The sequence below is a fragment of the Vitreoscilla massiliensis genome (assembly GCF_001457815.1).
Classification (GTDB): domain Bacteria; phylum Pseudomonadota; class Gammaproteobacteria; order Burkholderiales; family Neisseriaceae; genus Vitreoscilla; species Vitreoscilla massiliensis.
The window spans coordinates 375,166-490,508 of the sequence record NZ_LN898219.1 but is presented as its reverse complement, the minus strand read 5'-3'; the positions used below and the strand labels follow the sequence as shown (position 1 = coordinate 490,508).

Sequence of the window (115,343 nt, the reverse complement as noted above, 5' to 3'; positions counted from 1 at the left end):
TGCAAAACTCCAAGGCCAATTGTGATTCGTGTATCGCTTCTGGCAAGCGGTACACCGTGCCGATGGCGGCGCTGTAACCGATGGCATGGCCTAACAGCGCTTGTACCTCCGCCAAATCGGCCACATCGCTGCACAAACCCAAGACCCGATTGGGCTGTTTTTTAAACAAGACGCGGATGCCTTTGCGGCACAGCCATTCGTTCCACAGATTCAATAAGGCGCGGTCGCTCTTGAAGCTAAACACATGTGCGTGTTTCAAATCGTAACGAAATGGCTGCAAACGCTCCAAGGTGTGCGCTTCAGGCATGCGTTGCTGTATCAATTCTTCAAACAACTCTGCCCCCAAGCGCAACACGTTTTCGTATTCAAACCGCGTGCGCTCCAATTCTATGCCCACCACCGCCGCCACATGGTTCAGCAAAATATAGTCTGTCCAGTGTGAATTTTTCACCACGATGCTGGCGGCGTTTTGAGTCGGCAAAGGCAAACGCAGCCACTCTTCGGCATCTGCCATAAAGCGTTGCAAAGTCGATAACGGGTGTTTTTCCATGCTGCTGGAAGCCACACAGGCCTGATGTACCGCTTCTGGCAATGCAGGCAAGCCAACAGACCATGGCTGCCATGTGTGTGGGTCGACCAAATACAGTGGTGATTGTATGTCTTGTTGCAATTTGTCGATTAAGCGCTCCAAATCCATGCCTTGTATGCTCAAGCGCGCGGTTTCATACACTTGGGTAATGGCGGTGCGCCTCACATGTTCTTGGTGCTCTTTGTCTTCAATAATGACTTTGGTGATGGCCGAAAACGGCACCTCATACGCCATCAACAACACATTGAACTGCAAGCGCTCGGCCTCGGCCAACAAGGCGGAAATGTCGGCTGGTGCTTGCATGTCATTGCCGATGAGCATGCCTGCCAATTGTGCCTGCGCCAATCTTTGCACATAGGTGATTTGTTCCTCGGCTTGCACAGGGATGCCTATGCCAGTGGTCATCAGCAAATCGCCCGCTCCTAGCCATTCTGTCGGGTCGTTCAATTCGCACACATGTGCCCAATGCACGGCCAAGTCGGCCTGTAAGTGTTGGGTCACGGCCTGAGTCTTCAGTACCGGATTGCCAATGATGTCTTTGATGCACAAACCCATTTACGCAGTTCTCCCGACAATTAACCATACGATGGTATGAAATACTATATGAAATTCTTAATTGCGGCTAATTGTTTGGCGGATGGGTGCTTGCGAAAATGGCACCTTCACACTCATTGAGATGCCACTGCCATGAAACTCGCCCCATCCAGCCCATTGAAACGCAGCCATTGGATGCAACAAACCACTTACCAAACCGATGCGGTGCAAACATTAACGCAAGCGACCACTGCCGACATCGCCATCTTGGGTGGCGGTTTTGTCGGCTTGTGGACAGCCATCACCATCAAAGAGCAACAACCCGATGCCGATGTGGTCATCATCGAACAAGACATTTGTGGTGGTGGGGCTTCAGGCCGCAATGGCGGTTTTGTGATGTCATGGTGGCCCAAAATCAGCTCATTGCAATCGTTTTGCAGCCAAGAACAAGCCTTGTTTTTGGCGCACAGCGCCGAAAGAGCGATTGGCGAATTGGGCGAATTCTGTGCCCAACACCGCATTGATGCCCATTTCCTGCAAAAAGGCTGGTTGTGGACAGCCACCAGCGCGGCCCATGTCAATTCTTGGGCCTCAACCATAGCGGCCTGTAAACAATTGGGCGTGAGTCCGTTTGAAGAATTATCGGCGCAAGAAGTGGCCAGACGCACAGGCTCAAATGTGCACTTGGCCGGCGTGTTTGAAGCCAGCAATGCCACGGTACAACCGGCTTTGTTGGTGCGCGGCATGCGCCAAGTGGCCTTGTCTTTGGGTGTGCGCATCTACGAACACACCGCCGCTACCGCCATACACCCAGGCAAACCTGTCACCATCACCACCGAACAAGGACAGCTCAGCTGCCAACAATTGGTCTTGGCCAGCAATGCGTGGGCGGTGTGCATTCCCCAATTGCGCTCTTTAATCGTACCGGTCAACAGCTCCATCGCCGTGACCGAAGCCATGCCGCAACAATTGGCACAACAAGGCTGGAGCGGTGGTGAATCCATTACCGATTCGCAATTGTTGGTGAACTATTACCGCACCACCCATGATGGCCGCATCGCTTTTGGCAAAGGCACGGGCGCCATCATGTACGGCGAACGCATCGGCGAGGTGTTCAGCGAGCACGCCGCCAGCATCAAACTCACCGAAGAACAGTGCCGACTCACCTACCCGCAACTGGGTCAAATCCAATTCAGCGACGCTTGGTCTGGCCCCATAGACCGCACTTACGACAGCTTGCCGGTGTTTGGCCAATTGCACGGCCAAGACAACATCCATTTCGGCATAGGCTGGAGTGGCAATGGCGTCGGTCCCAGCCGCATCGGTGGCCGCATCTTGGCGAGCTTGGCCTTGGGACAAAAAAACCAATGGAGCGAATGCGCACTGGTCAATCGCCAAGTGCGCCATTTCCCAGCCGAACCCATCCGCTATTGGGGCGGCACCTTGGTGCGCAATGCGGTAATGCGCAAAGAAGCGCAGGAAATGGCCGGCAAAACCCCAAGCTGGAAAGACGTGATGTTGGCCAAATTCGCCCCCGCCGGTTTAGAAGACAAATCGGTATAAACAGCCACAGCCACAACCATATCTAGCACCAGAGCAATATAAAGAAACGAGAAACACATGAACCTGTCCTTACACGACCCCAGTCTGCTCAAAACCCAGTGTTACATCAATGGTGCTTGGGTAGGCGACAAACGCATTGACGCCATTACCGTCAACAATCCCGCCACTTTGGCTCCCCTCGCTACCGTGCCGCAATTGGGGCAGGCCGAAGCGAATGCCGCCGTGGCAGCAGCGCAAGCGGCCCTGAGCTCATGGCAAGCCATCAGCGCCAAAGAGCGCAGCCGCATCTTGCGCCTATGGTATGACTTAATCATGGCCAATATCGACGATTTGGCGACGATATTGACCGCCGAACAAGGCAAACCGTGGGCAGAGGCCAAAGGCGAGATTGCTTACGGCGCCGCTTACATTGAGTGGTATGCCGAAGAATGCAAACGCATCAATGGCGACCTCATCCCTGCGCTCAGCGGCGACCAACGCATCTTGGTGACCAAGCAAGCCATAGGCGTGTGCGCCGCCATCACGCCGTGGAATTTCCCCAACGCCATGATCACGCGCAAGGCCGCACCAGCTTTGGCCGCGGGCTGTACTTTTGTGGTCAAGCCGGCAGCGCAAACACCGTTATCGGCCTTGGCCTTGGCCGAGCTGGCACAGCGCGCCGGCATTCCTGCCGGTGTGTTCAATGTTATTACCGGCAATGATGAAGAAATCGGTCGCGTCTTGACCGAACACGACAGCGTTAAAAAATTCAGTTTCACCGGCTCTACCCGTGTCGGCAAATTGCTGATGGCGCAATGCGCCAGCACAGTCAAAAAAGTGTCGTTAGAGCTCGGTGGCAATGCGCCATTCATCGTCTTTAACAGCGCCGACTTGGATGCGGCAGTGGCAGGCGCGATGGTATCGAAATTTCGCAATGCCGGCCAAACCTGTGTCTGCGCCAACCGCATCTATGTGCAGCGCGAGGTTTACGGCGCTTTCATCGACAAACTGGCCACCGCCATGGACGGTTTGCGCTGCGGCAATGGCATGGATGCAGACGTGAATTTTGGTCCCGTCATTGATGCACGTGCGGTCGCCAAAATTCAGCAACACATAGACAATGCCCTCGCCCACGGCGCGACTTTGGTCAAAGGCGGCCACTTGGTCAAACCCGATACGCTGTTTTTCCAACCGACGCTGCTACAAGACGTGAACGCCACGATGTTGGTGGCCAAAGAAGAAACCTTTGGACCGTTGGCACCGATTTTTGTGTTCGACAGTGAAGAAGAAGTGCTGGCCTTGGCCAACGATACCGAATTTGGCTTGGCCGCCTACGTGTACAGCCAAGACTTGGGCACTGTGTTTCGGGTCAGTCAGGCCTTGGAATACGGCATGGTCGCCGTCAATTCTGGCGTGCTGTCCAATGAAGCTGCGCCTTTTGGCGGCGTCAAACAATCGGGTTTGGGACGCGAAGGTTCCAAATACGGCATCGAAGACTATTTGGAAATCAAATACGTGTTATTGGCCGGCCTGTAAACACCACCATCACAACAATAATGAATAATAACAGCAGTAATTTTGAAGCAAAGAGAGAGTCTTTATGTCTGGCAGTTCTAATTTACAAAATGGTTTGAAGCCGCGTCACTTGTCGATGATTTCCATCGCCGGTGTCATCGGTGCCGCCTTATTCATCGGTTCGGGCAATGCCATCGCATCGGCTGGCCCCGCAGTCATCTTGGCCTATGCCTTAGGCGGCTTATTGGTCATCTTGGTGATGCGCATGTTGGGTGAAATGGCCGTGGCCCACCCCGATACCGGTTCTTTTTCCACTTATGCCGACCGTGCCATCGGCCGCTGGGCTGGCTTTACCATCGGTTGGTTGTATTGGTATTTTTGGGCCATGCTCATGGGCTGGGAAGCCTATGTGGCGGGCATGATTTTGCACAACTGGTTCCCGTTTATGCCCATTTGGGGCTATATGTTGGTGGTGACGGGTGCCTTGGTTGGCGTGAACCTGATGAATGTAAAAAACTATGGCGAATTTGAATTTTGGTTTGCCATGGTCAAAGTCATCGCCATCATCATTTTCTTGGTCATAGGCAGCTTGGCCATTCTGCATTTATGGCCATGGGGCGACCCTGAAGCACGCGGCATCAAGCATTTGACCAGTCAAGGCTTTATGCCCAATGGTTTTTCATCGGTACTCATAGCCTTGCTTGGTGTGATGTTCTCGATCATAGGTGCGGAAGTGGTCACCGTGGCCGCCGCAGAATCAGAAAACCCAAGCAAGCAAATCATCAAATCCACCCGTTCGGTCACTTGGCGCATTATCTTGTTTTACGTCGGTTCGCTGTTCATCGCCGTGTGTTTGATTCCTTATAACGACCCCTTGCTCAAAGACCCCACCCACGGCACTTACAGCGTGACCTTGAGCGCCTTGGGCATCCCTGAAGCACGCACCATTGTGAACTTTGTGGTCTTAACCTCAGTGTGCAGCTGTTTCAATTCGGCCTTGTACACCTGCTCACGCATGTTGTTTTCGCTGTCCAAACGCGGCGATGCCCACCGCGTGATGGGCTTAACCGGTAAAAAGACCGGCAGTCCATGGGTAGGTGTGTTGGTGTCCAGCGTGTTTGCCTTATTGGCCACCTACCTTACCGCCACCGCCAAAATGAATGTCTACGATGTGTTGATGCAAGCCACCGGCACGGTCGCTTTGTTTGTCTACCTCACCATAGCCTTCTCACAATTGAACATGCGCAAGAAATTGGACAAAAGCGGCCAAGCCATCGCCTTCAAAATGTGGTTATTCCCATGGCTTACCTACTTGGTCATCGTCTTCATCATCGGCGCCTTAATCACCATGGTGTTTGAAGGCACGTACAAAACCGAAGTGGTGTACACCAGCTTATTGGCGCTGAGCATCGTCGTCATGGTTTTGCTGGCACAGAAATTCAATATCGGCCAAAAGCCCAGCAGCAAACTCGACAGCAAAAGCCCATATTCACCACATTGATACCACCAACAAGGAGATCACATGACCACACCGATAGTGACCATCAAACAAGCCAGTCACAGCGCCATCGTCGACTTAAAACCGGCCGCGCTGTTGGTCAACGACAGCCTACCCTTACAAGGCGTGGCACAAGACCAAACCACTTACGCCGGCGGCCCCGAAATCGGCGTGTGGGAAAGCACACCCGGCCATTTTGCCCGCAATGTCGCCGCGCAAGAGTTTTGCCACATCATTGCTGGCGAATGCACCTTCACCCCCACCGATGGCGAAGCCATACACTTAAGCGCCGGCGACGCGGTATTTTTCCCCGCCGCCACCCAAGGCATCTGGCATGTCACCAAAACCTTGCGCAAGACGTATGTGATTTTTAAAGCCTAAGCCTTGCTAGTAACACACACTGTAGCGGCTTACCCCACCGATACTAGTGTGTTTGCAGCAAGAACATGTTAAAGCGGCCTGTAAATGTTTACAGGCCGCTTATTCGTATTCATGTTCTTATACCGACATCAACTGTTATAGATGCATATCTCATATAATTCAGTGTCCTCATTTTACGGTAATGGCTATGGCACAAACTGATGACTTAAATTGGCAGCGTGATGACTTATCAAACATCACGGAGCCTTTTGAACATGACTTGCTCAATCGCAAACCCTTGGCTGAACATTTAACGCGCTATATCGACCGCTTAAAAGTCGGTGCCGTCTTGGCCTTAGATGCGCGCTGGGGCGAAGGCAAAACGTGGTTTGTGATGCATTGGCAGAAGCATTTGGAGCAAACCACTGCCCCGCATAAAGTCATTTACATCAATGCTTTTGCCCAAGACCACATTGATGATCCATTTTTGTTAATCGCGGCTGAACTACGTGCAGTCATTGCCCATGATGTACCTGCACAGAAAAAATTTACCCAAAAAATCATGGCTGTCGGTAAAGTTCTCGCCCCTACCGCTTATAAAGCAGCCGTGAGTACGAGTGTAAAATGGATTACGGGCATTAATGATGGCAGTGACAAACTGGAAAAGCTACAAGAGCAGTTGATTGATGCCACATCAGAACAAGTGGGTTTGTGGGTAGAAAATCAAATCAAAGAGCATGAAAATAACAAAAATGCCATTACCGAGTTTAAAGCCACTCTGAAAGAAGTGGCTCAAGTTCAAAATAAGCCTATTGTAATCATAGTAGATGAGTTAGACCGCTGTAATCCCCTATTCTCAGTGCGCCTCATTGAACGGATTAAGCACTTTTTTGATATTCCAAATATTGTATTTGTCTTGGTGACCGATAAAAAACAACTGCAATCAACTATTTGCCACCAATTTGGATATAACACAGAAACAGGAAAAAGATATCTGGAGAAATTCATTGATGTCACCATCGAATTATCTCCCGATTTGATTTCAAAAGATGTTTATCTGCATTTTGTCACTGAGACGTTAAAAGCCATGAATTTCTCACAAGATGCTATTACTGCTTTAAAAATAGACATTGTTGTTTATGCATTGGCTATGAAACTGTCTATACGTGAAATCAAAAGCAAATTGCATCGTTTTATTTTATATTATTTTGATAAAAACACAGAAAAATGGAGCCTGTCCTGAATTTTGTGTAAGTACCTGTTCAATATATCCTGTAAAGGAACACTGAAAAGGTATTTATTATGGACGAAGCTAAAATCAAAGCCATGGCGATGGAGTTGGCCAAGGATTTCAAAACACCTGAAGACCTAAATCAACTCTCAGCCATGTTTAAAAAGCTAATGATTGAGACAGCGCTCAATACCGAATTAACAGAGCATTTGGGCTATGAAAAGCATCAGCCCAAAAAATCCAATAACCACCGCAACAGTACCAGTCCCAAAGTAGTGCTCACTCCTGACGGCTTGTTAAACCTGGAAATTCCTCGTGATCGAGAAGGTTTGTTTGAACCTCAAATCATTAAAAAGCACCAAACCCGCATCACCCAAATGGACGAGCAAGTGTTGTCGCTGTACGCCAAAGGTATGACCAATCGTGAAATCGTCGCCTTCTTCAAAGAAATGTACGATGCGGATGTTTCGGCTACCTTAATCAGCAAAGTCACAGATGCGGTGATTGAGCAGGTGGTTGAGTGGCAGAATCGGCCCTTAGACAGCTTGTACCCAGTTGTGTATCTCGACTGTATTGTGGTTAAAGTACGGCAACACAATACCATCATTAACAAATCGGTCTACTTGGCTTTGGGCATCAATTTAGACGGCCACAAAGAGCTATTAGGGATGTGGATTGCCCAAACCGAAGGGGCTAAATTCTGGCTATCGGTGATGACAGAGTTGAAAAACCGTGGCGTGCAAGATATCTTGATTGCCTGTGTGGATGGTCTGAAAGGCTTTCCAGAGGCGATTGCCAGTGTTTACCCGCATACCGATATTCAATTGTGCATCGTGCATATGGTTCGCAACAGCTTGCGCTTTGTGAGCTGGAAAGATTATAAAGCGATTACAACAGGTTTGAAGGCGATTTACCAAGCGCCAACAGAGGAGTTGGCATTGATGGCATTGGATGCCTTCTGTGAGGCTTGGGATGGGCAATACCCACGCATAGGTGAGTCTTGGCGCACCCATTGGCCCAATATTTGCACCATATTTGGCTATCCCTCAGACATACGACATGCCATTTATACCACCAATGCGATTGAGTCATTGAACAGCGTGATACGTCATGCAACGAAAAAACGAAAGATCTTCTCTTCGGACGATTCGGCTCGTAAGGTGATTTATTTGGCGGTGATGAATGCGTCGAAGAAATGGACGATGCCAATTCAAAATTGGAGGTTGGCAATGAATTGGTTTACGATACACTTTGATGACCGCTTACGCGGCCATCTGTAACGAAGGTAACTTACACAAAATAGCGTACAGGCTCGAAAAATGCCGTATTTTACTGTTTAAAATATTTTGCTCTGAATACCCTACTTTCAAAATTCCCCATGATATTGTGAAAATGCACCAAATTGCGCTATGCCGGTTGCTAGACCCAGTCATTCGCAGTGTGAATTCTGTTGGTTTGGAACTCCCTTCTGACAATCTCATCAATCCCGATAGCGCAAGCCTAAAAGCAGAAACTCTGGATGATTACTTACATCAGCCTCTTGAAGCAACAAACTTAATGACCACACATCAAAAAGAACTCGAGCATCTCAAATTTCATTTCAAGCACCAATTTCAACTGAATGATGAATCTTTCCAATGGACAACGCTTTGCCGAATGCTAAATATCATTGAGAAAGAAACTGAAAGCTCAAACCTCAGCTCTATTACAGATGTAATTCAAGCACTCGTCCCTTATTATCAAGATATCAATGATAACCATCACCTTTATGAAAAAATGAATTTAAGCTGGGAAAAGTATTTGGCGACTGGTCTTTATCAATAAAAAAGCGGCCTGTAAACATTTACAGGCCGCTTTATCTATCACTTAAGCTTTAAATCATTAAGCTTTGGCGTCTTCTTGTTTCACTTTCAAGCGCAAACCCAATTCTTTCAGTTGTTTTTCATCAACATGGTTAGGCGCGTCTACCAACAAGTCTTGGGCACGTTGGGTTTTCGGGAAGGCAATCACGTCACGGATAGAGTCCGCACCGGTCATCATCGCTACCAAACGGTCCAAACCGAAGGCCAAACCACCGTGAGGAGGCGCACCGAATTTCAAGTTATCCAACAAGAAACCGAATTTGTTTTGTTGTTCTTCTGGGCTGATTTTCAAGGCTGCAAACACTTTTGCTTGCACGTCAGCGCGGTGAATACGGATGGAACCGCCACCGATTTCCCAGCCGTTCAACACCATATCGTAAGCACGTGCCAAGCAGTTTTCAGGATCGGAATCCATCAAGTCTTCGTGGCCAGGTTTTGGTGAGGTGAATGGGTGATGTACGGCAGTCCAGCGGTCGTCGTCTTCGTCGTATTCAAACATCGGGAAGTCAACCACCCACAATGGACGCCATTCGTCGACGAAATAGCCGTTTTCCAAACCGTGTTCTTTACCCACTTTGATGCGCAGTGCACCAATGGCTTCGTTCACGATTTTGGCTTTGTCGGCGCCGAAGAAAATCAAGTCGCCGTTTTGGGCTTCGGTGCGTTTGATGATTTCGGCCAAGGCTTCGTTAGACATGAATTTCACAATCGGTGATTGCAAACCGCTGTCTTCACCATTGCTCAAATTGGTCACATCGTTGACTTTGATGTAAGCCAAGCCTTTGGCGCCGTAAATGCCCACGAATTTGGTGTATTCGTCGATTTCTTTGCGGCTGAATTTGGCACCATTAGGCACGCGCAAACCGACCACACGGCCGTTTTTCATGTCGGCAGCACCGCGGAATACTTTGAATTCCTCGGTTTTCATCAAGTCGGTCAACTCGGTGAATTTCAAGCTGATACGCATGTCGGGTTTGTCTGAACCGTAGTTAAACATTGCGTCAGAGAACAACATGCGTGGGAAAGTGCCCAAGTCCACGTTCAACACGTCTTTGAACACTTTTTTCGCCATGCCTTCGGTGATGTCCATGATTTCATTTTCATCTAAGAACGAAGTTTCCAAGTCGATTTGGGTAAATTCAGGTTGACGGTCGGCACGCAAGTCTTCGTCACGGAAGCATTTGGTGATTTGGTAGTAACGGTCAAAACCGGCCACCATCAACAATTGTTTGAACAATTGTGGCGACTGTGGCAAGGCGTAAAATTCGCCTGGGCTGACACGGCTAGGTACCAAATAGTCACGCGCGCCTTCAGGAGTAGAACGCGTCAACACTGGGGTTTCGATGTCGATGAAACCTTGGTCATCCAAATAACGGCGCACGCCCATGGCCACTTGGTAGCGCATGCGCATGTTTTTTTGCATCACTGGGCGACGCAAGTCGATGACACGGTTGGTCAAACGCACGTTTTCTGAAATGTTGTCTTCATCGATTTGGAATGGAGGCGTTGCCGCTTCATTCATGATTTCGATTTCTTTACCCAAAATTTCAATGCCACCAGACACCATTTTGTCGTTTTTGGTGCCTTCAGGACGGCTGCGAACGCGGCCTGTAATGCTCAATACGTATTCATTACGTGATTGATCGGCCAAGGCAAAAGCTTCTGGGGTATCAGGGTCGAATACCACTTGCACAATACCTTCACGGTCGCGCAAGTCGATGAAAATCACACCACCGTGGTCACGACGGCGATGTACCCAGCCTTTAACGGTAACGGTTTGGTCTAAATAAGCTTCGTTAATCAAACCACAATAATTGGTACGCATGTTCTTCCTTAATTAATGACTGCCATGCTGTTGCAAAGGCAGCGTTTCTTGCTGTTCTTGTTGCTCGTGCCCATCAGGGCCAACCATACCGAGCGAAATGATGTATTTTAACGCATCATCGACACTCATATCGAGTGCTCTGGTATCAGATTTTTTCACCGTGATGTAATAACCACCGGTTGGATTGGGTGTGGTCGGTACGTAAACGTTCAAATATTCATCATCTTCGGCCAACAAAGGCAAACTGTCGAGCAAGACTTCAGGCACGCTGCCTGACACAAATGCCACAGACCACACTTGTGGATGCGGGAAATTGACCAATAATGGTGTTTTGAACGATTGACGTGAATCGGATAGCAGCGATTCCGATACTTTTTTGGTACTGGAATAAATCGATTTGACGATGGGGATGCGCCCCATCATGCCATCCCAAGCTTGGATGATTTTACGCCCGATGACGTTGCCACCAAACACGCCGGTGAAAAACAACACCAACACGGCAATGATCAAACCGAAACCAGGAATGTCGCGGCCGACAAATACTTTCGGCTGCCATTCAAATGGCAATAAGGCCACCAAATCGTCCGATAAATGGATGATGTAAGAAATCACCCACAAGGTAACCACAACCGGCAGCCACACCAACAAACCGGTGAGCAAATACCGTTTAAATGAAAACTTCCGCTTTGTTTCTGGCGCCTCTTTGGCCATTGTGAACTTTCTGTCGTGTTGCAATGCTACAGACTGTACCAGTCTGTTAATTTGATACCAAAACCAATACTGCGATTGTAGTGATTGTAATCCAATAAGTTCATGCCATAACCATCAAAATAACGCACATAGCCTTTAAGCTTGTCTTTGATGGGGAAAGTATAGTCCAGTTGTACCGCACCTTTGCCTGTGGCTGGATTCAAACGGAACAAACCGGCGACCGATTGCTTATTACTAAAGCGATAACTGGCGTACACATCGCCATAGCCCATGTAGTCGTCTATGTCGGGATTGTCGTCTTTGGAATCACCGTCCAAACGCAACCAAGCACGCGGCACCACCGTGAGTTTACCCCACTCCATGCCGGCCATCACATAGGCGCGGTTCCATGAACGCGACAAAGGCTCGGTGCGGCCATTGGATTGGTGTACCAAACCTGTACCCACCATGCGCAATTGACCGCCCCAAGGCAGGTTCATTTTCACAGGCTGGGTCAAAATCAGCTCAGGTTCGTAATCGGTATTGCGAAACGGTGCGGAATTGCTTTGGTTATACACTTGCCAATGCGACACTTGGGTATAGCCAAACCACAAATCGGCGCGGCTGCTGAACAAATCTTCGGCCAATTTGGATTTGAACGAAATCTGCATGCGCGCTTCAACGTTTTTATCGCCATCGGTAGACGCTTGCGCGGCCTCACGGGTCGGTGATTGTGGTGTGTTGTTGCGCTTGGCATTGTACCAAACCGGCATCAAAGACAAAGCATGGTGTTCACGCGCGGAAAAAATGCCTGATTCATGATTGCGGTCCAAATCCCATGCCTCTGACAACGGGGTATAAGATTCGGTAATGCTGCTGTCAAAACCAATGTTTTCCAAACTGGCTTGATCTGCTGGGGATTCTGCAAACACCACCGGTGCATTGCGATTTTCCAACTTGGCTGCGACGGTTTTTTCCACATCGACCGCTTTGGCCGCTGTCGCTGTTTGAGCAGGTTCGGTCAAAGTGGGCAATTGCGCCCCAACCACCTTGTCAAAACAGGCCAAGCGCACGGTATTGTCAATGATATTGGCACACTGTAACAAGGCGGAAGCCTCATCTGCCCACACCGTTTGACTGCTCAATGCTACCAAAGCCGCACACATAACGCGCATTTTATGCATGTTACACCTCATTCAAAATCGCAAATAGAACCGATTGTAAAAAAAAGCCCCGCGTAGCGGAGCCTTTCAAGCATACTCGCTAAAATTAAGCCATTGCTTTAACTTTAGCAGCCAAACGGCTTTTATGACGAGCTGCTTTGTTTTTGTGGTAAACGCCTTTGTCCGCGATGCGGTCAATCACACGTGTTGAAGTGCGGAATACTTCTTGAGCTGCTGCTTTATCACCAGCTTCAACAGCTTTGATTACTTTTTTAACAGCAGTACGGAAAGCAGTACGCAAGCCAGCGTTGTGAGCGCGTTGTTTAATTGATTGACGAGCACGCTTACGAGCTTGTGCGCTATTTGCCATGGATGTCTCCTAAACCTAAAATGAAAATATAATTTCTGTAAACGCGCAATTTTAAACGCTAAACCAAATTCCGACAAGGGGTAATTCCACGTTTCCCTACCTCATTGCCGCTTTCCCCACACTGAGCACGGAAAATCAGGCCATACACACCTTATTCTAAGCAAATAAATCCCTTGCCACACTCTGTTCCAAATAAAAAAACAGCCTGTGTTTACAGGCTGCTTCTATAAGAATTTGCACAATGGATTCAAACTTATTTAGGAATGCGCAATTTTTGACCCACATAGATTTTATCTGGGTGAGACAACATCGGTTTGTTGGCTTCAAAGATTTTCATGTAATCATTGGCATTGCCATAGTATTTTTTGGCAATGGCAGACAAGGTATCGCCAGACACCACATCGTGGAATTGTGATTCTTCGGCAGCAGGCGCCACCAAATTATTGTCCACATGCGCAACACCGGTCACATTGCCTGCGGTCAAGCCGGCTTTTTCAGCGGCTTCTTGGCTAGGGGCATTGCCGGTCAAAGTCACTTGGCCACTGGCACCATCATAAGTCACGCCCAAGCCTTCTAAGCCCAAGTTTTGTGCGTCGATGTGTGCTTTGATGGCGTCTGCAGCTTTGCGATTGAGGTCGGGCAAATTGGCTGCGGCTTCTTTTTGCACTTCCTCTTCGTTCTTACCGAACAATTTTTCACCAGCATTCTTAATGAAACTGAATAATCCCATATTCCTACTCCTTGGTTAATCAACACAGCTAGCCCTGCGATGTGTGTACCAGACACGAGGTTCATCTTGGCTGCCAAAGTGCACATTAGCATGTTTTAAGCCAATTCGCATGAATTCATCATAAGGCGTATTGGCAAGTGTGAAATTTTTGTTATCATCTCTCTTTTGGTTGCTTTTTGGGCTGTGTCTTATGTCTGTTTATACCTCGGTTAGCGAAGCGCAGATGCGCGCGTTTTTACAACAATACGATTTGGGGGAGTTCATTAGCCTCAAAGGCATTGCGCAAGGGGTGACCAACACCAATTACTTTGTCACCACCACCCAAGGCAAATTTGTCTTAACCCTGTTTGAAGTGTTGCGCCAAGACGAGCTGCCGTTTTACCTGCAATTGATGTTGCATTTGAATGAACAAGGTGTGGCCTGCCCCAAACCAGTGGCACAGCTTACAGGCCGCTTAGATGCCGATATTGATGGCAAACCAGCATGTTTGGTGACATGTTTGCACGGCGCCGATGTCGCCCATCCGACTTGGCAACAGTGTTATGCGGTCGGCGAAATGTTGGCGAAAATGCATGTGGCGGGACAAAATTTTGACGTACACATGGACAATCCGCGCGGCAAAAAATGGTGGACGACCGAAATCGAGCGCTTATTGCCATTGATGAGTTATGTTGACGCAACCTTGCTCAAAGACACGGTGGCCGCTTTGAATGCCCACGATGACACGACCCTGCCAAGCGGCATCATTCACGCCGATTTGTTCAAAGACAATGTGTTGATACACGGCGACCACGTTGCCGGCTTCATCGACTTTTATTACGCTTGCCACGGCAATTTCATGTATGACTTGGCCATCGCCATCAACGATTGGGCGCGCACCGATGCCAATCAAATCGACGCCGAATTCCAAGATGCCTTGCTACAAGGCTATGGCAGCGTGCGCAGCTTGAGCGCGGCCGAGCAAGACTACCTGCCTTTGGCACAACAAGCGGCCTGTATCCGTTTTTGGGTATCACGCTTATTGGATTTCCACTTCCCACCCGAAGGCGAGCTGACGTTTACCAAAAATCCCGATGTGTTCCGTGATTTGCTGTTAAAACTCCAACAAGACCAACAACAATAAACCGATAAAGGTGAGCAAATGAGCGTATGCCGCTGTGCTTATGTCGTGCCTGACAGTTATGCAAAAAACATAAAAATTGATGAAAAACAAGACATTTTGATTCCTGAAGATGCCAGTTTGTGGGAGCAATTCCGCGACTTGCGTCCGCGCTTCGTGCATTACGTCGGCAGCAATCCGGCCATTTTTGAATTCGTCAAACAAGTACAGGCCGTGTGTTTGCGTTGGCAACCGCTCACCGGCATGCGCGTCGAAGTGAGCGGCCTGAAAAACATCGTGTTGCAATTGGTGTTAACCGAGCCACTGCGCATGCGTTGCAATGATTTGTCGTTTCGCGAAATCCATTTGAGCTTGGGCGATGATTTTTTCATCCCACATTTCAGCCATGGCTTGCCGCACATGGTGATTAAAGCCGATGCCCGTACCGGCCGCATTCCGCCCTTGCCGGCTTTGTACAATGCCACCCATTTAACGGTGAACCACCCGTGGAATGCGCAATCACAAAGCGGCGATGTCGCGTTTGACTGCCGCCAATTACTGCCGTTTAGCCATCTGCAGCACTTAAAACTCAATGGCAATATGAGCATGTGGTCGGCCTTAAGCCAGTTTCCTTTGCAAAAACTGGAAATCGCCAATGCGCCCGATTTAAGCGATTTTCCTGCCCTAACCAACATTCCCAGCTTGCAGGAATTGAGCGTGGCCGGTTGTGAGACCGAAGGCAGCAAACACATCAATCTGTTGTCCAAACACAAGCAAGACTTGGTGGTCTTCTTCCAAAACACCGTCGACAAACAAGTGTGGCAACAAGCAGGCTATGTGTACCAACAAGGCGAAGGTCAAACCACCAGCGCCGATTACAATGGCTTGGCACAAAGCGTGGCGCCAATCGATTTGTCTTCTGTCGCTTGGGATGAAATCGATGCCGACGATGCAAACACTGGCCCGTCTTTGTTTGAACGCATGCGCACCGAATCGGTGAGCGAGTTTTTTGGTTTAAAATCCAAAAGCGAAGAAGACACCGACACCGTCACCGATGCCGACACACAAGAGCCGTCTTTATTTGAACGCATGCGTACCGAATCGGTGGGCGACTTCTTCCGCAATAACAAACGCAAATAAGTCACCCTATAGGAGCCAGCTATGGACAGCGCCTTACAGCAACAATTGCACACTTGGTACCAACAATGGCAGCAAGAAGACGCCGCCCACAGCGACCGCTTACAACGCTGGCGCAATATAGAGCCTGAATCGGCAGCACTATTGGCCTTGTGGGTGCGCAGCAAGCAGGCGCAACAGGTATTGGAAATCGGCACCTCCAATGGCTATTCCACCGTGTGGCTCGCCGATGCCGTGCGCGCCACTGGCGGCCATGTCGACAGCTTGGACATAGAAGCCAGCCGCAGCGCCTTGGCCTTGCAACACTTGCAACAAGTGGGTTTGGACACCCAAGTGACCTTGCACACCGCCGATGCCGCCGACTTTTTGGCACACGCACAAGCCACTTACGAGGTGATTTTGCTCGATGCCGAGCGCGGTTTTTATGTCAACTATTGGCCAGACTTGCGCCGCTTGTTATTGGGCAAACGCGGCGCCTTATTGGTGGTCGACAACGTGCTCTCGCACGCCGAACAAGTGGCCGATTTCATCACCTTAATCCAAGCCGATACCCAAATGTGCAGCCATACCGTCAATAGTGGTGCTGGTTTGCTGTGTGTGACCGTCAATTGAGTGATATGGCTTGATAGTGCAATACCGATACAAATAAAGCGGCCTGTAAATCGTTTACAGGCCGCTTTTGTTGATTTAAACCAGCATTTCCATCTTATTTCACCGTCGCCGTTTGTAAACCCTTATTGTGATCGTGCCCACGCATGCGGCGGCTGATTAAGAAAAATGCCACCGCTGCCAACAGCGCAGGTATTGCCAACAAGCCCATGATTTGGGCGGCGCTCATGTGCATTTGCATCAACCAACCACCGACCAAAGAACCCACGACCGAGCCAGAACGGCCGGCGGCATTGGCCCAGCTCACACCGGTGGCACGACAATGGGTGGGATAAAACGCCGAACTGAAGGCATTGGCACCGACTTGCGAGCCAGATATGCCGACGCCAACACCAAACATGCCAATCAATAATAAAGCCATGTTCAAGCTGGTGATGCCTTGACCGACCATCACCACAAACACCGCCCCCAATACATAAGCAGCGCACAAGACTTTGCTCGCACCCATGCGGTCCATCAAAAAGCCCAAGACGATGGCGCCAACGGTGCCGCCAATTTGAAATACTGAAGTAATCCATGAGGCATTTTTCAAATCAAAGCCCACGCCTTTGAGCAAGGTCGGCATCCAGCTCGAAATCAGGTAAATAATCAGCAAACTCATGAAAAATGCCGACCAAATCAAGGCCGTGCCCACCGCATAGTCTTTGCTGAACAATTCTTTGACGCTGACCTTGGCTTTTTCATTGTTCGAGGCCACCAATACCGGCACTTGCGTCTGCCCTGCGGGCAATAAGCGCTGCGCCGTGGCGCTGATTTTGCTTGCAGGTTTGTTTTGCAACACCATAAAGCGCAAGGATTCGGGCAATAGCCAGATTAAAAATGGCAAGGTCAACAAGGGCAATACGCCGCCTATGGCCAAGATGCCGTGCCAATCGACCACGCTCAGTAATTGTGCCGACGCGATGCCACCCAAGGCCGAGCCGACGGTAAAGCCGCAGAACATCAGCGTCACCAATGTAGAACGGCGGGCGCTGGGACAGTATTCCGAGGTCAAGGTGATGGCATTGGGCATGGCGCCGCCCAAACCGATGCCGGTGATGAAGCGCAACACCACCAAAGTGGTCATGTCGGGTGAAAATGCCGACAGCAAGCTGGCCAAGCCAAACACGAATACCGAACCGACCAATATTGGTTTGCGGCCGATTTTGTCGGCCAATGGCCCAAAAATCAACGCGCCTGTCATCAAACCAAACAAGCCCGCACCAAACAGCGGCGCCAAATGCGTGGCATCGAGTTGCCATGCTTCTTTCAATGCTGGTGCGATAAAGCCAACGGCGGCGGTGTCGAAGCCATCGATGGCCACCACCAAAAAACACAGTGCAATGATGAGTTTTTGCGTGCGCGACAGTGGCTGTGCGTCGATGAATTGCTGCACCTCCATGCTGTGCGACGTGTGAACGTCAGTAGTCTTCATTTCTTCTTCCTTAAATTATGGTTTATTGTTTTTACGACATTTTTATCGTGGTTTGATGCCACGCCCCACAAATTCAGGGCGCAAAAAAAGAGCCACCAGCCGTTTAGCATGGGCTCTGGAGGGGAGACATGCGGCCTGTAAGCCGCATGCGTCACATGACTACAGACTTATTTCACATGCACGGTAATGGCGCTCAAACCAGCCACCTCAGCGTGCATCGCATCGCCGCGCACCACCGCACCGACGCCTTCAGGCGTGCCGGTGAAAATCAAATCGCCGGCTTTGAGTTCAAACAAGCTGGACAAATTGGCGATGGTTTCGGCCACATTCCAAATCAAGTGGTTGATGTCGCTGCGTTGGGCGGTGTTGCCGTTGACGGTCAAATGGATGTCGGCAGCGTTGATTTCGCCCGTTTCCTCAATGCGGTGCAATTCGCCTATCGGTGCGGAATAATCGAAGGCCTTACCAATTTCCCAAGGGCGGCCCATTTCGCGCATTTTCATTTGCAAATCGCGACGGGTCATGTCCAAACCCACGGCATAGCCGAAGATGTGGCCAGCCGCGTCCTCCACCGCGATGTCTTTGCCGCCCTTGCCTATCGCCACCACCAATTCGATTTCGTAATGGTAGTTTTGGGTCAAGCTGGGGTAAGGCAAATCGACTGTCGTACCCGCTTTTACGGGCACAATGGATTCGGCATCGTTGGGTTTGCAAAAGAAAAACGGTGGTTCACGCTCGGGGTCGAAACCCATTTCGCGGGCATGGGCGGCGTAATTGCGGCCAACACAATACACGCGGCGCACTGGGTACACATCGTCGCTGCCGTGTACCGGCAAGCCAACAACATTCATGGGTTCAAACACGTAAGACATACTCATTCCTTATCGATAAAACGACTACAGCGGTTATTCCGGTGCGTCTGGTTGCTGCAACGGTGCAGCATCGGCAAACGCCTTGATTTGGGCACAATGCGCATCAATGGCGACGATGTTGGGGTACGGGCTTAAGTCCACATTGAAGCGGCGTGCCGATTCCACTTGCGGAATCAAATACACATCGGCCATGCTCGGCGTGTTGCCATAGCAAAAATCACCACGCTGGCTGTCGGCTGCCAACATCTCTTCCATGGCGGCAAAACCAGCACTGATCCAGCGCGCACACCACTTCAATACTTCTTCTTCTGGTTGTTGCAACTCATTGCGCAAGTATTGCAAGATGCGGCGGTTGTTAATCGGGTGGATGTCGCAACCGACGATGGCGGCCAAAGCACGCACATGCGCCCGCGCCAAGGCATCTTTCGGCAACAAAGGGTTTTGCGGAAATGCCTCGTCTAACCATTCCAAAATCGCCGGACTTTGAATCAAAGTGGTGTTGTCGTCCAAGACCAATGCCGGCACCAAGCCTTGTGGGTTTACCGCTTGAAATGCGGCCTGTAAATGTTCTTCTTTGCCCAAAGCCACGGCCACATAGTCGTAATCCAAGCCTTTTAAATTCATGGCGATGCGGGTACGGTGTGAGGTGCCGCTGCGAAAGAAGTTATACAGTTTCATGTTCATGTTGTTGTGCCTTACCTGTGTAATGTTGGGCTGCATCGAGGCAGTTGTTGACATTCCAGCCATACAACCACTCAATGGCATCGTAAAAACGCTCAGCCGAGCGACCTCGCCACAAATCATTGCGTATCATGCGTTCAACACCTTTGGCATGGTAAATCTTACCCATTTGACGAGAAGACAAAACGATGCGCGCGGTGCGAGCGACACGGGCGCGTTGATACATGTCGAAAGCTTTTGCAATGTCATTATCATGTACACGCAATGCTTCGCCCAAGGTTACTGCGTCTTCCATCGCCATACAAGCACCTTGCGCCATGTATTGTGTGGTTGGGTGCGCCGCATCGCCCAATAAGGTCACACGACCGAAGGTCCAAGTGCCTATCGGTTCGCGGTCGGCGGTAGCCCAGCGCTTCCACGATTTCGGCAGTTCTATCAATTGGTGCGCTTGTGGGCATACCTCGGTGAAATAGCTGAATACCTCTTCTGGGCTGCCGTCTTTCACGCCCCATTCTTCTTGCTCGCGGCTGTGGAAAGTCACCACAATGTTGTACTCCTCGCCGCCACGCAGTGGGTAATGCACCAAATGGCAATGAGGGCCAACCCAAATCGACGCTGCATTCCACTGCAAATCAGCCGGGAATTCGTCTTTGGACACCACCGCGCGGTACACCACATGGCCGGTAACCAAAGCAGGATCGCCCACATATTGTTGTCTGACCACCGATTTCACCCCATCGGCGGCAATCAAAGCCTGACCACGGTATTCCTTGCCATACTGGTCGAAGATGCTTACGCCGTCTGCGTCTTGTTCGACGCGCTCAATGTGGCAATCGGTGATGATGTCGACCTCGCCCGAAGCCTGAGCGCCTTGCACCAAACTCATGTGCATGTCGGCGCGGTGTATCACCGCATACGGATTGCCAAAGCGCTGGCGAAACGCCTCACCTGTGGGGATTTTGCCCACTTGATAGGCATCTACCGCGTCGTGCATCACCATATAATCGGTGTACACCGCCATGGCACGCGCTGTGTCACCTATGCCCAAAGCGTCAAACGCGTGAAACGCATTCGGCCCCAACTGTATGCCTGCACCGATTTCACCGATGGCCGGCGCTTGTTCAAACACCTGCACGTGAAAGCCACGCTTGACCAAGGCCAAGGCCGCGGCAAAGCCGCCTATGCCACCGCCGGCAATGAGTATCGGTTGTTGCGCATTCATGATGGGGTTTCCTTTTCTGCTATTGACTGCTTGTTATCTATGGCTTGGGGTCTTTACAGGCCGCTTATTGGCTAGGTAAAAGCGGCCTGTAAGCCTTGTTTTCTCTTCAAAGTACACAGCGATGCGAGTTTGAGCTGTTATCACTCGCTGTATTGCCTGTACGGTTGGTATTCATGAGCAACACCTTGCTCTGTTATTTGCTTTTGCAATCTTGAGGACATGTAAGCATTACAGGCCGCTTAGTATTGGGATGGCTTCAACCTTCGCGTTCAGAATACAAACCGAGTTTCTTCTGAAACGGTGCTTCATCGGCGACAAACACAAAACTGGCTTCGTCACGCTGGTTGGTCAAGGTCACCTCGGCAAAACACGGTGCGCAACTGGTGTCGGCACGTTGTAATTGGAACACCTGTTCGTCCACGCCCACTTCGACTTGCCCGTCTATGATGTGAAACACCATCGCACTGGAGCGGCACGGCAAGCGCACGCTTTCATGTGGGCGCAACATGATGGCGCTGTAGCCGATGATTTTTTGGCAATCGTCGCCGGTTTCAGGGTTCACATAGGCAATTTGCACAATGTCGCTGTCGGGCTCGACCGCGGCGATGCTTTCTAAGGCAGCTTTGGCATCCGACCATTTATAGCGCATGATGGGAGTGGCGCTGTGGCTGCGGGCGAAATGCTTACTGGGGACGATGCCGCCGCCGTATACCGATTCGGTGGCAATTTTGTGGGTGGTTTGACCGGTGCTGCCTTGCACATACGTCGCTTCAGCGTAATACACCAACGGCAAATCCAACACATCTAACCAAATCACCTCTTTATCGCCATCGTGGCCGTGTTCGTGCCACATGCCAGATGGCGTTAAAATCAAATCACCGTGTTCCATTGGGCATTTTTCGCCTTCCACCGTGGTGTAAGCGCCCTCGCCTTCCACGATTAAGCGCACGGCATTGGGGGTGTGACGGTGTGACGGTGCCCATTCACCGGGCAACAGCAACTGCATGCCCAAATAAATGATGGAACTGGCACGCATATTGTCCAAACCATGTCCCGGATTGGCCAAGACCAACACACGGCGTTCTGCTTTTTCTATCGGCGTTAATTCACCGGCCTGTAACAACAAAGGACGTATGTCTTGGAATTTCCAGCAGGTGGCTTGGGTGCGTGGACGCGGCGTTTCGGGCGGCATCACATCGCGCAAACTCGGCCACAACGGCACCAAATTTTTTTGCTCCAATGCCTCAACGTATTCTGTTGGTAAATCCGCCAAAGTGGCCAACTGTTCCATGCTCTCTCCCTGTGCGCCCATTAAGTCGCTGTTTATGCACTGCAATCTCGAATTTGATTTACATCAAACGGTGTATGCTGCGCACTTTAACAACTCAAAACCCTTGTTTCCATAGCCCAAATGCAATACGCTCTATTAATCAAATTAATAACCTAAGCCGCCATGTTTGATGTAGATGTTCGATTATTGCAACTTTTCCATGCCATTTTCCGAAATGGCAGCATCTCCAAAGCCGCCATCAGCCTCAATATCGGCCAACCAGCGGCGAGCATCGGCCTCAATAAGCTCAGAAGTCATTTCTCAGACCAATTGTTCGTGCGCGTGGGCAATCACATGGAAGCCACCGACATCGCCAAGGAATTGGCGCCGATGGTAATGGAGGCGTTAGAGCATGTGCGCGCGGTCAACGAATACCGCAAAGCCTTTAATCCGCTGGAATCGAATCAAGAATTCACGCTGAGCATGACCGACATCAGCCATTTGAATTTGCTGCCGACCTTGCTGCAATACCTGCGCGTGCACGCGCCATCGGTGCGTTTGAATGTGGTGCCCATCGGCGGCCAAACCGCGGCGATGATGAGCAGCGGCGACATTGATTTGGCCATAGGCTTTATTCCGCAATTGGAAGCCGGCTTTTACCAACAGACTTTGTTCAAACAAAAATACGTTGCCCTCATTCGCGAAGACCATCCGCGCATCACGGGAGAGACTTTGACGCTGGACGCGTATTTGCATGAATTGCATGTGGATGTGATTGCCAATGGCACCGGCCATTACATCATCGAAACCGAGATGCACAAGCAAGGAATCAACCGTGAGGTGGTGATTAAATTGCCCAGTTATTTGGGCGTGGGCTTGGTGATACAGGAAACCGAATTGCTGGCCACCGTGCCCGAGCGCTTGAGCAAGCTACTGCTGTCGCGCGGCAATTTGAAAATGTTGGACTTGCCGTTTAAGCTGCCCACTTACAGCGTCAAACAGCATTGGCACGAACGCATGCACGGCAATCCGGCCAACCAATGGCTCAGACAGACTTGTTTTCAGCTGTTTCATTGTTAGCATCGATGGTGTGTAAACACTGCGCCGCTACGCCAATACAGGTTGAAACATGTTATTCAGACACCTTTTATAAGCGACCTGTAAAGGTTTACAGGCCGCTTATAAACTCTGTTGACTTTACTCGGTGGCATAGGCCAGCATTAACCATCCCACACATGCTCACTCAGACGAAAAACGCCCATGTACCGACGCCAATTTCTTCGCTGTCTCATCGCCACCAGTGTCTTGTTGCAAACGGGCTGCGTCACCGCCGCCTTAATGAGCCGCGCCTTAAGCGATGGCCACCGCATGGGCAAAAGCGGCGGCCCTGCCACTTCAGGGCGGCGCGTGCATGCGATGGGGCGCTACCGCCTGTTTAGCGATGCCGCACAAACGCTGTTGGTCATCGTTGGCGAGCAACAACACTGGTTGTTGCACAGCACCGTCCCTGCGACCACGCTCACGCAATTATTACCCCGCAGCATTTCTGCGCCCGCGTATTGGCTGTTCAGCGATGCGTCTGTGGCTGTGCCCACTCAAACCGAACAAGACAATGCGCCTCACGCCTCTTTGCGCTTTTTCAGTGTTTACAGGCCGCATGTTTTGTCCGCCGCACAACAACAGACATTGCAAAACTTGGGTTATGAGCAAGACCATAACGCCGCCCAAGATTTGCGCTTTATGAACCAATTGCTCAAACACGTCGTGTTGTCAGCAGGTGAGCCAACATTAAACCGTGTGGCCTATTACCAAGGACAGGCCTACCAAGCCAGCAGTACGCCTGCAGGTTTTTTCGAGCATGGCGCAGCTTTGCCCGCTTTCCCTGAAATCATCGAAACCATAGCCTTAAACCCCGCGACGCAAACACCCACACAGGCTTTTTCTCTGCCACCGTCACCACTGCGCATTGCCGCTACTGGCCAAGTCAGCCTGAACGGCAAAGCCTTACAGCCATTGGATGCTCGGGCACAGTTGTACCCATATCGCGATTGATACCATGTTTGAGATCTTAATTTACGGCTGAAATAGCCTATGTGCGTTGATATCTTCACTAACAATGCTTACAGGCCGCTTAAGCATGTGTTCAAGCGGCCTGTAAACCATCACCACAGCTGATTAATGGCTGTTCACACGGCCGTGGGTCGGTGCGAGCAACGTCAGTTTGCACATTAAATACTGCAACAATACCCCGTACAAAGGCAGGAACAAACACGCGCCGATGAGGATTTTGCAGGCAAAGTCGGCCACGGCGATAGACGGCCAATTCGCGGCCATAAACTCATCGCTGCTGGCGTAAAACGCCACCGCAAAAAACACCAAGGTATCGATGGCGCTACCTATGCTGCTAGCAGCGGCAGGAGCGGCCCACCAGCGTTTGGACTGGCGCAAACGGTTGAACACGCCTATGTCCAACAATTGCGCCACCACATAAGCGGTGAAACTGGCCAAGGCAATGCGCGCGCCGATGGAATGAAACTCGCCTATGGCGGCAAAACCATGCCATTGCCCGTTCACAAACAAGGCCGAAATCACATATGACAAGGCCAAAGCCGGCAACATCACCATGAAAATGATTTTGCGCGCCATGGCGCTGCCAAAAATGCGCACGGTCAAATCGGTGGTCAAGAAAATAAATGGGTAGGTAAACGCCCCCCAAGTATTGTCTATGGGGCCAAATTTGATTGGGAATTGCACCAAATAATTGCTGGCTGCAATCACCAACACATGCCAAAAACACAGCCAACGCAAGGCTTTTTGTCGCTGAGCGACTGAGAATTGATACATATATAGAATCCTGATTTAAGAAACAACCAGGGCGAACAGACACAAGCGGCCTGTAAACACAGACCGCAAGTTTAAGACGCCTAGTTTTTTATAGTGGGAGGGTTGCGAACCACTGTGTCAAAATAACAGCACGCATTATACGCACTTCAAGCGGCTTTGGGCTTAATTTTCCGCAGCCGTTGGCCACAAAATGGCCCAAGCCTTACGGTCTTCGCTCAGCAAGATGTTAAAAGTACGGCAAGCTGCAGGCGTGGCCATCATCTCCAATCCGATGCGTTCTTTCGCCACCATGACTTGCAGTTTTGGAGGTAAAAATTGCTGCTTAGAACCTGTTCCTACCACAATCAACTCAGGTTGAGGTCTTTGTTGCAATATTTGATTGAGAACCTCTTCGGTCAAACTTTGGCAATTTTCTGCTTGTAGCGGCACAACTTCGCCCGTCTTCACCAAAATGGCTTGCTGATAACGCTGACCCGCCACTTCAATTTCGCCCGCTTCATAGCCACTGATGCTGAAATCGCCGGCCTTGTTGTGTTCGGTAAAATCCATAATGTGTTTCTTTCTTGCTTGATTTTAAAGATGCAACTTTGGGCATTTTACGCTAGCATAGTGGGTTTGTTGAATCATTTGTTTGTCAGTCCATGGGGTCTAAGACCCAAGCTTAGGAGTTTGCATGAAGCCCATTAATGTCGGGATTATCGGTTTAGGAGTGGTCGGTGGCGGCACTGCACAGGTGTTGCGTGAGAATGCTGATGAAATCAGTCGCCGTTTAGGTCGTGATGTGCGTGTGACCATGGTGTCACGCCGTGATATTGCCAAAGCACAAGAAATCATCGGCACGGATGACACGATTACCATTACCACCGATGCAGCAGAAATTGTTAACCACCCTGACATTGATATTGTGGTTGAATTGATTGGTGGCACCACCATCGCCAAAGACATGGTGTTGCAAGCCATAGCCAATGGCAAACACGTGGTCACTGCGAATAAGAAATTGTTGGCCGAACACGGCAATGAGATTTTTGCTGCTGCGGCTGCCAAAAATGTGATGGTGATGTTTGAAGCGGCTGTGGCCGGTGGCATTCCCATCATCAAATCCTTGCGCGAAGGTTTGGCCGCCAACAAAATCGAATGGATTGCCGGCATCATCAATGGCACCAGCAATTTTATTTTGAGCGAAATGCGCTCTAAAGGCAGCGATTTTGCCGATGTGTTGAAAGAAGCACAGGCCAAAGGCTATGCCGAAGCCGACCCAACTTTTGACATTGAAGGTCATGACGCCGGTCATAAAATCACCATCATGTCGTCTGTGGCTTTTGGTGTGCCACTGGATTTCTCTAAGTGTTACTTAGAAGGCATCAGCACTTTAGAAGGCAAAGACATTCAGTACGCCGAAGAATTGGGCTACCGCGTCAAATTATTGGGCATTACCCGCCGCCGCGAAGATGGCGTGGAATTGCGCGTACACCCAACGTTGATTCCACAAGAGCGTTTGATTGCCAATGTGGATGGCGTGATGAATGCGGTATTGGTGAAAGCCGATATGGTCGGTGTGACCATGCATTACGGTCCCGGCGCTGGCTCCTTGCCTACCGCCAGCTCGGTAGTGGCCGATATTTTGGACATCTGTCGTTTGATTGATTCCGAAGCAGAACAACGCGTGCCGTATTTGGCCTTCCAGCCTCACCATGTGCAAACCTTGCCTGCCATCAGCATAGACGACATCCGCAGCAGCTATTATTTGCGTTTGACCACCACCGATGAGCCAGGCGTGTTGGCAGCGGTGACTTCAATGTTGGCACAACACAGCATTTCAGTTGAAGCCTTGATTCAAAAAGCCACAGCACACGAAGAAGCCGAAATCGTGATTTTGACGCACTCAGCTCTAGAGCGCGACATGAAAGAAGCGATAGCCCGCATTGAAGACTTGAACCGTGTGACCAAGCCAGTGGTGATGTTGCGCATGGAACCGTTCAATGGCTAAAGTGGCCATGCCCAAGAAAGCCAAAACCATCCGGATTTGGCTGTGGGTGATTATTGTATTGTTTGTCGGCATGTTTTTCACCATGAAGTACACGATCATGGGCAAAGCCAATATCATCAATTCCATGGTGGAAAACTGCACCCAAAACGTCCCTGCCCACCCTCAATGGCAGCAAGACTTACAAAAATTTGGCTTTACGGGCAATACCGATTGGGTACCGCAAGCGTATTGCGAATGCACGTTGGTACCGATTTTTGAACCCATGTCTGAAACCGAGATACGCCAATTCAGCAAATTAACGCCAGAAGAGCGCATGAGCAAAATGGGTGGCACCGAAGGTTTTCAGCAAAGACATGAGCAGTGCTTGAAACAGGTCAAACAGTCTTAAATACCTAAAATCCAACTTACATGCCCAGCAATGGGCATTTTTTCTGCCTGCTGCTTTCTCATGCTTTGTTGATGTTTATCAAATACCTGATTGTTAGTATGTGACACCTAAAGTCAATTTTTGGCACATTTCACAGCATGCCAAGTTTTTTACTCTAAACCTAAATATTGTTAAAAAAATGCCAAGTTTTACTAAACCGCAAGTATTTCATTCATCAGACATATACCAAAGTCTTAAATTTTGCTCTAATTGAATGATTTAAATCATATTTTCAAAACTAAAACTTTTTAACATTCAAATATTACCAGCACAAAAAAATCCAGCTTACAGTTTAATCATTATCACTCAGGTAATAACCATTAAACTGTAAGCCGGATTCACTTGCATATTGGGCCACACTACCCGTTATGCTTTACTACACACACAGTTTTATTTAAGCAATACGCATGCCAAAAAAGTGTGCACTAGTGTGAATTATTTCTCATTTTGCAACTGTATCACCTCATGCGGATTGATGCGGCGCTCATCCTCTTGTCCCAAACCGACCAATTTGCGCAAACGCGTCATGTAAGCATTCACATCCAAACCTTGATTGTGACGCTGCGCTTGCCAAATGGTTTCCACCAAAGCATCCATCATCTCATCTTCGGCCTTCACCCAATTGTCATTGTGCATGCCCACCAATTGTTGATGGATGGCGCGAATGCCAAACGGCTGGTCTATGCCCACTTGCTCTTGTATCGAAAGATGCAAAGACAGATGTAAAAATGGATTGGTTTCCCCTTGCTCTGGCGTCCAGTTCTTATCCAAATACTCCTCAATGTGCTCAAGGTATTTTTGGTATTCAGGATGCGCCTCGATGATGCGCAAGGCTTTTTGTTGCAATGCATCCAATTGCAAAGGATTCAAGCGATTTTGCCACACATGGCCAAAATAGCGGCGCACATCATGGGTATTCACGTCATACATAATAAACTTTCGTGTTCATCCGCCCCCTTTGTTGACTTAAACCAACCAAAGATGCGGCCTGTAAACAGATTTAAACTGGCTAATTGTACCGCATTCGCGTACAATGCGTATCTTCCATATCTGGGGGCGATCTTGGTTTCGACGGGGGTTGCAAAGCAGATGCGGGCATACCGAGTTCTCAGAATCTCGTAAAACCCTGAAATTTATATAATCGCAAACGACGATTCTTACGCTTTAGCCGCTTAAGGCTTAGCCGTTGCAATGGTTGGTCAATGGGCCATGAGGGGCAACCCTCCGCAACGTCATTCACATTGACTGGTTGATGCTTGGGTTACTTAAGTATCAATAAGACCTAAGGTAGCTGGTTCAACCTCAGCCTGTCCGTCGGCGGAGTTTGAATAAGATTTTAAGTAGACAAGACTAAGTATGTAGAACGCTTTGTAGAGGGCTTTCGGACGGGGGTTCAATTCCCCCCGCCTCCACCAGTTATTTAGATGTATTTCAAGCAGTTACGATTATTTGTCGAAGTTGTGGCACATAGTGGTACAGTTTGAAATGATTGATTTAAAAAGCCCAGCTTAAGTGCTGGGCTTTTTTGTGAGCATTCTTTATTGTCATGGCTTTTGACTTACTCGCTGTTTTAAGCAACGCATCGCTTTAACTTCAATGATTTATTGAAGTTATACCTCATTCAAATCCTGTTCTCACTACCATATCTGCAAGTTTTCAAGCATTTTTTAAAAATACCAAACCATAATATTTTCAGACCAGAGCCCATTGAGACACATTAAAAATGCCCATTACCGTCAGTAATGGGCCAGTACGCATTCGAGTAAGGGCATTCACATGCGACTCACTTACATCATTGCAGTCTTATTTCTGCTTTTTTAGCTTTTTTTTCAACTTAGACAATTTCTTTTCTTGCTTTTTCACCTTATCGCTGCGCTCTTGAATTTGTCGTTTCAATTTTTTTGTTTGCTTTTCCATACGTTTGCTCCTTTCAGAAAAAGAAGCTTCCACCATATAAGCAATTTACTCTAACCACCTTGTTGCAAATCAAAGTTACGGACAATGGCCTGTCTTTATTACAGATTCTTACTGATAGCAACCAAACCAAACAATAACAGACGATTTATCTGCGCCAGTGGTTTTTAGCCCTTGTGAGACTTCAACCTGTGGGTGTGCTTTTTAATCACATCCTAATGTTGTCACAGGTATTGCTGGCTATGAAATGCGGCCTGTAACGATGTCCTGCCCTGTCTTTAACACTTGTATACCAACATTTAAAGCGCAAATGGCTTGATTGTTAATCCTGCTTAAATACCGATACAACAGCTTATTTCAATGCAAACAACATTCATCAATCATGAATTTTCTTTTTTAACAAATACTTACTCATTAATCTGTTATAATCGCTCTACCTTGTTACCCCAAATACAGCATTCGACTGTATTTTTATTTTTCTGCTTGATCCACAGAACCTTAAAACAACAATATTAAAAAGGACAAGCCAATATGCAACACAGACGCAGATTGAACGTTTTTCGTGCCATGAAAAAAGCACAGGAAAACCAACAGCCTTCCGACAATTAAACAAAACCATACCGCCCTACTTGAGGGCGGTTTTTTATGTTCATTCAAACAAGCAGTGGTGAGTGCAGCGCATGGATGGATGTGCTTATGCCGCTTGAGCACGCTGCTTGTGCATGCCATCAATCGCGCGCACATAGGCATTCAAATATGACAGGCGCTGCTCTGCTTCCATTTGCATGATGCAGTGCAAGCAATCGTATTTATTGGCATCATTCAATTTTTTTAACATGACACAAACTTGCTCTACCGTGCTGATGGCTGTGTCATTGTGGGTGATTATTTTCATGTATTGTATTGACTGTTTCTTGATAATGAAGAGCTTAAACTTAAAAACTTTAATAATATTCTAAATATTATTACTATCAAAATAAACCCTATTTGCATGTCTTAACCTCCACCCTCACCATCAAGATGGTATGTCAAGCACACAACCCCTCCCGCAACATGACACATGCACGGGTTGTGACACAGATGCGGCCTGTAAGCTGTTATGGGCTTACAGACCGCCTTATTGAGTGCTTATGAGTACACCCAATACTGGTTCATACCGATATCTGCCTTGCTATCCACACCCATGACAGCAAAGCAAGCGCATGATTGCTCACGCATGCAAAAACGCCGCCTTATCAGCGGCAGCGTTTTGTGTGTTTCAGATCAACAACAAGGCTTATTTGTGTGCAGGTACGGCCACAGCAGCTTTGGCTTGACCCATCACTGGGGCTTGGTGTGCAATGGCTTTGACTTCGGCTTTGGCTGCTACTGGCGCTTGATGCGCAGCGGCTTTCACTTCGGCTTTAGTAGCCACTGGTGCTTGATGCGCAACGGCTTTGACTTCAGTTTTGACAGCAACAGGTGCTTGGTGAGCAGCGGCTTTGACTTCGGCTTTGGCAGCTACTGGTGCTTGATGCGCAACCGTTTTGACTTCAGCTTTAGGCGCAACAACAGGGGCTTTGATGGCAGCAGCTTGCGGGGCAACAGCTTTCACAGCAGGTTTAGCAGCTTCAACGGATTTAACGGTTTTCACTGCGGCAACAGGAGTCGCTTTGTGAGCCAATTTGGCGTGTTTTACAGTGGCGGCCATGCTCATGCTAGAGCAAGCACCGAATACGGCCAACAAGGCCAGGGCAGTCATGGTTTTCATTTGATGTTCCAAAGAGTTGTTTGTTTCTATATGTTCATTCTACGACTTAAATATAATCATTTCCCTTATTTAATAATGAATTTATGTAAAATTAATATTTTAATTTGTTACGATTTATTAAAAAATTATCAGGTGTTTGATTTTATTTGCATTCGTTTGCTGAGCACAAAAAAATCCGCTGACGCATGTCATCAATCAGCTTAAAACCGCTGTGATTTCAATCGTGTAAATCCAGCACAGAGGACTTGCAGTTGGCTGCATCTGTGTTACCATTTGATTAACGTAACACATTTCTAAACACACACCATGAACACCTTATCCGCTTCATCCAAGCGCACACTGACTTGGTATCGGCCTGTAAATACCCCCAGCGTGTGGGTGCCGCTGTTATTGCACAGCGTGCCCGCAGGCTTTCCTGCCATGGTCAATACCGATGTCGATGGCGCCATCAGCTTGGATCAAAACCTGATACACAATCCATTGGCCACCATCTTCGTGCGCGCAGGCGGCGACTCCATGTGCGATGCCGGCATAGACCAAGGCGATTTGCTGATTGTAGACAAATCCTTGCCCGCCAAACATGGCGACATCGTGGTGGCCGACATTGGCCATGAATTCACCATCAAACGCCTGCATTTACACGGTGGCATCAGCTTGCACCCAGAAAACCAGCATGCTGATTATCCAGTGTTGCGGCCAACGGCAGAACAAGAATGGCGCATGGTCGGCGTGGTCACCTTTGTCATCAAATCGGTGCATGGCTGATGTTTGCGCTGATTGATGGCAACCATTTTTATTGCTCGTGCGAGCGCGTGTTTCGCCCCGATTTGAAAACACGGCCAGTGGTGGTGCTCAGCAATAACGATGGCTGTGTGGTGTCGCGCACGCCTGAAGCCAAGGCGCTGGGCATTAAGATGGGCGTGCCGTATTACCAAATTGCCCATTTGGAACAACACGCAGGGCTGGTGGTGTTTTCCAGCAATTACGCACTCTACTCGCACCTATCCCACCACATGATGCACAGCATCGCCAGCTTGGTGCCGCGCACCGAGGTGTATTCCATTGATGAGTGTTTTGCCGATGTCAGCGGCCTCAATCAGCTACCGGAATTGGCGCTGCAATTGCGCGAACGCGTATGGCAATGGGTAGGCATCCCTTGTTGCGTGGGCATTGCGCCCACCAAGACTTTGGCCAAGTTTTGCAACCATTTGGCCAAGAAACATGCCAGTTTGCGCGGCAGCGTGGTGTGGCCACAATGGCGTACCGACATCCAACAGCGCGCCTTGCGCAGCGAAGACGTGAGCGAGATATGGGGCGTGGGGCGCAAACTCAGCACGCGCTTACATGCCATCAACATTCACAGCGCATGGGATTTGCACTGTGCCGATACCACCACCTTACGGCGCTTGTTTGGCGTCACCTTAGAACGCACCCAACGCGAATTGCAAGGCATCGCCTGTTTGGACTGGGAAAACCAACCAGCAGCGAAACAAAGCATCGTTTGCAGCCGCAGCTTTCAAAGCCAAGTGACCAGCCTCGATGATTTGCGCGCCGCCTTAAGCCACCATGTTCAAAGCGCGGTACACAAACTCAGGCAAGAGCGCGGCTGTTGCCAATACCTGCGCGTGTTTGCCGCCAGCAACCGTTTTCGCGACGATTTGCCACAATACTATGGCCACCAAGGCAGTTTTTTGGCTCAGCCTTGTGACGACACCTTACAGTTACACCAACTGGCGCAACAGCAATTGCAACAGGTGTTTCAGGCCGGCATCGCCTATAAAAGATGCGGGGTGGAATTGGGTCACATCCATCCCAAACACATCCAGCAGCTGGATTGGATTGCCAATGCCAGCATCAAGCAACGGCCTGAATTGATGCAAGCATGGGACAGCATCAAGCGCAAATACGGCGACAAACACCTGTATCTGGCCAGCGAAGGCTTGGGCACAGACGCATGGAAAATGCGCCAACAACACCGCAGCCCACAATACACCACCGCGTTTCAAGACATTTTGGTAATCCCGAATTGATGGGTGTGTCGGTGCATGGCCATGCTGGCAATGGCACAGCAACTATTAGCCAGCAATAGATGTTCTATTACTAAGCGGCCTGTAACTGCTTGGGCTGGCATTTACAGGCCGCTTATCGATGCTCAATATTGAGTCACTCACATAGCCACACTGTTACCATTACTTAACAACGATTGTGTCAGTATGGTATGGCAAAACAGTTTGGCTGCGATTCTTGCAGACAGATTTATTCCTTCATACCACAGTTCAATTCATATCACAGTTCAAGCACAGGCGCTGATACCCATCCCTTCAATTACCATGCACAGTTAAAATCTGTTTTTTACCCAAACACAAACGCAAATGCAGCTCACATCCAACACCTCACGCTGGAAACACATCACACTGTATTTGCGTCATTTATAAACACCACAGCCAAGCAAGCAGCAACACACTTTTTCCACATCAATGCGGCCTGTAAACGCAAAAATGCCCGACTGCAAAGTCGGGCCAAAGTGAGGTACTGCGGATAAACGCGGTACAGGCTTATGCTTGCGGTTGAGCAAAGCCTTGAATAAAGGCATCCAAATTGTCTTCCAATTTTTCCACCAAATAGCCACCCTCCACCAACACCATGGTCGGCACATTCAAGCTGCGTATCTTGGCAGCAAGTTCGGTAAAGCCTTGCGTGGACACCGCGCATTTGGCTTGTGGATCGTCCACATACACATCAAAACCCAACACATGCACCACCACATCGGGCTCGAACGTGCGCACCACTTCCAAAGCTTTATCCACATTGTCCATAAACACTTGTTCAGACGATCCATGTGGCATGGGAAAATTGTGGTTGTACATAAAGCCGCGACCGCGGCCGCGCTCGTTTTCATGTCCTGCCACCACAGGGTAGAAATTCACTGGCGAGCCATGTACCGAGGCGTATAACACATCGTCGCGCTCATAGAAGATTTCCTGTATGCCTTGGCCGTGGTGCATGTCGGTGTCGATGATGGCGACTTTGGCGTATTTTGAGCGCAGGTGTTCGGCGGCGATGGCAGCATTATTCAGGTAACAGAAACCACCGGCGCGGTCTTTGCGCGCATGGTGCCCCGCAGGTCGGGTCAAACAAATCGACTGCTGTTCACCATCGAGCAAGCCTTGCGCGGCGGTCAGCGACGTTTGCGCCGACCAATACACCGACGTCCACGTGTGTTCGCCTATCGGCGAGCTGCCATCGGCCAAATAGCGCGCCGCTTTCGCCATCACGCCAATCAAAGGATTGCTGTCATCGGGCACATACACCGAGGTTTGCACCTCCTCGCCCATGTCTTCGGGCAAGTCTTGCCATTCTTGGTACGCGGTTTTCAAGAAATGCACATAGCCCAAATCGTGTACGTTGGTAATCGGCGTGATGCCAAAATCGCTGACCTCGCTTAAGCCATAAGCCGATTTTTCCACCGCTTGTAAAAACGCTTCCATGCGCTCGGGTTTTTCTTGCGGTTGGCGCATTTTGCCACGCGAAAAATACGACAAGGGTTTGTGCAACATTTGCAGTGGGTGGTAGTAAATTTTCATCGTTGCTTGTTCCTGTTATGTGGTTGATGTGTGTAACGGTTTACAGGCCGCATCATTAATGTGTCGGGTATTTCTTAGGGTTCAGCATGACCACGGCCACACAAGAAATCACACACAATAAAGTGAAGAATAAAGACAAGGCCAAGGTCGAGCCGCCAGACTGTTGGGCGATGGTGGTGGCGATGAGCGGCGTCAAACCACCGGCCACGGCACTGCACATTTGGTAGGCAACCGAGATGCCTGAATAACGCAGGTGCACAGGGAATAAGCTGCTGGTAAAGCCTGCCACCAAAGAATAAAAGCTGGACATGCACCACATCGGCAACCACAAACCTAAGGCCACCATGCCCAAGCTGCCTTGCAATACCAACGGGAACATCGCAAACGGAGTAATCGCGCAAATGGCCGAAGTGATGATGAGGAATTTGCGTGTGCCCAATTTTTCGCCGAAATACGCGGCAATCGGCGTGTTAAAGAAGTGCAAGACCGCCACGATTAACATCGCATCCAAAATCATGCCCTTGTCCAAGCCGGCAAATTGGGTGGTGTACGCGACCATAAACGTGGTGGCGAAGTAAAAACCGGCCACACCCAACACATTGGCGCACAAGGCCAAACCAATCACCGCTTTGGATTCTTTGAACAATTCCAGCAACGGCACTTGCGTGGCTGGTTGCGCCTGTTTCTTTTGCTGTTCTTCCACAAATTCAGGCGATTCATGCACGCCGTGGCGGATTAAGAAACCGACGATTAACATCACAAAACTGGCCAAAAACGGCAAACGCCAGCCATAGCTCATAAAATCTTCTTCGGGCATGGACGTAATCAATTTGAATGCCAACGTTGCCAAAATCAAACCGGCAGGGCTGCCCAATTGCGCAAACGAGGCAAAGAAGGCACGGCGACCGGTCGGTGCGTGTTCACCGGCAATCAATACCGCCCCGCCCCATTCACCGCCCACGGCCAAGCCTTGTGCCAAGCGCAGCACAATAAGCAATATCGGCGCAATGATGCCGGCTTGCTCAAATGTCGGCAACAAGCCTATGCAAACGGTGGACACGCCCATTAAAAACAGTGTGATCATCAGCGATTTCTTGCGGCCAATTTTGTCGCCGATGTGGCCGAAGAAGATACCGCCAATGGGACGGATGAACAAACCGATGGCAAACGTGGCAAACGAGGCCATGGTACCGATGAAGGCATTGTCGGTTTTGAAAAACAATTGCCCAAAAATCAGCGCCGAAGCCAAGGCGTAAATGTAAAAATCGTAATACTCGATGGCCGTGCCCATGAACGCGGCGGCGGCAGCGCGTTTCGGTTGCTTTTGTACAGTAGTATGGCTAATGGACGCATCGGTGCTCGCCGTGCGGGTTGGTTTATTGGTTTGTGAGGGGGTATGCATAGTAATGACTCCAGATAACGGAATGTGTGTGTATTGTTATTATGGGTTTCTCAAGCTCTGTGGTATAAATTAAACAAATATGACAGGCCGCTCAAACGATATATTCTAATGTCTTGGATTAGCAAAACTTATGCATACCGACCACCCTCATACACGCCACATCAGTGACAAAATGAATTGGGCCTTGCTGCACACTTTTTTGGTCATTGTGGAAGAGAAAAGCCTCAGTCGCGCCGCCTTGCGTTTGCACATCACCCAATCGGCGGTCAGCCAAAGCCTGAAGAAATTGGAAGTGCAGCTGGGGCAACAATTGATCGAGCGCAGCAACAAGACGTTTGTGCTCACGCCAAGCGGCGAGAAGTGTTACCACGCTGCGCAAGCGATGTACCAACAACTGGCCTTGTTTGAAAGCCAACTCAAACAGCAATCGGCGCAATTGTCGGGGCATTTGAAAATCCAAGTGGTCAGCCGCATTCACCACGATGCCTATACCGAATTCTTGCACTATTTCAAGCAACAACACCCGAGTGTGACTTTCGACATCGAGGTCTTGTCCAGCGCCGAAATCTTGCGCAATCTCAGCCAAAAAGTACCGGTGCTCGGCATCGCCTTGTGCCGTAACCTGCCCGATGGTTTAAATCAGCAGTTGCTGTTTAACCAACGCTATGCACTGTATTGCGGCTGTCACCATCCGCTGTTTCACGCCAGCGATGTCAGCATAGAGCAATTGGTGAAACAAGATTTCATCAGTTTTCAAAGCGAGCAAATCGGCAGCGTGTTGTCGCCATTGACCGTGTTCAAAGACACGCATGGTTTTACCGGCAAAATCACCACCACCACCAACAGCTTGGATGAGGTGGTGCGTTTTGTGTACGCAGGCTTTGGCATAGGTTGTTTGCCGATGCAATTGGGCTCGGCGGCGCATTTACAGGCCGCATTGAAACTGTTACCGCCCAAGGAAGGTGTGGCCGACATACCGGTTTATTTATTGTGGCACCAAAAGCGTGTGCTCAGCACTTTGGAAGAGCGCTTTATCCACGAACTATTACAAGTGGATTTCAGCATGCATCGCAACATCAATCTCAGTATTTAAAATCCTTGCCTGTGGCGAATCGCAAGCGTTGTGCTATTTATACGGCATAATTAGTGCAACACAACATTTTGGCTACTGCAACAATGCTTGATATGCTAAAATTATTTTTGGTGCGATTATTTTAATTTGAATGCGTGTACGGTTTGCTCCCATGACAGCCAAACTACATCTCCAAACCCTCTACAGCTGGTGCGAACGCGATGGCTTGCCTTTGCCGGATTTGACCGACATCGACGCCAAGCAGCGTCGACGTTTGTCTTCTTTGGCCAAACTGTCGTTGGCCGCGCGCGTGGGTTTGGCCGCGAATGGCGACTTAAGCCGCACCGACCATATTTTGTGGTGTTCCAGCTTTGGCGACGAACACAAAACCCTGCACATCTTACAAGACATCGCCCGCGATGAAGCGCCCTCGCCCACGGCCTTTGCTACCTCAGTACACAATGCCACCGCCGGCCTGTATGGCATGCTCTACCACGATGATGTGCCTACCACCAGTTTGAACGTAGGCTACAGTGAATTCACCGCCGCCTTGTTGTACGCACACGCCTTATTGCAAACGCAAGCGGCCACACAAGTCTTGGTGGTGTGCGCCGATGAACCGTTGCCAGAGGTGTATGAGCAACACGAGGTACAACACGCTTATGCCATGGCCTGTGTGCTCGTACCTGTCGATGCACACCATCCTGCCAATTTGAGCATACTCAGTACCCATCCTGCGACCACCGCGTCACACACCTCACAAGCGCTGCGCTTTGCCGAATTCTGGCAACAAGACACCCCTATATTACATTTGGACACGTGGCAGCTATGCAAAGCGTAGATGGCGTATTGGCACATTATTGGCGCATCCTCGCTACCGGCATCAGCTTCGCGGTGTTTGGCTTGGGTGGTTTGGGCATAGGCTTGGTCGCCATGCCCTTATTGCTGTTGTTGTGCCATGAGCCAGAACAACGGCGCTTGCGCGCGCAATACTTGGTACACCGCGCTTTCAAAGCATTTATCGCGCTGATGCAAGCCTTGGGTGTGATGCGTTTGGAAGTAAGCGGTGAGGAAAAGTTACAGGCCGCTGTGCCGCAATTGGTCTTGGCCAATCACCCCAGTCTATTGGATGTGGTGTGCCTCATCAGCGTCATGCCGCAAGCCGATTGCATTGTGAAACAGGCTTTGTGGCGCAATCCATTTACCCGCGGCCCCGTGCAAGCGGCCGCTTACATCTTAAACGACCAGTCTGAACAATTGCTGCACGACAGTGTGGCACGTTTGCACGGCCACAATAAAATGATTGTGTTCCCAGAAGGCACGCGCACCGCCAAAAGCACCGTGCTCAATCCATTTCAACGCGGCGCCGCCCACATTGCCTTGGCCAGCAGCGCCGAGATTTTGCCCGTCATCATACGCTGCACACCCAGTACCTTAAGCAAGAACGAAGCGTGGTACCACGTACCGCCACGACGCTTTGTCATCAGTGTGGATTTTCAGGACGGCATAGATGTGGCAACATGGCGTGAAACCGCCGTCGCGCCGAGCTTACAAGTCAGGCGTTTGAATGCCTTTTTACACGCATATTTTTTAGGAAAACTCGCGCATGAGTGATTTACACACAGAAGTCAAACAAATGATTATTGATGTGCTGGCCTTGGAAGACGTCAGCGCTGCCGACATAGACGATGCCGCGCCATTGTTTGGTGACGGTTTGGGCTTAGATTCCATCGATGCCTTGGAACTGGGTTTGGCCTTGAAAAAGCGCTATCAAATCAAGCTCAATCAAGACAGCGCCGAAACCAAACAACATTTCAGCTCGGTCAATGCCTTGGTGGCCTTAATCCATGCACAAGCCCAATAAAACCAACAGACACAGCACACAACACCTCAAGAGCCCACTTATGCAAACACGTGAAGACATTTTTGTCGCCTTAAAACAATGGATGGTGGATTTGTTTGAAATCGACGCCAACAAAATCACCATGGACGCCCACTTATACGAAGATTTGGACATAGACAGCATCGATGCCGTCGATTTGGTGGTGAAAATCCGTGAAATCACCGGCAAACAAATCCAGGCCGAAGAATTCAAACACGTGCGCCGCATCAGCGATGTGGTGGACGCGATTGCCAAATTGAACTGAGTTTGCGCCCACACATGCGCCTGTCATTGCCCATCAAAATCTTGCTGGTCGCCGTGTTTATGAGCTACCCGTTTTTGATGCTGTTCGGTCTTAGCCATTGGGGTATTACCCCCATTGCGGTGGTGTTGATGCTGGCAGCAGCATTGAAACTGCTGCTGTCCAAGCACAGCCAGCTCAAGCCTTTGTATGTTTTGGGCATAGGCTGTGGGCTATTGAGCGTGTTGCGCCAAGACGAGGTGTGGCTGAAGTTTTATCCGATGTGCATGAATGTTGGCTGGTTCACGGTGTTTGCGTGGACGCTGCGCAGCGAACAGTCGATGGTAGAACGCATCGCCCGCATCCACGAACCGGATTTGCCTCCGTCAGGCGTGGCTTGGACGCGCAAAGTCACGCAAGTGTGGTGCGGCTTTTTCCTCATCAATGCCACGGTGTCCGCCTACACCGCCTTGTACGGCAGCTTATCAACCTGGACATGGTATAACGGCTTTGTGTCGTATGTGTTAATGGGCTGTTTGTTCGCCGGCGAATTTGTCTTGCGCCACTTCCACAAAGCCCGTGCCGCCAAAATATGAATACCCTCATCCAACACTTACACCGCGCTCGCGCCGCCACCGACACCTTGGCCTATTTACAGGCCGGCAGTCGCAGCTATGCCGATTTTTACCAAGCGGTCAGCCAACATGCGCAGTATTTACGCACCATGCCCGCCACTGCTTGGGCATTGTGGTGCGACGACAGCTACCAATTTGCGGTGGATTTCTTCGCCTTATTGCTTGCGGGCAAAACCGTGGTCTTGCCACCGAATCGCATCACCGCAACCGTCGACAGCTTGGCAGCATTGGACATCCACTATTGGGACAGCACTGAGCACAGCGCCGCCATCCAAAACCACGTCGCAGACGCATGGCCAGAGTTGGATTGGCAACAAGCGCCGGTGGTGTTTTACACCTCAGGCTCGACTGGCACACCCAAGCGCATCGAGCGCACATTTGGGCAATTGCAATGCGAAATCGATGTCTTGCACGCCTTATTCCCGTGGCCAGCCCACACCACCGTGTTCGCCACCGTGTCGCACCAACACCTGTTTGGCCTGTGTTACAAAATCCTGTTGCCGCTGCAACAAGGCGCGGCGTTTGTGAACGAGCAAAGCCTGTATCCCGAAGACTTGCAACGCCTTTATCAACACTACCAGCCAGATGTGTCCGTCCTCATCAGCAGTCCAGCGTTTTTAAGCCGCTGGCAAGAGCCACAAGCGGCCTGTAAGTATCTGCAGGTGTTTTCTTCTGGTGGGCCATTGCCAGCGAACGTGCCGACGCAATTGCAACGCGACATCGTCGAAATCTTCGGCTCGTCCGAATCCGGTGGCATCGCGTGGCGGCATGCGCCGCAAGCATGGCAAGTGTTTCCCAATGTGCGCATCCGCGTCGATGACACGCAGCAATTGTGGCTACAAACCGAACACGCGCACACGCCAGAATGGATGGCCACTGGCGATGCCGCCCGTTTACTGCCTGAACACAGTTTTGAATTATTGGGCCGCCTCGACCGCATGGTGAAATTGGAAGAAAAGCGCCTGTCTTTGGACGCCATTGAATTGCCGCTGCGCGCGCACGAGCTCATCGACGATGTCCATGTGTGCGTGCTGCAAAACGCTGGCAAACAGCAATTGGCAGCGGTGTGTACCTTAACCGAAACCGCGTGGCAGCAATTGCGCGAACAAGGCAAATACGTGTTTGTGCAAGCCTTGAAACGCAGCTTGCGCACGCATTTAGAAAGCATCGCCATCCCGAAGCGCTGGCGTTTTGTGCCGGAATTGCCGCGCAACAGCCAATCCAAACTCAATCGTGCCGCCATCGTAGACATGTTTGCCTTACATAAGCGGCCTGTAAGCCAAGTGCTGCACGCCGATGAGCACCATGCCGAATTGCGCTTGTGGTTTCCACCCGAATTGCAGTGTTTCCAAGGCCATTTTCCCGGTTTGCCGATTTACCCTGGGGTGGCGCAATTGGACTTGGTGCAACACCACATCCGCAGCCTGCTGTTGCCTGAGCATGTGTGTACCGGCGTGGAACAATTGAAATTTCAGCAGCCGATACGGCCATACGATGAGGTGACGCTGCAATTACAGCGCAGCGATGCCAAAGTGCAATTCAAGCTGTTGCGCGGCGATACACCCTTGGCTTCAGGCCGCTTGTATTTCGAGGAAGCCGCGCATGTGCAACATTAAAGTCGGCGCCGTCGTTCCGGTTTACAACCATCCGCGCCATTTGCGCGACTTGGTGCAACACTTGCGCGCCCAGCATTTGGCGGTGATTTTGGTCGATGATGGCAGCAATCACGAATGCGCCAGCTTAATCGACGCCATCCAACACGAACACCGCGACAGTGTGCATGTCCTCAGACACCCACACAATCAAGGCAAAGGCGCGGCGGTGAGCAGCGGCTTGTTACAGGCCGAGTCTTTGGGCTGGAGCCATGTGTTGCAAGTGGATGCCGATGGCCAACACCATTGGCAAGACGTACCACGCTTCATCGCCCGCGCCGAACAACACCCCGAACACATGATCATCGGCAAGCCTGTGTTTGATGACTCGGTCTCGAAAACCCGTTTTTATGGCCGTTACGCCACCCATGTGTGGGTGTGGATCAACACGCTGTCCACCGACATCAAAGACAGCATGTGTGGCTTTCGCGTCTATCCGGTGGCGGCCACCTGTCGACAATTGCGCCGCCACAGCATGGAAGCGCGCATGGGTTTTGACAGCGAAATACTGGTGTATTTGCATTGGCAAGGGGTCAGGTTCATCAACCTGCCCACACCAGTGACCTACCCTGTTGGCGGGGTATCGCATTTTTTACCGTGGGCGGATAATTTCAGCCTCAGCCGCATGCATGCCAAATTGTTTTTTGGCATGTTATGGCGTTTGCCCACTTTACTCGCACGACGCTTGGGAACTAAAGAAGACTGATATGGCTTGGCAAGACACCCAAGAAAAAGGCAATACTTTTTGGTTACGTTTAACCTTATTGCTGTACAAACTGATAGGCAGACACCTGCTCAAACTCCTCGTCGCCCCGGTGGTGATTTTTTGGTATTGGCTGTTCACGCCGCGCTTGCGCCGCGCCTCCAGACAGTATTTAGACCGTGTGACGCCGTATTTACAGGCCGCACCTGCTAAGCCTTTATCGACGTATCGGCATTTGCTCAGTTTTGCGTGGGTGTTTGTCGACAAATTGGCCGGTTGGCTCGGTGATGTGTCCGAAGACGAATTGGTGTTGCAAGGGCATGAGCATTTTCGTGCCCATTATGGCAAAGGCGCACTCATCATCACCTCGCATTTTGGCAATATGGAATTGCTGCGCGCCATCAAAGCGGGCGACCCGCAAGTCATCAATGTGTTGGTGTACAACAAACACACCGAACACTTCAACCGCTTGCTCAAACACATAGACCCCACTGCCTTGGTGCGCTTGATTTCGGTCGACGAATTGGGCATAGACACGGCGATATTTTTGCAAGAGCGCTTGGATGCAGGCGAATGGCTGATGGTGGCGGCCGACCGCACGCCGATACAATCACAACGCACCGATGTGTTGCCGTTTCTCGGCCACAACAGCGCCTGGCCACAAGGCGGCTGGTTATTGGCCAGCTTGCTCAAATGCCCCGTAATGGCGGTGTTTTGCTACCCACACCAAGACAAACAACACGTGGACATCCATTTATTGTCCGAGCGTTTCGATTTTCCGCGCAGCGAGCGTCGCCAACAATTGCGCCGCATCATGCAAGACTACATCACCATCGTCGAACAACATTGCAGCCTCACCCCTTACCAATGGTTTAATTTTTACCCATTTTGGGATGAGCAAAACCCAGACCCACACACCAAGGCTGCCCCCGAACATGTCTGAAATCACCTTGCCGCCACTGAGTGTGGCCATAGAAATTGAAATCCCATTTCACGATGTCGACACCATGCACATCGTGTGGCACGGCCATTACCTGAAGTATTTTGAAATCGCCCGCTGCAAACTGTTGGACGAATTTGGCTATAACTACCCGCAAATGCAAGACTCGGGCTATATGTGGCCGGTCATCGACGCGCATGTGCGCTACATCCATGGCATCGTGTTCACGCAAAAAATCCGCGTGGTGGCAAGCTTGGTGGAATGGGAAAACCGCCTCAAAATCCACTATGTGGTTTACGATGCCACCTCAGGCAAGCGCATGACCAAAGGCCACACCATTCAAGTGGCGGTACACATAGACACGCGTGAGCTGTGTTTGGTCAGCCCCGAAGCCTTGACCCAAAAATTGCAGGCATGGCCAGCCTTTCAGGCCGCTTTATTAAAGGATTAAGCATGAAACGCATCTTCCTCCTCGCCCTCAGTGTGTTGCTGCTGAGCTTTAGCCACAGCGCCTTGGCCGATGACTTTGGCAAGGCCTTACAACAATTGGCCAGCAAGCCGGTGGTGCGCGCGCACTTCCAACAAAGCAAAACCATTGCCAACAGCAACAAACCCATGCTTTCCAAAGGCACGCTGTTGTTTGTGCGCAGCAAAGGCGTGTTGTGGCAAATGAGCCAACCGGTTAAGGCCGATTTGATAGTCACACCGCGCAAAATGGTGCAAAAAACCGCCCACACCCAAAGCGTGGTCAATTTAAAACAAACGCCTTACGGCCCTGCCGCCACCGTCTTGCTGCAATTGATGTCGGGCAATGAGTCAGCGCTGCGCGCCCATTTCCAAGTGAGCCAATTCCAGCAAAACGGCAACGCGTGGCAAGCGAGTTTATTGCCCAAATCGGCCAGCATGAAACCTTTGTTCAGCCGCATCGACATTACCGGCGGCGCCTATGTGAACAAAATTGTGTTGTTCGACCCTGCTCAACGCCCTACCCACATCGTGTTCAGCGGCCACAGCAGTGGCAACAATGCCTTAAGCAGCGGTGAAAATGCCTTATTCCAATTGGCACAATAAGGCCGCTGTAGCTTGGGCAGCGGTGTTGCTGCTCGCTGCCATCGCCTTGGCCAGCATGTGGTGGCAAGGCAAATTGCACATCCAAAGCGACATCTTCCGTTTGCTGCCGCAGCAACAGCAGCAAGCCGAGGTGAGCGCGGCCAAAGCGCACATGAACCAATGGCTGAATCGGCAATTGTTTGTGATGGTGTCCGCGCCAAGCGAGGCCGAATTGCAGCGCAGCAGCGCCGCCATCGCGCAGCGTTTTGCTGCTTCGCCGTTGTGGCAAGCGCCGCAAGCCACAATAGACACGCAAGCATTGGGCAAAACCTTGTTTGCCCACAAAGCGGGTTTACTCAGCGCCGACGATGTGGCGCTGCTCAAGCAACAGCAATACGATGCCTTAAGCGACGCGGCGCTGCTGCAATTGGCCAGCCCTGCCATGCCCATCAGCGATGCGCTGCTAGAGCAAGACCCGTTATTGCTGTTCCCACGCTATGTCTTGGGTTTACAGGCCACATCTGACAGCGACATCCAATTGCAAGACGGCTATCCCAGCCGCGAATTAAACGGCCGTTATTACCGCTTGCTCAGCGTGCCTTTACCGCAAAGCCCGTTCAACATCGATTACCAACAACAAACCGCACCGTGGTTGGCACAATTGCAGCAAGACTATCCCAGTGACAGCGCCCAAACTGCCGTGCACATGACCGGCACGCTGCTGTATGCCAGTGCCGGCACCGATTCGGCCAGAAGCGAGGTGTCGACCATAGGCGTGGGATCGACTTTGGGCATCATCTTATTGGTGTGGTTCGGCTTTAAGTCGTTCAGGCCGCTGTTTACCGAGTTTGCCGCCGTCAGCAGTGGCTGCATGATGGCGATGCTGGTCACGCACACGCTGTTTGGCGAAGTGCATTTGATGACGACGGTGTTTGGCGCCAGCCTCATTGGCGCCAGCGTCGATTTCTCGTTTTACTATTTGTTCATGCAAACCCACCAGCGCGAGCGCAGCGGTTGGCAGGTGATGCACTCGATGTTGCCAGACTTGTTCATCGGCTTGCTCACCACCTTGGCCGCGTATGTGTGTTTGCTGTTAACACCGTTTCCGGGGCTGCGCCAAATTGCGGTGTTTTCGATGACAGGTTTGAGCGCGGCATGGCTGACCAGCATGTTGATGTTGCCGTATTTAAAGGCTTTGGACACGCGTCGCGCCCAACACCACCTGCATTTCTTGGCACGCGGCCGCGAGCATTTTTTGGCGCACCGCTCGTGGCGCATCGCGGTGGTCGTCATCAGTGTGCTGTTTGCGGCGCTGCTGTTGCCGCGCTTGCACAGCAATGACGATGTGCACAGTTTACAGGCCGCCAATGCCCATTGGCAGCAACAAGAACAACAGATACGCACGGTGTTTGGCCAGCAGCACAGCACGCAGTTTTTTGTGGTTAGCGGCACGGACGAAGCCGCCACCGCGGCCAATGAATCCGCCTTGCTCACGCGTTTGCAAGCCTTACAAACCGATGGCCACATCGGTCAGATACAGGCTTTGGGTTTGGCCTTGCCCAGCATTGCCGTGCAAGAGCAGCAGCGACAACTGTTGCAAAACATCCCCACCGAGGTGTTGACGCGTTATGCCGAGCAAGTGGGCATACCGACAGACAAGGTGTTGGCGTGGCAGCAAAACCTACCCAAACAAGCCTTGCTCTCCCCGCAAGACTTGCAACAACATCCAGCTTATTTGTTGCGCGTCAACGACCACACCCGTTTGGTTTTGGTACAAAACATCCGCGATAGCGCCGCGATGAGCGCCTTGGCGCACAGCATGCCCCATACCTTTTGGGTACAGCCAGCACAAGATTTAAGCCAATTATTCCAAACCTATCGCTTGGAGAGCACCGGGCGCTTACTATGGGGTTTGGCTGCATTGGCGCTGTTATTGGCGTGTGTGTATGGCTGGCGCTCGGTGTTTGGCCTCATCGCCCCCGTGAGTTTGGCCTTATTGAGCACGTTTGCCTTACAGGCCGCTTTCGGTGTGGAAGTGAACATCTTCAGCATCATGGCGGCATTCTTGGTATTGGGCATAGGCGTGGATTACGCTATTTTTTACCGCCACACCGCCAAACGCACGCCGGTGGTGTCGTACGCGCTGTTTTTGTGCATGTTGGCATCGATTTTGGGCTTTGGGCTGCTGGCCTTAAGCCATACCCAAGCCATACGTGTGTTTGGTTTAACTGTGTTATTGGGCGTGGTGTTCTCGTATTTCTACGCCAATATTTTGACCTTACCGGCCGCAACTGCCGATGCGAAAGACGAACCTCATGAATAAAGCGACAACGGTACTCACTCCCGATGTGTTGATCATAGGCGCAGGCCCATCGGGGGCGGCAGCGGCCAGCTTGCTGCGCCAATACGGCTACCAAGTGTTGGTGCTGGAACGCCAACACTTTCCGCGTTTCTCCATTGGTGAATCGCTGCTGCCTCAGTCGATGGTGTTTTTAGAAGAAGCCGGTTTGTTAGATGCGGTCGAGCAAGCGGCGCCGGAGTTTGGCTTCCAATTCAAAAATGGCGCGGCATTTTTGCGCGGTAACGAGCGCACCCATTTTGACTTTACCGACAAATTCACCGCCGGCCCCGGCACCACTTGGCAAATCAAACGTGCGCCATTTGACCATGTATTGGCCAAACAAGCCGCGGCCTATGGCGCTGAAATCCGCTATGGCCACACCGTTACCGCCGTTGATGTGGATGGCGAGACGCCGTGTGCCGATGTGGTCGATGAAGACGGTTTTGCCTACCAAGTGCGGCCGCGTTTTATGCTCGACGCCAGTGGTTTTGGGCGCGTGTTGCCGAAATTGCTCGATTTGGAATCGCCGTCCAATTTTCCCATACGCCGCGCCGTGTTCACACACATCGCCGACCATTTTGACCCAGCCGAATTCGACCGCAACAAAATCCTCATCAGCGTGCACCAACAGCACCCACAAGCGTGGTTTTGGAACATTCCATTTGCCGATGGCCGTTGTTCATTTGGCGTGGTCGCTGAAACCGATTTTTATGCACAGTTTGGCGACTTGGCTTTGGACGATTTATTACCCGCGATTTTGGCCTCAGAACCCTCGTTGTCCAAATTATTAAGCCGCGCCGAATTTGACACACCGGTGCGCGAAATCGTCGGCTATTCGGCCAATGTCAACAGTCTTACAGGCCGGCATTTTGCCTTGCTCGGCAATGCGGGCGAGTTTTTAGATCCGGTGTTTTCTTCCGGCGTGACCATCGCCTTAAAATCCGCCAGCTTGTGCGCACCATTATTGCACCGCTTCTTACAAGGCGGCAGCGTCGATTGGCAAACCGAATACGAGCAACCGCTGCGCCGTGGCATCAAGGTATTCCGCGCCTATGTCGAGGCGTGGTATGAAGGCAGTTTTCAAGACGTGGTGTTTGCGGTAGAACCGCAAGACGAGGTCAAACGCATGGTGTGCTCATTGCTGGCCGGCTATGCTTGGGACGAAAGCAATCCGATGAACAATAACAGCGTCAAGCGCTTGGCCACTTTGGCAGAAATCTGCCGCGATGGCCGCGCCGCCCGTGATGCACTGGGGCAAGCATGAGCCGCCGTTTGAGCATCATTCTATTGAGTGGCTGCATCGCTCTTGGCGCGTGCGTGAGCACACCCAAGCCGGTGACTGATGTGGTGTTGCCAGCGACCGACGGTTTACAGGCCGCTGTGTCTCAGCAAACCGAGCAGTGGTATCAAGCCGAATGGTTTTGGCAAGGGCGCAGCATTGCTTTTTTGATGATGATGCGGCCTGAAAGCGATGGCAGCCACACTTTGCTCGCCACCACGCTGACAGGACAAGAATTGTTTGCCGTGCAAGAGCGGCAAGGCAGCTTCACGGTATTGCAGCAATTGCCAGAAACCCGCCGCATTCCTTTGCCGTATGTGTTTCGCGATGTCGCGTGGGCCAAGGCCAGCGCTACCGCATTTGCCGCCATGCAGCAGCCTGAACACCAATTTCAAGCCGATGATCACAGCAAAACATGGCGCAACAGCAAGCAAGTGTTGTGGCAAGCGCGTTTGCAAGACGATGGCGCATGGCTGATAGACAATGCTGCCGCACATTACCAATTGCGCCTGCTGCCGATTGCCAATGACGATGGCGATGCTGCTAATACAAACAGCGAGGTGACACCATGAGTGCACAAGCAGTCGGTGTGGCCGCTTGGCAAGCCTTGTCCAATTTGGGCGACAACGCCGCCGCCATGCGCGCGGCCTTGCAAAGCGATGCCAACCACTTCAGCCTCAACCACACTTGGCTCACCGCCGGCCGCCCCACTTGGCTGGGGCAAATACAGGCCGCATTGCCTGAAATTCCGCATGAACTCAGCGATGTCGCTTCACGCAATGTCGCCGTGGCGCTGGCTTTGGTTGAGGCCATGCGTGCAGATTTACAGCAAACCATTGCTGGCATCCCCGCGCAGCGTTTGGGCATTGTTATCGGCACCTCGACTTCGGGGTTGAGCGCCAATGAGGCGGCCTTGTTTGCCCATACTCGCGGCGAAGACAGCTCCGCCGAATTGGTGTACAGCCGCCAACAAATGAATGCCACCAGCGTGGCTTTGCAACGCTATTTGGGCTGGCGTGGCCCTTGCTTTACCGTGTCTACCGCCTGCTCATCCGCGGCCAAGGCCATTTTGGCCGGCCAGCGCTTGTTACAGGCCGATGTTTGCGATGTGGTGTTGGTCGGTGGCATAGACACTTTGTGCAGCCTCACCTTCAATGGTTTTGATTGCTTGGAAAGCTTGAGCAGCGAGCGTTGTCGACCTTTTGCTGCCGACCGCGATGGCATCAACATCGGCGAAGCCGGTGCCTTGTTGCTATTGCACCGCCAGCAAGAAAACGTGAACCTGTGTGGCGGCGGCGAATCGGCCGATGCTTGGCACATTTCAGCCCCACATCCGCAAGGCACGGGCGCGGCGCAAGCAATGCAGCGCGCACTGAGCAACAGTGGTTTACAGGCCGCTGACATAGATTATGTCAATTTACACGGCACGGCTACGCCGCAAAACGATGCCATGGAAGCCTTGGCCGTGCGCCAAGTGTTTGGCACACATCGGCCGTGGCTGAGTTCAACCAAACACCACACTGGCCATTGTTTGGGTGCAGCCGGAGCCATCGAAGCGGCCATAGCATGTGCGATATTGGAAGACGCCGCCACATGGTTGCCGTGGCAACAAGGCTTTGCTGCTACCGACAGCGCGTTTGCCGATTTGCGCTTTGTGCGGCCAGACAGTGAGTTTACAGGCCGCATCAAGCGCATCATGAGCAATTCGTTTGCGTTTGCCGGCAGCAATGCCAGTTTGATTTTTGAAAGTAAGCATGCGTGATTTAGAAAGCCTGATGGTGCACCGCGCACCGATGTTATTGCTAGACCAATTGCTGGAATACGGCGACGATTATGCCGTTAGCGAGGTCATCGTCCAGCCGGAGATGTTGTTTGTTGAGGCTGAAGGCTTGCCTTGCTGGGTGGGCATAGAATTGATGGCGCAAACCGTGAGCGTGCTTGCTGGCATGCGCGGCAAATTCAGCGGCCATCCGCCGCAAATTGGTTTTTTATTGGGCACACGCCGCTTTCACGCACCAATGAGCCATTTCCCCGTGGGCAGCCGCCTGCGCATACGGGTAGAAGAAAGCTTTGTCGATGCCAACAGATTGGGACAATACGATTGCTGCATAGACAGCGAAGTCGGTCGGGTGGAGGCAAAACTCAATGTCTACCAACCGAGCGACCCACACAGTTTGATAAAGGAACACATTTGACTCGCCACCTCTTCATCAGCGGCTCCAGCCGTGGTTTGGGCAAGGCCATCGCCTTGCGTTTGGCACAAGACGATTGGCAGCTGACCTTACACGGCCGCACGGCCTCAGCGGCTTTACTCGACACCGTGGCCGAAGTGACCGCCATCAGCCGCCATCCGGTGCATTACCTGTGTTTTGACGTGGGCGATGAGGCCGCCAGCCGCGCCGCTTTGGAACAGCATTTGCAGACCCATCCTGCGTTTTACGGCGTGGTCCTCAATGCCGGCATCAGCTGCGATGGCGCATTTCCAGCACTGAGCAGCCACGATTGGCGCAGCGTCATCGATACCTCGCTCAATGGTTTTTACAATGTGTTGCAACCGTTGAGCATGCCGATGGTGCGTTTGAAACAAGGTGGGCGCATCGTCACCATGGCATCGGTGTCTGGCTTGGCTGGCAACCGCGGCCAAACCAATTACAGCGCCGCCAAAGGCGGCATCATCGCAGCCAGTAAGGCCTTGGCCTTAGAATTGGCCAAACGCCGCATCACCGTCAATTGCGTGGCCCCGGGTTTGATTGCCACCGACATGGTGACAGACGAAGTCATCGCCCATGCACTGCCGATGATACCGCTGCAACGCTTGGGGCAAGCCGATGAGGTGGCCGCTTTGGTGCAATTCTTACTCAGCGATAATGCCGCTTACATCACCCGTCAGGTGATATCAATTAATGGGGGGATGCTGTGATGAAACGGGTCGTGGTAACAGGCATGTCCGGCATTACCGCTTTGGGTGAAGACACCGAAGCCATCTTTGCCAATTTGCTCGCCGGCGTCTCCGGCATACGCTATATGCACGAATGGGAGCGCTATGCCGATTTGCGCACGCGTTTGGGCGGCCCGGTGCCGCACTTTACCGAACCAGCACACTTCACCCGCAAAGTGAAGCGTGGCATGGGTCGGGTCGCCTTAATGGCCACCATTGCTGCCGAACGCGCCGTGGCCGATGCAGGTTTGCTCGGCGACGACATCCTCAGCAATGGCCAAACCGGCGTGGCGTTTGGTTCTTCTTCAGGCAATGTCGAGGCCATCGCCGAATTCGGTGCCATGGTGTTGGAAGACGATGTTAAAAAAATCAATGCCACCTCCTACATCCGCATGATGGGCCACACCACCGCGGTCAACATCAGTGTGTATTTCGGTTTAAAGGGACGCACCCTGCCCACTTCTTGCGCCTGCACTTCCGGCTCTATGGCCATAGGACAGGCTTACGAAGCGATTAAATTCGGCAAGCAAACGGTGATGATTGCCGGCGGCGCCGAAGAATTGAGCGCCACCCAAGCGGCGGTATTCGATGTGCTGTTTGCCACCAGTTGCCGCCACGATGCACCGCAACACACGCCGCGCCCATATGACAAAGGCCGCGATGGCTTGGTCATAGGCGAAGGCGCAGGCTGTTTGGTCTTAGAAGAATACGAACACGCCATCGCGCGCGGTGCCACCATTTACGCCGAACTCATAGGCTATGGCAGCAATACCGACGGCATGCACGTCACCCAACCCAACCAAGCCACCATGGCCGAATGCATGCGTCTGTCTTTGGCCGATGCCGGCTTACAGGCCGATGCCATCGACTACATCAATGCCCACGGCACCGCCACCGAGCAAGGCGACATCGCCGAATCACAAGCCACGCTGGAAGTTTTGGGCGGCGACATCCCCATCAGCTCGCTCAAAGGCTATTTTGGCCATACTTTGGGCGCGTGCGGCGCCATCGAGGCCATGCTCGCCATCACCATGATGCAAAAGCAAACCTTCATCGCCAATTTGAATTTGGACGAGGTCGACCCTGCGTGCGCACCACTCAATTACATCAAAAACAGCGCACAGCAATTCGCAGCCGATTGCATCATGAGCAATAATTTCGCCTTTGGCGGCATCAATACCTCATTGATTTTCCGCCAAGTCCACACACCATAAAATAAGGGAAAACGACATGAAACCATCCAAGCTGATTTTGACCAGTCTGTGCGGCCTGTATTTGAGCACACCGGCACAGGCCGCCGACCGTCCGGTGTTTTATCCATTTCAAGAGGCGGTACAGCGTGCCGTCGATGATGGTTTTTTAGATGGCTCGGTGACGTTTTATTTGGCCGGCACTGGCAGCACAGGCACAGTTTTACAGGCCGATGTGGTGACCAATAAAAAAACCAATGCGTTTGCCAAAAAAGACGAAGTGGCTTGCGACCATGTGCTGCGCTCAGCCTTAATCCAATTGCAAACCGCGGCCAAAAATGCCGGCGCGACGTCGGTGCGCAACATCGTCAGCTATTACAAAAAAGACACTTACAGCAGCACCAGCAACTACCAATGCAGCGTAGGCACCGCCATGGCTGGCGTGGCCTTAAAAGGTGATTTGGTCAAATAAAAGCACAACCAACATGCGATTGTTTGTGCACATAGCGGCGCACAGCGACATCAGCCGCCGTTTTCCTGCCCATGCGCCGCGTGAAGCGCTGCATGCCTATGCGCACACTTGGTTGCGCCATTGCTTGCATCTTCCCGATGGCCACGCTTTGCATCTGCACCACAATGCCCACGGTAAGCCTTATTTGCGCGATTACCCGGATTGGCAATTCAACCTCAGCCACAGCAAACACCATCTGGCCTTGGTGTGTGGCCACACCGACAACGCCTTGGGCATAGACATCGAGTCTTATCCACGCACCATCCGTGCTGCGGTGATAGAGGCGAGCTTAAGCCCGCAAGAATGGCAACATTATCAACACGCGGCCGAGCCGCTGCGCTATTGGTTGCAAGTGTGGACAATCAAAGAAGCGCTGCTTAAAGCTGCCGGCACAGGTATACAACAAGACATGTGCGCATTGGACACTGGTTTTGATGGCAAAGAAACACACGGTCATCTGCTCTTGCCACCGCACACTTACACCTACCAAAGCCATGTCCGTGATGATTGTGTGTGGGCCTTGGCATGGCAACAGCCACCGCGTGCGATGGAATGGCATTACCTAGACTTACCAACATAAGCCGCCGTGAATCCATATAAACAAGCGGCCTGTAAACCCCTAATCGGTTTACAGGCCGCTTGTTTCGTTCCATGTCTATCTCATCACATGCCTGTCCATTGCCGTATCTGCGCTTGCGCCGGTGCAATGTCGCCTATGTGTTCTGCTACCCACGCGGGATGGTAATACGTGTCTTGGTAGCGCTCGCCGCCATCGCAAATCAAGGTCACGATGGAGCCGGTTTGCCCAGCCACATACATCTCATGCGCCAGTTGTAACACGCCCCACATATTGGTGCCAGTTGACGCGCCCACTTTGCGCCCCAAGCGCTCGCTCAGCCACAACATCGCCGCCACCGACGCCGCATCCGGTACTTTAATCATGCGGTCGATGACGCCGCTTAAAAACGATGCCTCCATGCGCGGCCGACCTATGCCTTCGATGCGGCTGCCACGCTCGCCAATGATGTGCGGATTGCCTTGGGTGTAGCCATCGTAAAACACCGAATATTCAGGGTCGACCACCACCATGTGCGTGTCCAAACCATAATAGCGGATGTAGCGCCCCAAGGTCGCCGAAGTGCCACCGGTGCCGGGGCTCATCACCAAGGCTTTCGGTATCGGATGGCGCTCTAACTGCATTTGTTCAAAAATGCTTTGGGCAATGTTGTTATTGCCGCGCCAGTCGGTCGCTTGCTCGGCATAAGTGAATTGGTCCATATAATGGCCGCGCATGTCATCGGCCAAGGCTTGTGCCGCCGCATACACCTCGCTCGCCCGTTCAACAAAATGGCAATGGCCGCCCAAAGACTCAATCAATTGGATTTTGCTCGGACTGGTGCTGGCGGTAATCACCGCGTAAAACGGCAATTGTAACAAACGCGCAAAATACGCCTCCGACACCGCCGTGCTGCCAGACGAGGCTTCAATGATGGGCATGCCCTCATGGATGCGACCGCTGCACAACGCATGCAAAAACAGCGACCGCGCCAAACGGTGTTTCAAGCTGCCAGTGGGATGGGTGGATTCGTCTTTCAAATACACATCCACATGTTGAAAACACGGCAAATCCAAGCGGTACAAATGCGTGTCGGAAGTGCGGTGCATGTCGCTGCGCAACGTCTGTATCGCCTGTTGTTCCCAAGTGTTGCTCATTATTTTTCCTCTGTTGGGTCTTGCCCATCACGAACCAATATGTGCGTATGGTGCTTGCATCTGCCTTATGCCGTGATATGAAGGGTTGTTAATGTGTGGCTTGCTTTAGCGGCATTAAGCGGCCTGTAAACCCTTTACAGGCCGCATATGATTTTCAGATGTTTATTCGGCTTCCATTTGCGCCAATTTGTGGCTGAACGAGGTCACGCAGCTTTGGTAAAAATTGGCTTGGGCATCGGTCACAAAAGTTTGTTTTTCAGCAGTGGTAGCGGCGATGGGATAGGCATAGACCTCATCCACACTCAGGCGCACTGCCTCAGCAAACACCTCGGCCTCATCGCCGTTTTTGCTGGCGGCCATCGCTTGCAAAATAGGTTGCAATTGCGCGCGGCTCACCCCTTGTTGCCGCGCCGCTGCCACCATTTTGGCGGCATAGCTGTTTTCCAAACACGCGCGCAAACCTTGTTCAAAAAACGTTTCCTCAGCCACCACTTGCGCTTGCAGCGGCATGGCACTGGCCGCCAACACTACCCACACCCAATTGCGACGCATCTTCATCTCCCTATACGCATATTGTTGATGCGCCCCACTCTAGCACAGCTTGCTTATCCCGATAATGGCCGCGCTGATGCCAGTCGACAAAACAGCCACCATGTCGGTAAATGTCAGCAAGTCATTGCAGCCATGGCGACTGGTACATTCAATATCCAATACATCACTCAACACACATAAAAGCGGCCTGTAAACCGATGCTATGGTTTACAGGCCGCTTAAAGTGTATGGCAGTGTTATGGGTATTGTATCAATGCATACGCCGAATGGTTGTGGATGGACTCGAAATTTTCGCTTTCCACCGTGAATTGGCTGACGCGGGCATCGTCACGCAAACGGGCGGCAACATCGCGCACCATGTCTTCGACGAATTTCGGGTTTTCATACGCGCGTTCGGTGACGTATTTCTCGTCTGGACGTTTGAGCAAGCCGTATAACTGGCATGATGCCTGTTCTTCAACCAAATCAATCAATTCATCAATTTGCATGTCGCCGCTGTGGCGCAAATTGATGGTGACGTGTGAGCGCTGATTGTGGGCGCCGTATTGCGAAATTTCTTTTGAGCACGGGCACAAGCTGGTCACAGGGATCAACACCTGTAATTCAGCATGGTAAACACCCGCCTCTACCGTACCGACCACGCGCACATCGTAATCAAGCAGGCTTTTGATGCCAGACACCGGTGCGGTTTTGGTGCGGAAATATGGGAAGGAAATGTCCAATTTGCCCGCCGCCGAATCCAAACGCTTGAGCATTTCCCAAGTGAGGCGTTGCAAGCCTTGCGCATCCAATACGGTGGCTGCTTCATCTTCCATCAATTGCACAAAGCGCGACATGTGCGTGCCTTTTTGTTCGGCAGGCAGGTATACCGTCATGGTCAGGTGTGCCACCGTCGCTTGTGGGCCATTGCTGCTTGCCCATTGTAAGGGGAAGCGCAGATTTTTAATCCCGACTTGTTGTATCGGTAAATTGCGAACGTCGACGCTGCTTTGCACGTCTGGAATAACATTCATGAATGATGAACCTTTTGATGTTGTGTGGCGCTGTATCCACCTAATATTTGCTCTGCTTTGCCAATTTCAAGCCTCGCCATGCGCACGCGTTCAAACCAGCAAGGCGTAAGTATAACAACAGCAAAAATAGTTGAGCAAATTGCTCGGCTTTATCAGCTGATAGTTGTATCACAAGTCAGCTAAATTGTCGGCCATAAAAAAGACAGCAAACACGCTGTCTTCGACATTTCAGGTTCCAGCCACACTTAAGGCTGACCAAATTGACTAAGAAATTCCTCGCACTGCTCAGGATGAAATGCAAATTTCTTAACCAACTCGCGGTTCCACAATTCCAAATGGCCGCTGGCATAGGCCAAAATTTTCAGGCTTTCGTGCAAAACACAGTGCAAATGCAAGATGGTTGGCGCGGATAATTCTGGGTCTTCCAAGGCTTTGCAGGTAAAGCGCACCGTGTGTTTGGCTTTTTCAAATACCCAAGGCTTCATGCCCCCAAACTCCATATTCTTCCTTTCTTTCCTTTGTGTGTAAGTGTGTGTTAATGCATATGATTATAGCATTTTAGTATTTAGTCTTTAGTATGGAACTCAAATTCGAGTGATGAAATTGGCATTTATCCCACAAAGCCAAGAGCAGCGGCCTGTAAACCCTGTTGATTGCCAGTAGCACTTTGCCAAAGTGCGGCGTGAAAACAGCTTACAGACGGCGCAGAAGCGTTTATGATGGTGTTTTTTGATGTTGATGCGAGAGTTTGTAAAATGAAATTTGCCACCGAAGCCATCCATTCCAGCTACAACCCCGACGAGCACAACCGTGCCATCATGCCACCGATTTACCAAAACTCGATGTTTGCCTTAAAAGAAATTGGCGAGCCGATTCCTTATCGCTATGGCCGTGTGTCCAATCCAACCCGCCAAGTGTTGGAAGACACCGTCGCCGCCTTGGAAAAAGGCAGTGCCGGCATGGCGTTTGCCAGCGGCATGGCCGGCATAGACTGCATTTGGCGCGCGGTATTGAAACCGGGTGACACCATCATCGCCGTGGCCGACATTTATGGCGGTGCTTACGATTTGTTGACTGAAGTGTATGCGCATTGGGGCATCAAAGTGGTGTTTGCCGATTTGACTGTCTTGGCCAATTTGGAACCACTGCTGCAAGAACACAAACCGGCGTTGGTGTGGCTCGAATCGCCAAGCAATCCATTGCTGCGCTTGGTTGACATTGAAGCTGTGTGCACGTTGGCACACCAATACGGTGCTTTGGTTGGCTTTGACAACACTTTTGCCACACCGTATTTGCAACAGCCCATCAGCATGGGCGTGGACATCATCTTCCATTCGGCCACCAAGTATTTGTGCGGCCATTCCGATGTGATGATGGGCATCGTGGTGGTCAAAGACGCGGCTTTGGCCAAACGCGTGCGCAATATGCAAATCATGACCGGCGCCATTTCTGGCCCTATGGATTGTGCGTTTGTGCTGCGCGGCATCAAGACTTTGGCCGTGCGCATGGACAGACACTTGGCCAATGCGCAAATCATTGCCGAGCGTTTGACCGAACACCCGGCAGTGGCGCAAGTGTTCTACCCAGGTTTGGCCAGCCATGAGCACCATGAATTGGCCAAGCGCCAAATGTCAGGCTTTGGCGGCGTGGTGTCGGTGTATTTGAAACAAGACACACGCGAAGCGGCCAATACCGTGATTAAAGCCTTGGACATGTTGTTGATGGCACCAAGTTTGGGCGGCGTAGAAAGCCTGATTAACCACAGCGCCAGCCAATCACACAGCGGCATGAGCCGTGAGGTGAAAGACAGCTTGGGCATACGCGAAGGCTTGTTGCGTTTCTCCATCGGCATTGAAGACGTGGAAGACATTTGGCACGACATCAACCAAGCCTTGAACACTGTGGCTTAAACGCTGACACTATTCAACTTAATGCGGCCTGTAAACATTTACAGGCCGCATTTTTACAGGCAACATAATCACAACCAGTGCAACAAACCGTTCATTCTTCAGGAGTTGTGTATGAAAGCCCCCGTCCTTGCTGTGTTGTGTTTGTGGCTCGTCGCTTGCGCCAGCACACCGCGTGCGCCGAATGCTTATGAGGTGGCCGCGGGCAAATTGGTCGGCCAACCCGCAGCCAAAGCCGCCATGTTGTTTGGCCCGCCCACTCATGGCGTGGCGCCGTCGGGTAACGGTGGTTTTTATGCTTGGGACAACACGCTCATCTCAGTGAGCGACGAAATGGAATTTGTGCAAACCGGTAGCGAATTTGTCGGTCGCACCCAAGTGGGGCAACTGCCCGGCGGGCATGGTGTCGCTGGCGCGCCGATTTACCAAGACCAATACCGCCCCACTGGCTATTACCAAAACGTCAAACAATTGGATTATTTGTGCAACATCACCGTGTTCACCAATGCCCAAAACATCATTACCAAAGCCTCAGTCATTGGTTGTAACCCGACCAAGCGCGGCATTTAAGCTTACAGGCCGCTTAATTAAGCAATGCGGCCTGTCAACAAAGCCTAGGAGCAAACCATGATGCGACTGTTAGCCTTGAGCAGTATCTTAAGCAGCGTGTTGACGTTGGCCGCTTGCCAAAGCGCCACACCAGCCGCGACCACTGCCACCACCAACCACGATGCCGCCGCGCAATTCTTGCTGGGGCAAAGCGCCGGCGAGGCAATGCGCTATTTTGGCCATCCCACCCAAGGCATGCCACCGTCCACCATAGGCGCGGTATTGGCATGGCAAAACACCTACGTCGTCACCTCGACCGCGGGCAAACTCTTGCCCGCTTATCCGCCACCGAGCGCATCACCCGATTCAGTGCCCAAACCACCGCATTTGGCCCATTACGACCCCAATACCATTGTGTTAGAACGCTGTCGCGTCTTGGTCGAAACCGATGCCAACTTCATCACTACCCGTGTGCAAGTACAAGACTGCACAGCGTTTTAAACTCTGCCCATGCGGCTTACAGGCCGCTTGTCTGCTTGCCTTTACACAATTTTAAGCTTGAACTTTGCCCACTATCGCCCATCTGTTAGCCATCGATACCGCCAACACACAGGAGACTCCCGCATGAGCGATACCGAAAATCAAGCCATCATGACTGTGGCCGTGATGGCCGCGTTTGCCGATGGCAGCAAGCACAGCAGCGAGCGCAATGAATTGAGCGCCATCGCCTCGAGCTTGGGTTTGGACAACAAAGTGCAATTATTGCAAATCGACCAAGCGGTGCTGCGTCAGCAAACATTACTCAGCGAAGTCGCTGCCGACATCAGCGATGCTGGTTCCAAACAACTGGCCTACGAAATCGCCGTGGGCGTGTGCGGAGCCGATGGCAGCATCAGCGAGGCCGAACAAGCGTTTTTAAGCCGTTTGGCGCAGGCCTTGCAATTGCCAGAAACCCCCATCAACACCACCACACCCAGCCACGCCATCGCCCAAACCGAACTCAATAGCGCCAACCAACAAGGCTTTGAGCAAGGTTTAAACCACGTCGCCCTCGATACCGCTGCCCTCAGCGCCGCTGCACCCAAAGCCTTAGTGGCCATAGACAGCCAATTGGAAGCCACGCTCAACAGCCGCATTTTGAAAACCGCCATCATCAATGGCGCTTTGGAGCTGTTACCGCAAACCGCCGCCAGCATGGCCATCATTCCCTTACAAATGCGTTTGGTTTACGGCATAGGCAAAGACTTGGGCTACGATTTAGACCAAGGCCACATCAAAGACTTGCTCGCCACCGTCGGCATAGGCATGACCTCGCAATACTTAGAGCAAGCCGGCATCAAGCTGTTGGGCACGGTTTTGGGCAGTTTGCGCTCCAGCTTGGGCGGTAAATTGGGCAAATCGCTCACTGGCATGGTCGGCAAAGTCGGCAACCAAGCCATCAGCTCAGGCATGAGCTTCGCCACCACTTACGCCTTAGGCCACGTCGCCAAAGAGTATTACGCCTCTGGCCGCCAATTCAGTCCACAAGTGCTCAAAGATGCTTATGCGCGTTTGATGCAAGACGGTATCAGCCTGCAACCGCAATACAGCAGCGACATCCAACAACAGGCCAAAACCTTGGACTTGAACAAAATCATGCAAATGGTGAAGGGACAATAAACACGATACGGTAAACGCATTGCGAGCCTATCAGTAGCGAGTGCTCGCGTTTGGTAACACCATCATGCGGCCTGTAAACCTGTTGTCAGGGTTTACAGGCCGCTTAAGCATTAACTATTCATATAATATAAGCTATATTTGGATAGAGAAAACCACCCACCTATTTGAATTTGATACCGTCATTGTGCGCGCCAAATCCGATTTACCCGATGATGTGCCATTTACCCAAATCGACATCAGCCAAACTGGCCTATTTACCAACGCGGAGTAGTTGCATCACTACTTACACCAGCAACAATAATAATAATACTGGACAAATACAAGCGGCCTGTAAGGCTGTTGAAAATGTTTACAGGCCGCTTGTTCTGATGACGATTCGGCCTGAGCTCTGAATGCATGAAAATATGATTGCAATACTCAATCCAAACCCATGAAAGCCTGCCATGCCAGCACAATCCTTGCCCAAACTCCCTCTTCCACTCCTCATCGCGGCAGTAATCGTTTGGGGCTTGTGTTGGTATTTTGTGGACAAAGAGGCGGCATTCAAACTGGCATTGGCCTATGCAGCGCTGGCATGGGTGTTTTTATACCTGCGCCCGCAGCAATATGTGACGAAATCCTTATTGAGCTTATTGCTATTGGGTGTGCTGCCACTGTTTGTGGCCGCGCAAAGCGAGCATTGGGGACTTAGTTGGTCTGAAAACCCAGACACCATCGTAGGCGTGACCATATTGCTGATGGCAGGTTGTATGGGTATTGCCGTTTGGAGGCGCAACCATCAAGCCGCCACGCGCATTAGCGTAGCGCAAGCCACCTTATTCCTGATTCGTACCGACCGATTGTATGAATGGATTGGTCTTATCAGCGCTGTGCTTGGTTTAGCCTTATTGGGCTTGTTGTATGTGTTGCTGCTGTGGCAAAACGACTGGTGGTATCGGTTGATTGCCGCCGTATTTTTAGGAGGCGTAAGCATATTGTGTTGGCTACTGCGCCAAAAACACATTGAAACCTACCAAAACACGCAAGCGCAAGGCGGTGAGTGGATAGAAATCACCGATGCAGGCATGCGCTGGCAACAATTACAGCATGGCTTAGACACCGCTATTTTGACGCAACAGCAATTGACTTGGGCACAAATTCAACGCCTAGACGTGCATGAAAACACCGTCATTGTGGAAGCGTTTGAACCCAAAATGGTCCTTAACATCCGCCATTTTGGGCCATTTCTTTCCGCCAATAACTTGCTCAATACCTTGGTGAAATTAAAACACCAAGCCCGCAAAAGCGGCCTGTAAACCTGTTGTAAGGGTTTTACAGGCCGCTGCTTATTCGGTCAAACCATACCCAAATCGTCAGCAGTTTTTACAACAGATTGTGATACGCATACAAAGCAGGCGTGCCACCTGTCATCACAAATAAGACGCGGCTGTTGGGCGCTAGCACGCCGGTTTCAATATCATGAACCATGCCAGCAAAGGCTTTGCCTGAGTAAACAGGGTCGATGAGCAAGCCCTCAGTTTGGGCCAGCAAACGCAAGCAGCGTTTCATTTCCGCGGTCACCATGCCATAGGCACTGCCCATTTGTGCAGGGTTGATGTGAATGGCCATGACCGGAGTGGTCGCGGCCTGCCCCAGCAAATGCAAGGTCTGTTGTCGCAAAGTCTGGGTCGTTTCCGTGGTGGCTTGCAGAGTGTGCAAAACAGAATGTGCTTGCACATGGCGTGGCCGCCCTAACAGTTCAAAACCTGCCAACAAACCGGCATGGGTTCCTGAGCTGCCATTGGCCACATGGATGGCATCAAATGTCACGCCCATTTCCTGTTCTTGCGCCGCAATTTCCAACGCGGCTTCAACATAGCCCAAACACCCCAAAGCCACAGAGCCACCAGTAGGAATAAAATACGGATGATGTCCTTCTGCCTGTAAGCGCTGTTGCAATTGTTCAATCACCTTGTCTGCCGGCATTTGGCTGTTGGCGTGGTGCAGATGCGCACCAAACAAATCATTCAACACCAGATTGCCATTGTGGTGGTAATCGTATTCGCTGTTGTCGACCGCCGATGCCAATACCAATTCACAGCGCAAACCTAAGCGCGCACAAGCGGCGGCCGTCAGGCGCGCATGATTGGATTGAATCCCACCCGTGGTAATGATGACATCGGCCCCTTGCGCCAAGGCGTCGCCCAATAAATACTCCAGTTTGCGCAGTTTGTTGCCGCCTTGCCCCAATCGAGCGGCATCATCGTGTTTGATGTACACCTCAATCTGGCGGCCAGTGCAATCCAATGCGCGTTCTAAACCGTACAAGCGCTGTATCGGAGTAGCCCCCTCCAACAAAGAGACTTTGGGAAATGCTGACAATATGGTGGTAGGTGTGTGCTGCATGGCAGTGTCCGTTGTGTGCTAAAAAATGCCATGTTAAAACAAGCCATTCCGAATTAAAATGCAGACAATATTCATTCTTTATTAAGAAAAAGTTCATAATGAATCCGATAAAAGCCATGGAAGTGTTTGTGGCGGTGGTCAATCACCAAGGCCTGTCCGCCGCTGCCTCAGCATTGAATCTGTCCAATGTGATGGTGGGCAAATACATTGCGGCACTGGAAGCCCAAGTACAGACCCAATTGATACAGCGAACCACCCGCCAGATTCGGGTGACCGAAGCAGGCTGGTTGTTTTACGACAGCGCCCAAATTGCCTTGCAAGCGGTCAGCGACGCTTACCAGCAATTGGAGGCCTTGCATGCGGCTCCCAAAGGCAGCCTCAAAATCAGTGCACCCATGACTTTGGGCTCAGAGCTGTTGGCACCGTTGGTGGCGCAATTCATGCAGCGCTATCCTGACATTCAAATTGAATTGCAACTGAGCAACCATGTGGTGGATTTGATGGCAGAGGGTTGTGACTGTGCGCTGCGCATAGGTCCGCTCAAAGACGATTATGGTTTGATTGCCAAAAAAATCATGGATTACCACATGGTCATTTGCGCCGCTCCCGCTTATTTGGCGCAACAAGGCACCCCTACCAGCCCAGCCGATTTACTGCATCACCGGCTGCTGGTACACGCCACTTGGAACCCACAATTCAATTGGTTGTTTGCCAATAATGGCCAAGCTTGGCCACAACAATGGCATTTAAAAAGCAACGATGGGCAGGTGTTGCGTCAAGCGGCATTGGCTGGCATAGGAATCACCATGCAGCCCACATTTTTGCTGCAATCGGACTTGGCCGCTGGCAAGTTGGTGGCGCTACTGCCTGAATACACACCCAGTCCTCATCCTGTGCACTTACTGTATTTGCCCAATCGATACAAACTGCCACGGCTACAGGCATTCGTGGGGTTCATGCTGGAATCCTTACACCCCACAAGCGGCCTGTAACATCATCTGTGCTGTTTACAGGCCGCTTAAAAGATTCAAATATTGATTAGGATGGAAGGCATGTGCTGCAATCAAGTGTTACACGCACAGTGCATACACATAAAACGCATTCACACAGCGTTGGTAGGCGTAGTTTTTGGGCAGGTGGCGTTTTAAGGCGCGTTCGTAGATATTGGCTTTGCGTGTTTCGGTGGAGAATTCAAAATAGCGGATGTCATGGCGGGCGATCCACGCGAGCACGATGGCGCTGACGTGTTGCAGCACTTGAAACACCGGCGCATCAAAATCCAGATTTTCGTATTGGTCTTCGTCCCAAAACAGCAACCAGCTGTCGGCACGGTGGGGCAAAAGGCGACGTGGAGGGTTTTTTAAGCAGAATTCCAGTTCTTGATGCTTGAGTTGGACTTGGTAATGCAAATCGGCGATGTGAAACGATTGTTGCAAACGCATGGCACGCTCCTGTTAGACTGTAGAAACGAAATGCCAGACGGTGTGTTTTAACCTGTCTTAGCGTTCCATTATAGCAATGACAGGCCATATCTGCTCCACAAAATGCCAAACAATTAGCCAATATGACCGCAATACACCACAATTCGGCCGAATTTCTGGATTTATTCTCTATTTTAGTCGCCGCCCCCCATTCCCTTAACCCAAGTTGGCGGCGTATACTCGGTGGCCATACTCAGAAGAAACCATCGTCCACTTTTGTACTCATTAGGATACCCCCCCATGAACTACCGTTTTTCAGATGCCAGTAACAACACGCCCAAGTCGTTTATCCGCGAAATCTTAAAACTCACCCAAAGTGACGAAATCATTTCGTTTGCCGGTGGTTTGCCTAACAAGGCATTTTTCCCGATTGCCGCTATTGAGGCCGCTACTGTCAAAGTCTTGGAAAACGATGGTGCCAATGCCTTGCAATACTCAACCACCGAAGGCTATTTGCCTTTGCGCGAATTCATTGCCAACCGCTACAAAAGCCGCGGTGTGCACGTCGACCCTAAAAACATCTTGATCACCACCGGTTCGCAACAAGCGCTGGACTTGCTTGGCAAAGCGTTTTTGAACAAAGGCGATTATGTGTGTTTGGAACGTCCTAGCTATTTGGGCGCGATTCAAGCTTTCCAAATGTTCCAACCGCAATTCCAAGAAGTGGATTTAACCGCCACAGGCATAGACTTGCCGGAATTAGAACAGCAAATGGCGGCCAAACAAGCCAAATTCTTGTACGCGATTCCGAATTTCCAAAACCCAACCGGTTTGACTTACAGCTTGGAAAGCCGTCAAAACTTGGCCGAATACTTAAAACGCAGCGGCAATTTGATGGTGGAAGACGATCCTTATGGCGAATTGCGCTTTATCGGCGAGCATTTGCCGAATGTGTATTCCTTCGCGCCTGAAAACGTGATTTTATTGGGCTCGTTCTCCAAAGTGTGTGCCCCTGGCATGCGCATCGGCTGGATGGTGGCCAATGATGCGGTGATGGAACGTTTGGTTACCGCCAAACAAGCATCAGATTTGCACACGCCGATTTTGACCCAACGCATTTTGGCACAATACTTGGCCGACAATTCCTTGGATGAGCACATCAAAACCATACAGGCCGCTTATTTTGAGCAACGCCAAGCCATGGTAGAAGCCTTGCACCAATACATGCCTGAAGGCGTGACCTTCACCGAGCCTGAAGGCGGCATGTTCTTGTGGGTGACCTTGCCGAAAAACTGTCCTGCCATGAGTTTGTTCCCGATTGCGGTGAAACATAAAGTGGCGTTTGTACCGGGCGAGCCATTCTCAACCGAAGGCAAAACCTCTTACGACATCCGCATGAGTTTCTGTACTGTTGATGCCGCGACCATTGTTGAAGGCGTGAAGCGTTTGGCCGCTGCCATCGCCGAATTGACCAATCAAAATCAAACTGACAACCAAACCGTGACCATTTAAGTTTGCACAACACAACACAGGCGTCCTGAAAGTTTACAGGACGCCTGTTTTTTTTCACTGTCAGGCACGGGGGTTTTTGTTAAGATACACCTGTCTATGAATATGGGTTAAGGGCAATGACTTCTTTGCGTACTATCGGGGTGTGTTTGGTGTTGGCCACAAGCGCGTGCCAACCACAGCAGCAACAAGGCTCAAGCAGTGCCCATCCCGCGTCGCAGCCCCGTTCATCTGCCGCTGCCACGGCCAAAACGCCATTGCCACCGCAATGTGACAACATCCCCTTACAAATGAGCGCCATTACCGCCAACAGCGACTTACAGTCCTTAAGCGTGGTCAATTTGGCCTTAAAGCGCTGCGTGCCCTTGGTGAAAATGGACACGCGCAAGCTGTGGCTGGAAGCCAGTTGGGACATGTACCAACGCTTTTTAAAACTCGGCGGCAACAGCAAAAACTCGCTGGTGTGGGATGAATTTTCTGGCATCTTAGAAGGCTATCCCGATGAAAGCTCAGAAGACAAGCAAGCGCGTTTGCAGCGCCAAGCCGAATTGTGGCCACGCTTAACCCCGCGCATGCAACAAATGTCGCTGTGGCAAGGCAAGGAATACATCGACAATTACTACATCGGCGAAGGCGAAATGGCATTGCGTCGCCATCCGCGCTTTATTGTCGACATTTTTTCGCCGTATCTGCCCGAAGATGAGCAAGTATTTTCACGCCAATTGGCCAAGGAAAACACCACCCTCACCACCAACGACGCCGCTTTGGTCATTCCGTGGTCGGAAGTGTCCAATCGCGCCTTGTTTTGGGAACGCTATTTGAAGCGCTATCCAAAAAGTCCGTATGTCAAACAAGCGCAATTCCTGTTTCAATGGTATCAAGCCATCTTATTCCAAGGCTTGGACAACACGCCGGTCTTGGAAGCGGATGCCAAACAGCTGAACATCAGCGCCGATGCCATGGCCGTACACCAAGCGCTGACCAAGAAAACCGGCAGCAGCATGGCGGCCAAATCCAGTGAATTGATTCAGTGGTTGCAACAGCAACAACAGCGTTGGCCACAAATGAGCGCCAGCGAACACGCCGGTTTTACTGCGCAACGGCAACAACTGTACAAAAAACTCAAAGTCGGCTTCCCTAATCCTGTTTCCGCGGGCAAAAACAGCCATTACGATTGCTTTACCGACGCCTTGTGCCACATCAGCAAAGGATGAACATGCGCGCTTTGTTACTCGCCGCCCTCATGGCCTGCAGCGGCTTGCCCTTGGCAGCCCATGCCGAACCCGTAGACCCCATACAGGCGATGCAACAAGCCAGTTTGACGCCGCAAACGCAATCCGTACGTGGCGTGTTGTCGCTGTATTGGCAAGAGCAACAACTGCGTTTGGCTTTGAACAGCGATGCGGCGTCGCAACAACAACTTTATCGCAATATGCCCAATCCCCAAGCCTTGGCACACACCCGTTCAGACATGAAATTTGTCGATTTGCATTGGCGCGGCAGCGAAGCGCAATTGCAGCACAGCTTACAGGCCGCCTTTGGCGACATCACCCAGCCATTTTGGCAACAGCGCCGCGGCATTTTGAATCTGCCTGCGCAAGTACGCATTCAAAATTTTCAGCTCTACAATGCCGAGTGTGACCAATATTACTTTCAGGCCGACTTAATCAATATAGAGCGCGATACAAACAGCCCTATCGCACCGATTTATGCCGATTCTTGCGCCAATGGCATCCAGCTTGAGCAATATGTGGTGAATGCGCAAGACGGCTATGCCAATCTGCGCGCCGCACCCAATACCAATGCAGCGGTATTGCAACGCCTGCCCAAAGGCAGCAAACTCGCGGCCTTAGCACCGCAAGGCGCGTGGTTGCAAGTGCAAGTCATAGGCAAAGACCGCAACAGCGCTATGGGCTATGTGCACCAAAGCCAAGTCAAACTCATCGAAATCGAGTAAGCTTAAGCGGCCTGTAAGTAAGTGCTGAGCCTATGAGCATATTGATGTTGTGCAGTTAAAGCTAAGGAGGCTGATGATATTAATCCATGTGGCCGTTTACAAAGAAGATGTGCGCGATTATTGGGCGGAAGTGCCGGCGCTGGCCGATTGTTTTTGCAGCGGCGACAGCGTCGCCGACACCTTGCTTGATGCTCCTGCCACCATCCAATTTTATGTTGAGGTGATGCGCATCACCAATCCACGCTTTAAGCTGGTGCAAAAACCGCTGTCAGTGTTAAAAACCCTGCCCGAATACGCCGGCGCAGCGTGGCACGCGGTGAAAGTGGATGTTTGAATCCTGTTGACACTGATATTCTGTGTGTGTTTTCGATATGCAAAAGCGGCCTGTAAATGGTTTACAGGGCGCTTTTAATGTCTTGATGCAAACTCTTTACCCGCTTAAGAATACATCACATCCGAGCGCAATACGTATTTGCAGCCGCTCACCACTGCCGCACCCTCATGCCAAGTATCGTGGACAAACAACAGCGCATCACCGGTGCGCGGCTGGATTTGGAAATCGCGAAAATCGGTGGCACCGCCTTGAAAATCCTCGTTCAAATACACCAATAAGGTCAATTCGCTGCGCAAACCGTCTTCCAACCAAGGCCCATCTTTGTGCATTTTAAAACGTTGCTCAGGCAAGTATTGGTAAAAGCGCAAATCGCGCGGCAAGCCACAAGCACTGCGCCCATTCAGGCTTGGCAAGCTGTGTGTTTGCAATTGCTGCCATAACCAAGCCACCCATTCAGGCGCCGTAAACTGGGCGCGCAAATTATTGCGAATATTGGGCATGGCACGCGTTCCCGTGGCCGCCCTGACTTGCGCCGCGCTGAAACCATGTTGCACAGCCATATCCAACAATTGCTGACATTGTACGGCAGACAAAAATTGCGGAATCTGCCATACGCGTTCGTTTAAGGCCAACATTTTGCACTCCCAATCACGATAGCGCTGCTTAAAACGTCTTGTACAAAGTCACCAATTGCAGTTCTTGTTTGGGTTCGCCGACGTTCACATCACGGGGAAACGGCTGTAATTCTGCCGATTGCACGTAGCCGCGGCGCTCGTAATAGGCCAGCAATTCGGTGCGAGCGGTGATGACCGTCATTTTGCTGCCTTTGATGCCGCGCCAAAAGCCGCGGGCAAAGTGTTCGGCGCCGGCGAGCAAAGCCTTGCCCAAGCCGGTTTGTTGCAGATTCGGATTGATGGCAAACATGCCCAAATACACATAATCGCCGGCTTGTTCGACGACAATACAGCCCAAAATCTGCTGTGCCTCATCGCGCAATACCAAAAATTGTGCTTGGGCATCGGCAATCAAGGCGCTGATTTCGGCGCGGTCGGTGCGTGCGCCGCTGATTAAGTCGCGCTCGCCCGTCCACGACTCGCTGCCGCGGTAGGCAAGGTTAATCAAATCGACCAAAGCGTCGGTTTCGTGGGCTTGGGCAAAGCCAATTTTCATGTCCATCTGGTGTGGTTTCCTTGTTTACAGGCCGCTTATTACAGGCCGCGGGCCCATTCTGGGCGCAAACGTGCTTGTTGTGGGTTGAGGATGGCTTGTTGGATTTCGCTGAGCAAGCGCGGCTTGTCGCGCCCCAAACGCCCTTTGAGCACCAAATAATTCGAGGCGTGGTCGCTGCGAAACACGGTATTGTCCAAATCCAATTCGCTGATCAGGTATTGCAATTCCATGAACAATTCTTGCTGGGTCAGAATCTCAAAATCGGGATAGCGGTTTTGAAAGCGCTGCATGCCCAGCGGAAACGACACCACCAAGGTCGATAGAAATTCCGGCGGCGCGGCATTCATCAAGCGTGCCGAATTGAGCGCGTGTTGTGGCGACAGTTTTTTGCCGCCCAAACCATTGAGTATCATCACCGAGCGCTTGATGCCGGCATCGCCGAGTTTTTGCAAACACGCCAGCGATGAGTCAAACGTCTCGGATTTATTCACCAAGCGCAACACCTCATCATCGCCCGATTCACAGCCGATGTAAGCCAGTTTCAGGCCGGCATCGTGCAATTCTTTTAACTCGTCCACCGATTTGTTTTTGACATTGCTGGGCAGGCAATAACTGGACACGCGTTCCACTGTGGGCAAAATGCGCTGTATCGCCTCCAAAATCGCCAACAAACGCTTGGTCGACAACACCATCGCATCGCCATCGGCCAAAAACACGCGCTTAATCGGGTATTGTCCGGCCACGCGCTGCAAGAAGGCCTCGATTTCCTCTTGTGCAAATGGGCGAAACTTCTTCTGCGGCTGGGTGTACATTTCACAAAACGTGCACTCATTCCATGAGCAGCCATTGGTCACGGGCAAAATCAGCGATTGCGCCTCACTGGGCGGGCGAAAAACGGGTTCAATGTACATGGCATTCAGTTTCGACTTAAGGTGGCTGATTCTATCACAGTTAAAATTCTGCCCAGCTGTAGCACAGATGGCCACAAACACGATATTTAAATGCAAAAATAAGGAATGGTTTAAATCAAAACACCCCAATCGGAGTATCATTTCGCCGTTTGTGACTTTATCTTAATCAGTTTGGCAGTAATGAAAAATTCGGAAATCAGTTTGGGCAAGCCCAGTTTGTTGTCGCACAGCGCGTTTGACGATGTGTACGGCCTCAGTTTGGGGGTGATGTTCATCGCTTTGGGGCTCAATTTACTCAAGCTCTCGGGCTTTATCACCGGCGGCATCGCTGGTATGGCCTTATTGGTGTCGTATTGGTTGCCCATGTCCATCGGCATGTTGTTTATGTTGGTGAACATTCCTTTTTTGATTTTTTCGTATTTCAGCATGGGCAAGGCATTCGCCTTAAAAACCGTCAGCGTGAGCTTGGTGCTGGGTTTGACCACGCATTTTTTGCCTTACGTCATCCACATTGATTATTTGCATCCGGTGTTTGCGGCCTTGTTTGGCGGCACCATCATTGGTTTGGGCATTTTGTGCTTGGCCAGACACAACGCCTCAGTCGGCGGCACCGGCGCGCTGACTTTGTGGATGCAGAAAAAATACCGCATCAATGCCGGCAAAAGCCAAATGGCCTTGGATGCGTTGGTGTTTGTGGTGGCGTTGACCTGCATGGACGCCAGCATCGTCGCCTTATCGGCAGTCAGTGCGGTAGCGATGAATGCGATGTTGATTATTTGGCACAAACCTGGTCGCTATAACGGCGGCAAGTAATGTCGCTTGAGCCAACCAATCAAACAACGAAGACGCATGCCACGTCTTCGTTTTTTTATCTGTCGCACTTGGAGAAAATGCTCTAGGATAAGGCCATCTTTTGGCTTGAATCTGCCAAGCAGCAATCCACCATCCGCGAGGAGCATTGCATGTCCACTGATTTGATTTACACCATGGTGCCCATCACCTTTCGTCTCGACCTCAAAGACCCGTTTATCTTCACTGCTCACCACGTCGATCACTACCCGCGTGGCAATGCCGACATGGGCCCGCTCGAAGGTGCGCCGACGGCGGGGCCATTCAATATGTATTACAGCCAAACCGGTGTGCCCGGTTTTCCTGCCCATCCGCATACCGGCTTTGAAACCATTACCATCGTCGATTCGGGCATGGTTGACCATTTTGATTCCTTGGGCAGTTGCGGCCGTTATGGCCACGGCGATGTGCAATGGTTGAGCACTGGTCATGGTGTGCAACATGCGGAAATGTTTCCTCTGTTGTCACAAGAGCACGACAATCCGTTGGAATTGTTTCAAATCTGGTTCAATTCTTCGGCCGAGCAAAAACAAGCGCCTGCCGCTTACAAAATGATGTGGGCCGAAAAAATCCCGCACCTAGACCACCAAGACAGCGCTGGCAAACACACTGATGTGCGCGTGATTTCGGGTCAATTACACGATGTAGCGGCGCTAGAGCGGCCTGTAAACTCGTGGGCACATGCGCCTGAGCACAAAGTGAATATTTTCATGCTCACCTTGCAAGCTGGAGCCAGCATGACACTGCCTGCCACCACCGCCAGCTCCAACCGCTTTTGCTATTTTTACCGTGGCAATGAAATATTGGTCGCAGGCACGGCGGTGGCCGAACGCCATTTGATGCAATTGCGTCCCGATGCCGACATTCATTTACAGGCCGGTGACACCGAGGCGCGCATCCTGTGGCTAGAAGGTGAGCCCATAGGCGAGCCAGTGGCGATGCGTGGGCCATTTGTACTCAACAGCGAAGCGCAATTGAACGATGCGTTTGCCCGCTTTCGCGCCACCCAGTTTGGCGGCTGGCCGTGGGAACACTCGGCGCCAGTGTTTGAGCGCGAACAACAGCGTTTTGCCAGTTACCGCAATGGTGCCGAATTGGATTACCCCAATGATTGATGCCATGGGCATTGTGGACTGCAAATTGCATCAGCATTAAGCAATGTGCTCTGCCATCTTGCCCGTTTTGCCACAAGGAGTCCGTCATGTTCAAATTCAGCGTGTTGTTGCTCGGCCTGTGTGTGGCCAGTGCACCTGTGTGGGCGGACTGCTTGGCGCAACTCGACCGCCAAACCTTGGCCGAACAATTGTCGCGCAGCACCGAATATTTGGGGCCGCTGCCCAGCGATTTGAATTGCGTCAAACCCGCCACGCCCAGCATGCAATTGGTGTGTGGCAATGCCGATTTACTGGCCTTACACCATTTGAATCGCTATGCGCAATTGGTGGCGTATGAAAGCGCCACCAAGCAGCAAGTCATCGGCAATGATGCGTTTGTGGCGCAAGTGTTGCAGCAAGTGGGCAATCCTGCCCAGGCGTGCACCACCGTCGAATGTGCGTGCAAACGCTATGTGCAAAGCTTTCAAGACGCGGCAGGTTACGATTTTAAATTGCTGCATGCTTTGTAAAACAGTACAAGTAAACAAGCATTGAAAAGCGGCCTGTAAACACTCCCATGGGGTTTACAGGCCGCTTGTTTGTCTTTTGCATGCTCAAACTGTGTTTCCGTCGTGTGTTTGCTTTGTTCTCTATCACTTCACATGGTTGGCACAAGGCCACAGCTGACGAGCTGCACCAGCAAACACAGCCATCAAATCATGGCATGGAAAAGCATACATGCTACAGCATTCATGCTACTTGCAGGTGCATCTGGCTGATAAGGCGCATAAAATCACTGGCAGTTTCCGCATTTTTCTGTTTAGATAACAGCCACCTAGCCCACCAAGGAATCAACATGAAAACCATTGCTTATGTCGCATTAATGCTTGCTATCAGCCCCATGGCCATTGCTTCGTGTTTGTCAGCCTTAGACAGCGCCAGTTTAAAACAGCGCTTGGACAATACCGGTGAAATGGCGTATGCGAATGTCAATGTCAGTTTCCAATGCAGCGCCGCCACAGCGCCGTATCAAAAACTGATTTACGCCAATCCCAAGCTCAAATCCTTACACGTTTTGAACAACCGCGCAGTGATATACGGTTATGAAAACGCCACCAAAACCGAAGTGGCTGACAGCCCAGCCGCCATCCGCGCCACCCTCAAACAACAAGGCGATGCCGCCGCCCGTTGCACCAGCGCTGAATGCGTGTGCAGCGCTTACAGCCAAAGCATTGATGATATGGGCGGTGCCAATTTTGGCAGGTATTGATTGATGCCAGATTAAATTAAATGTTTACAGGCCGCATTAAGCGGCCTGTAAACCTATCACCCTATTCACATCCTTTAAGCACCCACAGCGCCGTCTTTGCTCAACAAAGTCTGGTACAAATCGGGACGGCGATCGCGGAACACGCCCCAATTACGGCGCAAGCTGGCGATGGCATCCAAATCAAACTCATGCACGATGACGCCAGCCTCCGTGCCCATTTCGGCCACGATTTCACCGAATGGATTGCATATCATCGAGCCACCGTAAAACGTGATGTCAAAATCGTCTTGCACCTCGGTGCCAAGGCTTGAAAATGCTGGATGGCGGCATTTTCGGCTATCGGTGTGGCAAATGCCAAATACGCAGGAATCTGTTTTTGGCAGAAATAATTGCGCTCAAACAATTCTTGCAACAAGATGATGTTGGCGCCTTGTGCGGCCGCTTCGCGCACCAAGGCTTCGGCCTTGGCGATGTTGGCGGCCACATCCCAACCACCGCTCATTTGGGTGGCAGCTACTTTAACGGGACGCATGAGATTCCTTTCTTAGCCACTGACAAATGGCATGATGGCAAACAAGATGGCGGCCAAACTGGCGCTGATTAAGGCAAAGCGAAATTGTGTCACCGCGTGTTCCAACGGCGTGATTTCGCACGAACGCGCTGCCAACACCGTGGCATCGCCAAAGAAACAGGCATGGCTGCCAAAACCACCGGCGGAAATCAATGCGCCCAGCGTCAAGGCCATATTGGCATCCAAAGCCTGCGCCAACGGCACAATGATCGGAATCGAGATTGCGTATATGCCCCAGAACGAACCGGTGGTAAAAGTCAAAAATGCCAGCAACACAAAGGTAATCAAGGGCAGGAAATCGGCATTGATGAAAGGCTTGACGCTGTCGATGATGTAAGGCGCCAAACCCAATTGCTCATTCACGTCTTGCAGCACAAAGGCGGCAAAAATGATTGCAATCGGCGTGACCATGCTGCTGACACCGTTCATAAAGTTTTCGCACAAAGCCGGCACGCTGCCAAGCTTGGCGATGCGGTAAGCGATTAAGGTGACGATGACCGCGCCCATCACCCCCAATAAGGTGTCGCCCAAATACCAAGTCAAGCTGATCATCACCACGATGGGCAAAAAGAAGTGCCACAAGCGCGGCTGCGCTTCGCCACCCATGCCCTCACTGTCTTGGTGTACCGGCGGATTGGCCGCAGCCGCGGCTTCAGAGCGGCGCATGGAGGCCGACATCGGTATCAAACCATAAGCGACCAAAGGCACCATCAACACCGCAATCCACGCATAGAAAATGTACGGAATCACGCTGATGTAATAATGCAAACCCTCACCCGCAGCGACCACCTTATTTGATTCCAACAAACCCGACACATAAATCGCCCAAGTCGAAATCGGTATCAACAGACACACCGGTGCCGCCGTGGCGGCAGCGATATAGGCCAACATCGCCCGCGACACGCCAAACTTATCGGTCAAACGGCGCGTGGCCGCACCTACGGTCAATGCGCTCAAATAGTCATCAATGAAGATGACCAAACCCAAGAACCACGCCGCCATCAGGCTTTGTGGTCGGGTCTTCACATGGCGTTCCAACAATTGGCTGAATACCGTGGTCGCACGCGAGGCTTGCAACCACATGATCAGGCCGCCCATCAGTGCCGACAGCAGCAAGATCCACCCCATTACCGGCGAGGCCATCACTTTTAAAGAGCTGCCCATCAAGCCATTGAGCAGCGCCAGCGGTTTGGCGTCTAGCATCAACAAACCAATAATCGCACCAGCACACAAAGGCTCTAAGGTGCGCTTGCTGAGCAAGGCCAATACCAACACGCTCAATACCGGCACCAAGGTAAACATGCCAAACACCCGTTTGCCATCGGCACCCACAGGGGTTAAGGCATAACACGCGGCCACCAATACCGCCGTCACCGCGACGATGATGAGCATGGTTTGATTGCGCATGCCCAAGGAGTTTTTATTGCGGAACCACATAATGTGCCTCCTGACTTAAGCCAATAAAGACTGCGGTGCTTGTTTGAGTTCAGCCAACAGCCCATCAATCCAAGCCTTTTGATACGCTTGTAAGTCTTGGCCGGGTGTGGTTTTAAAGCCTTGCAAACACGGCTCGACCACCGGATTGTCCACGCCCATCAAGGCGGTAATCACGGCCAAGCCCAAAAACGGCGTGGTATTGGGGTTGTAACCGCCCTCATGCGTCATCACCAAGCGGCCTGAACACAATTCGTCCGCCGCTTGCATCAACAATTCGGTCATTTTGCGGTAGCTGTCGGCATGCAACATCATCCGTCCCAATGGGTCTTCTATGCTGGCGTCGAAACCCGATGGTACGATGATCAAATCCGGCTTGAACGCCGCCAAAGCCGGCAACACGATTTGCTCAAACGCATACAAATACGCGCCCTCGCCTGAGCCCGGCTGCAATGGAATGTTGATGTTGCGCCCAGCCGCATCGCCTTCGCCGTGTACATCAACCGCACCGCGACCGGCAGGATACAGGCCGTCTTGGTGCAGCGAAATCGTCAACGCACGCGGGTCGTTTAAAAACACCGCCTCAGTGCCATTGCCATGGTGCACATCCCAATCGACAAACGCGATGCGCTCCAAGCCCAACACATCCAAGGCATGTGCGCCGGCAATCGCGGCATTGGCATACACGCAAAAGCCACAACCCAAATCCGGCTCAGCATGGTGGCCAGGTGGACGGATTAAGGCATAGGCATTTTGCACCTTGCCCGACACCACCGCCTCCACCGCCGCAATCGCGCCGCCGGCCGACAATTGCGCGATTTCTACCGATGATTTGCCCAATACCGATTCCGGATCGACATTGCCACCGATGCCGCGCATCGCTTCGACTTGATCCAAATATTCAACTGAGTGCGCGCGCGCCAAATCTTCACGGCTGGCGGTGTGTGGCTTAATCGCGGTCAATTGCTCGGTCACTCCGGTCACATCGAGCAAATTTTTGATGCGGCGCTTGGGTTCTGGCGATTCATAATGGATGTTGGGCTGCACCACCAAGCTCGGCTGCATCAAGCCGGCGTAATTGCCCGTGTCATGCCACATATACAGTTCATGCCATACCAATCCTGTTTTGTTCATGCGTTTCTCCTCGGTTTCTCACTGCTGTTGTTATGTTTGGTTTCAACACGATTGTCAGCAATATGCGCAAGGCCAAGATTTTGTGCAAGCAAGGCTGAACCCATGAATGCGCATGGCATTGATTAAGGATTTAGCTTGCCTGCGCGCACAAAACCAGCCGTATTTTCGGAGGGCGTAACTGAGGCAATGAATGCAGCGACACGGCTTTACGCACGCCCACAGACTTTGCAACAGCGCATTTATTACCATCACAACAATCTGCAAAATGCGCACGACCAAAATTACACAACTTTACAATACGCGCCAACCACTACCGCCAGCAGCCGTTTCCTTATCTCACCACCATCCAAGTGCTGAACACACCATAAACAAAAGCTTTCCACATTACCCACTCATGTCATGCAACAGAGTATTGCATCAACATGCGGCACACACACGATAAAAAAGCGGCCTGTAAACTTACAGGCCGCTTAATCATGAATAAGTAAAACTTATGTAGCACATTAGACAGGCTTATCACCCAATACCGTGGCACGGTGCATGATGCGGTGAGCAGTGCCGTAATCAAAATTGGCAAAATGTTGGGTAGAACGGTTGTCCCAAATCGCCACATCACCCGCTTGCCAATGCCAGCGCACATGAAATTTCGGCTGGGTGGCATGGGCAAACAAGAAACGCAGCAAGGCATCGCTCTCGGCTTCGGACAATTCATTGATGTGGGTGGTAAAGCCTTCGCTGACAAACAGGCCTTTTTTGCCCGACACCGGATGGGTGCGCACCACCGGATGACTGACAGGCGGATGGTCGCGTTTGGCTTTTTCAAATCGTGCCGCATCGGCCTCGGTCTGTGCGAAACGCGTGGCAGGGAAAGATTTGCGGATGTCGTGACTGGCACTCAATCCTGCTAACAACTCTTTGAACGGCTCAGACAAAGCCTCGTAAGCGGCGATGGAGCTAGCCCACAGCGTGTCGCCACCGAACTCGGGCACTTGCTGCGCGCTCAACACGCAGCCCAAAGGCGGGGTTTGGATGAAGGTGACATCGGTATGCCACAATTCATTGTCGCGCAAGTCTTGTTTGTGGCTGTCCAGCACCATCACCTCGGCCACGCGCTCATGCGCAGGGTAAATCGGGTGGATGTGCAAATCGCCGAACAATTGGGCGATGTCGCGCTGTTGCTCGGCTTCTAAAAATTGTTGGCGCAAAAACAGCACTTGGTGCTCGACCAATGCGGCCTGTAAGTCTTGTTGCGCCTCGGCATTCAAGGTCTCATTCAAATTGATGCCACTGATGACAGCCCCTATGGCTGGGGTCAAACGTTCGATTTTCATGTTGTTTTCTCTGAAATAATGCTGTTTGTTATTCGGCCTTGCCATACCAAGGCGTTAATTGTTTTTGCAACGCACGCAATGACAACTCAATTAATACCGCAATCACGGCGATGACGATGATGCCCAACACCACCACATCGGTGACCAAAAACTGCGCTGCCGATTGCACCATATAGCCCAAACCGCGTTTGGCCGCGACCAATTCTGCCGCCACCAAGGTTGACCAACCGGCGCCTAAACCAATGCGCACGCCAGTTAAGATGCTCGGCAAGGCCGCTGGCAAAATCACTGTTTGGATCACTTGTGCGCGCGTGGCCCCGAGTGAGCGCACCGCGCGGATGCGGTTGCCATTGGCCACGGTCATGCCGTGGGTGGTGGCGATGATGATGGGCGCCAAGATGGCCAAGAATATCAACAACACTTTGGTGGTTTCACCAATGCCAAACCAAATCACCAATAAAGGCAGGTAAGCGAGCGGCGGTATCGGCCGGTAAAGTTCGACCAAGGGGTCAACCAAGCCGCGCACCCACGCATTCAAACCCATGGCCATACCGACAGGCACGCCGATGAGGATGGCGGCAAACAGCGACAGGAAAATGCGTTGCAAACTGGCGGCCAAGTGTTGCCACAGTGTCGCGTCCATAAAGCCTTGCCCTGCGACCTCGATGAATTTGCGCCCCACTTGCACGGGGCTGGGCAAAAACAACGGTGGCACCAGTTGCAAGGCAGTAATCAACCACCACAACAGCAGTAAAGACCCTATGCTGATGGCGGCCAACACGCCGCGGCGCTCGGATAAGGGCGTGCGTGTGCTCATATCGACACCTCGTATAAGGCTGGGTCTTGTGCATTCAAGCGCGTGAACAAGTACTCGCGCATGTCAATGAAGGCAGAATCGGATTTGATTTGTCGAAACGATTTGCCGGCGCGGCGTTGGCGGCTGAATGGCGGCTCAATCTCATCGATGATGCGTCCCGGAAACGGTGCCATCAACACCAATTGCGTCGCCAATACCAAGGCTTCTTCTATGTCGTGGGTAATCAGGAAAAAGCCGGTTTGATTCTGTTGCCACAAATCCAATACCAAGTCTTGCATTTGCTCGCGTGTGAACGCATCCAGTGCCCCAAAAGGCTCATCCATCAACAGGTATTTAGAGCGCACCGCCAAGGCGCGGGCAATGCCCACCCGTTGGCGCATGCCACCAGACAACTCCCAAATCTGTTTTTCCTCGGCACCGCTGAGATTGACTTGTTGCAACACCTGTTTGGCAATGGCGCTGCGTTGTTGCGCTGGCACGTTTTGGATTTTCAGGCCGAGTTCGACATTTTCTTGCACATTCAGCCACGGCATCAGCGCATCGTCTTGAAACACCACCGTGCGGTCGGCGGCGGGTGCGTTGATGTATTTGTCCCCATCACGCACCTCACCGGCATTGATGGGCACGAAACCGGCCAACACATTCAATAAGGTGGTCTTGCCGCAACCCGATGGCCCCAAGATCACGGTAATGCCATCGTGGGGGATGTTCAACGAAATGTTTTGCAGCGTCGGCGCCGCCTGTCCTTCATACTGCACCGACACCTGTTGTAAACTTAAATCCGACATCATTTGCCCGCCGCCGCTTGGATAAACTTGGCCGTCACATTGTCTTGATAGCTGTCTTTGACCGCATCGACCTTGCCCTGCTCTTTCAAGAATGTCGCGGTTTTCTTCACATCAGCGGCAAAGCTGCCACCCAAAATCTGCGCTTGCTCGGCCAAGTTCGGATAGACATTGCCCGACAATAACAAGGCCACGTCTTCAGGTTTGGAGCCAGTCAGCTTGGCGATTTTGCTGACATTGTCGGCATTGGCCGCATAGGTTTTCGGGTCTTGGTTGTAAGCATCGACTTGCTTGCCGGTGACTTTGGCAAACTGGGTTAAGAATTCAGGATTTTTCTCGGCAAAGTCTTTACGCACAATCCACAAATCGTAAGTCGGCGCACCCCATTTGCCCACTTCTTCGCTGCTCACCAATACCTTGCCGGTTTGCTTGGCTTGGCTCAAAGCTGGTTCCCACACATACGCGGCATCAATGTCGCCACGTTTCCATGCGGCGGTGATTTCGGGTGGTCGCAAATTGACGATATCGACTTTTTTGGCATCGATGTTCCAATGCTTTAAGGCCGACAACAGGCTGTAATGCGTGGTCGATACAAATGGCACCGCCACTTTTTTGCCAATTAAGTCTTCGGGTTTGGCGATTTTGTTGTTCACCACCAAAGCTTCGGATTGGCCGATGACGCCGGAAATGTAGAACACTTCTATCGGTACATTTTGACTCGCTGCCGCCGCCAACGGGCTGGAACCGATATTGCCCACCGGCACATCGCCCGACGTCACCGCCGCAATCACTTCGGCACCGCTGTCAAACTTGCGCCATTCAATATTGGCACCGGTCGCCGCTTCATAATCGCCATTGGCTTGCGCCACTTTGGTTGGGTCGACACCGGTTTGATACGCCACCACAATTTTGCTTTGATTGGCGGTACTGGCCGAGGCCGTGCCCGCTTTGGCTGGTGCGGCTTGGGCATTATTACCATTGCCATTTTGGCTGATGATGAATGCGCCTATGCCCACCGCAGCCAAGGCCGCGACGATGGCAGTGATTTTTTTGGAATTCGATGTGGCCATGGTGTTACTCCAGTAATGTTTTGTTAAAAGCATCATAGGAGAAAGCCAAACAAATAAGAAAGAATATAAAACGATTTATAAATGCCAATAAAGCATATCAATACCCACATGCGGCCTGTAAGAGCATGTTGGCGATGTACCAACTGTCATCAGACGGTTTGAGAGCCACAATATGGCCATAACCAAGCTTACAGGCCGCTTAGATAGGTATGCTGCACATTGCGAGTGAACTCGTGCAATATCACAGAGTGCTTATTCAACACAGCTTGAACGACACCTTTTGACACCCGTTCACTGCCATCACAGCCATATGTCATCAATCAGTATTATCAAGATTATTGATTTTCCCGCAGTGCGGTGCGGGTAGCAGTGGTGACATTGGCGACCAAATTGCGCAGCCATTGGTTGCGCGGATGGGTTTGCTTTTTGATGTCCCAAATCGCTTCCACCACAAACGATGGTGCCAAAATCAGCGGCACCGGATGCACCGCCAATTTGGCATTGTTTTCGGCATAGGTATGCGCCGCGTAAGTGGGCATGGTCAACAGCAATGGGCTGCCGATGATGGCATTGACGGCGGTCGAGTAATTGAAAAACGTCGCTTTCACCTGCCGCTTATAGCCTTCGGCCTCAAAATACTCGTCCAAAAAACCGGCGCGACCGCCATCAAACACCACCCGTCCATGCTCTTTGCTCACATACTCGGCAAAAGTGATTTTGTGCGCCAATTGGTGCACTTGATTGTCGAACACACACGAATAAGAAGACGCAAACAACACATGGCTTTGGTGTTGCGAGCTGATGTTTTGCGGATTGGATACAATGACCATGTCCAAATTGTGTTCCAACAGCGCTTGGTGCCAAAAATGGCTGTTGGTCGGATAAAACGCAAACGAAATCGGCAAATCGGCGCTGGCCGCCAACAGCTTTTTAATCATCAAACATTCCAGCTCATCCGACAAACCGATTTTAAACACATCACCCGCCCGTGCTTGGTAAGTTTCTTGGGCACTGGATTCTTCTAACACGCTGACGATGCTGTTAATCGCGTCTTTGATTACCGGCGCAATGCGTATGGCTTTTACCGTTGGCGTGATGCCATGCGATGTGCGCACAAACAATTCGTCTTGCAATAACTCGCGCAATTTTTTCAATGAGGCACTGACCGCGCTTTGGGTCAAAAACAGCGATTTGGCCGCACGGGTCACGCTGCGCTCGCGCATCAACACCGTAAAGACCACCAATAAATTCAAATCTATCTTGCTGATATTCATTTCAGTGATGTATCCCATCGAAATTAGTCGTTTGATTGTGGCACGATTTGGCCTTAAAACCCTTAAACAACAACAATAAAAAATGTATTTTTTTAAAAAACTTGATAGTGACAAAAATAATATCAAAGGAGAAATCAATGAGTCTACACAGCAATGCCATTACCCCACCGCCTATCCTTACCAGCGCTGAGCAACCCAAAAAGCTCACGCTCAAGCAATCCGCCGCCGTCGGCATAGGCAATTTTATGGAATGGTTTGATTTTGCCATTTACGGCTATTTTGCCGCCGTCATCGGGCAGGTGTTTTTCCCTTCCAATGCCCCCGGTATTTCGTTGTTGTCATCGCTGGCGGTGTTTGCGGTGGGGTTCTTGGCCAGACCGTTTGGTGCGCTGGTCTTAGGGCCTTTGGGCGACAAATTGGGGCGCAAATATGTGTTGATGGTCACGGTGTTTGGCATGGGCGTGTTCACCACGCTGATGGGCTTATTGCCCGGTTATGCCACCTTGGGTCTGCTCGCGCCCATTGTGCTAATTCTGTTACGTTTTTTACAAGGCATGATGGTCGGTGGAGAATGGTCTAGTGCCGGCATCTTCTTAATCGAAAGCGCCGACGATGACAGACGGGCACGGGCGGCCAGTTTGATTACCTGCACCGCCGGCATCGCATTTTTGGCCGGCACGGCCACTGCCGCCGCCATCAATTCCGGTTTGAGCGAGGAACAAGTAATCGCTTGGGGTTGGCGCATTCCGTTTGTGTTGTCGATATTCATGACGTTTTTGGCGGTATTCATCCGCCGCCGCTTGGACGACACACCGGTATACCACGAGCTACAAGCCAAAAAAGCCAGCAATGCCATCGCGCCCATCAGTTTTGCCAAAAAGCGCTCGTCTTTCATCATTGCCTTTGCATTCTCGGCCTTATTTGGCGTGTCTTTGTATTACTTCATTACCTATGCCAACACCCATTTGGTCACCGTGGTGCACTTGCCGAAAATCTCCGCCTTGTGGCTGTGCAGCTTGGCCTTGTTGGTGTATTGCTTTATGCACCCGTTTGTCGGTTTGCTCATCGACAAAGTGGGCCGCCGCAAGCCGGTATTGTTCACCGCCGCCGGTTTAATCGTCAGTGCTTACCCCATCTTCTTGATGTGGAACACGGGCAACAGCGTGCTCATCGTGCTCGCCTCCATCTTATTGGGCTTTTTCGTGTGCATGTCGGCGGTATTGAATGTGGTGTTGCTGGTGGAAGTGTTTCCCGCTTCTATTCGCTCCACCGGTGCGGCGCTGGGTCACAATATCGCTTCAGCCGTCTTGGCCGGCCCTGGCCCTTTTATTGCCGCTTTGTTGATTCAATACACTGGTAATCCCAACGTGCCAGCTTGGTATTTAATCGGCGTGTCCACTTTCTGCTTCCTCATTTTGTTTTTTATGCTGCCTGAAACCAAGGGCAAAAATCTCAGCGATGAACATTAACCCATACAACCACCACATTAAGGAACCATCATGACCAAAGTCGCCGTTATCCAAGCCGCCGCTATCCCATTTGAACCGATGTTAAGCGTGGAAAAAGCAGGCCAAATTTTAGAACGCGTCAGTGCGGCGCAAGCTCAATTGGCAGTGTTTCCCGAAGCCTATTTGGGTGGTTATCCCAAAGGCAGCCATTTTGGCAGCGTCGTTGGCACGCGCCACAACGACGGGCGCAAGTTATACCAACGCTATGTCGCTGGCGCTGTCAGTTTGGATGGCCCTGAATTGGCCTTGTTGGCACAAAAAGTCAGCGAAACCAATGTGCATGTGGTGATGGGCATCATCGAAAAACTCGGCCGCACCTTGTACTGTACCGCTGTCACTTTGGCGCCCAATAAAGGCATCGTCGGCATACACCGCAAACTGATGCCAACCGGTTTGGAGCGTTTGATTTGGGGCTTTGGCGATGGCTCTACCATGCAAACTGTCGACACGCCGATGGGGCGTATAGGAAACGTTATTTGTTGGGAAAACTACATGCCGGCGCTGCGGCAAGCCATGTACGCCCAAGGCACGGAGATTTATTGCACGCCGACTGCCGACGATCGCCCGACGTGGCTCAGCTCCATGGTGCACATTGCCTTAGAAGGCCGGGTATTTGTGTTGTCCGCTTGCCAAGCCATCAAGCTGCATGAATATCCAGATTATTTTCAGGCGCAGTTTGATTTGGACAATATCGGTGCCGACGACTATTTGATGCGCGGTGGCAGCTGCATCATCAGTCCGTATGGTGAAGTCTTGGCAGGGCCGGTGTTTGATGCCGAAACCGAACTGTATGCCGACATTGATTTGGCCATGACCCAGCAAACCAATTTGGATTTCGATGCCACCGGCCACTACTCTCGCCCGGATATTTTCAATTTACACGTCAACACCAGTGCCAGAAATGCGGTGGATTTCAGCGCCGACGCAGTACCGCAAACAGCCGATACGACACTGTAAACCCCAGCAGTGCTGTCTGAACCAACAAGACAGCACTGCTTGTTTATCGCTGTTTTAATACAAGCGGCCTGTATGTTTACAGGCCGACTTTGGGCATTAAGGCCACCGGATACACTTGTTCATTGCCCATTAACAACATCACCACTTGCTGTACCGGCAATTCAGGCAGCAATACTTGTTGCACCATCGCACCCGCTTGCGCTGTGGCCAACAGCGGCGTGGTTTTAAGCTCATTATCGTTCAAGGTTTGAAAACGCGCTTGTACAGGACAAGGGAATTTGGCCATGCATTTTTGTACCGACACAAACAGCGTGTTGTTTTTGACTTCATAATTGATGCCAGCCGGCCAAAACGCAGGCACAGGCCGGGTTTGGATTTGCAACAACAAGCGCCCATCGGCTTGTTTGCCCCAATTCAAGGCTTGAAAATCGCTCAAGCGATACAGCGAAGTGTCTAAGCTGCTGCCACGCGGCACACTGCTGATGGCATTGTTGGCCGAGGTATTACCCCAATGACACGCGCCCAGCAGCAACGCTGACACACACAAGAATAAAGCTTTCATCACCCACTCCTTGCACACAATGCCAGCAGTGTAACTGAGCCATGCAGTCCTCGATAGCTAGCCAGCACGAAGTGCAGATAATACGACTTTGGGTGTAATGCCTTTGTGATAAAGCTTACAGGCCGCATCAAGCGGCCTGTAAACCTACTACACACACTCTGCTTAAGCTTTGCTTAATTTTGGATACAGCGCACCGTACACCACCACGATTATGAAGCACAGCAAGGGCAACACATAGGCCATGGCCGTGTGTTGGCCGTCGGCGATTTTGCCCATGAAGTAAGGCATGATGGCGCCGCCCACAATGGCCATGATCATGAACGAGCTGCCGATTTTGGTTTGCGAGCCCAAGTTTTTCACCCCCATCGCGAAGATGGTGGGGAACATGATGGACATGAAGAAGAAAATCGCAATCGCCGCATAAGTCGACACGCCAGCCATGCCCGTCATCACCACCGCGCACAAAAGCACGTTAATCACCGCATAAATGCTTAATAATTTGGCAGCGGGGATTTTGGTCATGATACCGGTGCTGATAAAGCGGCCAAACATGAAGGCCAACATCGCAATCGACAACAAATATGAGGCTTTTTGCGTGCTCAAGCCTTGCCAGGTTTCGGTGGCCAAGTTGATGAAAAACGCGCCCACGCCCACTTGTGCCGCCACATAGAAGAACAAGGTCACCACGCCCCACACAAATTCTTTGTGTGCAAGCAAAGACTGGTTTTGTTTGCCCGCGTTTTGTGCGTCCAACGCCGCTTCGGCTTCGCGCAAGTCTGGCAATTTGGTTTTGGCAAACATCGCAATCAAGGCGATGACCACAATGGCGATGCCGACATAGGTCAGCGTCACCGCGCCCGCGCCGCCGCCATTGGCCGCCGCTTCCTTGCCTTCAAAGAAAAACATGCCGCCTATCAATGGGCCAAAAAACTGACCCAAGCCATTAAACGATTGTGACAAATTCAAACGCGTTTCGGCGGTGGTAGGGTCGCCCAAGGCCGACGCATACGGATTGGCCGCAGTTTCCAAGAAGCCCAAGCCCAAGGCCAATACGAATAAGGCGAACAAGAAGAAACCAAAACTCATCACACCCGATGCCGGCACAAACAACAAAGCGCCCAAGGCATACAAAGACAAGCCCATGATGATGCCAGCCTTATAGCCTTTTTTGGAGATGAATATCCCCGCCGGCAAGGCGATGACAAAATACGCGCCAAAATAAGCGGCCTGTATCAAGCCTGATTGGGCTTTGGTGATGTGTAAGGCTTCTTGAAAGTGCTTGTTCAACACATCGACCAAGCCATACGACAAGCCCCACATGAAAAACAATGTGGTCACCAAAATAAAGCCCAAACGGTATTTGGGGTCGGTAATGCTGGCTTTCAGAAAACTGCTGTCAGCACTGCTGCTACTGGCTTTGCTATTCATTTTCTCCTCATTTCTCTTTGTTGGTTTTATGGTGCAAATATTGTTGTGGTGTTGCGGATCAAACAGGTCTTGCATGTGCTGCTGTGTTTCAGGCCGGCGCGCTATCTTGGCGCTCTGCGTTTTGACGGCCTATTGCAGCGGCATTTTTCAGGCTTACGCAGTCAGGCTTGCGCGTTCAAGGCAAAGATTTGCGTCATCAGGGCCCATTTTTCACCCTCTTGCGCCCAAGGCGTGGGTACTTGGTAAGTCCACATCAGCGCTTCCCATTCGGCCACTTTAGGGGTGCTCGCGGCCAAGGCCGCCGCACGTTCGGCGCTGTATGACCCATCGACATCCATCACCATGAACAAGCGCGTGCCCAAATGCCAAATCTCCATTTCGGTCACGCCAGTGGCGCGAATGTGGGCGGCGATTTCTGGCCAAATGCGTTGGTGTTGCTCAATATAGGCAGCAATTTGGCTGGCATCGTTGACCAAATCCAGCGCCAAACAATAGCGGCTCATGATTGTTTCCTTAGGACAAAGCGCGGTCTAAATGGGTATAGCCGCCATCGACGTACAGCCATTCACCGGTGGTGTGCGATGAGCGCTCCGACAGCAAAAACACCACCGTATTGGCGATTTCATTGCTGGTGGTCATGCGTTGGCCCAAGGGAATTTTGGCGGTGATGTTGGCGAGTTTTTCGGCCGCATTGTCAAAGCTGTTAATCCATTTTTCGTACAAAGGCGTCATCACTTCGGCCGGTATCACCGCATTGACGCGGATGCCGTCCTGTAACAAAGCCGCTGCCCATTCGCGGGTTAAGGCCAAGCGACCACCGTTGGCCGCGCAATAACCACTGGTTTGGCCTTGGCCGGTGACCGCGGTTTTGGAGCCTATGTTCACAACACTGCCGCGGCTTCGTTTCAGATGCGGCAAGGCGTGGTGCACGATGGTGAAATAGTGAATCAGGTTTTTTTCCAAAGAGGCGCGAAAAGCATCGACCGAGGCGTCCAAGCCGACGTTGTCATTGGCGCCGGCATTGTTGACCACGCCATCAATGCGGCCAAAACGCGTGGCCGTGGCGGCGATGGCTGCTGCACAAGCCGCTTCATCAGTCACATCGACTTGGTAAAACGCAAATTCTTGCGCTTGTGCGCTCAATGCGGCCTGAAAATCCGCCTGCAAAGGCGAACGGCCGAAAATCACCGGTATCGCGCCTTCTTGTGCCAAAGTGAGGCTGATGGCCGCGCCTATGCCCGCGCCGCCGCCGGTGACGATGTAAACCTTATCTTGCAAGTGCAAATCCATTGTGTGTCCTTTGTGTGTTGTCTGTATTTGATAGGGTGTTCAATTGGTAAACGCGCCGCGCCGTGTCGCTAAATAAGGCCGCACGCTCGCTGGCCGACCATGTTTGGGTCAAGGTGTGGGCATGCTGCAATAAGTCGCTGTAACTGTGGGTCAATTGAGCGACTGGCCAATTCGAGCCCCACAGCAAACGCTCGGCGCCAAACATTTGGTAAACGCTGTCCACATGGCGCTGCAAATCTGCAGCAGTCGCGCCAACACCGGCTTCGGTTTCCAAACCCGACACTTTGACCAATACATGTGGCAAAGCCGCCAACGCCTGCATGTGGTGGTGCCAATGTGCAAACGCCGCCGCATCACCAAACACCGGCTTGGCCATATGGTCAACAATCAAATAGTGATTATCATGACGCTGACAAAATGCCAGCGCTGCCGCCAAATCGGCTTGCTGTACCAAGACCTCGTACACCAAAGAAGCGGCCTGTAAACGCGGCACAGCCTGATTCAAACCGCTGTGTGTCAACAAATACGCGCTGGGGTCGGCCTCGTCTTGTATCAAGTGGCGAAAACCTTTGATTAAGGGCAAGTCTTGCGCCCGCTTTAATTGCGCCGTTACCTCGCCATCAAAATCAAACCAGCCCACCACCGCTTGTAAGCGCGGCTCGGTCGCCGCCAAATCGACCAAATATTGATTTTCCGCCCAAGAAGTGCGCGCTTGCACCGCCACCATCGCTTCGACTTGGCCATTGCTGGCGGCCAACAAATGCTCCGGCAAAAAGTCTTGCTTGAGCACGGCCATGCCCTCGTCTATCCACGGAAATTCGGCCGCTTGGTAGCGCCAAAAGTGAATGTGGCTGTCAATCATGACTGTATTCCTTTGTCATCTTTACTGTGGGAGTGGCTTTATGCCGCAAAGTCGCCAACAAAATCAAGCCCACCACACCCACCAAAGACAGAGCCAACAAACCGGCATAATCATTTTGAAACATTTGCTCAGCCCAATTTTTCAAATTCGGCGCCACAAAACCACCCAAATTACCCAAAGCCCCAATCAAAGCCGTACCTGCGGCAGCAGAACGACCGCGCAAATACTGAGTCGGTAAATTCCAAAACAGTGGCTGCACGATGATGAAACCGATGATGGCCAAGGTAATCGCCATGACAAACGTCACCACAGAGTGCATTTGCGTCGCCAAGCCTATGCCCGCTACCGCACACGCCAACATCGCCATCGCCATGTGCCGCCAATTGCGGTTTTTATCCGCCAATTTGGTCATCACCGGCAATAACAACAAGGTGCACAGCCACGGGATGGCGCTGACCAAACCCACTTGCAGGCCGACTTTCACGCCCATCAATTCCGCCAATTTGCTCGGCAAATAAAACAACACGCCGTACACACTCATTTGAATCGAGAAGTAAATCGCCACGAAGCGCCACACCGTTGCGTCTTTGAAAGTAGCTGCCACGCTTTTGCCAGCGTGCGCATGCGCGTCTTGCGGTGCATCTTGGGCAAATTCATCTGCCAAGGCTTGCTTTTCCTCTCTCGTCAGCCATTTGGCTTGTTCAGGCCGGCTTACCAACCAGAAAAAGGCAAACACACCCACGGCCACGGTCAGCACGCCTTGCACCAAAAACATCCATTGCCAATTGCGCAAACCCATCACCGGTGTCATGTCGAGCAACCAGCCGGTGAACGGCCCGCCCAACATCAAGGCAATCGGCACACCCAAGTAATACCAACCATAGGCTTGGCTGCGAAAACGGTTTGGAAACCAATACGTCAGGTACAAGACCACCCCAGGCGAGAAACCGGCCTCGGTCAAACCCAATAAGAAACGCAAAATATAAAAACTGGTGGTATCGCGAATGAACATCATGGCGATGGAGACGATGCCCCAGCTGACCATGATGCGGCTGAGCCACAGCCGTGCACCGACTTTGTGTAAAATCAGATTGCTCGGTACTTCAAACAAAGCATAGCCAATGAAGAATATGCCCGCGCCCAAAGCATAAGCAGCGGCATCGATGCCGGCATCGGTTTGCAAATACGTCTTCACAAAGCCGACATTGGAGCGGTCTAACATCGCCAAGGCGAACATCAATACGATTAAGGGCAACAGCTTGGTTTTGCTTTTGTGCAAGGCTGAGGCCAAATGGGGATTCTGTACCACTGTGCTCATCGCTCTCTCCTTTGTGAGCAGCAGCCAGCCCAGTGCTTCTGTGGCACCGGTACTGGCATGTTTTTTTAACCTCGGAACAAGTATTGTTGTAAAGACTCGGGTTTCATTTCGATGGAGAAACCCGGCAATTTAGGCGGCATGTAAGCGGCGTTTTGGATGTCGCAAGGCTCGATAAAATGCTCGTGCAAATGGTCGACATACTCGGTCACGCGGCCTTCGTTGGTGGCGGCGAAGCACAGATAATCAATCATGGACAAATGCTGTACGTATTCGCACAAACCGACACCACCGGCATGTGGACACACTTTCAGGCCGTATTTGGCCGCCATCAGCAGCACTGCCAATACTTCATTGACCCCGCCCATGCGGCAGGCATCGATTTGTACCACATCAATGGCTTCGCGCATGATGAATTGTTTGAACATGATGCGGTTTTGGCACATCTCGCCAGTGGCCACTTGGATGGGCTTGATCGCCTCACGAATGGCACGGTGCGCCTCCACATCATCGGGGCTGGTCGGCTCTTCAATAAACCAAGGCTGAGCAAACGCCAATTCTTTGACCCAAGCAATGGCTTCGTCGCGTTCCCAAATTTGGTTGGCGTCTATCATCAGATTGCGCTCTGGGCCGATGATATCGCGGGCGATTTGCACGCGGCGTTTGTCTTCTTCTAAATTGCGACCGACTTTGAGCTTGATGTAATTAAAGCCTTCGTCCACCGCTTCTTGGCACAAACGCGCCAATTTTTCTTCGCTATAGCCCAACCAGCCAGCTGAAGTGGTGTAACACGGATAGCCTTGTGCCATCAGGTTTTGTAAGCGCTCAGCCTTACCAGCCGCTTGCTGAGTGAGCAATTGCAAGGCTTCGTCTGGAGTGATGCAATCGGTGATGTAACGGAAGTCTATGCACTCAACCAATTGCTCAGGCGACATTTCTGCCACCAATTGCCACACCGGTTTGCCTTCGACTTTGGCCCACAAGTCCCACACCGCATTTACCACTGCTCCGGTGGCCAAATGCATCGCGCCTTTGTCTGGACCTATCCAACGCAATTGGCTGTCGGAAGTGAGTTCGCGCCACATTTTGGCTGGATTCGCGCGCACTTCGTCTATGTCCAAACCCACCACCAAATGGCGCATCGCCTCTATCGCCGCGCAGCAAATTTCATTGCCGCGACCGATGGTAAACGTCAAGCCATGGCCACTGAGTTCGGGATTATTGGTTTTTAAGATCACATAGGCCGCAGAATAATCTGGGTCGGGATTCATGGCATCTGAGCCATCTAATTGGGTCGAAGTGGGAAAACGCACGTCCAACACTTCCAAATCGGTAATCACCGTTGCTGTAATCACTGTCATCTTGTTTCACCTTTGTTGTGCGCGGCAAAACCCGTTTGCCGCCGCGAGTATGAGGTAACAAAGAAGCAGCGTGCCAAACCAACAGGCGCAAGCGGCCTGTAAGCCTTGTTTGGCTTACTTCTCCTTTGTTGTTGGGGTATTGTTGCGTGACCACACTTCTTATGCGATTTGAGTGTGGTTCAGCGCGCTTTAGAGTGCCTGTATCACGTGTTGCTCTTGCTCACCCAAGCCAGCGATGCCCAAACGCATCACTTGGCCGGCCTGTAAATACACTGGCGGCTTTTGACCCAAGCCCACGCCCGGAGGGGTGCCGGTGGAAATCACATCGCCTGCTTGCAAACTCATGAATTGGCTTAAATAGCTGATGATGGTGGGCACATCAAAAATCATAGTGTTGGTGTTGCCGTCTTGGTAGCGTTTGCCATCGACTTCCAACCACATGTGCAATTGGTGCGGGTCGGCGATTTCATCGCGTGTTACCAGCCAAGGGCCTATCGGACCAAACGTGTCGCAGCCCTTGCCTTTGTCCCAAGTACCACCGCGTTCGATTTGGTATTCGCGTTCAGACACATCGTTAATCACACAATAGCCGGCGACATAATCCATGGCATCGGCCTTGTCGATGTAGCGACCGTCTTTGCCTATGACCACACCCAATTCCACTTCCCAATCGGTTTTTTGAGAATGGCGTGGAATTTCCACATTGTCATTCGGGCCGACAATGGCGCTGGTCCATTTGTTGAACACAATTGGCTCTTCAGGTATGGCGGCGCCGGTTTCGGCGGCGTGATCAGAATAATTCAAACCGATGCAAATAAACTTGCCAATATTGCCCACGCAAGCGCCATAGCGCACACCTTCATCTACCAAGGGCAAAGTGTTCACATCGACCGCGCGGATTTTGTCCAATTCATGTGCCAACACATGACCATTGATGTCGGTCACCACGCCGCTTAAATCACGAATGCGGCCTGTAACATCAATAATGCCGGGTTTTTCTGCGCCTTTGGCGCCAAAACGTACTAATTTCATATTGGGTATCCTGCAAAAACAAATTAATTGGACCAACCGCCATCAATCATATTGATGGTGCCTGTGGTAAACGCCGACTCATCTGAAGCCAAGAATACCGCCAAAGCCGCAATTTCTTCAGCCTTGCCTATGCGACCCATGGGCTGACGCGCCACGAATTGCGCATACACCTCTTCCACCGTCTTGCCTTGCTCTGCCGCTTGAGTGGCAATGCGTTGGTGCAAAGAAGGTGATTCCACCGTACCAGGGCAAATGGCATTGCAGCGCACGCCGGAAGTGATGTAATCGGCGGCTATGGCCTTGGTCAAACCCAGCACCGCAGCCTTGCTGGCACTGTAAACAAAACGATTCGGTACGCCTTTGATGCTGGAAGCCGCAGACGACATATTGATGATGGACGCGCTGCCTGTGGCCAACATGCCTGGTAAGAAGCCTTGTATCAGGCGGTACATAGAGGTGACATTGATGTCGAACGCGCGTTGCCAATCGCTTTCAGAACATTCCAAAATGCTGCCAGCTGGCACCCAACCGGCGCAATTGAACAACACATCAATCTGACCTGTGGCCGCCACGAAAGCGTCGATTTGCGCCTTATTGGTCACATCCAGCAAGGCCGTGCGGATGTTGGCATGTGCCGCTGCCAATTGTTCTAAGGTGTCTTGGTTGATGTCGGTTGCAATCACTTGCGCACCCTCATTGGCAAACGCCAATGCCGATGCCGCGCCTATGCCTTGACCTGCGGCGGTAATCACACAGGTTTTACCAGCTAGTCTCATTTCATCTCCTTGGTATAATCACGGTATTGGTCTAGACTAAGACTGCACTCTGTTACAATGGTCTAGCCAATTTAAAATTGGTCTGTACAATTTAAGGGATAGTAATCCTGATTGCAAGTATTTTTTGATGCCTGATGAGAACAAAACCATGGAAACCACTCGCCTTTACCAAAAGATAGCCGATGAAATTAAGCAGAAAATACGCGATAACACCTATCCTATCGGTCATCAATTGCCGCCAGAGCGCGATTTTGCAGCACAATTGGGCGTAAGTCGCACTTCCGTGCGCGAAGCGATTATTGCCTTAGAAGTATCGGGTTGGGTCGATGTGAAAGTGGGCAGTGGCGTGTATGTTAAGTGTCCAGACCAATCCAAAATTGGTCATACCGAACCACAAATTCACCCACAACTGCTGCCGTATTTGGCCCAAGGGGACGACATCACTCCATTTGAAGTGTTGCAAGCACGCCTCTTATTGGAACCAGAATTTGCCGCCCTCGCCGCCGCCAACCGCAGCGATGAGTTGATGCAAGAAATCAAAGACGCTTACATCATGAATGTCAGCGACAATTTAAACGCCTCGACCGAGCACATAGGCGACCGCTTGTTCCACATCAAAATCGCCGAAGCCAGCGGTAATCCGGCTTACGCCTACTTCATCCGTTATTTATTGGGCAAGCAATACACCGAGTTATTCAACCGTTTGCAAACCCTGTACACGCCCGAAGACATGCCACTGCGCTCACAAGTGGAGCACCATCAAATTCTGATTGCAATCGAAAAGCAGCGCCCCGAACAGGCCCGCATCGCCATGCAAACCCATTTAAACAGCGTCATCGAAATCTTCAGCCGCAGCGTCGATGTGTGAACAAGCCAGCACCATTAAGTGTTGAAGCAGCGCGCATGAACACAAACAAGCGGCCTGTAAGCTATTGCATGTTTACAGGCCGCTTGTTTCACTTCGTTCAGTGTGCGTTTATCCTCTTGATAGCCCGTCTCAAAATAGCCATCAGGCGGCAAATACACCCAGCTTGCTCGCCCTCTTGGCAAAGCAATGCTCGAAAGAGTTGAATTTAGAAGGGATTTGCACCCGTTGGATTGAACCTCTATGCCAGCACAGGCACATGCTGGACAATAAGACTGCATTGATTTGAATCTCTATATGCAAATTAAATCATGGAAAACAAGTCACCATTACGCATGGCAACACCTGATTGACAAAACCCCTCAGCACACCATCACCTTATGCGGCCTGTAAATACCGCCTACACCTCATGCCCATGCAAAACCCATCATTTCTACACATCGCTATTCATGTACCATACCAGCCTCTTCTTAAACCAATAGTCCCATATTTCCGCAGCAAGCACACCCAGATGGCTTGCCCTATTCGTATGCCACCGCTATAATGAACGCCATTCGGAGTGTGGCGCAGCCTGGTAGCGCACTTGCATGGGGTGCAAGGGGTCGGAGGTTCGAATCCTCTCACTCCGACCAATAAAATCAAGGACTTAGATGAAAATCTAGGTCCTTAATTTTTTGCTATCAACTCTGAGGGGTAAACTGTGGGGTAAACCAGAAATGAGATTGCTTTAGTTTCAGTTAGAGGCGATTGGATATTTACAACTCATCTCACTCGCCTCAACCCATCAAACCATACTTCAGTAGAAACGTTCAGCATCAAACTGATCAAGTACGTCACCCCAATCAAATTGAAATACTTTGTCTCTATCCTGTTCCCACGAATCCAAATCCTTATATGCTTTAGGTCGGCCTAAAGCATGATTGATTATCAATGCATCAAGAGGTGGCCATCTCTTGGTAAGACAAGTTTCACGGATGTATTGTAAGGGTCTTATGATTTGCCGTTGGTGCGTAAATGACAATTCCTCGGCTTCTAAAACATCTTTATAAGTGATGACTTTTTTGTTTTCCGCCAGTTCACATAAAAATGCCCAAAACTTTTCTAGTTCATTCGCCGTTTCTGAAGGCGGTTCATTGTATTCGACAGGCTTGGTTTTAATGATATCCAACTCTTTAACCAGCATAGCTTCGTCTAGATCTTGTAAAAAATCTATAGTGTCATTTTCAAAGGCTAAAGTTTTATTAACACTGACACAATTCAAATTAATCAGTAAGTATCCTGGACCAGGGTACTCATGTAAGGCAACTCCATATTCCAGCAGATGTTCTTGCACTTGAACAAAATAACGTGCGGAATAGCTGAAGTGTCTTGCCATATTGGCGAACTCCTTGTTTGTGATCCTAGCAATTTTATATCCTGATCGACGCAAAATAACGGCAATGAGTAGTGCTGTTTTCTGGGCTGTATTCATCATTCTTCTATAATTAAAAAAGGTAATTTTAATAATATATATGATAAAAATACAATATAAAACATTGGCAGATTAAAATTTAAATCTATTATAAAAATAATATAAAATTATTTAATAAAATATATTTTATTTTTAATTATTAAATATAATATAAAATATATTCATTATCAGGAATTTTTAGTTTATATGAATATTTCTAACAATACTGCATTCAAATATAAGCTCCTAAACCTATATGGTACTGGAAACTATAATTTATTTTCATTAGTCTATCTTAGGAGTAGCTTGCATCCTGAGTTGATAATAGAGATCGCTCAGCCAAAAAATATACACATGGATGAGAACTCAACTCAACCACATTTATTGCTAGAAAATTTTAAAGTCAACTTTGCCAAGCTACAAAAAATGCTGATTGACTTTTTTACCTTGGGACATATCCTGTACTTAATTGCCTCTACCGATAACACACAGAAGCAATTAAAAATGAGCAGGATTTTTTCACTTATTTGAATGAAGACCTGAGTTATAGACAATCATTGCCCATGTTGATGAATGAAATCAATTTGAATTTTAAGACTCACCGATATGGGTATTTGTACCAATTGTTAACATGGTTATGTGACAATTTTAAAAAGGAATTGACGGGATGCACCATTCAAATTGGAAGCAGTCACTCGCAACCTGCTTGGATAAATTTTCCAATTGCTGAGGAGGTCCGCAGTTATTATCAACGCACCAAAACAGATGCTCGACTAAATCTTAAAAGAGTTGAAAATTTTCATAATGATATTGTCACTGCGATTACAGTATTTATTAGAACAAGAAATAATTTGCTCAATAGACCTAACCCGACTAAAGCAGAAATATCATCTTTAATTAATTTCAATAAGGACTCAAAAGCAAAGTTATTTGTTGATACTCATGATCTCATTCGCCATTTTGAAATCAGACATATCACACTTTGGGCATATCTAGAATCAGGTATGAGTAATCATGAAATTAAGACCATACTGCGACGATTTAGCAAAAACTTAAGAGCAAAGTATGTTTGCAATGGATATGTTAAAAAAGTTTCATACAACCATTTAACTGGATTGCAAATTGATTTTTTAGACAGTGTATTTAGCGTCAGTACAATTGAAATAGAACAGCTGTGGTCAAATGCAGTTCTTCCTCTGTTTCCGACAGCATTATGTACATTTTACAAACAAGAACTGCCCTATTTAGGGCATGCTAAAGAAATTGCTCAGTTTGTCGAATCCGCCATATCAATACCTTTATTACAGGATACGGAGCTGATGTTAAAAGTCCCAACTGTAAGAAACTTCACTACCAGTAGAAAGTAACCATGAGCCTAAACTCTGAAGAGCACATTGATTATCTCTGCTCACTTCTTTATAAACTTTCTAAAGTAAAGAAAAACAGCTTTTTCAGTCATCTGTACCACTTTCAGCCCGACGCAATTCCAAATACAAAGATATTTAAAACCCTGAGAGTGTTGTCGGGTAATAGCAGTATCGAGCAGAATATCTATATAGACTATAAATATAAAAGCAGTGACTTAAGCGATAAGCTATTAAAAGCCTCGTTAACTTATATTGAGATATACAAAGCTACTTTCAATACTTACCCTACAATTCCCCTTATATATGTGCCTACATTATTAAGCACAACTCAACTATCAGGATTGAGGGACGTTGACATCACTGAAAATGCAGACATCATTACTAAGAGTATTTCTGCAGTGCCCTATCTTCAAAACCCATTACTCATTCAATTCTCATATTGTAATAATTATACGGGTGATATATTCAAATTATTAAGCTCCGATAGGACCGCTAAGTATAATGTTTTTGAAATGCTCAATAATTGGCTATTTAACCTTTATCAACTTGTTAGTTTAGATAAGAGAGCGACTCAAAAAAACAGGGAGTTTTACACTCAGCTCAATCAACGCAATCAAAGTGTGCAAAAACTTATTGCCAGTATTTCTGCAAATCTGGTTTTAAAACAATTTTGTCAAATTGATATTTCTTGGAATTCTCATACATCCACTACTTCCATATTCGATGTCGAAGATTTTTCCATGAATCATCATGCAATTAATAATCTTAGAATTCAGCTCCTTTCTACATTACGTAATGAGTTTTCAAAGCTAAAAAATCTCTTACCCGTGAAGTATTTGTGGCTTCTCACTTCCAATCAAGAGTGCAAAGTCAGTATAGAGTTGCACATTATTACTCAAAATCATGAAGAGGAAGGATATGAGGATTTTCATGCAAGCATTGAACAACTATTAGCTAAGTTTCATCGAATTGCACAAGATCATGAATTCAATATATCTGTATTGAATCAATATCCAGATATCACTAAAGTGGATAAGACGCTGCTATTAAAAGAACTCTCTTTTAAAGAGCGAGGTTATTTTATTGATTTTCCTGAACTTTCTAAGTCATCATTTGGATGCGGAGGTATTGGGGGAAGAAAGTACAAATAAATTTATTACTACATTGGCCACTTGTATGAAGTGAATCAGCATCTCAGCAAAACCTGCGAATTCACTTCCGTTTATTAATAATCAACGGAGTTCATACAATGACTATCGAATTACGCATTTTACGTATCAAAGAAGTTGCAACCAAGTTAGCAATCGGCAAATCTACTATTTATGATTGGATCAATCCTAAATCACCACGTTATGACCCAAGCTTTCCAAAACCCATAAAGCTAGGCGGTAACTCGATTGGATGGGTATCTACTATGATTGATGACTGGTTAACCAATAAGTATTTAGAACAGCATGCTGAGTCACTTGATGATGTATTGCAACAATCGGCTTAGATAAGCCTACTCTTCTGAACTCCAATAATTGGCCCTTAGTTCTTACAGTATTCACTGTGAACTGAGGGCATTTTTATTGGCACATTAAAACCTAACTGTGTAGTTGAAAAAAACAATGTCATGCTTTGTACACAAGGGACTGAAACCAATGCATTCCCTTGTAATCCAGTGATATTCTAATAAAATTGAATATGGGTTATTAATATTATATTTTATATATTAATAGACAGTTCAAGTAGCAAATCAGCTATCCGTGATAATCAAGACAATAATGTAATGATATCTCTAGATGATTGAATATCAATGAACTTAATCTTCCTTTAGTATAAACATCAGATTGTTGTGAACCACTATTAAAACCATTTGATTAATAGGCAAGGTATCACATTAACTGTCTACTATTGAAAACTACCAAGCATTAACACAGTTGATCAGCTATACAGTCCTCTGCAAGGACTTATGAAATGGACCAAACATTATTGCCTGAGCGTCTTTATGGCTACAATCAAAACAATCTTGATATGATTGACAAACGTATTGATGAATTGCTTCAAAAATATGCAAAGATATTGGTTGTGAGAGTGGATTTCTATATTCGTGAAGAATATACCTTAGACATCACTGATCGATTCATGATTGAAGCCTGGAAACGACTTCTAAATAATATGCGTTTTAACCAACTCTTTGCTCATTGCATTACTTCCATGGCTAAGTTGGAATATACCCCTGCTAGAGGATGGCATTTTCATACAGCATTCATTTTCAATGGACATCATCACCAAAGTGAATATGGCTTAGGCAAAGCCATTCAAGCATATTGGGAGAGCACATTAGCTGGAATGGTAGGTCATGCGCACTTAACCAGTGGGCAAGACTATTCTATCAACGGTACAGGAATGGTACATTACAGAGATGTGGAGAAGATTTTCAATGTGAAGTACGCTTTGGCTTACTTGGCTAAAATTGATCTTTACCAGCTCAATAAGATATTTACAGATGCCACTGGTAAAAACATCCGTACATTTTTTATTTCTCAATACAAGCCTAAGCAAGGTTTAAGAGGCAGGCCGAGAACAATCCTTTAGGGCGTGTTCTCATTTCAAATCTGAAATAAGCCACTCCTAAAACTTATGTTATAGAATGAAATATATGTTTATTTGATAAAAGTTTTAACATGGCCCGCCGAGTTTTAACCGATGATATTTGGCTGCAAATTCAAGATACCATGAAGTTTTATGGCTGCTACCGTTCCAAAAATAGCAAAAATATCATGGAGGCCATTTTGTGGAAACTTCGCACTGGAGCGACATGGCGAGATATTCCTGAAGATTTGTGTCCTTGGCAAACGGCTTACAATCGCTTTAATCGCTGGGCCATCAAGGGTTTATGGGACAAGTTTTTTTTAAACTACGAGGCGTATTGGATACAGAACGGGTATTCATCGACGGAAGCTACGTCCGCGCTCATCAGCATGCGAGTGGAGCTAGGCGTGGTGAGGCTCGAGCAATTGGCCGTTCACGAGGTGGCGCAACTACAAAAATACACTTGGCCGTCGACGCGAACGGACATCCGCTTGATTTTGAAATCACTGGGGGCGAAACCCACGACAGTCAAGTTGCACCGCAGCTGATCGCCTTGGTTCAAACCGGCCATTATTTGGTCGCTGATAAGGGCTATGACTCTGAAAAGATAAGAGACTCTTCAAGAAAACATGGAATGATTCCCGTCATCCCTAGAAAATCCAACAGCACCAAAAGTAATCCGGAATTTAGCCGTTATTTATACGGCTTACGCTATGTGGTTGAAAATGCATTTGCCCGCTTGAAGCATTTCAGAGGTATTGCAACGCGTTTTGACAAATTAGCCCGCAATTACAAGGCCATGCTACGACTGGCTTGTATCTTTATTTGGTGTAAGGCCAAATGAGAACACGCCCTAGTTTTTATTTCAGGAGACTGTACATAGCCACCCTCGTTATAGATGGCCGCGTAAGCGGTCATTATCTTTGTAAAACACACAGATAACATAAATTCCCCATGATCCTTTACAGGGATATGTTGAAATTAGGTATTGATACAAAGTTTGAGCAGGCTTCATCTGAGAAGGTGACAAACCTAGCAATTGCTTCCACAATAGCGCCATTTTAAAAATCAACTAATCAAAAACGGAAATAAACATGTCTGGTGGTAACTTTTCACAAACAGCAGCATTCATTTGGTCAGTGGCTGACTTATTGCGCGGTGATTTTAGGCAGTCGCAATACGGTCGCATTATCTTGCCATTCACGTTATTGCGCCGTTTGGAGTGTGTCCTTGAAGACAGCAAAGCCAAGGTGGTGGCTGAGTACCAGCGCATACAAAGCCAAAATCTGCCAGAAGAGACACAGGAGAAATTCTTACTGCGTGCCACCAACAAACTGGCATTTTTCAATACCTCACCGTTAGACCTCAGCAAACTGGGGCAAGACGACATTCGTGCCAACCTCAATACTTATGTGCAAAGCTTTTCCAAAGATGCACGTGAGATTTTTGAATACTTCAAATTTGATGAATTCGTGGTGCAGCTCAATGATGCCAACTTGCTGTACAAAGTGGTGCAGAAGTTTGCCACCACCAATTTAAGCCCTGATGCCATTTCCAATCATGAGATGGGTTTGGTGTTTGAAGAGCTAATCCGTAAGTTTGCTGAAAGCTCAAACGATACCGCAGGGGAACACTTTACCCCACGTGACATTGTGCGCCTCACTACTGCTTTGGTATTTACCGAAGACGATGCAGCCTTGAGCAAAGACGGCATCATCCGCACCATTTACGACCCAACCGCAGGTACAGGCGGCTTCTTGTCTTCAGGCATGGAATACATGCACGAAATGAATCCAATGCGCTGATGCGCGTGTTCGGCCAAGAGTTGAACCCAGAGTCATACGCCATTTGTAAAGGCGACATGCTCATCAAAGGCCAAGATGTTAGCCTTATCAAACTGGGCAATACCTTGTCCAATGACCAATTGGCATCAGATAGCTTTGACTACATGCTGTCCAACCCACCATTCGGGGTGGATTGGAAAAAAATTGAAGGTGAGATTAAAGATGAGTATGAGCAAAAAGGCTTTGCAGGCCGTTTTGGCCCAGGCTTGCCGCGTGTATCCGATGGCTCATTGCTGTTCTTGATGCACCTCATCAGCAAAATGCGGGACCCCAAAGCACACGGTAATGGCAGTCGCATCGGCATCATTCTCAATGGCTCGCCGTTGTTCACAGGCAGCGCAGGCAGTGGCGAAAGTGAAATTCGCCGTTACATCTTGGAATCCGATTTATTGGAGGCCATCATCGCTTTGCCAACCGACATGTTCTACAACACAGGCATTGCCACCTATGTGTGGGTTTTGTCCAATACCAAACGTGATGAACGCAAAGGCAAAGTGCATTTAATCAATGCGGCCAATCTCAGCAGCAAAATGCGCAAATCGCTGGGCTCTAAGCGCAATGAATTGAGTGAGGCCGACATTGCCACCATTGTGAAAAACTTTGGTGACTTTACAGCCACCGAAGACATGGTGGAAGACAAAGCCTTTAGCAGCAAGATTTTTGCTGCCCATCAATTTGGTTACCGCCGTGTCACCATCGAGCGGCCTTTGCGCTTGTCGGCACAAATCAGCGATGCAGCCATTGCCGCTTTACACTTTGCACCCAAGCCATTTGCCGCAGCCATGCAAACCATACAAACCCAGTTGGGCTTGGTAGTGGATGCAAACTTGGCAAACAGTTTAAAAGACAACACCGCCGAAATTCGGGCACTGTTGAAAGCCGAAGGTGCGGAGTTGAAAGAAAAAGACATTAAAGTCTTATTGGATGCAGGCATTTGGCTCAAGCAGCAGCAATTGGCGCAAGTGACCAAGCAGTTACAGGCTGCATTGGGCTGCGAACAACACGATGACTTCAATGCCTTTGAAACCGAACTCAATGCCACCATGAAACGCCTGAACATCAAACTGGATGCTAAAGAGAAAAAGCAACTGCTTGATGCCATCACATGGAAAAACCCAGAAGCTGAGCCTGTCATCAGCAAAACCGTTAAAGGCAGTGCCAATCCTTTGTATGGGCAATTTGCCTACCAAGGCAAGGTGGTCGAGTTTGCCCAAGACGGTGATTTGCGTGATGCCGAAAACATTGCCTTAAACCCAGCCATCAGCACCACTGAATTAATCGAGAGTTATTTCAAAGCTGAAGTTCAACCCCACGTGCCCGATGCATGGATCAATGCCGACAAGCGCGATGCCCAAGATGGTGAAATTGGCATCGTCGGTTATGAGATTCCGTTTAACCGCCATTTCTATGTGTATGAGCCACCACGTGATTTAGCAGAAATTGATGCAGATTTGGATGCGGTCAGCCGTGAGATTATGGCGCTGTTGCAAGAGGTGCATTCGTAATGGGCAAGTATCAGCGATATGCGGAGTATAAGGATTCAGGGGTTGACTGGTTGGGAGAGATTCCTAGTGGCTGGGAAATGTGGAAATTAAGTCATTCCTATGTAGAAATTGGCTCTGGTACTACGCCATCAACTTCTAATGAGGAAAATTTTGAAGGTGACATTCCTTGGATAACAACAGGAGAGCTTAGAGAAAATGTGATTTTTGATACCAATAAAAAGGTATCTCAAAAGACGATAGAACAGTTTCCAACATTAAAAAAATATCCTATTGGCTCAGTAGCTATTGCAATGTATGGTGCAACAATTGGACGATTGGGAATTTTGGGTATTGAAGCTACAACAAACCAAGCATGTTGTGTAATGACAAAATCTAAGATATTGAATAACAAATATGTTTTTTATTGGTTGCAGGCTTTTAAGAATGAAATCATTCAATTATCTTCAGGTGGTGGTCAGCCTAATATTAATCAGGAAAAAGTTGCTTCATTAAAAATTTCAGCTTCAACAGTTGAAAGCCAGCTTCAAATTACCAAGTTTCTTGACTATGAAACCGCAAAAATTGACCGTTTGATTGCCAAACAAGAACAGTTGATAGCCTTGCTGCAAGAAAAGCGTCAAGCCGTCATCAGCCATGCGGTCACCAAAGGTTTGAATCCCAATGCAACTATGAAAGATTCAGGTGTGGAATGGTTGGGACAAGTGCCTGAGCACTGGGAATGTATAAAAATCAAATACATCACCACGACTTTTGAACAGGGGTGGAGTCCTCAATGCGACTCTCGTCCAGCTGATTCAAGTGAATATGGTGTTCTAAAAGTAGGATGTGTTAATGGTGGCTCTTTTAGAAACTATGAAAATAAAGCTTTACCACCTGAATTAGAGCCACGTTTGCAATATGTAATCCAAAAAAAGGATTTACTAGTTTCCCGTGCAAATACAAAGGAATTAGTAGGAAGTGCAGCTGTTGTTCAGGGTGATTATCCAAATCTAATGCTCTGTGATAAATTGTACCGACTCAAATTATGTAAAGATGTCTTACCGGAAATGGTTGCTTTATATTTATCTATTGGAGTGGTAAGGGAGCAAATTGAGCTAGGTGCGACAGGGGCAAGCCACTCAATGCAGAATATTGGGCAAGAGACAATTAAAGAGCTTTATTACTTGTTGCCACCTTACCAGGAAGCATTAAAGATTTTAGAAAGTGTTCAGCAATCTAATCAAAGATTTGAAGAGTTGGTTACAAAAGCCCAATCAGCTATCCACCTCATGCAAGAACGCCGCACAGCCTTAATCTCCGCTGCAGTCACAGGCAAAATCGATGTCAGAAACTGGCATTCTCCGCATGATGCGATGGTGTTTTAAACGGTATGTTATCTTAACAGACAGTGAGTTCATGACCACCACACATTTACAGGCCGCTTGCTTAAGCGGCCTGTAAACACAAACAAACAGTGTTTTTACCCCAAATGCATGATTAACTTGTTATGATACAAGCTTCAAACAATCTATTAATAATACCGAGTGGACAAGAGTGTGGGCTTAGCCAAGCGACCAGTCAACATCGGTGTATCTGTCTCATAAGGGAATGAGCATGGCAGGCGATAGCAGCAAAGAAAGCGTTTTTCAACAAGACATTATTGCGCAGATGACGGCAAATGGTTGGCAGGAAGGTTCACCTAAGCTCTACAATCGCGAAACCGCCTTGTATGAAGCCGATGCTTTGGCCTTTGTGCAGCAAACCCAAGCCAAAGAGTGGGACAAGTTTGCCAAGCTCTTCCCTGAAAACACCGAACGCCATTTCTTGGATGCTTTGGTGGCGCAATTGAAAAAAGCCGATACCACTGCCACAGATGAAGAATTGCGCAAATGCGGTACTCTGGGCGTGTTGCGCGATGGTTTCAGATGCCGCAATACCCAGTTTGAGATGTGCCAATTCAAACCTGAAAACTCCCTCAATCCCGACTTGCTTGCCCGCTACCAAGCCAATATTTGCCGCATCGTGCCTGAATTGGTGTACAGCCCGTATGCGACCCAAGCGGAGCTGTTGGCCACAGGCAAGCAAGCGAAGAAATGGCGTATTGATTTGGTGTTGTTTGTGAACGGTTTGCCAGTGGCCACCTTGGAGCTGAAATCAGAATTCAAGCAAGCGGTGGAACAGGCCAAAACCCAGTACAAAGACACCCGCCTGCCCAAAGACCCCGCCACCAATAAGCCTGAGCCTTTGTTGACGTTTAAACGCGGGGCATTGGTGCATTTTGCCGTGAGCCAGTATGAGGTGTACATGGCCACACAATTGGCAGGCAAAGACACTTATTTTCTGCCATTCAACCGTGGCACCCACGATGGTGGTGCTGGCAATGATGTACCTGAAGACATTAACCGCTATGCGACAGAATACCTGTGGAATGAAATCTTGCGTCCAGATGTGTTATTGAACATCTTGGGGTATTTTGTGCACTTGCACATTGAAGCACGCGAAGATGCTGAGGGCCGCAAATACAAAAAAGAAGTGATGATATTCCCGCGCTACCACCAATGGGATGTGGTGACCAAGTTGGTACAGGCCGCTAAAGACGAAGGCACAGGACAAAAATACCTGATACAACACAGTGCAGGCTCAGGCAAATCCAATTCGATTGCATGGACGGCACACCAATTGTCCAAGCTGTATCGCAATCAAGATGAAAAGCAATTTCACTCTGTGATTGTGGTGACCGACCGCACGGTGTTGGATGACCAATTACAAGACACGATTTCACAGTTTAATAAGGTGGATGGTGTGGTGGTTCGCATCAACCATAAAGAAGGCACGGGTGCGAAATCTGAAAAACTGGGTAAGGCTTTGGAAGCTTCACAAGCCATCATTATCGTGACCATACAAACCTTTCCGCATGTGTTGGACGCGATAGAAAGCAACATCAGCCTGAAGCAACGCCGCTATGCGATCATTGCTGATGAAGCCCACTCTTCACAAAGTGGCTCCACCGCCCGCCAATTGCGCGAGGTGTTGATGACCGAAACAGCAGAAGATGAGCAAACCGAGGCATCAACCGATGAGAAGTTAAGCGACATCATTGCCGCACGCAAAGGCAGCAGCAACCTCAGTTACTATGCCTTCACCGCAACGCCGAAAGACAAAACCTTGCAGTTGTTTGGCCGTGTGCCCAATCCCAATATGCCGCCGTCTAAAACCAATCTGCCCGTAGCCTACCATGTGTATTCAATGCGCCAAGCGATTGAAGAAGGCTTTATTTTGGATGTGTTGAAGAATTACACCAATTACAAAGTGGTGTACAAGCTGAAGCAAAAGCTGGAAGAACGAGACGATGAGGTCGATTCCAAACGCGCCAAAGTGAAATTGAACCAATGGGTGCGCCTGCATGACCACAATATTGCCCAAAAGGTCAAAGTGATTGTGGAGCACTTTAAAGAGCATGTGATGCACTTATTGAGCGGCCAAGCCAAAGCCATGGTGGTCACAGGTTCTCGCAAAGAAGCAGTGCGCTACAAATTGGCTTTTGACCAATACATTGCCGAGAAGAAATACCCACGGATTACCGCCATGGTCGCGTTTTCAGGCGAAGTCAGCTTCACCGATGATGACCCTCAAAGCACTGGTTTATTGGACCAAAAATTCAATGAATTGAACATGAATCCGTTGTTAAACAAGCGTGAAATGCGCAAAGCCTTTGACAGTGATGATTTCCAAGTGATGATCGTGGCCAACAAATTCCAAACCGGCTTTGACCAACCCAAACTCTGCGCCATGTATGTGGACAAAAAATTGGGCGGCGTGGAATGCGTGCAAACCTTATCACGCTTGAATCGTACCTATCCTGGTAAAGCAGCAGCGGGCACGTTTGTATTGGATTTTTTCAATGAGCCTGATGAAATCCTCAATGCGTTTCAACCCTATTACCAAACCGCAGAATTGGCCGATGTTTCCAATCCTGATTTGGTGTTTGATTTGTTTGAAAAACTGAAAGTCGCCAAGATTTTTCAGTGGAATGAAGTAGAGCAGTTTGCAGAAGCCTTCTTCACCAAAGGCAAGTCGTCTGCCGCCATCAGCAATATTTGTAAGCCTGCGGTAGAACGTTGGACCAAGCGTTATCAAGAAGCAGTTGCGGCCTATAAGATCAGTAAAGAAATGTTTGTACGGACTCAGAAAACGGGAGATGCGGTATTAATTGCCAATGCAGAAAATGCATTGAAAGAAGTGGCCAAAGAAAAAGAACGCTTGGAGCTGTTTAAAAAAGACTTGGGCAGCTTTGTGCGCTTTTATGAGTTTATGTCGCAAATCGTCGATTATGATAACCATGATTTGGAAAAACTCAGCCTGTATGGCCGCTACTTGCGCCCCATGCTGCGCGAACAGATCTCGCCTGAAGATGAGTTGGATTTGAGCAATGTGGAAATGAGTCACTACCGTTTGTCAGAATTGAAAAAGAAAGACCTTAAACTCAAAGCCAATAGCACTGAACACAAGCTGGAACCTGGCAATGACTTGGGCAGCGGCAAAGCCCGTGATGCTAAGCAAGAGTTCTTATCGGTGGTGATTCAACGATTGAATGAAGTATTTGTGACAGACAATCTGACTGAAGGCGACATGGTTAACTACGCTATCACCATTCGAGACAAGCTGTCAGAGAACCAAATTGTGATGACCCAAATCGCCAATAACTCACCAGAACAAGCGATGTTGGGTGATTTTTGGAATTCAGCTGAAGATGCCATTTTTGAAAGCGATGAAGCACACCAAAATCAGAAAATGCAGCTACTGACAGATCCCGCCAAGATGGATCAATTTGTAAGGATTTTGTTTGATATGTTGAAACAGCAATAAGCCAGTAAAGGCGTATTAAGAGGCTTTATTCACCCTATCCCGAGCCTGTCCTGAATTTTCGACTAATCATTTTATAGAAGCAATTAGCCAATCACGAAAAATCTGCGCGTGAGATGAAAGCTTTTTATATTTGGAATTTACCAGATAATCATTCATCCCTGTAAGTGTTTCAAATTGGCTAATTTTTTTCAGAATGTTATTTTTCACTAAGTCTTTAACCATAAACTCCCAGCCTAAAGCAATACCTTGTTTATTGGTACAGGCTGCTAAGGCTAAAGTTACTTGATTGTAAACTAAAGTATCCTTTTGTGGATGGTACTGAGAATGGTTGATTTTCATCCACTCTTGCCATGTAATCCAACGCCATTGATAAGGATCTAATTGAATCAGTTTGTGTTTCATTAAATCATTGATTGTTTTAATGTCTTCAACTGGATAGTCAATATGACAAATTGGACTGATTTTTTCTTGGAATAATAAGAATGTATTCAATGCATCCCATTGACCATTACCATATAAAATACCGAAATCATATGCCTCAATTACTTCAGCACTAATTGCATTGCTTGATGTGATATGGATATTAATATTTGGAAAATCTTCTGAGAATTGATATGTGATGGGCGCTAACCAATAATGAGCCACCGCTTCAGTACAAATAATTTTAATGACATTACTGTCTTCTTGATTTTGAATACGGTTAAATGCTGAGAATATGACATCAATACAAGGAGAAATAGACTCATAGAGAATCCTCCCCTCTTGGGTCAAAGAAACACCACGACTTTCACGTTTGAATAATTGAACACCAAGAATTTGTTCCAAATTAACAATTTGTTTGCTAATCGCACCTTGGGTAACAGCCAACTGCTCTGCAGATTTACTGATACTGCCTTGTTTGGCTACGATGAAAAAGTAATACAGATAATTTAAAGCGCGTATATTTTTGGAATTCATACTTTAAAAAAGCGTAGGTTTAAACCTACGCTTTTATCGTGTAAATAATAGTATCAGTCTGTCAGGTTTGCAGCTGCATGTAAATCCAACGAATTAGTTTCTGGTGCCATCTTATAACTAGCAACTGCTCCAATGAAGGTGATAATTGCAGCAATCAACATAGTATTACCAATACCCAGACCATCCAGTGACATCGGTACGAGATATGTTCCAACTGCAGCACCAATTCTACTCAAAGAAGAGGCCAAACCAACCGCTGTTGCTCGTATCTCAGTTGGGAACAACTCATTTGGATACACGAACTGCAGTATTTGTGTACCACCAATGAAAACAGCATATGCACTGAATAATAATAAAGTAATGGTGGTTGAGCTGTCTGGAAATAAACCAAGTATTAATAAAGCAAGGCCAGACCAAATGAAACTATGAATTAGTAGTTTTCTACGTCCCATACTATTAACAAATTTCAAAGCAGCAATACATCCAACTAAAAATAAAACTGTAATAGCGGCTGATCCAATATTGGCCATGGCTCCATCAAGCTTCAATGCTCCCAGTATCTTTGGTGCGAATGCATATATTGCAAATAATGGAACGATTGAGCATGTCCAAAATACGGTGATAAACCACATTCTTGAGCCATAGCCAGATTTAAACAATTGAGAAACTGAGGCTTTGTTTTCTGGGGCAACTTCAGGTAAATCTTTGATTGAGTAGTTAGGTCCATACACTTTTTCAATGACTGCTTGAGCCTCGTCTAATCTACCTTTACCAATCAACCAGCGCGGTGACTCAGGGGTGCCATGACGCATTGCTAAAAATAACACTCCTGGCAAAGCTGCACTTGCTAACATCCATCTCCAACCATCAGGACCAGAGCGTACTAACATTTCGCCAACGACATAGGCAACGGCAGCACCCACAAACCACATCATAATCATGCCACCAACCAATGGACCTCGGTATTTTCTAGGAACAAACTCTGCCAATAATGAGGTAGCAATAGGATAATCAGCACCTACTGCAATGCCTATGAGTAATCGCCATACAAACAATGCCCATGCGGACTCAACCCAAAACTGCCCAATGGAAAATCCGATAATAGCAATTAAATCTAATGTATATAAAACTTTCCGTCCATATTTATCGGTAAACCAACCTCCAAGAAATCCACCTAAAAACACACCTATTAAGGCCGAAGCTGCAATCAGACCTTGCCAAAAAACAGATAAATTTAATGCAGGTGTGGCCTGTACTAATGCAATACCGATAATACTAAGAACATAACCATCTAAAAATGGTCCACCTGATGAATATATCGTGAGCTTTTTATGGAAACTATTCAGTTCCATATCCTCTAAATTAACTTTCTTCATTATTTCTCCTTTGTATTTTTATATATCGTTGCCAGCTGTAAGTTGTTCTTTATTAATTTTGTATTTGGCACCAAAGCTTCTAAATGGCTCTGGTGGAACCCAGCTAACATGGCTGGTTTTTTGAATAAACTCTAGTTCTTTACTATTGTTACCATAGATCATTTCTGCCATGTAATAGCCTAAATAAGTGCCTTTTGCTACTCCAACGCCATTACATCCGCAAACCATGTAGATATTATCAGAGACTTTTTCAAAAATAGAATTATGATTTAATGTCATGCACAGCATTCCTCCCCAGGTATATTGAAAATCAATATCCTGTAAGAATGGAAAGCGAGCGATAAAAGATTTTCGATGTTGCTTCCAAGCAAAATCACGTTGTTGCTCCGTCGAGTGCAAAGATGCATTGAAGTCAATAATGTTACGAACCAAAATTCGATTATCTGATGTATATCGAACAGTGGTTCCAGCTGGGTGAGCAGAAGTAAGCCCCCACGGTTTAACATCTCTGAAATATTTATCTATATGGTGTTGTGGAAGAGGATTGGTCAAGCTTCCATAAGTAAACACTGGAGCCAATTTGTTTTTGAGAAGACCAAACTCTTCTGTAAAAGAATTGATTGTCTGCACCAAAGTTTTTGCTTTGAGGGTGCCTCCAATTGTATGAATCTGATGCTCATCACCATATTCGATATTAATAACAGGTGAGTTGGAATAGATATTTATTTCATTTTGTAGACCTATTCCAATTCCTCTTATTAATGCAGAGGGATTCATTAGAATATTTCCAGGTGTATATATTCCTTCCTGGTAAAATTCTGTACCTAATCGTTGTGATAACTCTTTGCGTTTAATTCTCTCAAAATCAAATTTGCATTTTTTAAGCACAACTTCAAAAGCATCTAAACCACGAAGATTCGATGTTTCATTGGCAACCATGTATTTGCCTGCATGGTGCCATAAACAATCAATATTGAATTGTTGACGGAATGTATTGAGACGATTAATTGAAAAATTATTGAGATGATAAAGCTGTAGATCATCTTCAATATTATTGTCATTTGCATCAAGATTGTGTGGTAAATCAATGATAAATCCAGCATTTCTACCAGATGTACCTTGTCCAACTTCTAAAGCCTCAATGACAGCAATGGTTTTATTAGGGTAAAGCTCTTTTAACCTATGGGCTGTAGATAAACCCGTGTAGCCGGCGCCGATAATAGCGATATCTGCATATTGAATCCCTTTTAGGGCTTTACCAATTTTAATACCATAATTAGGTGAGCTTAAGTACCAGCCTAAATCACCATCAATTTTTGGTAGTTGTTTGATTGATTTCATTACCTCTCCTTTGAGTGGCAATGTAAACAATCGTGAAGATAATGACTATCGAATTATTTTCATTACAGGTATGAGTGTTTGGAATATCAAATCCTCAGCGATTTTAACTCAAAACAAAATTTATTTTATCTTTCATAAGTAGATTTTAGATTTAATAAATTTTCAAATCCATACCATCAAAGTGAATCCATTGGCCTGCCTTCACGGCAGGCTTTTTCTTTTCCTTTGAAAGGTATGTCTATGCAAAACCCTATTTGCCCCAAATGCAATTCTGCGCACATCGTCACCAAAGACACTGCTAAAACCTATGGTGGCATCATCGGTACGGCAGGTGGTGCCATCAGCGGTGCCACTGCTGCACTGGCTGGTGCCAATATCGGCAGCAAAATCGGTATGGTCGCTGGCCCTGTTGGTATTGCTGCAGGCACGGTGGCTGGTGCACTTTTCGGTGCGCTTTTTTACGGTGCGACAGGTGGCATTGCCGGTTCTCAACTGGGCAAGGTTGTGGATGAGCACGTCCTTAAAAACCTTGAATGCCAAGACTGTGGCTATGTGTTTTCCAGTAAAGAACCCAGTGATATCACTATCAACACCATTTCCATGCCTTGAACGGCAACGAACATCTTTCACTTATTCAACCATATTTGACACTATGACTTAGGCCAAGCCTAGGTCATGGGGCATTTAGGAGCACTCAAATGGCACATTTAGTAGAAACCATGGCCTATACTGGCCTAACCCCTTGGCATGGTCTAGGTAATCAATTGCCAGAGAAACAACCACTGGAAGTATGGGCACAAGCCGCAGGCATGGACTGGCAGATCAAAGAATCACCAGTCCATTTTTCTATCGACAATGTTCACAATGCATCAATGTTTGGCTCATTCGATGAACAGAAAGTCTTGTACCGCAGTGACACCAATTCCGCTTTATCAGTGGTCTCGAATCGCTACCAAGTAGTACAGCCCATGGAGGTATTGGAGTTTTACCGTGATTTGACTGAGCAAGCGGGCTTTGAATTGGAAACCGCAGGCGTACTCAAAGGTGGACGTAAGTTCTGGGCTTTGGCTCGGACAGGGAAATCCACGGTATTGAAAGGCAATGATTTGGTCAATGGCTATGTGTTATTGGCCACCTCATGCGATGGCAGTCTCGCCACCATAGCAATGCCCACTACGGTGCGGGTAGCTTGTAACAACACCTTGTCGATTGCAGTGAATGGTACTGAACAGGCAGTCAAAGTTTCGCACCGTTCCAACTTCGATGCCGATGCGGTTAAACGGCGTTTGGGTATAGCTGTATCGCAATGGGATCAGTTTATGTACGAGATGAAAGTCTTGTCTGAGCGCAAGGTCAGTGTTAAAGAGGCCAACCGCTATTTTGAAACCTTGCTGTCCAGTAACCAAACAGATGTCGTACCTGTCATTGGAGCCAAATCACATTTGAAACTGCTCAATGCACAAACTGAAAGTGTGATGCCGAATGAGCGAGCCTATAAAAAGTTACAGGCCATGTTTAATGGACAAGGTCGTGGTGCGGAATTGACCGCTGCCAAAGACACCGCATGGGGTTTGCTCTGTGCGGTGACTGAGTTTGTCGACCATGAACGCCAAGCACGTTCCAATGAAAATCGCCTGGATTCTGCTTGGTTTGGCAATGGTGGTCAAATGAAACAAAAAGCTTTGGAACAGGCCTTGCAATTGGTGGCTTAATCCGTTTCTATAATATTGCATTATTTCCCTGTGTTGAATGACTTGTTCCCCTGATGGCTGTGGCCATTGGGGGATTTTTTATGTCTGAGAGGAATGTTATGAACTTACCCATCCCTGTAGTTAATACTGCTTCAACCTCAAACTCTGAGCTTATCGCCGCTGATGTAACACATGTGGCCTGTAAATCTTCACATAAACCTAAATCCCAATCCGCTTTACGTCTGGTCAAAACCAAAGACTTGAGCCGTGATGAATGGCTACAGGCCAGACGTTCAGGCTTGGGCAGTTCTGATGCAGCAACAGCTCTGGGCTTGAATCCCTACCAATCCCGTTTGGCTCTATGGATAGAGAAGACACGGCCTGAACAGAGCTTGAATCAAATAGACCCAAGCGACGATACCCATCCCACTTATTGGGGCACGGTATTGGAACCCATCGTCGCCACCCATTACAGCAAGCGCACCGGCAATAAGGTTCGCCGCGTCAATGCCATCCTGCAACATCCAGAGCATCCGTTTATGTTGGCCAACCTAGACCGTGAGGTAATCGGTCAAGCCGATGTACAGATACTCGAATGCAAAACCGCGGGTGCTTACGGTGCCAAGGCTTGGAAAGACGGTGTGCCTGAGTATGTGCTGGTACAGGTGATGCACCAATTGGCGGTAACGGGCAAGCAAGCTGCCGATGTGGCGGTGTTGATCGCAGGGCAGGATTTGCAAATCCACCGTGTGCACCGGGATGAAGAGCTGATTACCAAATTAATTGAATTGGAAGCGCAATTTTGGTGGCATGTGGAAAACAACATTCCACCGTCAGCCGATGGCAGCGACTCGGCAGCCCAAGCTCTACAAGCCTTATTCCAACAAGACAATGGTCAAATTTTGGATTTAATCTTTGATGCGGATATGAATGCTGTGTTTGATGAATTGGTCAAAGTGCGTGCAAGCTTGGAAGAATACAAGACCAAAGAAAGCCTGCTCAAACAACGCATACAGCAAACCATGGCAGAACACAGCCATGTGCAGTTTCGCAATGGCTCTGTATCGTGGAAGAAAACTGCCGATGCTCAAATCTTAGACAGCAAACGCCTAATCCAAGAGCATCCAGAATGGGTAGCCCCATACTTCACCACCCGTGCAGGCAGCAGACGGTTTACAGTATTGGCTTAGCCACAATCACAATATCTGGTGCTTTGTAAGATCAATATGATTGCAAGGCACTTCATGCTGTAGTGCCTATATTCCATGGCCAAACACTTTACTCCAATATTTAACGCTATCGACCTATCTACATCTTTACCATTTCCCAATCCCTAGCCACAGACACAGACACAGACACAGACAGCCACCATAAAGTGGCTGTCTGTTTGTGCAAGTATGCCACCCATAAGGAAAAACCATGACCCAACCAAATAAGCAAGTGCAAACCGACATCAGTGTCTCTACCCACAATGATGGCATCACACCCATCGATAAATTTGAATGTCCCATGCACCAACGCATGGGCTTCTTGCCTCAATACTTGGGCCGTGCCCACGTTCAGTTTCAAAGCCATGTGTACGTCTTTGCCCACCAACTGATTAAGGGCTATGACGGTGGTGGTTGGGAATTTTACCACCTCACTAACGGCGGCTTTTTAATGGAGTGGGATAACTATAAAACCATCACCATCCACAGCCCCAATGGCAGCAGTGCCGAAGTGGACACCGAAACCGCATCCACCATTCTCAACCTGATGGTGTTGTCAGAATTATCGTTCTCTCTATTGGTTAATGCCGACACCTTAGACAAAGTGGTGCATTGCTTTCATGCCTTGCGTGAGTTTGCGCTCAATCACCCAAACAGTGCCACCATCTTGAAACTGATTGATTAGGCATGTAGTGGTCTAATACAACAGGACACATTTCTGAGAGAATATTAATTCCCTTTGAAAGGTCAAAATCATGGCAAAAAAGAGCCCACGCCGTCATTCAGATGAATTCAAACAAGAAACGGTTGATTTGGTGTTGAAACAAGGTTATTCAGTGGCTGATGCTGCTAGAGCAGTCGGTATCACTCCAGCTTTGCTCTATAAATGGAAAGCCAAACTGACTGAACAGCCAATATTGAATGATGATGAGAAGGCCGAATTATTGCGATTGCGCAAAGAAATAAAACAGCTTCGAATGGAGCAAGAAATATTAAAAAAGGCCAGCGCTTACTTTGCGAAGCACGTGAAGTAAGATACAATTTTATTCAACAAAATCAACGCCATTACCCAATTAAGACTCTGTGCAAAGTAATGAAAGTAAGTGTTTCAGCCTACTATGCCTTGGAACCTAAACGGACAAATCTGGTTGAAGTTGGTTTACAAATCCAAATCAGAGCTCTGTTTAACCAACACAAACAACGTATAGGTTCTCGCACAATTAAAGCGTTATTACAACAAATTGGATTCCAAGTCGGAAGGTACAAAGTTCGCAGTGTGATGAGAAAGTTGGGTTTGGTATGTCAGCAGCGTCAAGCATTTAAGGTGACAACCAAACGCAATGAGAGGCACCAAGTTCAATTCAACTTATTGAATCAAAACTTCCAACCGTTGTTTGCCAATGAAGTTTGGGCCGGCGACATTACTTACATCAAAACCAGCCAAGGTTGGCGCTACCTGGCTGTGGTGATGGACTTGTTCTCTCGCCGCATTGTGGGTTGGAGTATGGCTGAACGCATGAAAGCTGACTTGGTGATTCAAGCGTTACAACAGGCACATGTCTTACGCCAACCGCAGTATGGCTGTGTATTTCACAGCGACCGAGGTTCACAGTACACCAGTCGAGCCTTCGCTAAGAAAGCCAGTCAATTAAAGATGCGTTTGAGTATGTCTGATATGGGATGTTGCTACGATAATGCGGTAGTAGAGCGATTCTTTGGCAGTTTGAAATATGAAGGTTTAGGCCATACCACGAGCATGAATGAAAGTGTAGTCAAACAAGAAATCACGCAATTTATTCATTATTACAATTTTAAACGGCCACATACAGCCAACAATGGAATGAGCCCATTGGAGTATGAAAATTCTCAGATAAAAGTGTCCTGCGCGGCTTGACCACTACA

The 115,343-nt window shown here is 49.5% G+C and carries 116 protein-coding genes, 1 tRNA gene, 1 other RNA gene, 1 pseudogene and 1 riboswitch (1 of these 120 running past the window's edge); of the genes and pseudogenes, 70 read left to right on the top strand and 49 right to left on the bottom strand.

Annotated features, from left to right (window positions below; translation table 11 throughout):
* Nucleotides 1-1,144 carry the 5' portion of a PucR family transcriptional regulator gene (locus BN3003_RS08015; protein WP_058356110.1) on the bottom strand. It extends 341 nt beyond the left edge of the window, so only the first 1,144 of its 1,485 coding nucleotides appear in the window; its start codon is at nt 1,142-1,144; its stop codon lies beyond the left edge, outside the window.
* Between the two features lie 132 nt (nt 1,145-1,276).
* On the opposite strand from BN3003_RS08015, the gene BN3003_RS08010 reads away from it, so the two are divergent.
* The 7 genes from BN3003_RS08010 (at nt 1,277) to BN3003_RS07980 (ending at nt 9,093) form a co-directional block, all read left to right on the top strand.
* Nucleotides 1,277-2,686 (top strand): NAD(P)/FAD-dependent oxidoreductase, encoded by a 1,410-nt coding sequence (locus BN3003_RS08010; RefSeq protein WP_058356109.1) that lies wholly within the window; start codon nt 1,277-1,279, stop codon nt 2,684-2,686.
* Nucleotides 2,687-2,743: 57 nt separating this feature from the next.
* Entirely contained in the window at nt 2,744-4,201 is a 1,458-nt protein-coding gene (locus BN3003_RS08005) for an NAD-dependent succinate-semialdehyde dehydrogenase (protein ID WP_058356108.1), read from the top strand.
* A gap of 64 nt (nt 4,202-4,265) precedes the next feature.
* Nucleotides 4,266-5,681: an amino acid permease gene (locus BN3003_RS08000; RefSeq protein ID WP_058356107.1), complete on the top strand. Its 1,416-nt coding sequence runs from the start codon at nt 4,266-4,268 to the stop codon at nt 5,679-5,681.
* A gap of 21 nt (nt 5,682-5,702) precedes the next feature.
* On the top strand, nt 5,703-6,059 hold the full coding sequence (locus BN3003_RS07995) for a cupin domain-containing protein (protein WP_082625604.1): 357 nt from the start codon (nt 5,703-5,705) through the stop codon (nt 6,057-6,059).
* 187 nt (nt 6,060-6,246) lie between these two features.
* Nucleotides 6,247-7,281 carry a KAP family P-loop NTPase fold protein gene (locus tag BN3003_RS07990; RefSeq protein WP_058356106.1) on the top strand — a complete coding sequence of 345 codons (1,035 nt, stop codon included), beginning with the start codon at nt 6,247-6,249 and terminating at the stop codon, nt 7,279-7,281.
* Between the two features lie 59 nt (nt 7,282-7,340).
* Nucleotides 7,341-8,549: an IS256 family transposase gene (locus BN3003_RS07985; protein ID WP_058356105.1), complete on the top strand. Its 1,209-nt coding sequence runs from the start codon at nt 7,341-7,343 to the stop codon at nt 8,547-8,549.
* Nucleotides 8,524-9,093, top strand: coding sequence for a hypothetical protein (locus tag BN3003_RS07980; RefSeq protein WP_058356104.1), 570 nt, complete (start codon nt 8,524-8,526; stop codon nt 9,091-9,093). Before BN3003_RS07985 ends, BN3003_RS07980 begins: the two co-directional genes overlap by 26 nt.
* A gap of 57 nt (nt 9,094-9,150) precedes the next feature.
* On the opposite strand, the gene aspS is transcribed toward BN3003_RS07980, so the two are convergent.
* From aspS to lysM, 5 genes are all read right to left on the bottom strand, one after another.
* The gene (aspS, locus tag BN3003_RS07975; RefSeq protein WP_058356103.1) at nt 9,151-10,956 is read right to left on the bottom strand and encodes an aspartate--tRNA ligase; all 1,806 of its coding nucleotides are present in this window, start codon (nt 10,954-10,956) and stop codon (nt 9,151-9,153) included.
* Nucleotides 10,957-10,968: 12 nt separating this feature from the next.
* Entirely contained in the window at nt 10,969-11,667 is a 699-nt protein-coding gene (locus BN3003_RS07970; RefSeq protein ID WP_058356102.1) for a DUF502 domain-containing protein, read from the bottom strand.
* A 26-nt stretch (nt 11,668-11,693) separates the two neighbouring features.
* On the bottom strand, nt 11,694-12,830 hold the full coding sequence (locus BN3003_RS07965) for a phospholipase A (protein WP_058356101.1): 1,137 nt from the start codon (nt 12,828-12,830) through the stop codon (nt 11,694-11,696).
* Between the two features lie 85 nt (nt 12,831-12,915).
* Nucleotides 12,916-13,179 (bottom strand): 30S ribosomal protein S20, encoded by a 264-nt coding sequence (gene rpsT, locus BN3003_RS07960; protein ID WP_058356100.1) that lies wholly within the window; start codon nt 13,177-13,179, stop codon nt 12,916-12,918.
* A 253-nt stretch (nt 13,180-13,432) separates the two neighbouring features.
* Nucleotides 13,433-13,909: a peptidoglycan-binding protein LysM gene (gene lysM / locus BN3003_RS07955; RefSeq protein ID WP_058356099.1), complete on the bottom strand. Its 477-nt coding sequence runs from the start codon at nt 13,907-13,909 to the stop codon at nt 13,433-13,435.
* 190 nt (nt 13,910-14,099) lie between these two features.
* Between lysM and thrB the strand changes: the two genes are divergently transcribed.
* Genes thrB through BN3003_RS07940 form a run of 3 tightly spaced genes read left to right on the top strand, consistent with a single transcriptional unit; the run spans nt 14,100 to nt 16,757 of the window.
* Nucleotides 14,100-15,032, top strand: coding sequence for a homoserine kinase (thrB, locus tag BN3003_RS07950; RefSeq protein ID WP_058356098.1), 933 nt, complete (start codon nt 14,100-14,102; stop codon nt 15,030-15,032).
* Between the two features lie 18 nt (nt 15,033-15,050).
* Nucleotides 15,051-16,148: a hypothetical protein gene (locus BN3003_RS07945; RefSeq protein WP_058356097.1), complete on the top strand. Its 1,098-nt coding sequence runs from the start codon at nt 15,051-15,053 to the stop codon at nt 16,146-16,148.
* 21 nt (nt 16,149-16,169) lie between these two features.
* Nucleotides 16,170-16,757 carry an O-methyltransferase gene (locus BN3003_RS07940; protein WP_058356096.1) on the top strand — a complete coding sequence of 196 codons (588 nt, stop codon included), beginning with the start codon at nt 16,170-16,172 and terminating at the stop codon, nt 16,755-16,757.
* A gap of 94 nt (nt 16,758-16,851) precedes the next feature.
* Here the strand turns inward: BN3003_RS07940 and BN3003_RS07935 are convergent, their stop codons facing one another.
* From BN3003_RS07935 to BN3003_RS07915, 5 genes are all read right to left on the bottom strand, one after another.
* Nucleotides 16,852-18,228 (bottom strand): MFS transporter, encoded by a 1,377-nt coding sequence (locus BN3003_RS07935; RefSeq protein ID WP_058356095.1) that lies wholly within the window; start codon nt 18,226-18,228, stop codon nt 16,852-16,854.
* 167 nt (nt 18,229-18,395) lie between these two features.
* Nucleotides 18,396-19,100, bottom strand: a complete 705-nt coding sequence (locus BN3003_RS07930; RefSeq protein ID WP_058356094.1) for a fumarylacetoacetate hydrolase family protein — start codon at nt 19,098-19,100, stop codon at nt 18,396-18,398.
* A gap of 33 nt (nt 19,101-19,133) precedes the next feature.
* Complete coding sequence (maiA, locus tag BN3003_RS07925) at nt 19,134-19,784, bottom strand: maleylacetoacetate isomerase (protein ID WP_199822567.1); 651 nt, start codon at nt 19,782-19,784, stop codon at nt 19,134-19,136.
* The gene (locus BN3003_RS07920) at nt 19,765-21,003 is read right to left on the bottom strand and encodes a 3-hydroxybenzoate 6-monooxygenase (RefSeq protein ID WP_199822566.1); all 1,239 of its coding nucleotides are present in this window, start codon (nt 21,001-21,003) and stop codon (nt 19,765-19,767) included. Before BN3003_RS07920 ends, maiA begins: the two co-directional genes overlap by 20 nt.
* Before the next feature lie 256 nt (nt 21,004-21,259).
* Nucleotides 21,260-22,294: a cupin domain-containing protein gene (locus tag BN3003_RS07915; protein WP_058356092.1), complete on the bottom strand. Its 1,035-nt coding sequence runs from the start codon at nt 22,292-22,294 to the stop codon at nt 21,260-21,262.
* 162 nt (nt 22,295-22,456) lie between these two features.
* Between BN3003_RS07915 and BN3003_RS07910 the strand changes: the two genes are divergently transcribed.
* On the top strand, nt 22,457-23,353 hold the full coding sequence (locus BN3003_RS07910; RefSeq protein WP_058356091.1) for a LysR family transcriptional regulator: 897 nt from the start codon (nt 22,457-22,459) through the stop codon (nt 23,351-23,353).
* A gap of 180 nt (nt 23,354-23,533) precedes the next feature.
* Nucleotides 23,534-24,325, top strand: coding sequence for a hypothetical protein (locus tag BN3003_RS07905; RefSeq protein WP_058356090.1), 792 nt, complete (start codon nt 23,534-23,536; stop codon nt 24,323-24,325).
* A gap of 123 nt (nt 24,326-24,448) precedes the next feature.
* Here BN3003_RS07905 and BN3003_RS07900 read toward each other — a convergent pair whose 3' ends face one another.
* Together BN3003_RS07900 and BN3003_RS07895 are read right to left on the bottom strand one after the other, a co-directional pair.
* Nucleotides 24,449-25,117 carry a 7-cyano-7-deazaguanine/7-aminomethyl-7-deazaguanine transporter gene (locus BN3003_RS07900; RefSeq protein WP_058356089.1) on the bottom strand — a complete coding sequence of 223 codons (669 nt, stop codon included), beginning with the start codon at nt 25,115-25,117 and terminating at the stop codon, nt 24,449-24,451.
* A 74-nt stretch (nt 25,118-25,191) separates the two neighbouring features.
* Nucleotides 25,192-25,236, bottom strand: a riboswitch (PreQ1 riboswitch).
* A gap of 43 nt (nt 25,237-25,279) precedes the next feature.
* Nucleotides 25,280-25,666 (bottom strand): Mth938-like domain-containing protein, encoded by a 387-nt coding sequence (locus tag BN3003_RS07895; RefSeq protein WP_058356088.1) that lies wholly within the window; start codon nt 25,664-25,666, stop codon nt 25,280-25,282.
* Nucleotides 25,667-25,790: 124 nt separating this feature from the next.
* On the opposite strand from BN3003_RS07895, the gene BN3003_RS07890 reads away from it, so the two are divergent.
* A complete protein-coding gene (locus BN3003_RS07890; protein WP_058356087.1) occupies nt 25,791-27,104 on the top strand; it encodes a homoserine dehydrogenase in 1,314 nt (437 codons plus the stop codon).
* Nucleotides 27,097-27,492, top strand: a complete 396-nt coding sequence (locus BN3003_RS07885) for a hypothetical protein (RefSeq protein ID WP_058356086.1) — start codon at nt 27,097-27,099, stop codon at nt 27,490-27,492. The genes BN3003_RS07890 and BN3003_RS07885 overlap by 8 nt, the downstream gene beginning before the upstream one ends.
* A 474-nt stretch (nt 27,493-27,966) precedes the next feature.
* Here BN3003_RS07885 and BN3003_RS07880 read toward each other — a convergent pair whose 3' ends face one another.
* Entirely contained in the window at nt 27,967-28,461 is a 495-nt protein-coding gene (locus BN3003_RS07880; protein ID WP_058356085.1) for a DUF1841 family protein, read from the bottom strand.
* 122 nt (nt 28,462-28,583) lie between these two features.
* Here BN3003_RS07880 and ssrA point away from each other — a divergent pair.
* Nucleotides 28,584-28,946: a transfer-messenger RNA gene (ssrA, locus tag BN3003_RS18430) on the top strand.
* A 1,193-nt stretch (nt 28,947-30,139) separates the two neighbouring features.
* Here ssrA and BN3003_RS07875 read toward each other — a convergent pair.
* Both BN3003_RS07875 and BN3003_RS07870 read right to left on the bottom strand, forming a co-directional pair.
* Complete coding sequence (locus BN3003_RS07875) at nt 30,140-30,283, bottom strand: hypothetical protein (RefSeq protein ID WP_159061421.1); 144 nt, start codon at nt 30,281-30,283, stop codon at nt 30,140-30,142.
* 438 nt (nt 30,284-30,721) lie between these two features.
* A complete protein-coding gene (locus BN3003_RS07870; protein ID WP_058356083.1) occupies nt 30,722-31,195 on the bottom strand; it encodes a hypothetical protein in 474 nt (157 codons plus the stop codon).
* 306 nt (nt 31,196-31,501) lie between these two features.
* Here BN3003_RS07870 and BN3003_RS07865 point away from each other — a divergent pair, with 306 nt between their 5' ends.
* On the top strand, nt 31,502-31,960 hold the full coding sequence (locus tag BN3003_RS07865; RefSeq protein ID WP_058356082.1) for a LexA family protein: 459 nt from the start codon (nt 31,502-31,504) through the stop codon (nt 31,958-31,960).
* Entirely contained in the window at nt 31,960-33,225 is a 1,266-nt protein-coding gene (locus BN3003_RS07860) for a Y-family DNA polymerase (RefSeq protein WP_058356081.1), read from the top strand. The genes BN3003_RS07865 and BN3003_RS07860 overlap by 1 nt, the downstream gene beginning before the upstream one ends.
* Nucleotides 33,226-33,750: 525 nt before the next feature.
* Here the strand turns inward: BN3003_RS07860 and BN3003_RS07855 are convergent.
* Nucleotides 33,751-34,779 carry a histone deacetylase family protein gene (locus tag BN3003_RS07855; RefSeq protein ID WP_058356080.1) on the bottom strand — a complete coding sequence of 343 codons (1,029 nt, stop codon included), beginning with the start codon at nt 34,777-34,779 and terminating at the stop codon, nt 33,751-33,753.
* Nucleotides 34,780-34,834: 55 nt separating this feature from the next.
* On the bottom strand, nt 34,835-36,181 hold the full coding sequence (locus tag BN3003_RS07850) for an MFS transporter (protein ID WP_082625602.1): 1,347 nt from the start codon (nt 36,179-36,181) through the stop codon (nt 34,835-34,837).
* 130 nt (nt 36,182-36,311) lie between these two features.
* Between BN3003_RS07850 and BN3003_RS07845 the strand changes: the two genes are divergently transcribed.
* From BN3003_RS07845 to BN3003_RS07750, 20 genes are all read left to right on the top strand, one after another.
* On the top strand, nt 36,312-37,274 hold the full coding sequence (locus tag BN3003_RS07845) for a LysR family transcriptional regulator (RefSeq protein WP_058356079.1): 963 nt from the start codon (nt 36,312-36,314) through the stop codon (nt 37,272-37,274).
* Between the two features lie 151 nt (nt 37,275-37,425).
* Nucleotides 37,426-38,094, top strand: a complete 669-nt coding sequence (locus BN3003_RS07840; RefSeq protein ID WP_058356078.1) for a beta-ketoacyl synthase chain length factor — start codon at nt 37,426-37,428, stop codon at nt 38,092-38,094.
* On the top strand, nt 38,082-38,867 hold the full coding sequence (locus tag BN3003_RS07835; RefSeq protein ID WP_058356077.1) for a lysophospholipid acyltransferase family protein: 786 nt from the start codon (nt 38,082-38,084) through the stop codon (nt 38,865-38,867). Before BN3003_RS07840 ends, BN3003_RS07835 begins: the two co-directional genes overlap by 13 nt.
* Entirely contained in the window at nt 38,860-39,117 is a 258-nt protein-coding gene (locus BN3003_RS07830) for a phosphopantetheine-binding protein (protein WP_058356076.1), read from the top strand. Before BN3003_RS07835 ends, BN3003_RS07830 begins: the two co-directional genes overlap by 8 nt.
* Before the next feature lie 40 nt (nt 39,118-39,157).
* A complete protein-coding gene (locus BN3003_RS07825) occupies nt 39,158-39,400 on the top strand; it encodes an acyl carrier protein (protein WP_058356075.1) in 243 nt (80 codons plus the stop codon).
* Between the two features lie 14 nt (nt 39,401-39,414).
* Entirely contained in the window at nt 39,415-39,972 is a 558-nt protein-coding gene (locus BN3003_RS07820) for a COG4648 family protein (protein WP_108721515.1), read from the top strand.
* Nucleotides 39,969-41,627 carry an ApeI family dehydratase gene (locus BN3003_RS07815; RefSeq protein WP_058356073.1) on the top strand — a complete coding sequence of 553 codons (1,659 nt, stop codon included), beginning with the start codon at nt 39,969-39,971 and terminating at the stop codon, nt 41,625-41,627. The genes BN3003_RS07820 and BN3003_RS07815 overlap by 4 nt, the downstream gene beginning before the upstream one ends.
* Nucleotides 41,614-42,369 carry a glycosyltransferase family 2 protein gene (locus BN3003_RS07810; protein ID WP_058356072.1) on the top strand — a complete coding sequence of 252 codons (756 nt, stop codon included), beginning with the start codon at nt 41,614-41,616 and terminating at the stop codon, nt 42,367-42,369. The genes BN3003_RS07815 and BN3003_RS07810 overlap by 14 nt, the downstream gene beginning before the upstream one ends.
* Nucleotide 42,370: 1 nt before the next feature.
* Nucleotides 42,371-43,309, top strand: a complete 939-nt coding sequence (locus BN3003_RS07805) for an LpxL/LpxP family acyltransferase (RefSeq protein WP_058356071.1) — start codon at nt 42,371-42,373, stop codon at nt 43,307-43,309.
* The gene (locus tag BN3003_RS07800; RefSeq protein ID WP_058356070.1) at nt 43,302-43,757 is read left to right on the top strand and encodes an acyl-CoA thioesterase; all 456 of its coding nucleotides are present in this window, start codon (nt 43,302-43,304) and stop codon (nt 43,755-43,757) included. Before BN3003_RS07805 ends, BN3003_RS07800 begins: the two co-directional genes overlap by 8 nt.
* 2 nt (nt 43,758-43,759) lie before the next feature.
* Nucleotides 43,760-44,377, top strand: coding sequence for an outer membrane lipoprotein carrier protein LolA (locus BN3003_RS07795; RefSeq protein ID WP_058356069.1), 618 nt, complete (start codon nt 43,760-43,762; stop codon nt 44,375-44,377).
* A complete protein-coding gene (locus tag BN3003_RS07790; protein ID WP_058356068.1) occupies nt 44,352-46,679 on the top strand; it encodes an MMPL family transporter in 2,328 nt (775 codons plus the stop codon). The genes BN3003_RS07795 and BN3003_RS07790 overlap by 26 nt, the downstream gene beginning before the upstream one ends.
* Nucleotides 46,672-47,961 (top strand): NAD(P)/FAD-dependent oxidoreductase, encoded by a 1,290-nt coding sequence (locus BN3003_RS07785; RefSeq protein ID WP_058356067.1) that lies wholly within the window; start codon nt 46,672-46,674, stop codon nt 47,959-47,961. Before BN3003_RS07790 ends, BN3003_RS07785 begins: the two co-directional genes overlap by 8 nt.
* Nucleotides 47,958-48,548 (top strand): DUF3261 domain-containing protein, encoded by a 591-nt coding sequence (locus BN3003_RS07780; protein WP_058356066.1) that lies wholly within the window; start codon nt 47,958-47,960, stop codon nt 48,546-48,548. Before BN3003_RS07785 ends, BN3003_RS07780 begins: the two co-directional genes overlap by 4 nt.
* A complete protein-coding gene (locus tag BN3003_RS07775) occupies nt 48,545-49,738 on the top strand; it encodes a beta-ketoacyl-ACP synthase (protein ID WP_058356065.1) in 1,194 nt (397 codons plus the stop codon). Before BN3003_RS07780 ends, BN3003_RS07775 begins: the two co-directional genes overlap by 4 nt.
* On the top strand, nt 49,731-50,171 hold the full coding sequence (locus BN3003_RS07770) for a hotdog family protein (protein WP_058356064.1): 441 nt from the start codon (nt 49,731-49,733) through the stop codon (nt 50,169-50,171). Before BN3003_RS07775 ends, BN3003_RS07770 begins: the two co-directional genes overlap by 8 nt.
* Nucleotides 50,168-50,896 (top strand): 3-oxoacyl-ACP reductase FabG, encoded by a 729-nt coding sequence (gene fabG, locus BN3003_RS07765; protein ID WP_058356063.1) that lies wholly within the window; start codon nt 50,168-50,170, stop codon nt 50,894-50,896. The genes BN3003_RS07770 and fabG overlap by 4 nt, the downstream gene beginning before the upstream one ends.
* On the top strand, nt 50,896-52,128 hold the full coding sequence (locus tag BN3003_RS07760; protein ID WP_058356062.1) for a beta-ketoacyl-ACP synthase: 1,233 nt from the start codon (nt 50,896-50,898) through the stop codon (nt 52,126-52,128). Before fabG ends, BN3003_RS07760 begins: the two co-directional genes overlap by 1 nt.
* A gap of 16 nt (nt 52,129-52,144) precedes the next feature.
* Nucleotides 52,145-52,576 (top strand): hypothetical protein, encoded by a 432-nt coding sequence (locus BN3003_RS07755; protein ID WP_058356061.1) that lies wholly within the window; start codon nt 52,145-52,147, stop codon nt 52,574-52,576.
* A 13-nt stretch (nt 52,577-52,589) separates the two neighbouring features.
* The gene (locus tag BN3003_RS07750; RefSeq protein WP_058356060.1) at nt 52,590-53,195 is read left to right on the top strand and encodes a 4'-phosphopantetheinyl transferase family protein; all 606 of its coding nucleotides are present in this window, start codon (nt 52,590-52,592) and stop codon (nt 53,193-53,195) included.
* 83 nt (nt 53,196-53,278) lie between these two features.
* On the opposite strand, the gene BN3003_RS07745 is transcribed toward BN3003_RS07750, so the two are convergent.
* Together BN3003_RS07745 and BN3003_RS07740 are read right to left on the bottom strand one after the other, a co-directional pair.
* Nucleotides 53,279-54,328, bottom strand: a complete 1,050-nt coding sequence (locus BN3003_RS07745) for a PLP-dependent cysteine synthase family protein (RefSeq protein ID WP_058356059.1) — start codon at nt 54,326-54,328, stop codon at nt 53,279-53,281.
* Between the two features lie 162 nt (nt 54,329-54,490).
* Complete coding sequence (locus BN3003_RS07740) at nt 54,491-54,880, bottom strand: hypothetical protein (protein ID WP_058356058.1); 390 nt, start codon at nt 54,878-54,880, stop codon at nt 54,491-54,493.
* A 27-nt stretch (nt 54,881-54,907) separates the two neighbouring features.
* Here BN3003_RS07740 and BN3003_RS18820 point away from each other — a divergent pair, with 27 nt between their 5' ends.
* Entirely contained in the window at nt 54,908-55,060 is a 153-nt protein-coding gene (locus BN3003_RS18820) for a hypothetical protein (RefSeq protein WP_159061419.1), read from the top strand.
* Nucleotides 55,061-55,116: 56 nt separating this feature from the next.
* Here BN3003_RS18820 and folE2 read toward each other — a convergent pair whose 3' ends face one another.
* Nucleotides 55,117-55,893 carry a GTP cyclohydrolase FolE2 gene (gene folE2, locus BN3003_RS07735; protein ID WP_058356057.1) on the bottom strand — a complete coding sequence of 259 codons (777 nt, stop codon included), beginning with the start codon at nt 55,891-55,893 and terminating at the stop codon, nt 55,117-55,119.
* Between the two features lie 245 nt (nt 55,894-56,138).
* Nucleotides 56,139-56,378, bottom strand: coding sequence for a hypothetical protein (locus BN3003_RS07730; RefSeq protein WP_147645384.1), 240 nt, complete (start codon nt 56,376-56,378; stop codon nt 56,139-56,141).
* 270 nt (nt 56,379-56,648) lie between these two features.
* Here BN3003_RS07730 and BN3003_RS07725 point away from each other — a divergent pair, with 270 nt between their 5' ends.
* The 6 genes from BN3003_RS07725 (at nt 56,649) to BN3003_RS07700 (ending at nt 61,303) form a co-directional block, all read left to right on the top strand.
* Nucleotides 56,649-57,803, top strand: a complete 1,155-nt coding sequence (locus BN3003_RS07725) for a trans-sulfuration enzyme family protein (protein ID WP_058356279.1) — start codon at nt 56,649-56,651, stop codon at nt 57,801-57,803.
* Nucleotides 57,804-57,914: 111 nt separating this feature from the next.
* On the top strand, nt 57,915-58,370 hold the full coding sequence (locus BN3003_RS07720) for a hypothetical protein (RefSeq protein WP_058356055.1): 456 nt from the start codon (nt 57,915-57,917) through the stop codon (nt 58,368-58,370).
* Nucleotides 58,371-58,427: 57 nt separating this feature from the next.
* Nucleotides 58,428-58,850 (top strand): hypothetical protein, encoded by a 423-nt coding sequence (locus BN3003_RS07715; RefSeq protein WP_058356054.1) that lies wholly within the window; start codon nt 58,428-58,430, stop codon nt 58,848-58,850.
* 123 nt (nt 58,851-58,973) lie between these two features.
* Nucleotides 58,974-60,008, top strand: a complete 1,035-nt coding sequence (locus BN3003_RS07710; protein ID WP_058356053.1) for a YcjF family protein — start codon at nt 58,974-58,976, stop codon at nt 60,006-60,008.
* 40 nt (nt 60,009-60,048) lie between these two features.
* Nucleotides 60,049-60,279: a hypothetical protein gene (locus BN3003_RS07705; protein ID WP_058356052.1), complete on the top strand. Its 231-nt coding sequence runs from the start codon at nt 60,049-60,051 to the stop codon at nt 60,277-60,279.
* Nucleotides 60,280-60,451: 172 nt separating this feature from the next.
* Nucleotides 60,452-61,303 carry a hypothetical protein gene (locus BN3003_RS07700; RefSeq protein WP_058356051.1) on the top strand — a complete coding sequence of 284 codons (852 nt, stop codon included), beginning with the start codon at nt 60,452-60,454 and terminating at the stop codon, nt 61,301-61,303.
* Nucleotides 61,304-61,370: 67 nt separating this feature from the next.
* On the opposite strand, the gene BN3003_RS07695 is transcribed toward BN3003_RS07700, so the two are convergent.
* The gene (locus BN3003_RS07695; protein WP_058356050.1) at nt 61,371-62,393 is read right to left on the bottom strand and encodes a D-cysteine desulfhydrase family protein; all 1,023 of its coding nucleotides are present in this window, start codon (nt 62,391-62,393) and stop codon (nt 61,371-61,373) included.
* 98 nt (nt 62,394-62,491) lie between these two features.
* Here BN3003_RS07695 and BN3003_RS07690 point away from each other — a divergent pair, with 98 nt between their 5' ends.
* Entirely contained in the window at nt 62,492-63,385 is an 894-nt protein-coding gene (locus BN3003_RS07690; protein WP_058356049.1) for a LysR substrate-binding domain-containing protein, read from the top strand.
* A 78-nt stretch (nt 63,386-63,463) separates the two neighbouring features.
* Here the strand turns inward: BN3003_RS07690 and BN3003_RS07685 are convergent, their stop codons facing one another.
* Nucleotides 63,464-63,835: a hypothetical protein gene (locus BN3003_RS07685; RefSeq protein ID WP_058356048.1), complete on the bottom strand. Its 372-nt coding sequence runs from the start codon at nt 63,833-63,835 to the stop codon at nt 63,464-63,466.
* 279 nt (nt 63,836-64,114) lie between these two features.
* On the opposite strand from BN3003_RS07685, the gene BN3003_RS07680 reads away from it, so the two are divergent.
* The 4 genes from BN3003_RS07680 (at nt 64,115) to BN3003_RS07665 (ending at nt 67,614) form a co-directional block, all read left to right on the top strand.
* Nucleotides 64,115-65,326 carry an aminotransferase-like domain-containing protein gene (locus BN3003_RS07680; protein WP_058356047.1) on the top strand — a complete coding sequence of 404 codons (1,212 nt, stop codon included), beginning with the start codon at nt 64,115-64,117 and terminating at the stop codon, nt 65,324-65,326.
* A 116-nt stretch (nt 65,327-65,442) separates the two neighbouring features.
* Nucleotides 65,443-66,537, top strand: coding sequence for a hypothetical protein (locus tag BN3003_RS07675; protein ID WP_058356046.1), 1,095 nt, complete (start codon nt 65,443-65,445; stop codon nt 66,535-66,537).
* Between the two features lie 2 nt (nt 66,538-66,539).
* Nucleotides 66,540-67,280: an SH3 domain-containing protein gene (locus tag BN3003_RS07670; RefSeq protein ID WP_058356045.1), complete on the top strand. Its 741-nt coding sequence runs from the start codon at nt 66,540-66,542 to the stop codon at nt 67,278-67,280.
* 73 nt (nt 67,281-67,353) lie between these two features.
* Nucleotides 67,354-67,614, top strand: coding sequence for a type II toxin-antitoxin system HicB family antitoxin (locus tag BN3003_RS07665; RefSeq protein WP_058356044.1), 261 nt, complete (start codon nt 67,354-67,356; stop codon nt 67,612-67,614).
* A 104-nt stretch (nt 67,615-67,718) separates the two neighbouring features.
* Here the strand turns inward: BN3003_RS07665 and BN3003_RS07660 are convergent, their stop codons facing one another.
* Genes BN3003_RS07660 through BN3003_RS07650 form a run of 3 tightly spaced genes read right to left on the bottom strand, consistent with a single transcriptional unit; the run spans nt 67,719 to nt 69,695 of the window.
* Nucleotides 67,719-68,249, bottom strand: a complete 531-nt coding sequence (locus BN3003_RS07660) for a prolyl hydroxylase family protein (RefSeq protein WP_058356043.1) — start codon at nt 68,247-68,249, stop codon at nt 67,719-67,721.
* A gap of 28 nt (nt 68,250-68,277) precedes the next feature.
* Nucleotides 68,278-68,790: a GNAT family N-acetyltransferase gene (locus BN3003_RS07655; RefSeq protein ID WP_058356042.1), complete on the bottom strand. Its 513-nt coding sequence runs from the start codon at nt 68,788-68,790 to the stop codon at nt 68,278-68,280.
* A 32-nt stretch (nt 68,791-68,822) separates the two neighbouring features.
* Entirely contained in the window at nt 68,823-69,695 is an 873-nt protein-coding gene (locus tag BN3003_RS07650) for a radical SAM protein (protein ID WP_058356041.1), read from the bottom strand.
* Nucleotides 69,696-69,875: 180 nt separating this feature from the next.
* On the opposite strand from BN3003_RS07650, the gene BN3003_RS07645 reads away from it, so the two are divergent.
* The 4 genes from BN3003_RS07645 to BN3003_RS07630 all read left to right on the top strand — a co-directional run bounded on the left by BN3003_RS07645 (nt 69,876) and on the right by BN3003_RS07630 (nt 72,908).
* On the top strand, nt 69,876-70,508 hold the full coding sequence (locus tag BN3003_RS07645) for a YitT family protein (protein WP_058356040.1): 633 nt from the start codon (nt 69,876-69,878) through the stop codon (nt 70,506-70,508).
* A 149-nt stretch (nt 70,509-70,657) separates the two neighbouring features.
* Entirely contained in the window at nt 70,658-71,659 is a 1,002-nt protein-coding gene (locus BN3003_RS07640) for a pirin family protein (RefSeq protein WP_058356039.1), read from the top strand.
* An 86-nt stretch (nt 71,660-71,745) separates the two neighbouring features.
* A complete protein-coding gene (locus BN3003_RS07635; RefSeq protein WP_058356038.1) occupies nt 71,746-72,168 on the top strand; it encodes a hypothetical protein in 423 nt (140 codons plus the stop codon).
* 326 nt (nt 72,169-72,494) lie between these two features.
* Nucleotides 72,495-72,908 (top strand): hypothetical protein, encoded by a 414-nt coding sequence (locus BN3003_RS07630; RefSeq protein ID WP_058356037.1) that lies wholly within the window; start codon nt 72,495-72,497, stop codon nt 72,906-72,908.
* Between the two features lie 74 nt (nt 72,909-72,982).
* On the opposite strand, the gene BN3003_RS19370 is transcribed toward BN3003_RS07630, so the two are convergent.
* The 9 genes from BN3003_RS19370 to BN3003_RS07585 all read right to left on the bottom strand — a co-directional run bounded on the left by BN3003_RS19370 (nt 72,983) and on the right by BN3003_RS07585 (nt 81,342).
* Entirely contained in the window at nt 72,983-73,162 is a 180-nt protein-coding gene (locus tag BN3003_RS19370; protein WP_058356036.1) for a hypothetical protein, read from the bottom strand.
* Nucleotides 73,159-73,440: a nitrilase-related carbon-nitrogen hydrolase gene (locus BN3003_RS19365; RefSeq protein WP_058356035.1), complete on the bottom strand. Its 282-nt coding sequence runs from the start codon at nt 73,438-73,440 to the stop codon at nt 73,159-73,161. Before BN3003_RS19365 ends, BN3003_RS19370 begins: the two co-directional genes overlap by 4 nt.
* Nucleotides 73,441-73,452: 12 nt before the next feature.
* A complete protein-coding gene (locus BN3003_RS07615) occupies nt 73,453-74,916 on the bottom strand; it encodes a Na+/H+ antiporter NhaC family protein (protein ID WP_058356034.1) in 1,464 nt (487 codons plus the stop codon).
* Between the two features lie 15 nt (nt 74,917-74,931).
* The gene (locus BN3003_RS07610) at nt 74,932-76,047 is read right to left on the bottom strand and encodes a class II histone deacetylase (RefSeq protein ID WP_058356033.1); all 1,116 of its coding nucleotides are present in this window, start codon (nt 76,045-76,047) and stop codon (nt 74,932-74,934) included.
* 503 nt (nt 76,048-76,550) lie between these two features.
* Nucleotides 76,551-77,378 carry a taurine dioxygenase gene (tauD, locus tag BN3003_RS07605; RefSeq protein ID WP_082625598.1) on the bottom strand — a complete coding sequence of 276 codons (828 nt, stop codon included), beginning with the start codon at nt 77,376-77,378 and terminating at the stop codon, nt 76,551-76,553.
* Between the two features lie 28 nt (nt 77,379-77,406).
* Entirely contained in the window at nt 77,407-78,195 is a 789-nt protein-coding gene (tauC, locus tag BN3003_RS07600) for a taurine ABC transporter permease TauC (protein WP_082625597.1), read from the bottom strand.
* Nucleotides 78,192-78,986: a taurine ABC transporter ATP-binding protein gene (locus BN3003_RS07595; RefSeq protein ID WP_407701095.1), complete on the bottom strand. Its 795-nt coding sequence runs from the start codon at nt 78,984-78,986 to the stop codon at nt 78,192-78,194. Before BN3003_RS07595 ends, tauC begins: the two co-directional genes overlap by 4 nt.
* Nucleotides 78,983-80,050 carry a taurine ABC transporter substrate-binding protein gene (tauA, locus tag BN3003_RS07590; protein WP_058356030.1) on the bottom strand — a complete coding sequence of 356 codons (1,068 nt, stop codon included), beginning with the start codon at nt 80,048-80,050 and terminating at the stop codon, nt 78,983-78,985. Before tauA ends, BN3003_RS07595 begins: the two co-directional genes overlap by 4 nt.
* Nucleotides 80,051-80,385: 335 nt before the next feature.
* Nucleotides 80,386-81,342 carry a LysR family transcriptional regulator gene (locus tag BN3003_RS07585; protein ID WP_058356029.1) on the bottom strand — a complete coding sequence of 319 codons (957 nt, stop codon included), beginning with the start codon at nt 81,340-81,342 and terminating at the stop codon, nt 80,386-80,388.
* Nucleotides 81,343-81,461: 119 nt separating this feature from the next.
* Between BN3003_RS07585 and BN3003_RS07580 the strand changes: the two genes are divergently transcribed.
* On the top strand, nt 81,462-82,793 hold the full coding sequence (locus BN3003_RS07580) for an MFS transporter (RefSeq protein WP_199822565.1): 1,332 nt from the start codon (nt 81,462-81,464) through the stop codon (nt 82,791-82,793).
* Between the two features lie 30 nt (nt 82,794-82,823).
* A complete protein-coding gene (locus BN3003_RS07575; RefSeq protein ID WP_058356028.1) occupies nt 82,824-83,789 on the top strand; it encodes a carbon-nitrogen hydrolase family protein in 966 nt (321 codons plus the stop codon).
* A gap of 76 nt (nt 83,790-83,865) precedes the next feature.
* Here BN3003_RS07575 and BN3003_RS07570 read toward each other — a convergent pair whose 3' ends face one another.
* The 9 genes from BN3003_RS07570 to BN3003_RS07530 form a co-directional block, all read right to left on the bottom strand.
* On the bottom strand, nt 83,866-84,351 hold the full coding sequence (locus tag BN3003_RS07570) for a hypothetical protein (RefSeq protein ID WP_058356027.1): 486 nt from the start codon (nt 84,349-84,351) through the stop codon (nt 83,866-83,868).
* Nucleotides 84,352-84,513: 162 nt separating this feature from the next.
* Nucleotides 84,514-85,779, bottom strand: coding sequence for a sugar MFS transporter (locus BN3003_RS07565; protein ID WP_058356026.1), 1,266 nt, complete (start codon nt 85,777-85,779; stop codon nt 84,514-84,516).
* A gap of 161 nt (nt 85,780-85,940) precedes the next feature.
* Complete coding sequence (locus BN3003_RS07560) at nt 85,941-86,282, bottom strand: L-rhamnose mutarotase (RefSeq protein ID WP_058356025.1); 342 nt, start codon at nt 86,280-86,282, stop codon at nt 85,941-85,943.
* Between the two features lie 10 nt (nt 86,283-86,292).
* Entirely contained in the window at nt 86,293-87,069 is a 777-nt protein-coding gene (locus BN3003_RS07555; protein WP_058356024.1) for an SDR family oxidoreductase, read from the bottom strand.
* A complete protein-coding gene (locus BN3003_RS07550; RefSeq protein ID WP_058356023.1) occupies nt 87,047-87,931 on the bottom strand; it encodes an amidohydrolase family protein in 885 nt (294 codons plus the stop codon). The genes BN3003_RS07555 and BN3003_RS07550 overlap by 23 nt, the downstream gene beginning before the upstream one ends.
* On the bottom strand, nt 87,924-89,249 hold the full coding sequence (locus BN3003_RS07545; protein WP_058356022.1) for an MFS transporter: 1,326 nt from the start codon (nt 89,247-89,249) through the stop codon (nt 87,924-87,926). The genes BN3003_RS07550 and BN3003_RS07545 overlap by 8 nt, the downstream gene beginning before the upstream one ends.
* Before the next feature lie 65 nt (nt 89,250-89,314).
* Entirely contained in the window at nt 89,315-90,607 is a 1,293-nt protein-coding gene (locus BN3003_RS07540) for an L-fuconate dehydratase (RefSeq protein ID WP_058356021.1), read from the bottom strand.
* A gap of 189 nt (nt 90,608-90,796) precedes the next feature.
* Complete coding sequence (locus tag BN3003_RS07535; RefSeq protein WP_058356020.1) at nt 90,797-91,639, bottom strand: fumarylacetoacetate hydrolase family protein; 843 nt, start codon at nt 91,637-91,639, stop codon at nt 90,797-90,799.
* A 23-nt stretch (nt 91,640-91,662) separates the two neighbouring features.
* Complete coding sequence (locus tag BN3003_RS07530) at nt 91,663-92,415, bottom strand: SDR family oxidoreductase (RefSeq protein WP_058356019.1); 753 nt, start codon at nt 92,413-92,415, stop codon at nt 91,663-91,665.
* Between the two features lie 148 nt (nt 92,416-92,563).
* Here BN3003_RS07530 and BN3003_RS07525 point away from each other — a divergent pair, with 148 nt between their 5' ends.
* Nucleotides 92,564-93,283: a FadR/GntR family transcriptional regulator gene (locus tag BN3003_RS07525; RefSeq protein WP_058356276.1), complete on the top strand. Its 720-nt coding sequence runs from the start codon at nt 92,564-92,566 to the stop codon at nt 93,281-93,283.
* 552 nt (nt 93,284-93,835) lie between these two features.
* Nucleotides 93,836-93,912 (top strand) — tRNA-Pro (locus tag BN3003_RS07520).
* Nucleotides 93,913-94,076: 164 nt separating this feature from the next.
* Here the strand turns inward: BN3003_RS07520 and BN3003_RS07515 are convergent.
* The gene (locus BN3003_RS07515) at nt 94,077-94,751 is read right to left on the bottom strand and encodes a hypothetical protein (protein WP_058356018.1); all 675 of its coding nucleotides are present in this window, start codon (nt 94,749-94,751) and stop codon (nt 94,077-94,079) included.
* A 542-nt stretch (nt 94,752-95,293) separates the two neighbouring features.
* Here BN3003_RS07515 and BN3003_RS07505 point away from each other — a divergent pair.
* From BN3003_RS07505 to BN3003_RS07470, 8 genes and pseudogenes are all read left to right on the top strand, one after another.
* Nucleotides 95,294-96,097, top strand: a complete 804-nt coding sequence (locus BN3003_RS07505) for a hypothetical protein (RefSeq protein ID WP_058356016.1) — start codon at nt 95,294-95,296, stop codon at nt 96,095-96,097.
* Between the two features lie 2 nt (nt 96,098-96,099).
* Entirely contained in the window at nt 96,100-97,248 is a 1,149-nt protein-coding gene (locus tag BN3003_RS07500) for a hypothetical protein (protein ID WP_058356015.1), read from the top strand.
* 98 nt (nt 97,249-97,346) lie between these two features.
* Nucleotides 97,347-97,592, top strand: coding sequence for a helix-turn-helix transcriptional regulator (locus tag BN3003_RS07495; protein ID WP_058356014.1), 246 nt, complete (start codon nt 97,347-97,349; stop codon nt 97,590-97,592).
* A 464-nt stretch (nt 97,593-98,056) separates the two neighbouring features.
* Nucleotides 98,057-98,677: a YagK/YfjJ domain-containing protein gene (locus tag BN3003_RS07490; RefSeq protein WP_058356013.1), complete on the top strand. Its 621-nt coding sequence runs from the start codon at nt 98,057-98,059 to the stop codon at nt 98,675-98,677.
* A gap of 89 nt (nt 98,678-98,766) precedes the next feature.
* Nucleotides 98,767-99,518, top strand: a protein-coding gene (locus BN3003_RS18420; RefSeq protein WP_407701094.1) for an IS5 family transposase whose coding sequence is annotated in 2 segments (ribosomal slippage) — nt 98,767-98,998 and nt 98,998-99,518 — 753 coding nt in all. Because the reading frame shifts where the segments join, the coding sequence is not laid out codon by codon here.
* Between the two features lie 250 nt (nt 99,519-99,768).
* A pseudogene (locus tag BN3003_RS07480) lies at nt 99,769-102,023 on the top strand (type I restriction-modification system subunit M).
* Nucleotides 102,023-103,387 (top strand): restriction endonuclease subunit S, encoded by a 1,365-nt coding sequence (locus BN3003_RS07475; RefSeq protein ID WP_058356012.1) that lies wholly within the window; start codon nt 102,023-102,025, stop codon nt 103,385-103,387. Before BN3003_RS07480 ends, BN3003_RS07475 begins: the two are co-directional and overlap by 1 nt.
* A gap of 229 nt (nt 103,388-103,616) precedes the next feature.
* Entirely contained in the window at nt 103,617-106,868 is a 3,252-nt protein-coding gene (locus BN3003_RS07470; RefSeq protein ID WP_058356011.1) for a type I restriction endonuclease subunit R, read from the top strand.
* A gap of 66 nt (nt 106,869-106,934) precedes the next feature.
* On the opposite strand, the gene BN3003_RS07465 is transcribed toward BN3003_RS07470, so the two are convergent.
* From BN3003_RS07465 to BN3003_RS07455, 3 genes are read right to left on the bottom strand one after another with little or no spacing between them, the layout of a single operon-like run.
* The gene (locus BN3003_RS07465) at nt 106,935-107,825 is read right to left on the bottom strand and encodes a LysR family transcriptional regulator (protein WP_058356010.1); all 891 of its coding nucleotides are present in this window, start codon (nt 107,823-107,825) and stop codon (nt 106,935-106,937) included.
* 53 nt (nt 107,826-107,878) lie between these two features.
* The gene (locus tag BN3003_RS07460) at nt 107,879-109,201 is read right to left on the bottom strand and encodes an MFS transporter (RefSeq protein ID WP_058356009.1); all 1,323 of its coding nucleotides are present in this window, start codon (nt 109,199-109,201) and stop codon (nt 107,879-107,881) included.
* An 18-nt stretch (nt 109,202-109,219) separates the two neighbouring features.
* Nucleotides 109,220-110,542, bottom strand: a complete 1,323-nt coding sequence (locus BN3003_RS07455) for an NAD(P)/FAD-dependent oxidoreductase (RefSeq protein ID WP_058356008.1) — start codon at nt 110,540-110,542, stop codon at nt 109,220-109,222.
* A 240-nt stretch (nt 110,543-110,782) separates the two neighbouring features.
* On the opposite strand from BN3003_RS07455, the gene BN3003_RS07450 reads away from it, so the two are divergent.
* The 5 genes from BN3003_RS07450 to BN3003_RS07425 all read left to right on the top strand — a co-directional run bounded on the left by BN3003_RS07450 (nt 110,783) and on the right by BN3003_RS07425 (nt 115,335).
* Nucleotides 110,783-111,151, top strand: a complete 369-nt coding sequence (locus BN3003_RS07450; protein WP_058356007.1) for a hypothetical protein — start codon at nt 110,783-110,785, stop codon at nt 111,149-111,151.
* An 89-nt stretch (nt 111,152-111,240) separates the two neighbouring features.
* Nucleotides 111,241-112,254, top strand: a complete 1,014-nt coding sequence (locus BN3003_RS07445) for a DUF932 domain-containing protein (protein WP_058356006.1) — start codon at nt 111,241-111,243, stop codon at nt 112,252-112,254.
* Between the two features lie 98 nt (nt 112,255-112,352).
* Nucleotides 112,353-113,423: a YqaJ viral recombinase family nuclease gene (locus BN3003_RS07440; protein WP_082625596.1), complete on the top strand. Its 1,071-nt coding sequence runs from the start codon at nt 112,353-112,355 to the stop codon at nt 113,421-113,423.
* Between the two features lie 229 nt (nt 113,424-113,652).
* Complete coding sequence (locus tag BN3003_RS07435; protein ID WP_058356005.1) at nt 113,653-114,126, top strand: antirestriction protein; 474 nt, start codon at nt 113,653-113,655, stop codon at nt 114,124-114,126.
* A gap of 70 nt (nt 114,127-114,196) precedes the next feature.
* A protein-coding gene (locus BN3003_RS07425; protein WP_407701090.1) for an IS3 family transposase occupies nt 114,197-115,335 on the top strand; the annotation gives its coding sequence in 2 pieces (ribosomal slippage) (nt 114,197-114,434 and nt 114,434-115,335; 1,140 coding nt in all).
* Nucleotides 115,336-115,343 lie beyond the last annotated feature (8 nt).

Coding starts and splice junctions, on each gene's coding strand:
- BN3003_RS07930 (WP_058356094.1), bottom strand. CDS start 19,100: ATGTCTTACGTGTTTGAACCCATGAATGTTGTTGGCTTGCCGGTACAC.
- BN3003_RS07640 (WP_058356039.1), top strand. CDS start 70,658: ATGTCCACTGATTTGATTTACACCATGGTGCCCATCACCTTTCGTCTC.
- BN3003_RS07815 (WP_058356073.1), top strand. CDS start 39,969: ATGAATACCCTCATCCAACACTTACACCGCGCTCGCGCCGCCACCGAC.
- BN3003_RS07825 (WP_058356075.1), top strand. CDS start 39,158: ATGCAAACACGTGAAGACATTTTTGTCGCCTTAAAACAATGGATGGTG.
- BN3003_RS07445 (WP_058356006.1), top strand. CDS start 111,241: ATGGCACATTTAGTAGAAACCATGGCCTATACTGGCCTAACCCCTTGG.
- BN3003_RS07900 (WP_058356089.1), bottom strand. CDS start 25,117: ATGTATCAATTCTCAGTCGCTCAGCGACAAAAAGCCTTGCGTTGGCTG.
- BN3003_RS07935 (WP_058356095.1), bottom strand. CDS start 18,228: ATGAAGACTACTGACGTTCACACGTCGCACAGCATGGAGGTGCAGCAA.
- BN3003_RS07585 (WP_058356029.1), bottom strand. CDS start 81,342: ATGGGATACATCACTGAAATGAATATCAGCAAGATAGATTTGAATTTA.
- BN3003_RS07460 (WP_058356009.1), bottom strand. CDS start 109,201: ATGAAGAAAGTTAATTTAGAGGATATGGAACTGAATAGTTTCCATAAA.
- BN3003_RS07855 (WP_058356080.1), bottom strand. CDS start 34,779: ATGAAAATTTACTACCACCCACTGCAAATGTTGCACAAACCCTTGTCG.
- folE2 (WP_058356057.1), bottom strand. CDS start 55,893: ATGAATGTTATTCCAGACGTGCAAAGCAGCGTCGACGTTCGCAATTTA.
- BN3003_RS07565 (WP_058356026.1), bottom strand. CDS start 85,779: ATGAATAGCAAAGCCAGTAGCAGCAGTGCTGACAGCAGTTTTCTGAAA.
- BN3003_RS19370 (WP_058356036.1), bottom strand. CDS start 73,162: ATGATATGCAATCCATTCGGTGAAATCGTGGCCGAAATGGGCACGGAG.
- BN3003_RS07965 (WP_058356101.1), bottom strand. CDS start 12,830: ATGCATAAAATGCGCGTTATGTGTGCGGCTTTGGTAGCATTGAGCAGT.
- BN3003_RS07835 (WP_058356077.1), top strand. CDS start 38,082: ATGCAAAGCGTAGATGGCGTATTGGCACATTATTGGCGCATCCTCGCT.
- BN3003_RS07870 (WP_058356083.1), bottom strand. CDS start 31,195: ATGAAAACCATGACTGCCCTGGCCTTGTTGGCCGTATTCGGTGCTTGC.
- BN3003_RS07745 (WP_058356059.1), bottom strand. CDS start 54,328: ATGAGCAACACTTGGGAACAACAGGCGATACAGACGTTGCGCAGCGAC.
- BN3003_RS07470 (WP_058356011.1), top strand. CDS start 103,617: ATGGCAGGCGATAGCAGCAAAGAAAGCGTTTTTCAACAAGACATTATT.
- BN3003_RS07845 (WP_058356079.1), top strand. CDS start 36,312: ATGCATACCGACCACCCTCATACACGCCACATCAGTGACAAAATGAAT.
- BN3003_RS07630 (WP_058356037.1), top strand. CDS start 72,495: ATGAAAACCATTGCTTATGTCGCATTAATGCTTGCTATCAGCCCCATG.
- BN3003_RS07885 (WP_058356086.1), top strand. CDS start 27,097: ATGGCTAAAGTGGCCATGCCCAAGAAAGCCAAAACCATCCGGATTTGG.
- BN3003_RS08005 (WP_058356108.1), top strand. CDS start 2,744: ATGAACCTGTCCTTACACGACCCCAGTCTGCTCAAAACCCAGTGTTAC.
- maiA (WP_199822567.1), bottom strand. CDS start 19,784: ATGAACATGAAACTGTATAACTTCTTTCGCAGCGGCACCTCACACCGT.
- BN3003_RS08010 (WP_058356109.1), top strand. CDS start 1,277: ATGAAACTCGCCCCATCCAGCCCATTGAAACGCAGCCATTGGATGCAA.
- BN3003_RS07720 (WP_058356055.1), top strand. CDS start 57,915: ATGAAAGCCCCCGTCCTTGCTGTGTTGTGTTTGTGGCTCGTCGCTTGC.
- BN3003_RS07740 (WP_058356058.1), bottom strand. CDS start 54,880: ATGCGTCGCAATTGGGTGTGGGTAGTGTTGGCGGCCAGTGCCATGCCG.
- BN3003_RS07875 (WP_159061421.1), bottom strand. CDS start 30,283: ATGTTAAAAAAATTGAATGATGCCAATAAATACGATTGCTTGCACTGC.
- BN3003_RS07550 (WP_058356023.1), bottom strand. CDS start 87,931: ATGATTGACAGCCACATTCACTTTTGGCGCTACCAAGCGGCCGAATTT.
- aspS (WP_058356103.1), bottom strand. CDS start 10,956: ATGCGTACCAATTATTGTGGTTTGATTAACGAAGCTTATTTAGACCAA.
- BN3003_RS07615 (WP_058356034.1), bottom strand. CDS start 74,916: ATGTGGTTCCGCAATAAAAACTCCTTGGGCATGCGCAATCAAACCATG.
- BN3003_RS07790 (WP_058356068.1), top strand. CDS start 44,352: ATGCCTTATTCCAATTGGCACAATAAGGCCGCTGTAGCTTGGGCAGCG.
- BN3003_RS07990 (WP_058356106.1), top strand. CDS start 6,247: ATGGCACAAACTGATGACTTAAATTGGCAGCGTGATGACTTATCAAAC.
- BN3003_RS07830 (WP_058356076.1), top strand. CDS start 38,860: ATGAGTGATTTACACACAGAAGTCAAACAAATGATTATTGATGTGCTG.
- BN3003_RS07580 (WP_199822565.1), top strand. CDS start 81,462: ATGAGTCTACACAGCAATGCCATTACCCCACCGCCTATCCTTACCAGC.
- BN3003_RS07890 (WP_058356087.1), top strand. CDS start 25,791: ATGAAGCCCATTAATGTCGGGATTATCGGTTTAGGAGTGGTCGGTGGC.
- tauD (WP_082625598.1), bottom strand. CDS start 77,378: ATGAAAATCGAACGTTTGACCCCAGCCATAGGGGCTGTCATCAGTGGC.
- BN3003_RS07915 (WP_058356092.1), bottom strand. CDS start 22,294: ATGGAACAGTTGGCCACTTTGGCGGATTTACCAACAGAATACGTTGAG.
- BN3003_RS07750 (WP_058356060.1), top strand. CDS start 52,590: ATGCGATTGTTTGTGCACATAGCGGCGCACAGCGACATCAGCCGCCGT.
- BN3003_RS07860 (WP_058356081.1), top strand. CDS start 31,960: ATGTTTGCGCTGATTGATGGCAACCATTTTTATTGCTCGTGCGAGCGC.
- BN3003_RS07685 (WP_058356048.1), bottom strand. CDS start 63,835: ATGCGTTTGCAACAATCGTTTCACATCGCCGATTTGCATTACCAAGTC.
- BN3003_RS07540 (WP_058356021.1), bottom strand. CDS start 90,607: ATGACAGTGATTACAGCAACGGTGATTACCGATTTGGAAGTGTTGGAC.
- BN3003_RS07495 (WP_058356014.1), top strand. CDS start 97,347: ATGACTATCGAATTACGCATTTTACGTATCAAAGAAGTTGCAACCAAG.
- BN3003_RS08000 (WP_058356107.1), top strand. CDS start 4,266: ATGTCTGGCAGTTCTAATTTACAAAATGGTTTGAAGCCGCGTCACTTG.
- BN3003_RS07675 (WP_058356046.1), top strand. CDS start 65,443: ATGACTTCTTTGCGTACTATCGGGGTGTGTTTGGTGTTGGCCACAAGC.
- thrB (WP_058356098.1), top strand. CDS start 14,100: ATGTCTGTTTATACCTCGGTTAGCGAAGCGCAGATGCGCGCGTTTTTA.
- BN3003_RS07820 (WP_108721515.1), top strand. CDS start 39,415: ATGCGCCTGTCATTGCCCATCAAAATCTTGCTGGTCGCCGTGTTTATG.
- BN3003_RS07805 (WP_058356071.1), top strand. CDS start 42,371: ATGGCTTGGCAAGACACCCAAGAAAAAGGCAATACTTTTTGGTTACGT.
- rpsT (WP_058356100.1), bottom strand. CDS start 13,179: ATGGCAAATAGCGCACAAGCTCGTAAGCGTGCTCGTCAATCAATTAAA.
- BN3003_RS07595 (WP_407701095.1), bottom strand. CDS start 78,986: ATGATGTCGGATTTAAGTTTACAACAGGTGTCGGTGCAGTATGAAGGA.
- BN3003_RS07725 (WP_058356279.1), top strand. CDS start 56,649: ATGAAATTTGCCACCGAAGCCATCCATTCCAGCTACAACCCCGACGAG.
- BN3003_RS07800 (WP_058356070.1), top strand. CDS start 43,302: ATGTCTGAAATCACCTTGCCGCCACTGAGTGTGGCCATAGAAATTGAA.
- BN3003_RS07910 (WP_058356091.1), top strand. CDS start 22,457: ATGTTTGATGTAGATGTTCGATTATTGCAACTTTTCCATGCCATTTTC.
- BN3003_RS07440 (WP_082625596.1), top strand. CDS start 112,353: ATGAACTTACCCATCCCTGTAGTTAATACTGCTTCAACCTCAAACTCT.
- BN3003_RS07690 (WP_058356049.1), top strand. CDS start 62,492: ATGAATCCGATAAAAGCCATGGAAGTGTTTGTGGCGGTGGTCAATCAC.
- BN3003_RS07655 (WP_058356042.1), bottom strand. CDS start 68,790: ATGGACATGAAAATTGGCTTTGCCCAAGCCCACGAAACCGACGCTTTG.
- BN3003_RS18820 (WP_159061419.1), top strand. CDS start 54,908: ATGCGCCCCACTCTAGCACAGCTTGCTTATCCCGATAATGGCCGCGCT.
- BN3003_RS07490 (WP_058356013.1), top strand. CDS start 98,057: ATGGACCAAACATTATTGCCTGAGCGTCTTTATGGCTACAATCAAAAC.
- BN3003_RS07780 (WP_058356066.1), top strand. CDS start 47,958: ATGAGCCGCCGTTTGAGCATCATTCTATTGAGTGGCTGCATCGCTCTT.
- BN3003_RS07610 (WP_058356033.1), bottom strand. CDS start 76,047: ATGAACAAAACAGGATTGGTATGGCATGAACTGTATATGTGGCATGAC.
- BN3003_RS07795 (WP_058356069.1), top strand. CDS start 43,760: ATGAAACGCATCTTCCTCCTCGCCCTCAGTGTGTTGCTGCTGAGCTTT.
- BN3003_RS07995 (WP_082625604.1), top strand. CDS start 5,703: ATGACCACACCGATAGTGACCATCAAACAAGCCAGTCACAGCGCCATC.
- BN3003_RS07850 (WP_082625602.1), bottom strand. CDS start 36,181: ATGCATACCCCCTCACAAACCAATAAACCAACCCGCACGGCGAGCACC.
- BN3003_RS07810 (WP_058356072.1), top strand. CDS start 41,614: ATGTGCAACATTAAAGTCGGCGCCGTCGTTCCGGTTTACAACCATCCG.
- BN3003_RS07530 (WP_058356019.1), bottom strand. CDS start 92,415: ATGAGACTAGCTGGTAAAACCTGTGTGATTACCGCCGCAGGTCAAGGC.
- BN3003_RS07940 (WP_058356096.1), top strand. CDS start 16,170: ATGGACAGCGCCTTACAGCAACAATTGCACACTTGGTACCAACAATGG.
- BN3003_RS19365 (WP_058356035.1), bottom strand. CDS start 73,440: ATGCGTCCCGTTAAAGTAGCTGCCACCCAAATGAGCGGTGGTTGGGAT.
- BN3003_RS07730 (WP_147645384.1), bottom strand. CDS start 56,378: ATGAAGCCTTGGGTATTTGAAAAAGCCAAACACACGGTGCGCTTTACC.
- BN3003_RS07450 (WP_058356007.1), top strand. CDS start 110,783: ATGCAAAACCCTATTTGCCCCAAATGCAATTCTGCGCACATCGTCACC.
- BN3003_RS07435 (WP_058356005.1), top strand. CDS start 113,653: ATGACCCAACCAAATAAGCAAGTGCAAACCGACATCAGTGTCTCTACC.
- BN3003_RS07865 (WP_058356082.1), top strand. CDS start 31,502: ATGAACACCTTATCCGCTTCATCCAAGCGCACACTGACTTGGTATCGG.
- lysM (WP_058356099.1), bottom strand. CDS start 13,909: ATGGGATTATTCAGTTTCATTAAGAATGCTGGTGAAAAATTGTTCGGT.
- BN3003_RS07515 (WP_058356018.1), bottom strand. CDS start 94,751: ATGAATACAGCCCAGAAAACAGCACTACTCATTGCCGTTATTTTGCGT.
- BN3003_RS07635 (WP_058356038.1), top strand. CDS start 71,746: ATGTTCAAATTCAGCGTGTTGTTGCTCGGCCTGTGTGTGGCCAGTGCA.
- BN3003_RS07665 (WP_058356044.1), top strand. CDS start 67,354: ATGATATTAATCCATGTGGCCGTTTACAAAGAAGATGTGCGCGATTAT.
- BN3003_RS07680 (WP_058356047.1), top strand. CDS start 64,115: ATGAACTACCGTTTTTCAGATGCCAGTAACAACACGCCCAAGTCGTTT.
- BN3003_RS07525 (WP_058356276.1), top strand. CDS start 92,564: ATGGAAACCACTCGCCTTTACCAAAAGATAGCCGATGAAATTAAGCAG.
- BN3003_RS07945 (WP_058356097.1), top strand. CDS start 15,051: ATGAGCGTATGCCGCTGTGCTTATGTCGTGCCTGACAGTTATGCAAAA.
- BN3003_RS07560 (WP_058356025.1), bottom strand. CDS start 86,282: ATGAGCCGCTATTGTTTGGCGCTGGATTTGGTCAACGATGCCAGCCAA.
- BN3003_RS07920 (WP_199822566.1), bottom strand. CDS start 21,003: ATGAATGCGCAACAACCGATACTCATTGCCGGCGGTGGCATAGGCGGC.
- BN3003_RS07715 (WP_058356054.1), top strand. CDS start 58,428: ATGATGCGACTGTTAGCCTTGAGCAGTATCTTAAGCAGCGTGTTGACG.
- BN3003_RS07700 (WP_058356051.1), top strand. CDS start 60,452: ATGCCAGCACAATCCTTGCCCAAACTCCCTCTTCCACTCCTCATCGCG.
- tauA (WP_058356030.1), bottom strand. CDS start 80,050: ATGGCCACATCGAATTCCAAAAAAATCACTGCCATCGTCGCGGCCTTG.
- BN3003_RS07785 (WP_058356067.1), top strand. CDS start 46,672: ATGAATAAAGCGACAACGGTACTCACTCCCGATGTGTTGATCATAGGC.
- BN3003_RS07545 (WP_058356022.1), bottom strand. CDS start 89,249: ATGAGCACAGTGGTACAGAATCCCCATTTGGCCTCAGCCTTGCACAAA.
- BN3003_RS07970 (WP_058356102.1), bottom strand. CDS start 11,667: ATGGCCAAAGAGGCGCCAGAAACAAAGCGGAAGTTTTCATTTAAACGG.
- BN3003_RS07500 (WP_058356015.1), top strand. CDS start 96,100: ATGAGCCTAAACTCTGAAGAGCACATTGATTATCTCTGCTCACTTCTT.
- BN3003_RS07760 (WP_058356062.1), top strand. CDS start 50,896: ATGAAACGGGTCGTGGTAACAGGCATGTCCGGCATTACCGCTTTGGGT.
- BN3003_RS07475 (WP_058356012.1), top strand. CDS start 102,023: ATGGGCAAGTATCAGCGATATGCGGAGTATAAGGATTCAGGGGTTGAC.
- BN3003_RS07905 (WP_058356090.1), top strand. CDS start 23,534: ATGTACCGACGCCAATTTCTTCGCTGTCTCATCGCCACCAGTGTCTTG.
- BN3003_RS07505 (WP_058356016.1), top strand. CDS start 95,294: ATGTTGATGAATGAAATCAATTTGAATTTTAAGACTCACCGATATGGG.
- BN3003_RS07710 (WP_058356053.1), top strand. CDS start 58,974: ATGAGCGATACCGAAAATCAAGCCATCATGACTGTGGCCGTGATGGCC.
- BN3003_RS07755 (WP_058356061.1), top strand. CDS start 52,145: ATGAAACCATCCAAGCTGATTTTGACCAGTCTGTGCGGCCTGTATTTG.
- BN3003_RS07985 (WP_058356105.1), top strand. CDS start 7,341: ATGGACGAAGCTAAAATCAAAGCCATGGCGATGGAGTTGGCCAAGGAT.
- BN3003_RS07645 (WP_058356040.1), top strand. CDS start 69,876: ATGAAAAATTCGGAAATCAGTTTGGGCAAGCCCAGTTTGTTGTCGCAC.
- tauC (WP_082625597.1), bottom strand. CDS start 78,195: ATGAGCACACGCACGCCCTTATCCGAGCGCCGCGGCGTGTTGGCCGCC.
- BN3003_RS07775 (WP_058356065.1), top strand. CDS start 48,545: ATGAGTGCACAAGCAGTCGGTGTGGCCGCTTGGCAAGCCTTGTCCAAT.
- BN3003_RS07570 (WP_058356027.1), bottom strand. CDS start 84,351: ATGAAAGCTTTATTCTTGTGTGTGTCAGCGTTGCTGCTGGGCGCGTGT.
- BN3003_RS07465 (WP_058356010.1), bottom strand. CDS start 107,825: ATGAATTCCAAAAATATACGCGCTTTAAATTATCTGTATTACTTTTTC.
- BN3003_RS07770 (WP_058356064.1), top strand. CDS start 49,731: ATGCGTGATTTAGAAAGCCTGATGGTGCACCGCGCACCGATGTTATTG.
- BN3003_RS07535 (WP_058356020.1), bottom strand. CDS start 91,639: ATGAAATTAGTACGTTTTGGCGCCAAAGGCGCAGAAAAACCCGGCATT.
- BN3003_RS07695 (WP_058356050.1), bottom strand. CDS start 62,393: ATGCAGCACACACCTACCACCATATTGTCAGCATTTCCCAAAGTCTCT.
- BN3003_RS07660 (WP_058356043.1), bottom strand. CDS start 68,249: ATGTTGGCCTTAAACGAACGCGTATGGCAGATTCCGCAATTTTTGTCT.
- BN3003_RS07840 (WP_058356078.1), top strand. CDS start 37,426: ATGACAGCCAAACTACATCTCCAAACCCTCTACAGCTGGTGCGAACGC.
- BN3003_RS07555 (WP_058356024.1), bottom strand. CDS start 87,069: ATGGATTTGCACTTGCAAGATAAGGTTTACATCGTCACCGGCGGCGGC.
- BN3003_RS07575 (WP_058356028.1), top strand. CDS start 82,824: ATGACCAAAGTCGCCGTTATCCAAGCCGCCGCTATCCCATTTGAACCG.
- BN3003_RS07455 (WP_058356008.1), bottom strand. CDS start 110,542: ATGAAATCAATCAAACAACTACCAAAAATTGATGGTGATTTAGGCTGG.
- BN3003_RS07650 (WP_058356041.1), bottom strand. CDS start 69,695: ATGTACATTGAACCCGTTTTTCGCCCGCCCAGTGAGGCGCAATCGCTG.
- BN3003_RS07670 (WP_058356045.1), top strand. CDS start 66,540: ATGCGCGCTTTGTTACTCGCCGCCCTCATGGCCTGCAGCGGCTTGCCC.
- BN3003_RS07980 (WP_058356104.1), top strand. CDS start 8,524: ATGACCGCTTACGCGGCCATCTGTAACGAAGGTAACTTACACAAAATA.
- BN3003_RS07895 (WP_058356088.1), bottom strand. CDS start 25,666: ATGGATTTTACCGAACACAACAAGGCCGGCGATTTCAGCATCAGTGGC.
- BN3003_RS07880 (WP_058356085.1), bottom strand. CDS start 28,461: ATGTATGACGTGAATACCCATGATGTGCGCCGCTATTTTGGCCATGTG.